This is a genomic window from Serratia sp. BNK-33-b (assembly GCF_048684565.1).
GTDB lineage: Bacteria > Pseudomonadota > Gammaproteobacteria > Enterobacterales > Enterobacteriaceae > Serratia > Serratia marcescens.
In genome coordinates, this window is record NZ_JBLQTZ010000001.1 from 4,928,774 (window position 1) to 5,041,708 (window position 112,935).

The following is a 112,935-nucleotide window of genomic DNA, read 5'->3' on the forward strand; positions in this document are numbered from 1 at the left end:
CGCCGATATACATGCCCGGGCGCTTGCGCACCGCATCCAGCCCTTTTAATACCTTGATACTTGAGGAGTCATAAGAATTCGACATCAACGTTTCTCGCTCATTTTAGTCCTGTGGTTGAACCTCTATTTTACCCTGTTCCACGCGGAACATCTTGCCCTTTTCACCGGCCATGTCGGTCACTTGCTCAGCGCTGACCGCGCTGACAAAAACCTGGGCCTGGGTGGCTTTCAGGCGATCGGCCAGCAACCGGCGACGGCCGGTGTCCAGCTCGGAGGCAAAATCATCAATCAGATACAGGCAACGCCGCCCGCTCTGCCGGGTGAGAAACTCACCCTGCGCCAAGCGCAACGCGCACATCAGCAGCTTAAGCTGACCGCGCGATAACAAATCCTCTACCGGCGTGCCGTCGGCACGAATGCGAAAGTCCGCTTTATGCGGCCCCACCGCGGTATAGGTCAACGCCCTGTCGCGCTCAAACTGGCGCTCCAGCAGCTCGCCGTAATCGCTCTCTTTATCCCAGCCGCGCTGGAAGGAGAAGCTCAGGGCGAATTCAGGCAGAAACTGCGCGCAGGTCGCGGTGATATCCGCGGCGATCGCGTCGCTGTATTCCGCCCGCCATTCGCTGATGCGCTCCGCGAGCGGGATCAGTTCCTGATCCCAGGCGCGGATCTGCGCATAGCGACTCACCTGGCGCAGCGCGGCATTGCGCTGCTTCAGTAACCGTTTCAGGTTGCTCCAGGCGGTGAAAAAACCGGGTTCGTTATGAAAACAGCCCCAGTCCAGGAAAGCGCGCCGGAATTTCGGCCCGCCGTTCAGCAGGGTAAAACCTTCGGGGGTGATCAGCTGCATGGGCAGCAGCTGCGCCAGCTCGGCCACCTTGTGGCCGTCGCTGCCATCGATGCGTACTTTGCTGTCACCCTGACGGCTCTTGCTCAATCCTACCGACAGCTCGCGCTCCGCGCCTTCGATGCGGCCGTGCAGCACGAACTCCGGTTGGTCGTGGCGAATGACCCGACCGGCCTGCAGGCTGCGAAAGGCGCGGCCATGGCCGAGCGTATACACCGCCTCCAGCACGCTGGTCTTGCCGCTGCCGTTGGCGCCGACCAGGAAGTTGAATCCCGGCGCCAGCGCCAAATCCGCCGCCTCGATATTGCGGAAGTCTTTAATCAATAAACGCGTCAGAGCCATGCAATCTCTTTACCGATGACGGTGCTGTAATTCAAGGTAACGAGACTACAACCGCATTGGCATGACAACGTAGGCCGCCGCCTGGCTGGCGCCGTCTTCGATCTGCACGCTGGAGACCGAATCGGTCAACAGCAGGCGCACGTCTTCACACTTGAGCGCGTTCAACACGTCCAGCACGTAGCTGACGTTGAAGCCGATCTCCATCTCCGCGCCGTCGTAGCTGACGTCGAGGATCTCTTCCGCCTCTTCCTGCTCCGGGTTGTTGGCGGTGATCTTCAGCTGGTTCTGGCTGACGTACAGCCGCACGCCGCGGAATTTCTCGTTCGAGAGAATGGCCGCGCGGGCGAACGCCTGCTTGAGCAGATCGCAGCCGGCTTCCAGCGTTTTGTCCGGGTTCTTCGGCAAAACGCGGCGATAGTCCGGGAAACGGCCGTCAACCAGCTTGGACGTGAAGATGAAATCGCCGACGTGGGCGCGAATGTTGTTGCTGCCGATCTGCAGCTGCAACAACGAATCGCCGCCGTCCAGCAAGCGCACCAGCTCCATCACCCCTTTACGCGGCACGATCACCGAATGCGACGGCAGCTGCTGGCCGATCGGCATCGAGCACACCGCCAGGCGGTGGCCGTCGGTCGCGACGGTGCGCAGCTCTTCGCCTTCGGTTTCAAACAGCATGCCGTTCAGGTAGTAACGCACGTCCTGGTGGGCCATCGAGAACTGGGTGGCTTCGATCAGGCGCTTCAGCGTCGCCTGCGGCAAGGTGAATTCCACCTCGCTCTGCCAGTCGTCCAGGTTCGGGAAGTCCGCCGCGGGCAGCGTGGACAGCGAGAAGCGGCTGCGGCCTGACCGCACCAGCATGCGCTCGCTCTCCAGCGTGACGGCAATCTCCGCCCCTTCCGGCAGGCCACGGCAGATATCAAAGAATTTGCGCGCGGGCACGGTGGTCGCGCCCGGCTCGTGCGGCTGGGACAGGGCGACGCGCGCCACCATCTCCATCTCCAGATCGGTGCCGGTCAGCAGCAGGGAGCCTTCCGTCACCTGCAGCAGCAGGTTGCCCAGGATCGGCAAGGTCGGGCGGCCGCCCAGCGGGCTGCTCACCTGTTGCAGCGGTTTTAGCAGATGCTCACGTTCAACGATAAATTTCATAGCGCTATGAAGATAATGTTCTGATTAAATTGGAGAAATCTTCTTTGATGTCGTGACTTTCCTCACGCAACTGCTCGATCTTCCGGCAGGCGTGCAACACCGTGGTATGGTCGCGGCCACCAAACGCATCGCCGATTTCCGGCAGGCTGTGGTTGGTGAGTTCCTTCGCCAGCGCCATCGCCATCTGGCGCGGGCGGGCAACGGATCGCGAACGCCGCTTGGACAGCAAATCCGCGACTTTAATCTTGTAATACTCCGCCACCGTCTTTTGGATATTGTCGATGGTGACCAGCTTTTCCTGCAGCGCCAGCAGATCGCGCAGCGCTTCGCGCACGAAATCGATGGTGATGGCCCGGCCGGTAAAGTTGGCGTTGGCGATCACGCGGTTCAGCGCCCCTTCGAGCTCACGCACGTTGGAACGCAGGCGCTTGGCGATGAAGAACGCCACTTCGCCCGGCAGGCGAATGTCGTTTTCGTCGGCCTTTTTCATCAGGATCGCCACGCGGGTTTCCAGCTCCGGCGGCTCGATCGCCACCGTCAGCCCCCAGCCGAAGCGGGACTTCAGACGATCTTCCACCCCGTTGATCTCTTTAGGGTAGCGATCCGAAGTCAGGATGATCTGCTGATTGCCTTCCAACAGGGCGTTAAAGGTATGGAAGAACTCTTCCTGCGAACGCTCCTTGTTGGCAAAGAATTGGATGTCATCGATCAGCAACGCGTCGACCGAACGGTAGTAGCGCTTAAACTCTTCGATGGCATTGTTCTGCAACGCTTTGACCATGTCCTGCACAAAGCGTTCCGAGTGCATGTAGACCACTTTGGCGTTGGCCTTGCGCGCCATGATGCCGTTGCCGACCGCGTGCAGCAGGTGAGTTTTACCCAGGCCGGTGCCGCCATACAGGAACAAAGGGTTGTAGGCGCCGCCCGGATTGTCCGCCACCTGGCGAGCCGCCGCGCGCGCCAGCTGGTTGGACTTACCCTCGACGAAGTTGTCGAAGGTGTGTTTGGGGTTGACGTTGGAGCGATAAGAGAGCTCGGGTTGCGCCGCCGCGTTGTCCCAGCTCGGGCGCGAAGGCGCGGCCGTGCGCGCCGCCGGAGCCGCAGGGGCGCTGCTGACGCTGGCGGTCACGGTCTGGCTGATCACCTGCGTGATCGGCTTGCTGCCGACTTCAAAACGCAGCAAAGGCGCGTCCGTGCCGCAGAAATCATTCAGCAGACCATTGATGTTGTTTAAGTACTTATCGCGAACCCAATCCAGCACAAAACGGTTAGGCGCGTACAGCGCCAGGGTGTTGTCACTCAGTTCCGCCTGCAATGGGCGAATCCACATACTAAATTCTGTGGCAGGTAACTCATCCTGCAATCGGGCAAGACACTGCTGCCAAAGCGAAAGTGACACGGCGGACTCCACTCGAACAAGATCAATAAAGAAAAGAAACGGGCAACTTTTTTATAACTCATGATTTTTGACACATACCCGGCATCGGCTGTTTGCCTGTGGGGGATGCGAACCGCCTTTCACGGTTTGTGTCCCTCACGATCCCGGCATGAGGGATCGCGATCGGAATGACGGATCATAGCGCAATCCGAGCAAGAGATCCTCCCCTTCCTCACAGATTAGATCCATTTTATCCACAGGCCGCGGCCGGCGGCGATCTTTTCGCCGCCAGCGCCGAATGACCGCGCAGATCCCGGCCGCTGCGCCGCGTTTTTTACATTGTCAACCGGTTATACCCTGTTATCCACGCCGGATCCTGCGATCGCGCGCAAAGGATCTCACGGGGATCCTTGCGATTTCACCCCGAGTCCGTATAATCTTCGCCCTACGTGTGATACCTGGTTCCTTATGGTGCGTCATTAGCCAGACAGGATTCTGCGGTGACCACGGGCCAAGACCGGATTTTGTTCCGTTATTGGCAGACAACCAGGTAGGCTGGCGCGATGCGAATTGACTCAGGACTGTACAATTATTACAATCCCGCTTCTTTATGTATTGCGATTGAGGCGTCGGTCATCTTCACGCCGAGTAGCCAAACGCGTTTACTGATCAGTAATTATTTTAAGTTTAGGTAGAAATCGCTATGAAACGCACTTTCCAACCGTCCGTATTGAAGCGCAACCGTAGCCACGGTTTCCGTGCTCGTATGGCCACCAAAAATGGTCGTCAAGTTCTGGCCCGCCGTCGTGCGAAAGGCCGTGCTCGTCTGACTGTTTCTAAGTAATAAAGCTAACCCGCTGAGTGGTTAAGCTCGCTTTTCCCAGGGAGTTACGTTTGTTAACTCCCACTCATTTCACTTTCGTCTTCCAGCAGCCACAACGGGCTGGCACGCCGCAAATCACCATCCTCGGCCGCCTGAACCAGCTGGGGCATCCCCGCATCGGTCTTACCGTCGCCAAAAAACACGTCAAACGCGCGCACGAGCGTAATCGGATCAAACGCCTAACCCGCGAGAGCTTCCGCCTGCGCCAGCACGAATTACCGGCGATGGATTTTGTCGTGGTGGCCAAAAAGGGGATAGCGGATTTGGATAACCGCGCGCTGACGGAAGCTTTGGATAAATTATGGCGTCGCCACTGTCGCCAGGCTCCCGCATCCTGATCGGGCTGGTGCGGGCCTATCAGCTCGTCATCAGCCCGCTGCTAGGGCCTCGTTGTCGCTTCCAGCCGACATGCTCTCATTACGCAATTGAGGCATTAAGCAGGTTTGGCATGATAAAAGGCAGTTGGTTAGCATTGAAACGCGTATTAAAATGCCACCCTTTGAACCCAGGTGGCGATGATCCGGTGCCGCCAAAAACCGACGATAACAGAGAACACTAACGATGGATTCGCAACGCAATCTTCTTCTCATCGCTCTGCTGTTCGTGTCTTTCATGATCTGGCAGGCATGGCAAACGGACAACGCTCCGCAGCCGGCCGCACAGACCACGCAACAGACTTCGAACGCAGTAGCCGGTGATGCCGCCAGCCAGGCCGTGCCAGCCAGTGGTCAGGGTAAGCTGATTACCGTGAACACCGACGTGCTGTCACTGACCATCAACACCCGTGGTGGCGATATCGAGCAGGCTAAACTGTTGGCCTACCCGGATACTCTGGGTTCATCGACTCCGTTCCAACTGCTGGAAACCACCCCGTCGTTCGTCTATCAGGCGCAAAGCGGCCTGACCGGTAAAAACGGCCCGGACAACCCGGCCAACGGCGAACGCCCGCTGTATCAGGCGGCGCAGGACAGCTACACCCTGCCGGAAGGCCAGGACGAGCTGCGCATCCCGCTGACCTACACCGATAAAGACGGCGCGGTCTACACCAAGACCTTCGTGCTTAAACGCAACCACTATGCGGTCGGCGTGGATTACAGCATCGACAACAAAGGCGCGACGCCGCTGGAGCTGACCCTGTTCGGCCAGCTGAAGCAGACCACCGAATTGCCTAAGCACCGTGACACCGGCAGCAGCAACTTTGCGCTGCACACCTTCCGCGGCGCGGCGTACTCGTCCAGCGAGGACAAGTACCAGAAATACGCGTTCGACAAAGATGAAAACCTGAGCGTCACCACCAAAGACGGTTGGGTCGCCATGCTGCAGCAGTACTTCGCCACCGCGTGGGTGCCGGCGACCAAGGGTGACAACACCTTCTACACCGCCAAACCGGGCGACAACCTGTCCACCATCGGCTTCAAATCTACGCCGGTCGTGGTGCAGCCGGGCGCTCAGCAGCAGCTGAACGCGACCCTGTGGGTCGGCCCGGAGCTGCAGGACCAGATGGCCCAGTTGGCGCCGCACCTGGATCTGACCGTGGATTACGGTTGGCTGTGGTTCATCTCCCAGCCGCTGTTCAAACTGCTGAAGTTCATCCACGGCTTTATCGGCAACTGGGGCTTCTCCATCATCATCATCACCTTCATCGTGCGCGGCATCATGTACCCGCTGACCAAGGCGCAGTACACCTCGATGGCGAAAATGCGCATGCTGCAGCCGAAGCTGCAGGCGATGCGCGAGCGCATCGGCGATGACAAACAGCGCATGAGCCAAGAGATGATGGCGCTGTACAAGGCGGAGAAAGTGAACCCGCTCGGCGGCTGCCTGCCGCTGATCATTCAGATGCCGATCTTCCTGGCGCTGTACTACATGCTGATGGGTTCGGTCGAGCTGCGCCACGCGCCGTTCGCCCTGTGGATCCATGACCTGTCGGCGCAAGACCCGTACTACATCCTGCCAATCCTGATGGGCGTGACGATGTTCTTCATTCAGAAGATGTCGCCGACCACCGTGACTGATCCGATGCAGCAGAAAATCATGACCTTCATGCCGGTGATCTTCACAGTGTTCTTCCTGTGGTTCCCGTCCGGTCTGGTGCTGTACTACATCGTCAGCAACCTGGTGACCATCCTGCAGCAGCAGCTGATTTACCGTGGTCTGGAAAAACGCGGTCTGCACAGCCGCGACAAGAAAAAAAGCTAAGCGTAGTGTAGGGGTTCGGCGCGCCGACCCTTGCAGTAACACCAAAGGCGGTCATTAGACCGCCTTTTTGCATCTTAATCGTCAGAGAGAACCGTTATGAGCACCACCGATACCATCGTAGCCCAAGCCACCCCGCCGGGACGCGGCGGCGTCGGCATTCTGCGCATTTCAGGAAGCAAGGCCAAAGACGTCGCCCAGGCGTTGCTCGGCAAGCTGCCGAAGCCGCGCTACGCTGACTATCTGCCGTTCCGCGACGCCACGGGCGCCACCCTCGATCAGGGCATCGCGCTGTGGTTCCCGGGGCCGAACTCCTTTACCGGCGAAGACGTGCTGGAGCTGCAGGGCCACGGCGGGCCGGTGATCCTCGATCTGCTGCTCAAGCGCGTGCTGGCGCTGCCCGACGTGCGCATTGCGCGGCCCGGCGAGTTCTCCGAGCGCGCGTTTCTCAACGACAAACTCGATCTGGCGCAGGCCGAAGCGATTGCCGATCTGATCGACGCCAGCTCAGAGCAGGCGGCGCGTTCGGCGATGAACTCGCTCCAGGGCGCGTTCTCCACCCGCATCCACCAGCTCGTGGAAGCGCTCACTCACCTGCGAATCTACGTGGAAGCGGCGATCGACTTCCCGGACGAGGAAATTGACTTCCTGTCCGACGGTAAAATCGAGGCGCAGCTCAACGACGTCATGGCGGATCTGGACAGCGTGCGAGGCGAAGCGCGCCAGGGCAGCCTGCTGCGTGAAGGGATGAAGGTGGTGATCGCCGGGCGCCCCAACGCCGGCAAATCGAGCCTGCTCAATGCGTTGGCCGGGCGCGAGGCGGCGATCGTCACCGATATCGCCGGCACCACCCGCGACGTCTTGCGCGAACATATCCATATCGACGGCATGCCGCTGCACATCATCGACACCGCCGGCCTGCGCGACGCCAGCGACGAAGTGGAGCGCATCGGCATCGAACGTGCATGGAACGAAATCGAACAGGCCGACAGGGTGCTGTTTATGGTTGACGGCACCACCACCGCCGCCACCGAGCCGGCGGAGATCTGGCCGGAGTTTATGGCGCGCCTGCCAGACACGTTGCCGATCACCGTGGTGCGCAATAAGGCCGACATCACCGGTGAAACGCTGGGTCTGACGGAAGTGAATAACCACTCACTTATTCGCCTGTCGGCCCGCACCGGCGAAGGCGTCGATGTGCTGCGCGATCATCTTAAACAGAGCATGGGCTTCACCAGCAACATGGAAGGCGGCTTCCTGGCGCGCCGCCGCCACCTGCAGGCGCTGGAACTGGCGGCGCAGCACCTGGTGCAGGGCAAAGAACAGTTAGTGAGCGCTTACGCGGGGGAGCTGTTGGCCGAAGAACTGCGCCAGGCACAGCTGGCCTTGAGTGAAATCACCGGTGAATTCACCTCCGACGACCTGCTGGGCCGCATTTTCTCCAGCTTCTGTATCGGCAAGTAACACCGCCAGACACCTTCACGGCCGGGACAAGCCCTTGTTCCGGCCGTTTTTCTTTTCCGCTCTCGCTCTGCGCGCCGGCTCACAGAGCCGCCGCAGCGTCCCGCGCTATACTGGCCAGTCAGGAATCTCTCTCAGGAACGAGTCAACATGGCATTGACCCTCAGGGTACTGCTGGAAAACCGCCGCGCCGCCGGCGCCAACCCGCTATTGCAGGCCAAGGCCGGGTTAAGCCTGCTGATTGAGGATGATACGACGTCCATACTGTTCGATACCGGCCCCGACGACAGCTTTCTGCGCAATGCGGCGCTGATGGGTGTCGATCTCTCCCGTATCACCGCGACGGTGCTCTCCCACGGCCACTATGACCACTGCGGCGGCGTCGCCTGGCTGCCAGACAACAGCCGTATCATCTGCCACCCGCAGGTCGGCGATGAGCGCTATGCGGCGCTGAAGGTGCTGGGCCACACTCGGAAAATCAAAAAGCTCTCTTTGGATATCGACTACTCGCGCCACCGCATGCAATACAGCCGCGAACCGCTGGCGATCGGCGATCGCTTTATGTGGTCAGGCGAAATCGTGGTGCCCGCACCCCGCGCCTACGGGGTGATCGCCGGGGAGAACGCAGCGGTAGATTACGTTATTGACGAAGGGGTGCTGATTTACAAATCGGATCGCGGTCTGGTGATCGTGACCGGCTGTGGGCACCGCGGGATCGTGAATATCGTGCGCCATTGCCAGCAAATCACCGGGATCGATCGGATCCACGCCTTGATCGGCGGTTTTCATCTACGCTGCGCTTCCCCGCGCACGCTCTGGCGCGTCCGCCGTTTTTTGCGCCAGCATCAGCCGGAAAAGATTATGGGCTGCCACTGTACCGGCGCCTGGGGCCGGCTATGGCTGCCGGAAGGGATCGCGCCGGCCACCGGCGATAGGCTGGTTCTGGATTAAGCGTGCCGCTTTACACCAACAACGTTGCGATTACCGCGATCCCGCAGCCCAGCACGACGACGCCGATCCCCTTTTGCCAGCCGCCGCCCCGTAGCAAAAAATACAGTGATGGGATGAAAAAGACGGTCATCACGATAACGGGTATCGACCAGCCCGAGATGATCTTGATAATGCTCGGGTTGATCGCGCCAATAAACGTACAGACAACGATATTCCCTGCGATGATTCTCTTTTTGCCCGCCACGCCGAAGGACGTAATGCCATCGATCACGCCGGTCAACGTGCCGATATAGGCGCCGCCGGTCAGTAAACACAGCAACAGGGCAGCGCCTAACCACGCCGTGGCGTTGCCGGTCAAACCGGCGGTATAAAACAGCGCATCCACATTGCGGCTGTTAATGATTGAGATGTCCTCCAGCGTCAGCAAACGGCTGATGGCGATAACGATCATGACGATAAACGCCATGATCAGTACCTTGCCAAACAGAATACTGCGCGCCTGCGGTCGTAAGGCGCTTTTCGCAAAGCGTTGGATGCACGGGGTAAAGTTAAATGTAAAAAGAAAAATCGGCAGCAGCAGCCACGTCTGCAATGAAATGCCAGGCGGCGCCTGCACCGCCTGCTGCCCCCCCGCAGGTTGTAACAGGAAAAACACCGCCAGGATCGCCACCAGTACGATAGAAACCAGTGCCATTCTGGAAATCAGGTGCTCGATTCGCTGACTAAACGCCAACCATGCCGCCGACAGCGCGGCACTCAGCAACAGCGAAATGCCGCCCCTGACCCAGAATCCGTTGTGGAAAAAAGACGCGACGACGTTGACCAAGGTGATGAAATTTATCAGCACGATAATAATCATCGACAAAATAAACAGCACACAGACGATTGCCGCTGCCCGCTCGCCGATAAATGTCGATGATGCCGCCAGGAAATCTTTCTCCGGGTGCGAAATGATGAATTTGAAAAAAAGATAGTGCGCCATCATCGATACCGACATGGCGATAACGATAAACAGCATGAACACTTTCATCCCCAGCACGCCCGGCCCCACCGCCTGCGGCAAAAAGAAAATCCCGGCGCCAAATGCCGTGGAGAAGAAAGTGACAGGCCAATACAGGTGTGAGATTTTCATGATGATGCTCGACCATCATGGCTATGCGTGACGCATAGCCAGCTGGCACAAAAATGTCATTCGAAACAGGATTTGCCGAAGAAGACCAGTAAAGAAGGCAAAGCGAAGTTATCGTAAAAAGTCGCGGCCGCACGATAGCCGTTAAGCACGTTGACGCGTGAACACAGCGGAAAAACGCCAATATGCGACGTGTAATTATCAAAGATTTTATTGGGGGAAATGCGATACCGAATAGCCCTGAACGTCGCAGCATTTCCCGCCGCGCAGGTCGGTTTATTTTCCTTGATGATATCAAACGTGTGTTCACCCACCGTCATCTTCACATTTCCGTCTTGGCGCTGAAAATACGCCTCTTTATCCATACGGTTTTTAATGTGGCGTTTAAAGCGATCCGCCATGTTTTTTTCACTGACATAAAATGCATTTATATCAATGCCATGACGTTGATTCGACGCCAGAATGTAGTCGTTTATTTTTTCCGGAATAATGTACGGCGATGTCGCCATCTTCCTGAATTCGTTAGCGCCGTCTATCTCGCTGCCATCGCTTTTTTCCATATAGAAATCATTTATTTCCATCAAGAAGTCAGGCTGAACACTGAGCCGTCTGATGGATTCGGCAATGTAGTCAATGCAGAAGCGCGCAGACTTTTCCACTTCACTGCTGACAGAAAAACGATCGTCCAAATTAACCACGGTATGCCCGCCGGAAATCACCACCTTATCCGTCAAAAAAGACGATGCCAGCGCGATGAGATCTTCAACGTTGTTATTTGAAACCTCATTGTTGATAACCTCAGCGATCCTATTCTGATCGGCTTTGTAGACGATAAAGCGATCTTCACCCTTCCAACCTTTTTTGCAGTTACATTTATATTCTTTAAAAACAACACGTTCAGCTGTCTTATAAAAATCGGCGCTTTGCAGCGGCATTAATTCGAGATCTGGCATACCCTTCTTCCCTATTCGTAGCCAATGACGCCAACTTTTTATAACAATAGCTAATGTAAATTTAGTGACCTGACTCTGATAATTAATAAACACACACAATAAATAGGGTTTTTGTGGGTTTGCTCACATTTTCAAGTTCAGGTTATTTTAACCATTTTAATTATGTGGTTTTATATTTCCAACAAACGAACGCGGAGAGGTGGGCGAGTGGTTTAAGCCAGATTTAAGAAACTAACCGTTTCTTAAATCCACACGAGTCATCGTGTCGTAGGTTCGAATCCTGCTCTCTCCGCCAACTTTTTCTTATCAGGCGATATTTTATGGGTTCATTGGACGCCGTCGATTCGAAAGCGGCTGGCTTCGGAACTGATTAATTTTATGCACGACCCCGTTACGCAACGCGATTTGAGGTCTGAATAACCTTCGCCTTGCATGCCCCCATGCCCTCCTGCACAGCGCAAAAGCCAACAAATCGGATAATCCGCATAGTGTTTTTTAATGATAAATCCTCAACTTAGTCTTAATCTAACACCCCTGCGTTCTTAGCGACCCTCTGTCATGGAGTGAACAATGGCGTGTCATTTTGCCCGATGGACCCCGGCCTCCGCTGTTCTGGATACCCAGAGACTCTCCGACGAAGTGATAGCCGCCACCCGCACCTTTTCCGTTAAGCGCCGCACGCGTTACCTGCAAGGGCGCATTCTGCTCGCCGAAATGATGTTCTACCTGTACGGCCTGCCGACGCTGCCCCCCATCGCCACCACGCCGACCGGCCGCCCCTGCTTCGCCGATCATCAGTTGCCCGATTTTAGCCTCGCCTATGCCAGCAACACCGTGGGCGTGCTGCTTAGCGACGAGGGCAAAGTCGGACTGGATATCGAAGTGATGCGGGCGCGCGGCAGCCGGCAAAGCGCGCTGCAGAACGCGCATCAGACGCCGGCGGAAAGTGCCTGGATCGGCGCGCAGGACGATCGGCTGGAGGCGGAGACTCAGCTGTGGAGCATTCGGCAAAGCGTGCTGAAAATTTCCGGCCTCGGCAACAGCGGCCAATCCACGCTACGTCTGCATCCCTTCTCCGGTCACCTGCGCTCCAGCGCCACGCCGGACGTTCAGGTGATGAGCGACGCCGACGAATATCTGAGCTGGGCCTGCGCCGGCAGCCCCGAGCTGGATCGCCTGCTGTGCTGGCGCTACGAAGAGCGCGGCGGCCTGCACAAAGACGGGGAAATCTCGCCGCGCAGCCCGGCGGCATCCTCACGCTTCGTTAAACTGACGGGCCTGAAGACGCCAGGTTGACGCGGCGCAAAGCGGATAACGCGGTCTTTACCGCACGAGTTACTGGATTAAATTGTAAAGACAGCTAAATGTTGAGCAATCGCCTATTCTCGACCCGCGCTTTAGCCTACTATTCGCCCATGTTGTACGCTGAATCTGCTCATTCGAAAGGGAGAATCACCATGTCAGACCAAGCCTTAAAAATCGTCACTCTACTCGGCAGCCTGCGCAAAGGCTCCTACAACGCCATGGTGGCCCGCGCCCTGCCTGGCCTGGCTCCGCAGGGCGTCACCATTGAAGCGCTGCCCTCCATCCGCGATATCCCGCTGTACGACGCCGACATGCAACAGGGTGAAGGCTTCCCTGCCGCAGTCGAAGCGATAGCAGAGCAGATCCGCCAGGCCGACGGCGTGATCATCGTCACCCCCGAATACAACTATTCCGTGCCCGGCGGGTTGAAAAACGCCATCGATTGGCTGTCTCGCGTACCGAATCAGCCGCTGGCCGGCAAGCCGGTGGCCATTCAAACCAGCTCAATGGGGCCGATCGGCGGCGCGCGCTGCCAATACCATCTGCGTCAGATCCTGGTGTTCCTCGATGCGATGGTAATGAACAAGCCTGAGTTTATGGGCGGCGTGATCCAAAGCAAGGTCGATGAACAGGCCGGTGAACTGAGCGATCAGGGAACGCTGGATTTCCTGACCGGCCAGCTGTCCGCGTTCAGCGATTTTATTCGCCGCGTGGAGTGAAGGTCTCGCGGCGCCCGCGGGGCGCCGCAACAGGACATGACGTCCGTCAATTTATTGAAATTAAAGCCATAGCATCATGTATTTTTTCATTTTAGCGTTATTTTTCGTTTCCATCACCAGTCCCGCTTTCGCCGCAGACATGCGTTATCCCGCCGGTGAAGAACCGCTGGAGCTGCCTGCGCACAGCGCGCTCAACGCCCAGCTGTCGCGATCCGCGCAAAACCAGGAAGATAAAAAACTGGGCGCCATGTCGCTGTACCTGACGCTGATGCGCGAAGACGGCCGCAATGTCTGGGCGCCCTACCAGCTGGCGGTGTCGTCGGCGGAGAAAGGGCAAACCGAGCTGGCGGAGCGCTACCTGCAGCTGAGCGCCGACCGCGGCCTGTGGTACTACTACAACCTGCTGGAGGACGACGCCTTCAACAGCATCCAGCACTCCGCCACCTACCAATCTATCCTGGCCGCCACCAAAGCGCGCTATCTGCAGCACGCTCGCCGCTATGAAGGCAAGGCCAGCTACGCGATACCGGACGGCGAAACGCCACCCGAAGGGTGGCCAACGGTGATCTTCCTGCATACCTACGGCAAAGCCGCCGCCATCAGCCCCGAGGAGCGGCTGCTGTTCGGCGAAATGGGCGTGGCCTACATCGAGCTCAACGGCACGCAGATGCTGTCGGAAAACAGCTTCCGCTGGTCGAATTACAGCGACGAGAGCACCCAAACCGCCATTCAGCGTACGCTGCAACAGCTGGCTCCGCAGCTAAAGCTGGATCCCCGGCGGATTTACCTCAGCGCCCGCGGCCAGGGCGCGTTGCACGCCGCCAACCTGATCGCCAAGTACCCGCAGTTTTATGCCGGCGCGCTCTTGATCGCCCCCAACGGCGAGATCAAGCCGGCCCAGCAGTCGCTGGCGGCGCAAAAGAAAATCGTGATGGCGTATTACGATCGGCAGAATTTCAGCGAACAGGCGCTGGCATTGCACTTCGCCAATCTGTTCGGGGAGGATAATCAGGTGCAAACGCTGCACTTCGCCCAGGGAGAGGATGCCGCCGGCAGTTGGCAGGCGCGCTTCAGGCGGCCGTTGCAGTGGGTGTTGGATCAGGCGCCGGATGCGACGCCGGGCGTCTAGGGTTTCAGGGCCGACGGGCGTCGGCCCTTTGGCCTGTCAATGGCCGTCGACGAAGACGATCTTCAGCACGAACAGCAGCGCCACGACCACCACGCACGGGCTGATTTCACGCCAGCGGCCGGTGCCGAGCTTCATCACGCAGTAGGAGATAAAGCCGAGCGCGATGCCTTCGGTGATCGAGAAACTGAACGGCATCATCACCGCGGTGACAAACGCCGGTACCGCTTCGGTCAGATCGTCCCACTTCACCCGCGCCAGGCTGGAGGTCATCAGCACGCCGACATAGATCAGCGCGCCGGCGGCGGCATAAGCCGGCACCATGCCCGCCAACGGCGACAGGAAGATCACCAGCAGGAACAGCAGGCCGGTGACCACCGCCGTCAGACCGGTGCGGCCGCCGACGGCGACGCCGGACGAGCTTTCGATGTAAGCGGTCACGGAAGAGGTGCCCGCCAGCGAACCGGCCACTGAGCTGATGCTGTCAACGTACAGCGCCTGCTTCATGCGCGGGAACTTGCCCTGGCTGTCGGTCAGGCCGGCTTTATCGGTGACGCCGATCAGGGTGCCGGAAGAGTCGAACAGGTTCACCAGCATAAACGAGAAGATGACCCCGGCCAGCCCGATGTTCAGCGCGCCGGCCACGTCGACCTGGCCCACCACCGAGGTGATGCTCGGCGGCAGGGAGAACAGGCCGCCGTATTTCACGTCGCCCAGCATCCAGCCGATCAGGGTGGTGACCACGATCGACACCAGCACCGCCGCATGGAAGTTGCGCGAAGAGAGCACGGCGATGATGAAGAAGCCGAGCGCCCCCAGCAGCACGTTGTGCGAGGTCAGGCTGCCGATGGTCACCAGCGTGTCCGGGTTGGCCACCACGATGCCGGCGTTTTTCAGCCCCATCATGCCGATGAACAGCCCGATGCCGCTGGTGATGCCGACGCGCAGGCTGACCGGAATGTTGGCGATCATCCAGTAACGGATGCGGAAAATGGTCAGCAACAGCAGGCCGACCGCGCCCCAGAAGATGGCGCCCATGCCCACCTGCCAGGAAATGCCCATCGCCCCGACCACTACGAAGGCGAAGAAGGCGTTCAGGCCCATCGCCGGCGCCAGCGCCACCGGCAGGTTTGCCAGCAGGCCCATAAAGATGCTGCCGAAGGCGGCGATCAAACAGGTGGTGACAAATACTGCCTGGGTATCCATGCCCGCTGCGCCCAAAATTTGCGGGTTAACGAACACGATATACACCATGGTGAGGAAGGTGGTGATACCGGCAATCGTTTCCGTACGCGCCGTCGTGCCATGTTGCTTGAGTTTAAACACGCGCCCAAGCAAGCCTTGCTCAGCGTCAAGGCCAGATACTGGTTTGGTCATTATCAGAATTCCGAAAATGGGAATGGACAGTCGCCGGCTATCCTATAACAAAAAGTGGGGCTTTTGACGCCGGTCACAGGTTTTTTTCGCCGTCTTTACGGCTAAACGCGTCAACGGCTTGTATTTACAGGCATTCATCCCCCTTGCCGCCCGCTGCGTTGCCGTTTGCCGGCACGGCCGATAAAATGGCCTATCGCCCCTCTATCCCTATCCGTTAAAACAGGAATCCGCATGTCTTCGACCTTTATCGATAAGCTGGCGTTGATCGCGCTGAAAGATGACAAAGTGGCGCTGGTGCGCTCGCACAACAAGACGCTGTTTTATATGCCGGGCGGAAAGCGCGAAGCGGACGAAACCGACGAACAGGCGCTGTGCCGCGAAATCGACGAAGAGCTGACCGTTGCGCTGCTGTCGCAATCCATCGCGTTTTACGGCGAGTTCACCGGCCCGGCGGACGGCAAGCAGGACGGTACCCAGGTGCGCATTCGCTGCTACCAGGCCGACTTTACCGGGCAGTTGCAGCCCGCCGCCGAAATCGCCGAGCTGAAGTGGTGCGACAGCCGCGATCTGCCGCAGTGCTCACACGTCGCCGCGCTGATTTTGCACGATCTCAAGGCGCGTAACCTGATCAAGTGATCGCTGAGTCGCCTCAGCGGCGTTAACCCAAAGGAACCTGTCCCGCATGAATCAGATTGACTGCATTTTGTTCGACTGCGACGGCACGCTGGTGGACAGCGAAGTGCTGTGCAGCAAAGCCTATGTCCATATGTTCGCCCACTACGGCATTCATCTGTCGCTGGAAGAGGTATTCAAGAAATACAAAGGGGTGAAGCTGTACGAGATTATCGATCGGGTCAATGCCGAGCAGGGCACTGACCTGGAAAAAGAGACGCTGGAGCCGCTGTATCGGCAGGAAGTGGCGCGGCTGTTCGACAGCGAGCTGCAACAGATTGCCGGCGCCCGCGAGCTGCTGGCGCAGGTGACGGTGCCTGTCTGCACCGTCTCCAACGGGCCGGTCAGCAAGATGCAGCACTCGCTCGGCCTGACCGGCATGCTGCCTTATTTTGATGACCGGTTGTTCAGCGGCTATGACATTCAGCGCTGGAAGCCGGATCCGGCGATCGTGTTTCACGCCGCCGAACAGATGCGGGTGCCGGTGACGCGCTGCATCCTGGTGGACGATTCGCCCGCCGGCGCGCAGGCCGGCATCAATGCCGGCATTCCGGTCTTTTACTTCTGCGCCGATCCGCATAATCCGCCGATCGATCACCCGCTGGTGACCACGTTTGACGACCTGGCTCAATTGCCCGCGCTGTGGCGCGAACGCGGCTGGCGGCTGACGGCCGATTAACTGGCCGGCAACGGCGGCTTGTTGCGCCACCAGCGCCAGGACCGCTTCAGCGCGCGGGTTTGCGCGCCGAAGCGGCGGTTGACCGCGTTGGCCAGCAGATCGAGCGCCAGGCAGAATACGAAATAGACCAGCGCCACAAACAGGAACACTTCCATCGGATAGACCATGCTGCGGTTGTTGACCTGGGTCGCCAGGAAGGTCAATTCGCCAACGCCGACGATATAAGCCAACGAGGTGTCTTTGATCAGAGAAATCCACTGGTTGATGAACGACGGCACCATCATGCGCAGCGCCTGCGGCAGCACGATCATGCGCAGCGTCTGCCAGCGCGTCAGCCCCAGAGAAAGCCCGGCCTGCCACTGGCCGGGACCGATCGCGGCGATGCCGGCCTTCACCGCATGTGCCAGATAGGCCGAGGCGATCAGCGCCAGCGCACACACCACGGTGGTAATTTCCGGGATCTCGACGCCAAACACCATCGGCAGCAGGAAATAGGTCCAGAAGATCAGCATGATGACCGGAATGGCGCGGAAAAAGCCCAACACCGCCGCCAGCAGCCCGGCGGCGACGCCGCGCGACATTGCTAGCGCCACGCCGAGTAAGGTGCCGAGCACCGCCGAGGCCACGCCGGCCATCAGGCTGATCGCCAACGTCAGCGCCGCGCCGCCCAGCGGCCCATCCGGCCAGGTGCCCCACAGCAGGTAACCCAGGTTGTCGTGAATCACGCTGAAATCCATCTCAATGTCCTCCCAGCGGTTTACGCTGTTGTCGCCACATGCCCCAACCTTCCAGCAGCGCGATGATGGCGATATACAGTACCGTCGCCACGCCGAACGCCTGGAAGGTGCGCAGGGTTTCGGTTTCGACCTGATGCGAGGCGTAAGAGAGTTCGGCAACGCCGATCGCCATGGTCAGCGACGAGTTCTTGATCACGTTCATGTATTGCCCCAGCAGCGGCGGCAGCGCGATTTTCAGCGCCTGCGGCAGCACCACGTAGCGCATCGCCTGCCAGCCGGTCAGCCCCAGCGCCTGAGCGGCATATTTCTGCCCGCCGGCGACGCCGCGAATGCCGGAGCGGATCTCTTCGGCGATAAAGGCGGTGGAGTACAGCGTCAGGCCGAAGAAACCGGCGAGAAACTCGAACGACGGCCACTCAAGCGGGCCGACCTGATGTGCGCTGTTCAGCCACTGCATGGCGGCGGACGGCAGGATTTGCCCGGCGGCGAAGTACCAGAAGAACAGCTGCACCAGCAGCGGCGTATTGCGAAACAACGAGCTGTACCCCATCGCCAGCCAACGCAACGGCCGCAGGCTGCTGTCGCGCATCGCCGCCAGCACGAAGCCCAACAGCGTGGCCGCCAGGCCCGCGCAGGCGGAAAGCCACAGCGTCAGCAGAAAGCCGTGCCACAGCCAGTTCAGGTATTGCGGCGCCAGCAGCCAGTCCAGGTTCATGTTCAATCCTTGTCTTGCAGAATGCATCAGGGGCGCAGCAAGCTGCGCCCCTCCGTACCGATCTCACCGCGAGCGGTTAAATCAGGCTTTCGGTTGCTGATCCAAAGGCGCGATTTTGAAATCGCCGCGCGGCTGGGCGGATTTGGTTTCCGGCCCGAACCAGCGATCGTAAATCTTAACCGCTTCGCCGTCGTTTTCCAGCTTGATCAGCGTCTCATTCACCGCGGCGGTCAAGCGATCTTCGCCCTTGGGAATGCCCACGCCCTGATACTCTTTGGTCAGGCTGAACGGCGAAATTTCAAATTCCGCCTTCTGCGCCGCCGGCAGGTTGCCGAGCAGGCCGACCAGCTTGGCGTCGTCCTGAGTGATCGCCTGCACGTTGCCGTTGCGCAGCGCCACGAACGCCAGCGGGGTATCATCGTAAGAGATCACTTTCGCCGTCGGGAAACGCTCGCGCAGGGTGATTTCCTGCACCGTGCCCTTGTCCGCGCCGATGCGCAGCTTCTTGATGTCTTCCGGGGTTTTCAATACGCCTTTGCGGGCGATGAATTTCTGGCCGGTGGCGAAATACGGCACGCTGAAGTTCACTTCCTTGGCGCGCTCGTCGGTAATGGTGAAGTTGGCGGCAATCAGGTCAACCTTCTTCGACACCAGCAGCGGAATGCGGTTGGCCGGGTTGGTGGCGCGCAGCTCCACTTTCACCCCCAGCGCTTTGCCGATCGCGTCGGCGACGTCCACATCGTAGCCCACCAGCTTTTTGCTCTGCGGATCGATGTAGCCGAACGGCGGGTTGCTGTCGAACACCGCGATACGCACCACGCCGGCTTGCTTGATATCGTCAAGTTTGTCCGCGTGCGCGGCGCCGGCGGCGAGGCCGGTCAGACTGGCTAACAACGTTAAGGCCAAAGCGCGATGTTTCATAGAAAGCTCCTAAGTGGTTGATGTCCTGCTGGCGAATAAGCTAGCAAGCGCCACATAGGTCAGGAAATAATATAAAAAGCTATATTTATAACCTTTTTATCTTTACGCGCTTAAGATGGAATAAAGGCGCGGGAAACCGCGCCTTTGAAGGATATTACCCGGAAAGAGTTAGTCGGCCTTTTCGTCTTTACCGCCCGGAGAGAGCAGCTTTTCCAGGGCATCGCCGCCCAAATGACGGAAATCCTGCCCCTTGACGAAATAGAAGATAAATTCGCAGATGTTCTGACAGCGGTCGCCGATACGCTCGATAGAGCGGGCGCAGAACAGCGCGGTCAGCACGCTCGGAATGGTGCGCGAGTCTTCCATCATGTAGGTCATCAGCTGACGCACGATGCCTTCGTATTCCTGGTCGACCTTTTTATCTTCGCGGTAAATACGGATCGCTTCGTCCAGATCCATGCGCGCGAACGCGTCCAGCACGTCGTGCAGCATCTGCACGGTGTGGCGCCCCAGCGACTCCAGACTGACCAGCAGCGGCTGATGCTGGTGCGAGAACTTTTCCAGCGCGGTGCGGCAGATCTTGTCCGCCACGTCGCCAATGCGCTCCAGCTCGGAAATGGTTTTGATGATCGCCATCACCAGGCGCAGATCGCTGGCGGTCGGCTGGCGCTTGGCGATGATGCGCACGCACGCTTCGTCGATCGCCACTTCCATCATGTTGACCTTGGCGTCGCCTTCAATTACGCGCTTGGCCAACTCGCCATCCTGATTGTGCATCGCGGTGATGGCGTCGGTCAGCTGTTGCTCCACCAGCCCGCCCATGGTCAGCACCTGGGTGCGGATATGCTCGAGCTCTGCGTTGAACTGGCCGGAAATGTGTTTGTTTAAATTCAGGTTATCCATGATGCTTCCTATCAACCATAACGGCCAGTGATGTAGTCTTCAGTCTGCTTTTTCTGCGGCGCAGTGAACAGGTTATCAGTATCACTGAACTCGATCAGCTCGCCCAGATACATAAATGCGGTAGAGTCGGAGCAGCGCGCTGCCTGCTGCATGTTGTGCGTCACGATCACCACGGTGTAATCGGCCTTCAGTTCACTGATCAGCTCTTCAATCTTGCCGGTAGAGATCGGATCCAGCGCCGAGCAAGGCTCATCCAGCAACAGCACTTCCGGACGAATGGCGATGCCGCGGGCGATGCACAGACGCTGCTGCTGGCCGCCGGAGAGGCTGTAGCCGCTCTGGTGCAGCTTGTCCTTGGTTTCGTTCCACAACGCGGCCTTGGTCAGCGCCCACTGCACGCGCTCGTCCATATCGGCGCGCGACAGCTTTTCAAACAGGCGAACGCCGAAAGCGATGTTGTCGTAAATCGACATCGGGAACGGCGTCGGCTTCTGGAACACCATGCCGACCTTGGCGCGCAGCAACGCGATATCCGAGTTGTCGGTCAGGATGTTCTGGCCGTCCAGCAGAATGCCGCCTTCCGCACGCTGTTCCGGGTACAGCTGGTACATCTTGTTAAAGGTGCGCAGCAGGGTGGATTTGCCGCAGCCGGATGGGCCGATAAACGCGGTGACCTTGTTCTTGGCGATATCCAGCGTGATGTTCTTCAGCGCATGGAATTTGCCGTAGTAGAAGTTCAGATCGCGTACCTGAATTTTGCTGCTGGAAGCGTCAGTAACCATACTCATCAAGACTTCTCTCTTTTCATCAGCGCCGCCAAAGCGGCGCTCAAAATTTTACGAATGCTTTTTCTTGGCGAAAATTACGCGCGCCAGGATATTCAGTAACAGTACGCACAGGGTGATCAACAGCACCCCGGCCCAGGCCAACTGTTGCCATTCGGCGAACGGGCTCATGGCGAATTTGAAGATGGTCACCGGCAGGTTGGCGATCGGCTGCATCAGGTCGGTGCTCCAGAACTGGTTCGACAGCGAGGTGAACAGCAGCGGCGCGGTTTCCCCCGCGATGCGCGCAATCGCCAGCAGCACGCCGGTGATGATGCCGGACACCGACGCCTTCAGCGTGATGGCGGAAATCATGCGCCATTTCGGCGTGCCCAGGGCATAGGCGGCCTCGCGCAGCGTATCCGGCACCAGCTTCAGCATGTTCTCGGTGGTGCGAATGACGATCGGCACCTGCAGCAACGCCAGCGCCACGATGCCGGCCCAACCGGAGAAGTGTTCCATCTTCGCCACCACGATGGTGTAAACGAACAGGCCCACCACGATCGACGGTGCGGACAGCAGGATGTCGTTGATAAAGCGGATCACTTCCGCCAGCCAAGATTTACGGCCGTATTCCGCCAGGTAGATGCCGGCCATGATGCCCAGCGGCGTACCGAAGAGGGTCGCCCACAGGATCAACAGGCCGCTGCCGGCGATGGCGTTGGCCAGGCCGCCGCCCGCGGTATTCGGCGGCGGGGTCATCTCGGTGAACAGCGCCAGCGACATGCCGTCGAAGCCTTTGGTGACGGTAGCGATCAGGATCCAGATCAGCCAGAACAGCCCGAACGCCATGGTCGCCATCGACAGGAACAGCGCGAGGCGATTTTTCTGCCGGCGCCAGGCCTGCATTTTGCGGCGGCTTTCCGCCAGAACGACTGCGTTTTGCATATCCATCGTCGCCATGTTAACGCCCCTCATTCTTGGCCAGACGCATGATCATCAGTTTCGACAGCGCCAGCACGATAAAGGTGATAACAAACAGAATCAGGCCCAGCTCCATCAGTGCGGCGGTGTGCACGCCGGACTCGGCTTCGGCGAATTCGTTGGCCAGCGCCGAGGTGATGCTGTTGCCCGGCATGTACAGCGAAGCGCTGTCGAGCTGGTAAGTGTTGCCGATGATAAAGGTCACCGCCATGGTCTCCCCCAGCGCACGGCCCAGGCCCAGCATCACCCCGCCGATGACGCCGTTTTTGGTGAACGGCAGCACGATGCGCCAGATGACTTCCCAGGTGGTGCAGCCAATGCCGTAGGCCGACTCTTTCATCATCACCGGGGTCTGTTCGAACACGTCGCGCATCACTGCGGCGATGTAAGGAATGATCATGATCGCCAGGATCACCCCGGCGGCCAGGATGCCGATGCCGAAGGCCGGGCCGGAGAACAGCTCGCCGACGATTGGAATGCCCGACAGCACGTCGCCCACCGGCGTCTGGAAGTATTCGGCGAACAGCGGGGCGAACACGAACAGTCCCCACATGCCGTAGACGATGCTCGGAATGGCCGCCAGCAGCTCAATGGCGATGCCCAGCGGCCGCTTCAGCCAGTTCGGCGCCAGTTCGGTCAGGAACAGCGCGATGCCGAAGCTCACCGGCACGGCGATGATCAACGCGATAAGCGAGGTGACCACGGTGCCGTAGATCGGCACCAGCGCGCCGAACTGCTCCGCCGGCGCGTCCCACTCTTTGGTCCACAGGAACGCAAAGCCGAATTTCTGCATGCTTGGCCAGGAGGCGAAGATCAGCGAAACGATGATGCCGCCCAGCAACAATAGGGTAATCAGCGCAGCCAGTCTCACCAGCGCGCTGAAAATGATGTCACCGTTTTTGCCCGGTGCTTTGATGGTCGGCTTGTACTCAGCCATAGATTACTCTCTGTTTGAACCCTGGCAGCCCCAACCGGGATCGGAGCCTGAAGAACTGTGTGGGGCGCGGCGAACCCGCGCCCCTGCGTTGTTAGTACAGCGCTTTACCTGAACTGTCTTTTACGTTGGTTTTCCAGGCCGCACGCACCTGCTCAACCACTTCTGCCGGCAGGGTGGCGTAATCCAGCTCGTTAGCTTGTTTTGCACCGGTTTTGTAGGCCCAGTCGAAGAACTTCAGCACTTCGGCGCCCTGAACAGGGTTTTTCTGCTCTTTGTGCACCAGGATGAAGGTGGTGGAGGTGATTGGCCACACGTTGTCGCCTTTCTGGTCAGTCAGATCCTGAGCAAAGGTTTTGCTCCAATCTGCACCCTTGGCGGCGTTGCTGAAGCTCTCTTCAGTCGGGCTGACCGGTTTGCCGTCAGCGGACACCAGCTTGGTGTAAGCCAGGTTGTTCTGCTTGGCGTAAGCGTATTCTACGTAGCCGATAGAGCCTGGCAGACGCTGAACGAAGGCGGCGATGCCGTCGTTGCCTTTACCGCCCAGACCGGTCGGCCAGTTAACGGTAGAACCGGCGCCAATCTTTTCTTTCCACTGCGCATTGGCTTTGGACAGGTAGCTGGTGAACACGAACGAAGTGCCGGAACCGTCGGCGCGGCGCACTACGGCGATGTTTTGGTCAGGCAGTTTCACGCCTGGGTTCAGCTTGGTGATAGCCGGATCGTTCCATTTTTTGACGTTGCCCAGGTAGATATCGCCCAGGGTTTTGCCGTCCAGCGTCAGTTCGCCGGATTTGATGCCCGGGATATTCACCGCCAGCACCACGCCGCCGATCACGGTCGGGAACTGGAACAGGCCGTCGGCCGCCAGCTTGTCGTCAGACAGCGGGGCGTCGGAAGCGCCAAAGTCAACGGTGTTGGCCACGATTTGCTTTACGCCGCCAGAGGAGCCGATGCCCTGATAGTTAACTTTGTTGCCGGTTTCTTTCTGATAAGAATCTGCCCACTTGGCGTAAACCGGAGCGGGGAATGTCGCACCTGCACCGGTCAGGCTGGCAGCAGCGAACGCGGACACGGCGGTCAGGGAGAAGGTCGCTGCCACAATACTGGCGACGGTGGTACGCATCAGTTTCATAATCCCTCCTAATGGGATACTTAAAATCGACTTCGAGTCGTTTTAATCAGAGTAAGTATTGCTGCAGGAGGGAAAATAGGACAGTTTGGTGACAGAAAAATGTACGCAATATGACAGTTATATTACAGTGCATTTAATGAGTGCTTGTTTGTATTTAAATCAGAAGGTTAGCCGTGAAACAGCACATTTCCCAAGCAATAAAAAACCGGCTTGGCGCGGCCTATCCGCTTGAATATGACAACGTTTATCACCGAAACGGCAGCGCTGTCATCTTTAAGGTCACTCATGAAAAAAGCCGGCGCTAAGGCCGGCTTTTGCAGTTTACCTGCGGCAAATTACTCTACGGTGACAGACTTCGCCAGGTTGCGCGGCTGGTCAACGTCGGTGCCTTTGATCAGCGCCACATGGTAAGACAGCAGCTGCAACGGCACGGTGTAGAAGATCGGCGCGACGATTTCCTCGACGTGCGGCAGAGGAATGATGGTCATGCCTTCGCTGCTGACGAAGCCGGCGTCCTGATCGGCGAACACGTACAGCTGGCCGCCGCGCGCGCGCACTTCTTCAATGTTGGACTTCAGCTTTTCCAGCAGTTCGTTGTTCGGCGCCACCACAATCACCGGCATATCGGCGTCGATCAGCGCCAGCGGGCCGTGTTTCAACTCGCCCGCCGCATAAGCTTCGGCGTGAATATAGGAGATCTCTTTCAGCTTCAGCGCCCCTTCCATGGCGATCGGATACTGATCGCCACGGCCGAGGAACAGCGCATGGTGCTTGTCGGAGAAGCCTTCCGCCAGCGCTTCGATCTCTTTATCCATCGACAGCATCTGCTCGATACGCGCCGGCAACGCCTGCAGACCATGCACGATCTCGTGCTCCACGCTTTCCGCCATGCCTTTCAGACGGCCCAGGCGCGCCACCAGCATCAACAGCACGGTGAGCTGCGTGGTGAAGGCTTTGGTCGAGGCTACGCCGATTTCCGTGCCCGCTTTGGTCATCAACGCCAGATCGGATTCACGCACCAGCGAAGAGCCGGCAACGTTACAAACGGCCAGCGAACCGAGATAACCCAGTTCTTTGGACAGGCGCAGCGCCGCCAGAGTGTCGGCGGTTTCGCCGGACTGCGACAGAGTGATGATCAGGCTGCCCGGACGCACCGCCGATTTGCGGTAACGGAATTCGGACGCGATCTCGACATCGCACGGCACGCCGGCCAGCGCTTCGAACCAGTAACGCGCCACCATACCGGAGTGGTAAGAAGTGCCACAGGCGATAATCTGCACGTGCTGCACCTTGGCGAGCAGCTCGTCGGCGTGCGGCCCCAGCTCACTCAGGTTGATTTGGCCATGACTGAAACGCCCTTCCAGGGTGTTTTTCAGCGCCAGCGGCTGTTCGTAAATCTCTTTTTGCATGTAGTGGCGGTAAGCGCCCTTGTCGCCGGCGTCATACTGCACCTGGGACTCGATCTCAGGGCGCTCGATGGCGTTGCCCTGTTTGTCGAAAATATTGACGGTGCGGCGAGTCACTTCCACCACGTCGCCCTCTTCCAGGAAGATGAAGCGGCGGGTGACCGGTAGCAGCGCCAGCTGATCGGAAGCGATAAAGTTTTCCCCAACGCCGCGGCCGATAACCAGCGGGCTACCGGAACGCGCCGCGACCAGCACGCTCGGATCGCGGCTGTCCATCACCACGGTGCCATAAGCGCCGCGCAGCTGCGGGATCACGCGCTGAACCACTTCCAGCAGCGTACCGCCTTGCAGTTGTTCCCAGTGCACCAGGTGCGCAATCACTTCGGTATCGGTTTCAGAGCTGAAACGGTAACCGCGTTCAATCAGCAGTTCGCGCAGCGGCTCGTGGTTTTCGATGATGCCGTTATGCACCACGGTAATGTAGTCGGAAACATGCGGGTGCGCGTTCGCTTCGGTCGGTTCACCGTGCGTAGCCCAACGGGTGTGAGCGATGCCGGTACCGCCGTGCAGATCGGTTTGTTCCGCCGCTTCGGCCAGCTTTTGTACCTTGCCAACGCGACGCAGGCGACTGACGTTGCCTTTTTCATCGACCACCGCCAGACCGGCGGAGTCATAACCGCGGTACTCGAGACGACGTAAACCTTCCAACAGGATTTCTGCGATATCACGTTGCGCTACTGCGCCTACAATTCCACACATTCAGTTATATTCCTAATGAACGCCCTTCATGGGCGCTTTCGATGCCTTGACCTGATTTTTGCCGGTTTTTACCGTGCGCCCCCGAGCCTGTAGATGGTGGGGATTATTATGTTTTGTATTGGGCTCGTGAACGGAGCCCAACGCAAAACACACTATGACTTCTTCTTCACCGGACGTTGCCAGCCCTGAATGTGCACCTGCTTGACGCGGCTCAACACCAGTTCGTTCTCGGCGATATCGCGCGTCACCGTGGTGCCGGCGGCGATGGTGGAGCCTTTGCCGACCGACACCGGCGCCACCAGCTGAGTATCGGAACCGACGAACACGCCGTCGCCGATCAGCGTCTTGTGCTTGTTGGCGCCATCGTAGTTGCAGGTGATGGTGCCGGCGCCGATATTCACGTCATCGCCGATTTCAGCATCGCCCAGGTAGCTGAGGTGACCGGCCTTGGAGCCTTTGCCCAGGCGCGCCTTTTTCATTTCCACGAAGTTGCCGACGTGAGCCCCTGCCGCCAGCTCCGCGCCTGGGCGCAAGCGGGCGAACGGCCCAACCGTGCAGTCTGCTTCCAGCACGCTGTCTTCCAGCACGCTGTAAGGGCTGATCTCGCAGTCATCACCGATCACGCAGTTTTTCAGCACGCAGCCGGCGCCGATTCTCACCCGATCGCCCAGCTTGACGTGACCTTCGATAATCACATTCGCATCAATAGTGATGTCACGGCCGTGAACAAGTTCCCCGCGCAGATCGAAACGCGCCGGATCCAGCAGCATCACGCCGGCCAACAGCAGCTTTTCAGACTGTTCCGACTGGAATACGCGCTCCAGAGTCGCCAGCTGCAGACGGTTGTTCACACCTTCCACTTCACTTAAACGCGACGGGTGCACGGCTTCGATTTTCTTGCCGTCGGCATGGGCCAACGCAATGATATCGGTGATGTAAAACTCGCCCTGTGCGTTGTCGTTATTCAACATTCCCAGCCAGCGTTTCAGATCGCGCCCGTTCGCCACCAGGATGCCGGTATTGATCTCGTTGATCTGCCGCTGCGCTTCACTGGCGTCTTTATGCTCGACGATACCCACCACGTCGCCGTTCTCACGCACGATGCGGCCATAGCCGCTCGGATCGTCCAGCTTGACCGTCAGCAGGCCGATGCCGCCCTGCGGTTTAGCCGCCAACAGGCGTTGCAGCGTATCGACGGAGATCAGCGGCACGTCGCCGTACAGCATCAGCACGTCTTCATCATCGGCAAAATGCGGCGCGGCCTGCTGCATTGCGTGACCGGTACCCAGTTGCTCGGCCTGCAGCACCCAGTTCAGCGCGCCGTCAGTCAACGTGCTTTTCAGCAAATCGCCGCCGTGGCCGTATACCAGGTGAACATGTTGCGCACCCAGCTTCATCGCGGCATCAATGACGTGTTGCACCATCGGCTTGCCGGCCAACGGGTGCAACACTTTGGGAAGATCGGAATACATGCGCGTACCCTTGCCTGCGGCGAGGATAACTACGCTCATTGCGCTGTTCGACATAAGCAACCTGATAACTCCATTTTGATAGACGAAAGTAAAACCGTTTAGCGACGATATTACTACATATTTCTCATCACGAACCCGGCGCAGGCCGCGCGGCGCGTGGTCTGTCACCACCATGCCCAATTCAGCTCCAGGGCAAAAAAACTGTCGGCGTTCGGCGACGTTTCTTGCCCGATATCAGGGGTTATACACCACTCTGCCAGCCGGGCCGAAATGCTTATTTTAAAGTAAAAAAAAAGCGACCCTATGGGCCGCTTTCTTAAAGTTGGGTGCAGAGCACCCAAACATTACATCGCTTTTCTGGTGAGCTCGATAACGCGCAGTTTTGCGATCGCTTTCGCCAGTTCAGCGGATGCCTGAGCATAGTCGACATCGCCATGAGAGCTGCGAATGTGTTCTTCAGCTTTACGCTTAGCTTCCAACGCTCTCGCTTCGTCGAGGTCAGTACCACGGATAGCAGTGTCCGCCAGCACGGTAACCACGCTCGGCTGCACCTCGAGGATGCCGCCGGACAGGTAGATGAACTCTTCTTCACCGTGCTGCTTAACAATACGCACCATGCCAGGCTTGATGGCAGTCAGCAGCGGCGCATGGCCAGGGAAGATCCCCAGTTCACCTTCGCTGCCTGTCACCTGGATCTTCTGCACCAGGCCGGAAAACATCTGTTTTTCCGCGCTGACTACATCCAGATGGTAAGTCATAGCCATATCACCCTCCTCTCAAGGCGTTACAGTTTCTTGGCTTTTTCCACTGCTTCTTCAATGGTGCCAACCATGTAGAACGCCTGCTCCGGCAGGTGGTCATAGTCGCCGTCCATAATGCCTTTGAAACCACGGATGGTGTCTTTCAGCGATACGAACTTGCCCGGAGAACCGGTGAAGACTTCTGCCACGAAGAACGGCTGAGACAGGAAGCGTTGGATCTTACGCGCACGGGATACGACCAGCTTGTCTTCTTCAGACAGCTCGTCCATACCCAGGATCGCGATGATATCTTTCAGTTCCTGGTAGCGTTGCAGAATGGACTGCACGCCACGCGCTACGTCGTAGTGCTCCTGGCCAACGACCAGCGGATCCAGCTGACGGCTGGTGGAATCCAGCGGGTCAACGGCCGGGTAGATACCCAGAGAAGCGATGTTACGGCTCAGTACCACGGTTGCGTCCAAGTGCGCAAAGGTGGTGGCTGGAGACGGGTCAGTCAAGTCATCCGCAGGAACGTAAACGGCCTGTACGGAAGTGATGGAACCGGTCTTGGTCGAGGTGATACGTTCTTGCAGAACGCCCATCTCTTCCGCCAGCGTTGGCTGATAACCTACCGCGGATGGCATACGGCCCAGAAGTGCGGACACTTCGGTACCGGCCAGGGTGTAACGGTAGATGTTGTCAACGAACAGCAGAACGTCACGGCCTTCGTCACGGAATTTCTCCGCCATGGTCAGACCGGTCAGCGCAACGCGCAGACGGTTACCTGGTGGCTCGTTCATCTGGCCGTAAACCAGGGATACTTTGTCCAGAACGTTGGAGTCGGTCATTTCGTGGTAGAAGTCGTTACCCTCACGAGTACGCTCGCCCACGCCCGCAAACACGGAATAACCGGAGTGCTCGATCGCGATGTTACGGATCAGCTCCATCATGTTTACGGTTTTACCTACGCCCGCACCGCCGAACAGACCGACTTTACCGCCCTTGGCGAACGGACAAATCAGGTCCATTACCTTGATACCGGTTTCCAGCAGTTCCTGGGAGCTAGACAGCTCTTCGTAGCTTGGCGCCGCGCGGTGAATCGCCCAACGCTCTTCTTCGCCGATGTCGCCTTTCATGTCGATCGGTTGACCCAATACGTTCATGATACGACCCAGGGTAGCTTTACCCACCGGCACTTCAATCGGGTGATCCAGGTTGTTCACTTTCAGACCGCGACGCAGACCGTCGGAGGTCCCCATTGCGATACAGCGAACCACACCACCGCCCAGCTGTTGCTGAACTTCCAACACCAGTTTTTCGGTGCCGTTTTCTACCTCAAGGGCGTCGTACACTTTCGGTACGGCATCCTGAGGGAACTCGACGTCCACCACGGCGCCGATTACCTGGATAATCTTTCCAGTAGCCATCTTGAATCCTCTACGTAATTCGTAAACCTAGCTTAAACCGCGGAGGCTCCCGAAACGATCTCGGTGAGTTCCTGAGTGATGCTGGCCTGACGCGCCTTGTTGTATACCAACTGCAGCTCTTTGATCAGGCTACCGCCGTTATCGGTTGCGGCTTTCATCGCGACCATTCGTGCGGCCTGCTCGCTGGCCAGGTTTTCCACGACGCCCTGATAAACCTGCGACTCCACATAGCGGCGCAGCAAGGTATCAAGCAGCACTTTTGGATCGGGTTCATACAGGTAATCCCAAGGCGTTTTCTTCAGCTCTTCGTCATCGGCTGGCGGTAACGGCAGTAGCTGAAGCACTTGCGGCTCTTGGGACATCGTATTAACAAATTTGTTGCTGACAATGTACAGCTTGTCCAAACGACCTTCGTCGTAGGCCTGCAGCATCACTTTCACCGGCCCGATCAGATCCGACAGGGAAGGTTTGTCCCCCATGCCGGTCACCTGGGCAACCACGTTGCCGCCCACGGAACCAAAGAAAGAGGCCGCTTTAGAGCCAATCAGCGCCAAGTCGGTTTCGACGCCTTTTTCGGACCAGGCTTTCATCTCCGCCAGCAGCTTTTTGAACAGGTTGATGTTCAAGCCGCCGCAGAGACCACGGTCAGTAGACACCACCAGATACCCGACGCGCTTAACGTCACGCTCATCCAGGTACGGGTGCTTGTACTCCAGATTCCCTAACGCAAGGTGACCAATCACTTTGCGCATGGTCTCTGCATAAGGACGGCTGGCCGCCATGCGATCCTGCGATTTACGCATTTTGGAGGCGGCGACCATTTCCATCGCTTTAGTGATCTTTTGCGTGTTTTGCACGCTAGCGATCTTACTACGTATCTCTTTTGCGCCGGCCATCTCTGCTTCTCCTCAGTGCCAGACGGCCTGCTGTCTTTCAACAGCAGGACCGTTCGGCGTTACCAGGACTGGGTTTTCTTGAAGGTCTCGAGGACGTCTTTCAACTTGCCCTCGATCTCATCATTGAAGTTGCCAGTTTGGTTGATGTGGTTCAGCAGTTCGGCGTGCTCGCGATCCGCATAGGCTACCAGCGCGGCTTCGAAGCTCACCACTTTGGCGACTTCGACGTCGTTCAGGTAACCGCGTTCTGCGGCAAACAGCACCAGAGACTGTTGTGCAACCGACATCGGCGCATACTGTTTCTGTTTCAGCAGCTCGGTCACTTTCTGACCGTGGCTCAGCTGTTTGCGGGTCGCGTCGTCCAGATCGGAGGCGAACTGGGAGAACGCAGCCAATTCACGATACTGCGCCAGCGCGGTACGGATACCGCCGGACAGTTTCTTCATGATCTTGGTCTGCGCGGCGCCACCAACACGGGATACGGAGATACCCGGGTTAACTGCCGGACGAATACCGGAGTTGAACAGGTTGGATTCCAGGAAGATCTGACCATCGGTAATCGAGATTACGTTGGTCGGAACGAACGCGGAAACGTCACCCGCCTGGGTTTCAATGATCGGCAGAGCGGTCAGTGAACCGGTTTGGCCTTTAACTTCACCTTTGGTGAAGGCTTCAACGTATTCGGCGTTGACGCGCGCTGCGCGCTCCAGCAAGCGGGAGTGCAGGTAGAATACGTCGCCTGGGTAAGCTTCACGACCTGGCGGACGACGAAGCAGCAGGGAAATCTGGCGGTAAGCAACGGCCTGTTTGGACAGGTCATCGTACACGATCAGCGCGTCTTCACCGCGGTCACGGAAGTATTCGCCCATTGCGCAACCAGCGTATGGCGCCAGGTATTGCAGTGCGGCGGATTCGGAAGCGGTCGCCACCACCACGATGGTGTTGGCCAGTGCGCCGTGCTCTTCCAGTTTGCGCACCACGTTAGCGATGGTGGACGCTTTCTGGCCGATAGCCACGTAAACGCATTTGATGCCGGAGTCGCGTTGGTTGATGATCGCATCGATCGCCAGCGCGGTTTTACCGGTCTGACGGTCACCGATCACCAGCTCACGCTGGCCACGGCCGATTGGAATCATGGCGTCAACGGATTTGTAGCCAGTCTGAACCGGCTGATCAACGGACTGACGCTCGATAACGCCTGGGGCGATAGCTTCTACCGGAGAGAAACCGTCGTTTTCAATCGGGCCTTTGCCGTCGATTGGCGCGCCCAGGGTGTTAACGACGCGGCCCAGCAGACCACGACCGACTGGAACTTCCAGGATACGGCCGGTGCATTTAACCTTCATGCCTTCGGCCAGATCCGCGTACGGACCCATGACCACGGCACCAACGGAGTCGCGCTCCAGGTTCAATGCGATTGCGTAACGGTTGCCAGGCAGCGCGATCATTTCGCCCTGCATAACTTCGGCCAGGCCGTGTACGCGGATGATCCCGTCGCTGACGGAAACGATAGTACCTTCATTGTGAGCTTCGCTCACTACATTGAACTGAGCAATGCGCTGCTTGATCAGTTCGCTGATTTCGGTGGAATTCAGTTGCATGCTCCAGTCCCCTTAAGACTGCAAGACGTCTGTCAGGCGTTCAAGACGACCGCGAACGCTGCCATCAATCACCATATCGCCGGCGCGAACAACGATGCCGGCCAGTACAGACTTGTCAATTTTGCAATTCAGCTTAACTTTGCGTGACAGACGTTTTTCCATCGCAGCGGCGATTTTCGCCTGCTGTTCGTCGCTCAGCGCGCTCGCAGAGAGCACTTCGACTTCGACGGTGGACTCCAGCGAGGCGCGCAGTTCGATGAACTGCTGCAGCACGGCAGGAAGAACCAGTAAACGTCCATTTTCGGCCATTACACGGATAAAGTTCTGGCCATGTTCGTCGAGCCGATCGCCACAAACCGCGATGAACGTCTTGGACAGCGTTTCTGGCGCAACCGCGCCAGACAGCAGTTCAGAAATCTGTTCATTGCGAGTGACTTCAGCCGCAAACGCCAGCATGTCCTGCCAGCGCTCTACGCTTTGGTGCTCAACGGCAAAGTCAAAAGCTGCTTTGGCGTAGGGGCGAGCTACAGTTACAAATTCAGACATCAGCCCCTCCCTCCTTACAGTTCAGCGACCAGTTTATCAACGATGTCGCTGTTAGCAGCTTCATCCACGGAACGTTCGATGATCTTCTCGGCGCCGGCAATTGCCAGCATCGCGACTTGCTTACGCAACTCTTCACGAGCGCGCTTACGTTCGGCTTCGATCTCAGCCTGAGCCTGCGCCACGATTTTGTTACGTTCCTGCTCGGCTTCGGCTTTCGCTTCATCCATGATCTGAGCTTTGCGTTTGTTCGCTTGCTCGATGATCACCTGAGCTTCTGCTTTGGCAGTTTTCAGCTGGTCGGTCGCATTGGCTTGCGCTAAGTCCAGATCTTTTTTGGCACGCTCTGCAGAAGCGAGGCCGTCAGCGATTTCTTTCTGACGTTTCTCGATGGCAGCCATGATCGGCGGCCATACGTACTTCATGCAGAACCAGACAAACAGAACGAACGCGATGGCCTGGCCGAGGATTGTTGCGTTAAGATTCACAGCACAATGCCTCTTTAAAAGTTAATAGTTTGGTTACGTCGTAGAGGGTTGCTCTACTTACGCGACGGCGAACATCACGTACAGACCCAGACCTACAGCGATCATCGGGATGGCGTCGACCAGACCCATAACGATAAAGAACTGTGTACGCAGCAGAGGAATCAGGTCAGGCTGACGAGCAGCGCCTTCCAAGAATTTACCACCCAGGATGCCGATACCGATCGCAGCACCGATTGCCGCTAAACCCATCATCACAGCGGCAGCCATGTACAGCAGATCCATACTCAGGTTTTCCATGACAGTCTCCAGTTTGTTTCAGTTTAAAAGTGCAAGTGTTTTAAGAAAATCAGTGCTCTTCAGACGCCATCGACAGATAGACGATCGTCAGAACCATGAAAATAAAGGCTTGAAGCGTAATGATCAGGATGTGGAAGATAGCCCAAGGCAAGCTCAGGACCCACTGTGACCACCACGGCAACAGGCCGGCAATCAGGATGAAGATCAACTCACCCGCATACATGTTGCCGAACAGTCGCAGACCCAGTGAAACAGGTTTGGACAGCAGGCTGACACCTTCAAGAATCAGGTTGATAGGAATGAATACAGGGTGGTTGAACGGCTGCATGGTCAACTCTTTAACAAACCCGCCAACGCCTTTCATTTTGATGCTATAGAACAGAATCAGGATAAACACGCCCAGCGCCATCGACAGCGTGACGTTCACATCGGCGGTAGGCACGACGCGCAGCGCAGGCAGGCCGAGGATGTGTTCGCCAACGTAAGGCAGGAAGTCGATGGGCAGCAGGTCCATCAAGTTCATCAGGAACACCCAGACGAACACGGTCAGCGCCAGCGGCGCAATCACCTTGCTCTTGCCGTGGTACATGTCGCGCACGCTGCTGTCGACGAAACCGACCACCAGCTCCACGGCGGTTTGCAGTTTACCCGGCACGCCGCTGGTGGCGTTTTTGGCCACTTTGCGGAAGATCACCAGGAAAAGCGCCCCGAGGACGACGGAGAAAAACATCGAGTCGATGTTGATCGACCAGAACCCAGTCCCGACCTGAAGCTGCGTCAGGTGGTGACCGATATACTCCTGTGGAGTCAAGACTTCTCCTGCAGACATGATGCCTCTTACCCTTATTTAGTTAAGTTCGGTAACTGTTAATCACGGCCGGTGCCACTATCTGCACCACTAACACCGCTAAATAGGTCAGGCCAAGCGGTATAAACTCCGCCTTGAACACCCCCAGCGCCACGATCAGCAAAACGATGGTGATCACGACCTTTAGCCCCTCGCCGATGGCGAACGACCAGGCAACCCTACCGGGCGCCGGCGTTTGCGCCTGATGGCGCAAGGCAAACAGCATAAACATTGCACTCGGCAACCAGGCGGCGAGACCGCCTGCCAGCGCCGAAGCGCTCCATTCCGGGCTTTTCAGCCAGAAAGCAACGCTGATCAGAACAAAAGTCATTAACTGCAAAAACAGCAGTTTGCGTGCGACTTTCCCGCTGTAAAGGGACACAGACATGACGTTTGTTCTCTCCGTACCCCAGAGGGGGTATGCTGAGTGACGTATACAACTGTTTTTGCTGTCCTGAGTCAAGCAGCAAAAAACGAGCAAATTATACGGGGCATACCAACGAATTCAATCGATAAGTAGCGAAAAGGTGAACAATTATTTAAATTTCCCTATTCCAGCCTATTTTCACAAGAAAACGGTCGGAATAATAGGGCGCATTTAATTGTCTGATTATTCCAGCGTTGCGTTTAGAAACGCGAAGCCGATCACAGTAATGTCCCTTCCTGATTTATAGCCGATGGTCAACCAAACCGTCTTTAGCAATTTGAGCGATCAAAAAATTATATAAATCAAAACATTACCAGTTAACTGTTCAAAAACAATCCGTATACCCGATGAAAACCTTTTATTGACAAGCAGCGGGGCAATATTCCAACAGCCAATTAACATTAGCAGCAAACGCCAATCTTTCGCACATGATTGCTAACGTGACTATTTCCAAATGCAATTACTCTATTGTCGCTAATTAGCCGCGTTTTTTGTGTTAATAGAAAGTAAATTAACTAAAAAAAGCGACCAACTAATTAGCCTGCTTACCTTTCTGCTTGGTACGACCTTTAATTCACGCTTGTTTGATCAAAAGCAAACTCAGTTTGCCTTAAGAATCACCAGATGACGTTCGCCTTCCAGTTCAGGCACCTGCAGCCGCACGATGGACTCCAGGCTAACGCCAGCCGGCAGCTGCGTCAGTTCTTCATCCGGACGCACGCCTTTCAACGCGTAAAAACGCCCCTGCCCTTTCGCCGGCAGGTGATGGCACCAGGACAGCATATCCTGCAGCGAAGCGAATGCCCGGCTGATCACGCCATCGAACGGCGGCTCGGCCGGAAACGCTTCGACGCGGCTCTGCACCGGCTCGATATTGTTCAGGCCCAGCTCATGCTGCACCTGACGCAGAAAACGCACGCGCTTGCCCAGGCTGTCGAGCAGCGTGAAATGCGCGTCCGGGCGCACGATCGCCAGCGGAATGCCCGGTAAACCGGGGCCGGTGCCGACATCGATAAAACGCGAGCCCTGCAGATGCGGATTGACCACAATGCTGTCGAGGATGTGGCGCACCAGCATTTGTTGCGGATCGCGCACCGACGTGAGGTTATAAGCCTTGTTCCACTTATCCAGCATGCCGACATAGCCCAGCAGCTGCTGTTTCTGCTGATCGGGCAGCTCAATGCCTGCTGCCGCGAGCAGCGAGTCTAATTTTTTTTGCACAACGGATCCTCTGGCAGGCGCTGAACGACCAGCGGATGGTTAGCTGGCGCAATGAGGCGACTATGATAATTCAGGGCGCAAGTGATGTCAGCGGCCGTTTGGCTACGGGTTGAGCAAACGGCCGCCTGGATGCGGGATTTATGCGCTGCGGCGCAGCAGTCCCTGCTTTTTCAGCCAGATCAGCAAAATCGAGATCGCCGCTGGCGTAATGCCGGAGATGCGCGAAGCCTGGCCGATGGAGTTCGGTTTGTGATCGTTCAGCTTGGCGATCACTTCGTTCGACAGTCCCGAAACCTGACGGTAGTCAAGATCCAGCGGCAGCACGGTATTCTCGTTGCGCTGCTGTTTTTCGATCTCTTCCTGTTGGCGAGCGATGTAGCCTTCGTATTTGACCTGGATCTCGACCTGCTCGGCGGCTTGGACGTCGTCCAGCGGCGGCGCGAAGGCGTCGGTGCCGGTCAACTGCGCGTAATCCATCTCCGGGCGACGCAGCAGTTCTTCGCCGTTCGCTTCACGCGACAGCGGCGCTTTCAGCAGCACATTGACCTGTTCGACGTTCTCGGCGTGCGGATGCATCCAGATGTCGCGCAGGCGCTGACGTTCGCGTTCGATTCGCTCCAGCTTCTCGCTGTAACGCGCCCAACGCACGTCGTCCACCAGGCCCAGCTCGCGGCCTTTTTCCGTCAGGCGGAGATCGGCGTTGTCTTCGCGCAGCATCAGACGATACTCGGCGCGAGAGGTAAACATGCGGTACGGCTCTTTGGTACCAAGGGTGCTGAGATCGTCCACCAGCACGCCGAGGTAGGCCTGATCGCGACGTGGCGCCCAGCCCTCTTGTTCATCGGCGAAACGCCCGGCATTCAGACCGGCCAGCAAGCCCTGCGCGGCGGCTTCTTCATACCCGGTGGTGCCGTTGATCTGGCCGGCGAAGAACAGGCCCTGAATGAATTTGCTTTCCAGCGTAGGTTTCAGATCGCGCGGATCGAAGAAATCGTACTCGATGGCATAACCAGGGCGAATAATACGCGCGTTCTGCATTCCTTCCATCGAACGGACGATCTGCATCTGCACATCGAAAGGCAAGCTGGTGGAAATCCCGTTAGGGTAAATCTCGTTGCTGGTCAGCCCTTCCGGCTCAAGGAAGATCTGGTGCGCGTTGCGATCGGCAAAACGCATGACCTTGTCTTCGATCGACGGGCAGTAACGTGGGCCGATCCCTTCGATGATCCCGGCATACATCGGGCTGCGATCGAGGTTATTGCGGATCACGTCATGGGTTTTTTCATTGGTGTGGGTGATGTAGCACGCCATTTGTTCCGGGTGCTGGCTGGCATCGCCCAAGAAAGAGAATACCGGCACCGGCGTATCACCGTGTTGCGGCGCCAGTACGCTGAAATCGATAGTGCGGGCGTCGATGCGCGGCGGCGTACCGGTTTTCAAGCGGTTAACGCGCAGCGGCAGTTCACGCAAACGCTGCGACAGTGAGATCGAAGGAGGATCCCCGGCGCGGCCGCCGCTGTAATTCTCCAAGCCGATATGGATCTTGCCGTCCAGGAAGGTGCCTACGGTCAATACCACCGCCTTGGCGCGGAATTTCAGGCCCATTTGGGTGACGGCGCCGACTACGCGATCGTTTTCGACGATCAGATCCTCAACCGGCTGTTGGAAGATCATCAGGTTGGGCTGGTTCTCCAACGCGGTACGGATCGCCTGGCGATACAAGACGCGATCCGCCTGAGCGCGAGTAGCGCGAACGGCAGGGCCTTTGCTGGCGTTTAGTATCCTAAACTGGATGCCGGCATGGTCGATCGCCGTCGCCATCAAGCCGCCGAGCGCATCAATTTCCTTAACCAGATGCCCTTTACCAATACCGCCAATCGCCGGGTTACAGGACATCTGTCCCAGCGTATCGATATTGTGTGTCAATAATAAAGTCTGACGTCCCATGCGCGCCGCGGCCATGGCGGCCTCGGTACCTGCATGGCCACCACCGATGATGATGACGTCAAATTGATCTGGATAAAACATGGAACTGCACCTCGCCGTATTGCGAACGATCGTATTTGCCCTGGGGTCGGGGATTCTACTCAAGTTTAGACGATCGACCAAGTGGTCCGGATCGTCGGTAATTAAAAGAAGATCTTTTTTATTTAAAGATCTCTTTATTAGATCTCTTATTAGGATCGCGATCCTCTGTGGATAAGTGACTATTCACGATGAAGATCAGCAGATTAAGGAGGATCGTTTGCTGTGAATGATCGGTGATCCCGACGCAGATAAGCTGGGATCTAAAAGGCTTGTTATGCACAGGACAAAAAGCGCTCTACGGTTGTTATTGGGATAACTACGGCTTTTACCCTGCTTTTAAGCTTAGTTATCCACAATCGTTCGCGCGATCTTTAGACGAATTAGAGTAAATTAATCCAGTTTTTTACCCATTCCTCGGCCGGATCCTCGGGAATTTCATGCTCGGTCACGTCGATCTCGAGACGATCGCCGATCCTTTTAGCGCCTCTGGCGATCAACAGATCGTCGATCTGTTTGATCGCGCCGCAGAAGGTGTCGTATTCCGAACTGCCCAAACCGACGGCGCCGAACTGCACCTCGGAAAGATCCGGCTGCTGCTCAGCGATCTGTTCCAGCAGCGGTTGAAGGTTATCCGGCAGTTCGCCGGCGCCGTGCGTGGAAGAGACCACCAGCCAGCGGCCGGTCAACGGCAGTTCATCCAGTTCAGGGCCGTGCAGCATCTCGGTAGAGAAACCCGCGTCTTCCAGCTTTTCAGCCAAATGTTCAGCCACGTATTCGGCGCTGCCAAGCGTACTGCCACTGATCAGAGTAATGTCTGCCATGAACCAACGATCCCAACCTTCTCACTCAAAGTGGCTGCATTGTACGCTGTGAATCGGCTGGGATCTACCTGTGGATAATGTGGGTATGCAATTTGGCGGGTTACGGCACGATGGTGCGCATAATGGGGTTCTGCAGCGAGATCAGCGTTTCGGTAGACTGGATCTCGTCGATGGTCTGGATCTTGTTGATAAGTACCTGTTGCAACGCGTCGATCGATCGGCACATTACCTTAATAAAGACGCTGTAGTGGCCGGTGGTGTAATAGGCTTCCACCACTTCTTCCAGGCTTTTCAGCTTCTTCAGCGCCGAAGGGTAATCCTTGGCGCTCTTTAAGATGATGCCGATAAAGCAGCACACGTCGTAGCCCAGCTGTTTGGGGCTGACGTCGATGCGCGCGCCGGTGATGATCCCGGCCTGCTTCATCTTCTCCACCCGCACATGAATAGTGCCTGGGCTGACGGCGAAGTTTTTCGCCAGTTCGGCGTACGGTGTGCGCGCATTGTCCATCAGGGCGTTGAGAATGCCGCGATCGAGATTATCGATCTGATAAATTTCCGCCATTTAATCCCCCATTAATTAACGATTGTTGAATTCTGTCCGGGTAAAAATGAACGATTAAAAGTGAAAAGGCAATATTGATTAATGGATATTGAATAGTCGTGTCATTTTGTTGCTTAATCGATGGCAACAGAGACAGGTTTACAAGAGATACGGCAATGAAAAAACAGTTTATCCAAAAACAACAACAAATCAGCCAGGTCAAATCCTTCTTCTCCCGCCAGCTGGAGCAACAGCTCGGTCTGATCGAAGTGCAGGCCCCGATCCTTAGCCGCCTGGGCGACGGCACGCAGGATAACCTTTCCGGCAGCGAGAAAGCGGTGCAGGTCAAAGTCAAAACCTTGCCGGACGCCACCTTCGAAGTGGTGCATTCGCTGGCGAAATGGAAACGCAAAACCCTGGGCAGCTACGATTTCGGTGCCGGCGAAGGCCTGTATACCCATATGAAGGCGCTGCGCCCGGATGAAGACCGTCTGACGCCAATCCACTCGGTGTACGTCGATCAGTGGGACTGGGAGCGGGTGATGGGCGACGGTGAGCGCAGCCTGGACTACCTGAAAAACACCGTGCGCAGCATTTACGCTGCGATCAAGGCGACGGAGGCGGAAGTCAGCCGTGAGCATGGCCTGACCCCATTCCTGCCGGAACAGATCCACTTCGTGCACAGCGAAACCCTGCTGCAGCGCTATCCGGATCTGGACGCCAAAGGGCGTGAGCGAGCGATTGCCAAAGAATTGGGCGCGGTGTTCCTGATCGGCATCGGTGGCAAGCTGTCGCACGGCAAATCGCACGATGTGCGTGCGCCGGATTATGATGACTGGACTACGCCGACGGCGGATGGACTGGCGGGCCTGAACGGCGATATCGTGGTGTGGAACCCGGTGCTGCAGGACGCTTTCGAGCTGTCTTCCATGGGCATTCGCGTCGACGCCGCGGCGCTGAAACATCAGCTGGCGCTGACCGGCGACGAAGAGCGCATGAAGCTGGAATGGCACCAGTCGCTGCTGCGCGGCGATATGCCGCAGACCATCGGCGGCGGCATCGGTCAGTCGCGTTTGGTGATGCTACTGTTGCAGCTGTCGCATATCGGCCAGGTGCAGTGCGGTGTGTGGTCGCCGGAAGTGCGCGGCGCGGTCGAAGGCCTGCTCTAACCGCCTAGCGCCGCCAGCGGCGCATCAAACGGCTTTTCAACCCGGTATCAAAGCGCCAGATATGATCGAAGATGCGCATGATGCCGGGTTTGCCGTAAGCGGACATCGCCACCGCGTGGAAACGTTGCTGGTGGCTTTGTTGCTGCTGTTTCACCTTCTTTATTACCTCCTCCGGCAACCGCTGGGCGATAAAATCGGAAATGATCACCGCATCGGCGTCGAACCAGCCGCTCTCCGCCATTTTGGTGACGGTGGCGTTCAGGCAGGCCGCCAGATCGGTGCCGCCGCGAAACTGCTGGCCGAGAAAGCGCACCGCTTGTTCGATGCCGCTGGCGGCGGTGAGTTCGTAATGCACGATCTGGTTGGCGAACAGCATGATATAGCAGCGGCGGTTGTCCGCCAGCGCAATGCGCAGCAGCGCCAGACAGAAGGCCTTGGCGCACTGTTCGTTAAAACCGCCCATCGATCCGGATGTGTCCACGCAGACGATAAACGGCCCGCGCGGCTGTTGATCCTGCTGCTGGTGAGTGACCTGGCGGATCAGGATCTGTTCCTGCCAGACGTCGCCTTGCAGACGGTAGCTCAGCAGCCGCTTTTCCAACAGGCGGCGGTAGAACTCGAATTCCAGCTCTTCTATCCCCAGCGTCGCCAGCTCCGGCGGCAGCAGGCGCAGGATGTCGTCGCTCTGATGAATGCCGCTCACTTCTTCCGGCAGCGTGGCCGGCACCTGCACCATGACCCTGAACGGCTCCGGCTGCGCGTCCTGTTGCTGCACCGCCTTGGCCTGATAGCTGCGGCCCAGCTGTTGCGCCAGCTTTTTCAGCTCCGGCTGCTGCTGCAAAAAGTTGCCGTACTCCACCAGCCGCTGGTAATCGCCACGCTGCAGCTGGCCTTTGCTCATGTCCCACAGCCTGCCGGCGGCGGTGTCATTTTCCGACAGCAGCGGCTCCAGCGCGCCGCTCAGCGCCAGGCGCTCCTGCAGCTCCGCCATCAGCTGCTCGCGCTCTTGTTCCAGCAACTGGTGGTGCAGCATGGTGGCCTGCAGCGTCAGGCTGATGCGCCAGCGCTGCAGAAACAGGGTTTGAAAGCTGTCGTCAAGCGGGTGATTGGGCAGATCGGCGGCGTCCACCAGCGCGCGCGCCTGTTCATAAAACGGTGAGACCAGCTGGCGCAGCAGTTCCATCGTGTCGTTGAGGTTGTGATAAAACTGGGTGTTGTTCTCCAACTGGCACTGTTGGTAGCGGTAAAATTCCTGCGCCAGCGCCGGCGGCACCATCGCCTCCTGCAGACGTTCCTTAAGCTGCAGCTTCCAACGCGGCAGATCGCGATCCAGCGCCCGGCGAAGGGCCGGAAACTTTTTAAAGAATACCGACAGCTGCGGCGCCGCCAGCATGCCGACGATCATCTCCTCGATCATCTCGCCTTCGGTGATCGCCAGCAGCAGATCGAGCGTCTCCAGACTGAGCATGGTTACTGGCCGCGCATTTGCTGCAGTTGTTGTTTAACCTGTTCCGCGACCTGCAGCAGACTGGCTTCGATCTTGGCCAGGCCGGCGGCGGGCGTGAACAGACAGGGCTGATGTTGGCTGAAGGCGCGGCGTTGCTCCGCCAGGCGCTGGGCCAATCCGTCCATTTCATCCAGCAGCGCTTGCGGCGTGGCGGTGGCCTGTTTGCCCGGCAGCGCCAGCAATGACGGCTGGCGGCTGACGTCCAACACCGTGAGGTGCAGTTGATCGTCCACGTCCAAATCGATCGGCTGCGCGAAGCCGATGCCATTTAGCTTGGCGCGCACGTCACCGCCTTTTTGCAGCCAGTTGTCCAGCGCGCTGCTTTCGATGCTCAGATGATTGACCTGAATGTCATGCAGCTGCAGCGGTTTTTGCAGCAGCAGGGTGAGGGGGCCGCCGGGGAACGGCGTGGCCGGCGCGTATTGCGGTTTACGGCTGAACATGCCGCCCTTTTTCACCAGGCTGATGGCCTGCCGATCGCTTTGCTGTTGCTGGTCCTGCAGCCAGCGGGTGTGGATCTGTTGCAACTGGATCAGCATCGATTGTTGCTGATAGGCCGACTCGGTCAGCAACTGATCGATCTGCTGTTGCAGCAGTTTCAGCGAGGTGAGATCGTGCCACAGGCAGTCTTTCAATAGCATCAGGTCGAGCGGGGCGATGGCGTCGCGCCCGCTGAAGAAGGCGCAGGCTTGCAGCAGGCGCAGGGCTTTTTTCCAGCGCCGATCGGAGACGTAAGGCGCCTGCTCCAGCGCATCCAGCCGCTGGCGCAGCTGGAAGATCAGCTCAAAACAGGCTTCCGGCAGCGCAACTTTGTCGATCTGCGGTTGCCACTGCAGAAACTCTTCGTCGCTGATGCTCAGCGCTGCCGGCACCGGGTTTTGGCTTTCGCTCTGGCGGTTGACCAGCAGCGAGCGGAAATTCTGTTTATCCTGCACCTTGTCCAGCCACAGACGGATCAGCATGCGGTCATATAAGGCTTCGAGGCTGTTGTCCGCTTCGGGCAGTTCGTTGGAGGCGGTGACCAGCAGGCGCAGCGGGATCGGTTCTTCGCTGTTGCCGTTGCGAAAACGGCGTTCGTTGATCGCCGTCAGCAGGGTGTTAAGGATCGCCGGGCCGGCCTTCCAGATCTCGTCCAGAAACACGATCTCCGCTTCCGGCAGATAGCCGGCGGTCAGACGCTGATAGCGCCCCTCATCTTTCAGCGCCTGAATCGAGAGCGGGCCGAAGACCTCCTCCGGCGTGGAAAAACGCGTCATCAGGTATTCAAAGGAGCGGGCGTTGCGGAAGGCAAACTTCAGCCGGCGCGCGATCAGGCTCTTGGCGATGCCGGGCGGGCCGAGCAGGAATACGCTTTCGCCGCTCAGCGCCGCCAGCAGGCACAGACGGATTGCCTCTTGCCGCTCATAAAGACCGCTCTCCAGCGCGTTGCTGAGGCGGGAAATTCGTTCTGCCAGAAGGGATGATGGCGTCATATAATTGTCGCATTGTCCGAGAGTTAGCCAATCTTGGTCGATAATCCGATGATAAACCACCATTATTTTTAGTGGTATAGCCTGTTGATTAGTAATATTTTTCTAAGTTAAGCCGGATATTCGGTTCACATTTTGTTTATTTTTCGGCTCTGATATAAGGGTAGGCAAGCGGTATAAATGGTGCATACTGTGCGGCTTTCTGGTGGGCGTGACGGATCTTTGAGCCCGTATTTTGCCTGATGCGGATGCATCGCTAACGGATGTTCTGATAAAGAAACGAATTATGAGCGCAGAGCATAAGCAGTCCTTATCGGCGGTAACCTTGGCTGCCATCGGCGTGGTCTACGGTGATATCGGCACCAGCCCTCTCTATACGTTGAGAGAGTGTTTCTCCGGCCATTACGGCTTCGATGTTCGTCCAGACGTGGTTTTCGGCTTCCTGTCGCTGATTTTCTGGATGCTGATCGTGATCGTTTCCCTCAAATATCTCACCTACGTGATGCGCGCGGACAACGCCGGCGAGGGCGGCATTCTGACGCTGATGTCGCTGGCCGGGCGCAATACCTCGGCGCGCACCACTGCGGTGTTGGTGATACTGGGCCTGATCGGCGGCAGCTTCTTCTATGGCGAGGTGGTGATCACCCCGGCGATCTCGGTGATGTCGGCGATAGAGGGGTTGGAAATCGCCGCGCCTGCGCTTGACGCCTATATCGTGCCGCTCTCCATTCTGGTGCTGACGCTGCTGTTCGTTATCCAAAAGCACGGCACCGGCAGCGTCGGCAAGCTGTTCGCCCCGGTAATGCTGCTGTGGTTCATCGTGTTGGCGGTGCTGGGCGCGCGCAGCATCATTTCGAACCCGGAAGTGCTGCAGGCGCTGAACCCCAAATGGGCGCTCAACTTCTTCATGGAATATAAGAAGGTGTCGTTCTTCGCGCTGGGGGCAGTGGTGCTGTCCATCACCGGCGTCGAGGCGCTGTATGCCGATATGGGGCACTTCGGCAAGTTCCCTATTCGCCTGGCCTGGTTCACCGTGGTGCTGCCTTCGCTGGTGCTCAACTACTTCGGCCAGGGCGCGCTGCTGCTAAAAAACCCTGAGGCGATCAAAAACCCGTTCTTCCTGTTGGCGCCCGACTGGGCGCTGATCCCGCTGCTGATTCTGGCGACCCTGGCGACGGTTATCGCCTCGCAGGCGGTGATTTCCGGCGTCTTCTCGCTGACCCGCCAGGCGGTGCGTCTGGGTTACCTGTCGCCGATGCGCATCATTCACACCTCGGAAATGGAATCCGGCCAGATCTACATTCCGGTGATCAACTGGACGCTGTATATCTCGGTGGTGCTGGTGATCATCGGCTTCGAACACTCCAGCAACCTGGCGGCGGCGTACGGCATCGCCGTTACCGGCACCATGGTGCTGACCAGCATTCTGGTCACTTCGGTGGCGATTAATAACTGGCATTGGAACCGCTTCCTGGCGATCGGCATCGTAACCATCTTGCTGATCATCGACGTGCCGATGTTCTCCGCCAACGCCCTGAAGCTGTTCTCCGGCGGCTGGCTGCCGCTGACCTTGGCGCTGGTGATGTTCATCATTATGACTACCTGGAAGAGCGAGCGCTTCCGCCTGCTGCGCCGCCTGCATGAGCACGGCAACTCGCTGGAGGCGATGATCGCCTCGCTGGAGAAATCGCCGCCGGTGCGGGTGCCGGGCACCGCGGTCTTCTTGTCGCGCGCCACCAACGTCATTCCTTTTGCGCTGCTGCACAACCTGAAGCACAACAAGGTGCTGCACGAGCGTGTGGTGTTGCTGACGCTGCGCACCGAGGATGCGCCTTACGTGCACAACGTGCGCCGGGTAACCATCGAGCAGCTGTCGCCGACCTTCTGGCGGGTGGTGGCCAGCTACGGCTGGCGCGAAACGCCGAACGTGGAGGAAGTGTTCCACCGCTGCGGGCTGGAAGGGTTGCCGTGCCGCATGTCGGAGACGTCGTTCTTCATGTCCCATGAATCGCTGATCCTCACCAAGCGGCCATGGTACCTCTACCTGCGCGGCAAACTGTTCGTCGCTCTGAGCCGCAATGCGCTGCGCGCGCCGGATCAGTTCGAAATTCCGCCGAACCGGGTCATCGAACTCGGCACGCAGGTCGAGATCTAATCCGCCTGACAGGGGCTCAGCATGGCTGAGCCCCTTTTGTTTGCGCTTTGTCCGTGTGCGAACGAAACGTTTCGATAACGATCACACTTCTGCATTGTCCTGGTTGCCTTCCCCTGCCGTTTTTTTAAACTCCCCCAAAGAGCGAAACGTTTCGCTAGCGGAGTGAGAAGATGAAAAAAGGCGTATTACTGAATTCCGACGTGTCTGCCGTGATTGCCCGGCTGGGGCATACCGACCAGCTCACTCTGTGCGACGCGGGCCTGCCGATACCGGCGGAAACGCAGCGCATCGATCTGGCGCTGACGCAGGGCGTGCCGACCTTCATGCAGGTGTTCGCGGCGGTCACGCAAGAGATGCAGGTAGAAAGCGCCATCCTGGCGGAAGAGATCGTGAAACAGAATCCGTCGCTCCACGAGGCACTGCTGGCGGAACTGACCGCACTGGGCCAACGCCAGGGTAACACCATCAGCGTGCGCTATATCAGCCATCAGGCGTTTAAAGCGCAAACCGAGCACAGCCGGGCGGTGATTCGCAGCGGGGAGTGTTCGCCTTACGCGAACGTGATCCTGTGCGCCGGCGTAACTTTCTGAGGCGCGTATGCAACCTTTACTGCAACTGAAAGGGATTGATAAAGCCTTTCCCGGCGTGAAGGCGCTTTCTGGCGCCGCCCTCAGCGTCTATCCCGGCAAGGTGATGGCGCTGGTGGGGGAAAACGGCGCCGGGAAGTCCACCATGATGAAAGTGCTGACCGGCATCTACCATAAAGACGCCGGCAGTCAGTATTTTCTCGGTAAAGAGGTGGTATTCAACGGGCCCAAGGATTCGCAGGAAGCGGGCATCGGCATTATCCATCAGGAGCTGAACCTGATCCCGCAACTGACGATTGCGGAAAACATCTTCCTCGGCCGCGAGTTCGTCAACCGTTTCGGCCGCATTGACTGGAAGCGCATGTACGCCGAGGCCGATCGCTTGCTGGCGCGCCTCAACCTGCGCTACAGCAGCCATCGGCTGGTGGGCGAGCTGTCGATCGGCGATCAGCAGATGGTGGAGATCGCCAAGGTGCTGAGCTTCGAATCGAAAGTGATCATCATGGACGAACCGACCGATGCGCTGACCGATACCGAAACCGCCTCGCTGTTCAAGGTGATCAACGAGCTGAAGGCCGAAGGGCGCGGCATCGTCTATATCTCGCACCGCCTGAAAGAGATTTTTGAAATCTGCGACGACGTGACGGTATTTCGCGACGGGCAGTTCATCGCCGAGCGGCCGGTGAGCGAGCTGCAGGAAGATTCGCTGATTGAGATGATGGTCGGCCGCAAGCTGGAAGAACAATACCCGCGCCTTGATTTGCCGCGCGGGGAAAAGCGGCTGGACGTCAGCCACCTTTCCGGCCCCGGCGTTGAAGACGTCAGCTTTACGCTGTATCGCGGCGAGATCCTCGGCGTGGCCGGGCTGATGGGCGCCGGGCGCACCGAATTGATGAAGATCCTGTATGGCGCCGCCCCGCGCAAGGCCGGCACCGTCAGCCTGGACGGCCGCGAGGTGGTCACCCATTCGCCGCAGGATGGGTTGGCGAACGGCATCGTCTATATCTCGGAAGACCGCAAGCGCGACGGCCTGGTGCTGGGCATGTCGGTGAAGGAAAACATGTCGCTGACCGCGCTGCGCTACTTCAGCCGCGCCGACGGCAGCCTGAAGCAGGCCGACGAGCGGCAGGCGGTGGGGGACTTCATCCGCCTGTTCAATATCAAAACGCCGTCGATGGAGCAACCGATCGGTCTGCTTTCCGGCGGCAATCAGCAGAAAGTGGCGATCGCCCGCGGCCTGATGACTCGGCCGAAGGTGCTGATCCTCGATGAGCCGACGCGCGGCGTCGACGTCGGCGCCAAAAAAGAGATCTATCAGTTAATCAACCAGTTCAAACAGGAAGGGCTGAGCATCATTCTGGTGTCTTCGGAAATGCCGGAGGTGATGGGCATGAGCGATCGCATTCTGGTGATGCACGAAGGGCATCTCAGCGGCGAGTTCCCGATTGAACAGGCCACCCAGGAAGCGTTGATGGCGGCAGCCGTCGGCAAGCAATACGGCGTAAAGCAGGAGTAATCAGATATGAGTTCCCAGACTATCGCAGCTAAGCGCTGGTTCAGTAAAGAGTGGCTGTTAGAGCAGAAGTCGTTGATTGCGCTGCTGGTGCTGATCGCCGTGGTCTCTTCCATGAGCCCGAACTTCTTCACCCTGAACAACCTGTTCAATATTCTGCAGCAGACCTCGGTGAACGCCATCATGGCGGTGGGGATGACGCTGGTGATCCTCACGTCCGGCATCGATCTGTCGGTGGGATCGCTACTGGCGCTGACCGGCGCGGTGGCGGCGTCGATCGTCGGCTTTGAGGTCAACGCGCTGGTGGCGGTGGCGGCGGCACTGGCGCTGGGCGCCGCGGTTGGCGCCTGCACCGGAGTGATCGTCGCCAAAGGCAAAGTGCAGGCCTTTATCGCCACGCTGGTGATGATGCTGTTGCTGCGCGGCGTCACCATGGTGTACACCAACGGCAGCCCGATCAACACCGGTTTCACCGATGTGGCCGACACTTTCGGCTGGTTCGGCATCGGCCGTCCGCTGGGCGTGCCTACGCCGATCTGGATCATGGCGATCGTGTTCATCGCCGCCTGGTATATGCTGCACCATACGCGCCTGGGCCGCTATATTTATGCCCTGGGCGGCAACGAAGCGGCGACCCGTCTGTCCGGCATCAGCGTCGATAAAGTGAAGATTATCGTCTACTCGCTGTGCGGCCTGCTGGCGGCGTTGGCTGGGGTAATCGAAGTGGCGCGCCTGTCGTCGGCGCAGCCAACCGCCGGCACCGGCTATGAGCTGGACGCCATCGCCGCCGTGGTGCTGGGCGGCACCAGCCTGGCCGGCGGCAAGGGGCGCATCGTCGGCACGCTGATCGGGGCGCTGATCCTCGGCTTCCTGAACAACGGCCTGAATTTATTGGGTGTTTCTTCCTACTACCAAATGATCGTGAAGGCAGTGGTGATACTGCTGGCGGTTCTGGTAGATAACAAAAGCAACAAGTAACCTCCCCCTACAGGAATCACGATGATGAAAATGAAAAAACTGGCAACCTTAGCCTCCGCCATCGCGCTGAGCGCCACCCTGAGCGCCAATGCCATGGCCAAAGACACCATCGCGCTGGTGGTGTCCACCCTCAACAACCCGTTCTTCGTTTCGATGAAGGATGGTGCGCAGCAAGAGGCCAACAAGTTGGGCTACAACCTGGTGGTGTTGGATTCCCAGAACAACCCGGCGAAAGAGCTGGCCAACGTGCAGGATCTGATGGTGCGGGCGCCCAAGCTGCTGTTGATCAACCCGACCGACTCCGACGCGGTGGGTAACGCCATCAAGATGGCCAACCAGGCTAAGATCCCGGTCATCACGCTGGACCGCGTGGCGAGCAAGGGCGACGTGGTGAGCCACATCGCTTCGGATAACCGCGTGGGCGGCAAAATGGCCGGCGACTTCATCGCCAAGAAAGCGGGCACCGATGCCAAGGTGATTCAGCTGGAAGGCATTGCCGGCACCTCCGCCGCGCGTGAACGCGGCGAAGGCTTCAAACAGTCGCTGGATCAGAATAAATTCACACTGTTGGCCAGCCAGCCGGCCGATTTCGATCGCACCAAGGGTCTGAACGTGATGCAGAACCTGCTGACCGCTCACCCGGATGTGCAGGCGGTATTTGCCCAGAACGATGAAATGGCGTTGGGCGCGCTGCGTGCGCTGCAAACTGCCGGTAAAACCGACGTGATCGTGGTAGGCTTCGACGGCACAGCCGACGGCGTGAAAGCGGTCGAAGGCGGCAAGCTGGCGGCGACCGTGGCGCAGCGCCCCGATCAGATCGGCGTGATCGGTGTGGAAACCGCCGATAAGGTGCTGAAAGGCGAAAAAGTGCCGGCGACCATCCCGGTGGATTTGAAGCTGGTCACTCAGTAAGTCATACCAGCGCCATCGGAACGGGGCGTTTACGATGGCGCGCAATTCAGGAATCAATGCGATGGAAACAGGTAAGCTGGTGGTTCTTGGCAGCATCAATGCCGACCATATCCTCAATATTGAACAGTTCCCCCACCCGGGCGAAACGGTGATCGGGAAACAGTATAAGGTGGCGTTTGGCGGCAAGGGCGCGAATCAGGCGGTGGCGGCCGGGCGCAGCGGGGCGGAGATCGCCTTTATCGCCTGCGTAGGCGCCGACGATATCGGCGAGCGTGTCCGCCGGCAGCTGGCGAGCGATCGCATTGATACTCAACCGATTGAAGCCATCGCCGACAGCACCACCGGCGTGGCGCTGATCTTCGTCAACGCCGAAGGCGAGAACGTGATCGGCATTGATGCCGGCGCCAACGCCGCGGTGACGCCGGATTACCTGGCGCGCTACCAACAAAAAGTGATCGACGCCGATGCCCTGCTGATGCAGCTGGAGTCGCCGCTGGAGACGGTGATCGCCGCCGCCCACCTGGCGAAACAACATCAAACGCAGGTGATCCTCAACCCGGCCCCGGCGCGCGAGCTGCCGGACGAGCTGCTGGCCATGATCGATATCATCACTCCGAATGAAACCGAAGCCCAGCGCCTGACCGGCATCGCCGTGGACAACGATGACGATGCGGCGCGTGCGGCGCAGGCGCTGCACGACAAGGGCATCGCGACGGTGATCATCACCCTCGGTAGCCGCGGCGTGTGGCTGAGCGAAAACGGCAACGGCAGCGGCAAACGGGTGCCCGGCTTCAAGGTGCAAGCGGTGGATACCATCGCCGCCGGCGATACCTTTAACGGTGCGCTGGTGACCGCCCTGTTGGAAGGCAAGGTCATGGCCGACGCGGTGCGTTTCGCCCATGCGGCGGCGGCGATCGCCGTGACCCGCCCAGGCGCGCAGCCTTCGGTGCCGTGGCGTGAAGAGATCGACGCCTTCTTGCAGCAGCAGGGGTGATCCTTTGGCCACCATGAAAGATGTCGCCCGCCTGGCGGGCGTTTCAACTTCTACCGTTTCGCATGTGGTCAACAACAATCGCTTTGTCAGCGACAGCGTGCGCGACAAGGTCATGGCGGCCGTGGAACAGCTGAACTATGCGCCTTCCGCGCTGGCGCGCAGCCTGAAGCTCAATCAGACGCGCACCATCGGCATGCTGGTGACCGCCAGCAACAACCCGTTTTATGCCGAAGTGGTGCGCGGCGTGGAGCGCAGCTGCTATGAACGCGGCTACAGTTTAATTCTGTGCAATACCGAAGAAGACGCCGCGCGCATGAACCGCAGCATGGAGACGCTGCTGCAAAAGCGCGTCGACGGTTTGCTGTTGATGTGCACCGAAAACCACCGGCCATCGCAAGATGCCCTGAGCCGCTACCCGTCATTGCCGATCGTGATGATGGACTGGGCGCCGTTCGAGGGCGCCAACGACATTATTCAGGATAACTCGCTGCTGGGCGGCGAGATGGCGACCGACCATCTGATCGCCCGCGGCTACCGCAAGATCGCCTGCATCGCCGGCCCGCAGGATAAAACCACCGCCCGTCACCGACTGGAAGGTTATCGCAACGCGATGCGTCGCGCCGGATTGCCGGTTCCGCCAGGGTATGAAGTGCATTGCGACTTTGAGTTTGAGGGCGGGGTAAACGCCATGCGCCAACTGCTGGCGCTGGACGAGCCGCCGCATGCGGTGTTCGCCGGCAACGACGCGGTGGCGGTAGGCGTTTATCAGGCGCTGTATCAGGCCGGGCTTTCCGTGCCGCAGGATATGGCGGTGATGGGTTACGATGACATTGAGCTGGCGCGTTATTTGGCGCCACCGCTGAGCACCATTCACCAACCGAAGGATTCGCTGGGCGAATTGGCGATCGATGCGCTGATCAACCGCCTGCAGAACCCGGAGCGCGCACCCCAGGTGCTGGTGCTGACGCCCGAGCTGGTGGAACGCGCCTCGGTCGGGCACCGTTAACTGGCCGCCTTCGCTTCTTTCTTGCTTTCCTGGCCGCTGATCAAATTGCGGCCATCTTTCCTCCTCAGCAACATAAACACCAGCGCCGACGCCACGGTGACGATCCCCATGGTGATAAAGGTGTAATGGAAGTGGTCGATCATGGTGCCTAACGACAGGGATTCGTAAAAACGCAGCACCGCCGCGCTGATCGCCACGCCGAAGCTGATGGACAGCTGTTGGGTGACCGCCAGGACGCTGTTGCCGGCGCTGGCGTTGGCGTCGTTCAAATCCGCCAGGCTGATGGTGTTCATGGCGGTGAACTGGGTGGACATCGCCATGCCCAGCACGAACAGCGGCAGGATCATCAGCCACAGCGGCATGCCCGGGCTTTGCAGGGCGAACTGGGCGATCAGCACCCCGATGATAACGGTGATGCCGACCAGCGTTTTACGGTAGCCGAACCAGCGCAGTACCTGAGTGACGGTGGATTTCGCCATCAGCGAGCCGATGGCGGTTGGCGCCATCATGCAACCGGCGACGATCGCCGTGTAGCCGAATCCCACCTGCAGCATGAGCGGCATTAAAAACGGCACGCAGCCGGTGCCCAGTCTGGAGGCGACGTTGCCGGCGATGCCGACCGAGAAGGTGCGGGTTTTGAACAGGTCGAGACCGATCAGTGGCTGAGGATGGCGGCGTGCGTGCGCGATGTAGCCGAACAGCATTACGAAGCCGCTGAGCAGAATGCCCAGCGAAACGTAGCTGGCCAGCACCCGCTCGCCAAACAGCTCCAGCCCGGTGGAGATCAGCACCAGGCTCAGGCCGAACAGCATAAAGCCAAGGAAATCGAAGCGGCGTTTGGGCGTGGTGAAGTCCGGCATGTATTTGCGTGCATAGAAGATGCCGAGCAGACCGATAGGGATATTGATCAGGAAAATCCAGTGCCAGGTGGCGTAGGTTACCAGCCAGCCGCCCAGCAGCGGCCCCAGAATCGGCCCGACCAGGCCGGGCATGGTGACGAAGTTCAGCACCGGCAGCAGTTCGCTGCGCGGGTAGGCGCGCAGCAGCGCCAAGCGCGCGACCGGCATCATCATCGCGCCGCCGATGCCCTGCAGCACGCGAGAGGCAACCAGCGCGCTCAACGTAGGAGACAAGGCGCACAGCAGCGAACCGAGGGTGAATAACGTGACGGCGAAGATGAATACCCGTCGAGTGCCGAAGCGATCCGCCAGCCAGCCGCTGACCGGGATCAGCATTGCCACCGTCAGCGTGTAGCTGATGACGGCCGATTGCATCGCCAGCGGCGAACGCCCCAGGCTTTGGGCGATCGCCGGCAGCGCGGTGTTGAGGATAGTGGCGTCCAGCGCCTGCATAAAGAACGCCATTGCGGCGATCCACGGTAGTCCTGCCATACTGCGCGCGGATTGGGTCATGGTCGGTCCTGGTTAAATGGTCGTCTGTCCCTCGTCTCTTTCTTCTATATATAAGCGGGGAGCGTGTCTAGTCTTTCTCTTTCAGCAATACCTGGCAGGCGACGAGGGCGCCTGCGCTGTCTCCGGCGAGTATCGCATCGACGATAGCCTGATGATGGCGCAGCTTGATCACTTCATTGCCGGTGATGGCGCGGAAGTAGCTTTGGTACACCGAACTGAACAGGTTGGCGAACGAGGTCAGGAACGGGTTGCCGCTGGCCTCGTAGATGAGCTGGTGGAATTGGGTATCGACCTGGATCCAACGCTCGCGATCAAACTGGGTATGCAGCGCGCGCATTTCCGCCATCAGCCCCGCCAGCAACTTGGTTTGCTGCGGGCTGGCGTGGTTTGCCGCCAACGCGCAGGCCTGCGGCTCCAGCGAGGTGCGCAAGATAAGGAAGTGTTGCATCACCTGATCGAAGTTTTCCCGCGTCATCCACCAGGTCAGTAAATCTTGATCGAGGAAATTCCATTGGCTTTGCGGCATCACGCGGGTGCCAATGCGCGGGCGCGGCAATAACATGCCTTTGGCGGCTAACATCTTCACCGCTTCGCGCACTGCGGTACGGCTGACGCCGAATTGCTCGCCCAGTTCCATTTCACCAGGCAGGATGCTGCCGGCCTGATAATCGCCTGCCAGAATTTGTTGGCCGAGTTTTTCTGCAAGCAGATAAGAAAGATTGCGTTGGGCGGCCTGTTGTTGTGCATTTAACGGCATGGCTGCGGATCCTTACTGACATCGTTATTTCTATTTTACTCCAGTGATCGCCAGCTTTTATGGCTGTTTGCCTGAAAAAGTGACATAAATTCGCCGCTTTTTCGCCCTTTTGTTGAAAAAAAACGCGCTTGAAAAGTTTTTTGCAATTAGGGGTTGCGGCCTGCCGAGAACTCCCTATAATGCGCCTCCACTGACCGGGAACAACGACTGACAAGCCGCCGGGTTAGCGAGAAGAAAGCGAAATAAACGCTTGACTCTCCGGGCGAAAAGCGTAGTATACGCAGCCCGCGCCGATGAGTTTCTCGGCACTGCTCTTTAACAATTTATCAGACAATCTGTGTGGGCACTCCACAAGACGATATCCAGCATCTTCGGATGCAAAAAAATATCAAGTCTTGAAGAGTGACTAACTGAAGTAAAATTCATGCAGTAAATCTTTGAGCATCGCTTCTCGAGTGGAAGCAAATCAAGCTTTTAATTGAAGAGTTTGATCATGGCTCAGATTGAACGCTGGCGGCAGGCTTAACACATGCAAGTCGAGCGGTAGCACAGGGGAGCTTGCTCCCCGGGTGACGAGCGGCGGACGGGTGAGTAATGTCTGGGAAACTGCCTGATGGAGGGGGATAACTACTGGAAACGGTAGCTAATACCGCATAACGTCGCAAGACCAAAGAGGGGGACCTTCGGGCCTCTTGCCATCAGATGTGCCCAGATGGGATTAGCTAGTAGGTGGGGTAATGGCTCACCTAGGCGACGATCCCTAGCTGGTCTGAGAGGATGACCAGCCACACTGGAACTGAGACACGGTCCAGACTCCTACGGGAGGCAGCAGTGGGGAATATTGCACAATGGGCGCAAGCCTGATGCAGCCATGCCGCGTGTGTGAAGAAGGCCTTCGGGTTGTAAAGCACTTTCAGCGAGGAGGAAGGTGGTGAGCTTAATACGTTCATCAATTGACGTTACTCGCAGAAGAAGCACCGGCTAACTCCGTGCCAGCAGCCGCGGTAATACGGAGGGTGCAAGCGTTAATCGGAATTACTGGGCGTAAAGCGCACGCAGGCGGTTTGTTAAGTCAGATGTGAAATCCCCGGGCTCAACCTGGGAACTGCATTTGAAACTGGCAAGCTAGAGTCTCGTAGAGGGGGGTAGAATTCCAGGTGTAGCGGTGAAATGCGTAGAGATCTGGAGGAATACCGGTGGCGAAGGCGGCCCCCTGGACGAAGACTGACGCTCAGGTGCGAAAGCGTGGGGAGCAAACAGGATTAGATACCCTGGTAGTCCACGCTGTAAACGATGTCGATTTGGAGGTTGTGCCCTTGAGGCGTGGCTTCCGGAGCTAACGCGTTAAATCGACCGCCTGGGGAGTACGGCCGCAAGGTTAAAACTCAAATGAATTGACGGGGGCCCGCACAAGCGGTGGAGCATGTGGTTTAATTCGATGCAACGCGAAGAACCTTACCTACTCTTGACATCCAGAGAACTTTCCAGAGATGGATTGGTGCCTTCGGGAACTCTGAGACAGGTGCTGCATGGCTGTCGTCAGCTCGTGTTGTGAAATGTTGGGTTAAGTCCCGCAACGAGCGCAACCCTTATCCTTTGTTGCCAGCGGTTCGGCCGGGAACTCAAAGGAGACTGCCAGTGATAAACTGGAGGAAGGTGGGGATGACGTCAAGTCATCATGGCCCTTACGAGTAGGGCTACACACGTGCTACAATGGCGTATACAAAGAGAAGCGACCTCGCGAGAGCAAGCGGACCTCATAAAGTACGTCGTAGTCCGGATTGGAGTCTGCAACTCGACTCCATGAAGTCGGAATCGCTAGTAATCGTAGATCAGAATGCTACGGTGAATACGTTCCCGGGCCTTGTACACACCGCCCGTCACACCATGGGAGTGGGTTGCAAAAGAAGTAGGTAGCTTAACCTTCGGGAGGGCGCTTACCACTTTGTGATTCATGACTGGGGTGAAGTCGTAACAAGGTAACCGTAGGGGAACCTGCGGTTGGATCACCTCCTTACCTAAAGATATTAGTTCGAGTGGCGTGCTCACACAGATTGTCTGATGAAAAAGTAACGAGCAAAAGCGTCATAAAAGTACGGTGTCGTGTCCCCTTCGTCTAGAGGCCTAGGACACCGCCCTTTCACGGCGGTAACAGGGGTTCGAATCCCCTAGGGGACGCCAAGCTTCCGACCCACCCGGTGAAAGCGGCGGTCTCAAGTATCTGACGATACACCATATCTTAAAGATGACTTCCGAGTCATGTTTAAGATATTGCTCTTTAACAATCTGGAACAAGCTGAAAATTGAAACATGACGGCTGAAATTTATCCCTCCGTAGAAGTACTGGGATGAAGAGTAACCTGTCATAGAGTCTCTCAAATGTTTGCAGCGCGAACGATGGAAACATCTTCGGGTTGTGAGGTTAAGTGACTAAGCGTACACGGTGGATGCCTAGGCAGTCAGAGGCGATGAAGGGCGTGCTAATCTGCGAAAAGCGTCGGTAAGGTGATATGAACCGTTACAACCGGCGATACCCGAATGGGGAAACCCAGTGTGTTTCGACACACTATCATGTCATGAATACATAGTGGCATGAGGCGAACCGGGGGAACTGAAACATCTAAGTACCCCGAGGAAAAGAAATCAACCGAGATTCCCCCAGTAGCGGCGAGCGAACGGGGAGGAGCCCAGAACCTGAATCGGCTTGTGTGTTAGTGGAAGCGTCTGGAAAGTCGCGCAGCAAAGGGTGATAGCCCCGTACACTAAAATGCACAGGTCGTGAGTTCGATGAGTAGGGCGGGACACGTGACATCCTGTCTGAATATGGGGGGACCATCCTCCAAGGCTAAATACTCCTGACTGACCGATAGTGAACCAGTACCGTGAGGGAAAGGCGAAAAGAACCCCGGCGAGGGGAGTGAAATAGAACCTGAAACCGTGTACGTACAAGCAGTGGGAGCACCTTCGTGGTGTGACTGCGTACCTTTTGTATAATGGGTCAGCGACTTATATTTTGTAGCAAGGTTAACCGTATAGGGGAGCCGTAGGGAAACCGAGTCTTAACTGGGCGATTAGTTGCAAGGTATAGACCCGAAACCCGGTGATCTAGCCATGGGCAGGTTGAAGGTTGGGTAACACTAACTGGAGGACCGAACCGACTAATGTTGAAAAATTAGCGGATGACTTGTGGCTGGGGGTGAAAGGCCAATCAAACCGGGAGATAGCTGGTTCTCCCCGAAAGCTATTTAGGTAGCGCCTCGTGAACTCATCTTCGGGGGTAGAGCACTGTTTCGGCTAGGGGGCCATCCCGGCTTACCAAACCGATGCAAACTCCGAATACCGAAGAATGTTATCACGGGAGACACACGGCGGGTGCTAACGTCCGTCGTGAAGAGGGAAACAACCCAGACCGCCAGCTAAGGTCCCAAAGTCATGGTTAAGTGGGAAACGATGTGGGAAGGCATAGACAGCCAGGATGTTGGCTTAGAAGCAGCCATCATTTAAAGAAAGCGTAATAGCTCACTGGTCGAGTCGGCCTGCGCGGAAGATGTAACGGGGCTAAACCATGCACCGAAGCTGCGGCAGCGACGCTTAGGCGTTGTTGGGTAGGGGAGCGTTCTGTAAGCCGTTGAAGGTGGCCTGTGAGGGTTGCTGGAGGTATCAGAAGTGCGAATGCTGACATAAGTAACGATAAAGCGGGTGAAAAGCCCGCTCGCCGGAAGACCAAGGGTTCCTGTCCAACGTTAATCGGGGCAGGGTGAGTCGACCCCTAAGGCGAGGCTGAAAAGCGTAGTCGATGGGAAACAGGTTAATATTCCTGTACTTGGTGTTACTGCGAAGGGGGGACGGAGAAGGCTAGGCTAGCCGGGCGACGGTTGTCCCGGTTTAAGCGTGTAGGGGGTGTGACCTGGTAAATCCGGTTGCATATCAACCCTGAGGCGTGATGACGATGCACTACGGTGCAGAAGTAGTTGATGCCCTGCTTCCAGGAAAATCCTCTAAGCATCAGGTAACATTAAATCGTACCCCAAACCGACACAGGTGGTCAGGTAGAGAATACCAAGGCGCTTGAGAGAACTCGGGTGAAGGAACTAGGCAAAATGGTGCCGTAACTTCGGGAGAAGGCACGCTGGCATGTAGGTGAAGTCCCTCGCGGATGGAGCTGAAGCCAGTCGAAGATACCAGCTGGCTGCAACTGTTTAATAAAAACACAGCACTGTGCAAACACGAAAGTGGACGTATACGGTGTGACGCCTGCCCGGTGCTGGAAGGTTAATTGATGGGGTCAGCCGCAAGGCGAAGCTCTTGATCGAAGCCCCAGTAAACGGCGGCCGTAACTATAACGGTCCTAAGGTAGCGAAATTCCTTGTCGGGTAAGTTCCGACCTGCACGAATGGCGTAATGATGGCCAGGCTGTCTCCACCCGAGACTCAGTGAAATTGAACTCGCTGTGAAGATGCAGTGTACCCGCGGCAAGACGGAAAGACCCCGTGAACCTTTACTATAGCTTGACACTGAACATTGAGCCTTGATGTGTAGGATAGGTGGGAGGCTTTGAAGCGTGGACGCCAGTCTGCGTGGAGCCATCCTTGAAATACCACCCTTTAATGTTTGATGTTCTAACTCGGCCCCGTGATCCGGGGTGAGGACAGTGTCTGGTGGGTAGTTTGACTGGGGCGGTCTCCTCCCAAAGAGTAACGGAGGAGCACGAAGGTTAGCTAATCACGGTCGGACATCGTGAGGTTAGTGCAAAGGCATAAGCTAGCTTGACTGCGAGAGTGACGGCTCGAGCAGGTACGAAAGTAGGTCTTAGTGATCCGGTGGTTCTGAATGGAAGGGCCATCGCTCAACGGATAAAAGGTACTCCGGGGATAACAGGCTGATACCGCCCAAGAGTTCATATCGACGGCGGTGTTTGGCACCTCGATGTCGGCTCATCACATCCTGGGGCTGAAGTAGGTCCCAAGGGTATGGCTGTTCGCCATTTAAAGTGGTACGCGAGCTGGGTTTAGAACGTCGTGAGACAGTTCGGTCCCTATCTGCCGTGGGCGTTGGAAGATTGAGAGGGGTTGCTCCTAGTACGAGAGGACCGGAGTGAACGCACCACTGGTGTTCGGGTTGTCATGCCAATGGCATTGCCCGGTAGCTAAGTGCGGAAAAGATAAGCGCTGAAAGCATCTAAGCGCGAAACTTGCCTCAAGATGAGTCTTCCCTGGGCCTTTAAGGCCCCTGAAGGAACGTTTAAGACTAAGACGTTGATAGGCTGGGTGTGTAAGTGCAGCGATGCATTGAGCTAACCAGTACTAATGATCCGTGAGGCTTAACCTTACAACACCGAAGGTGTTTTTAGAGAGATTTTCAGCGAAGTTCCGAGATTGGTTCTGATGGCGACACGAGAGTGAAGCGGTTGGAATGAAACAGAATTTGCCTGGCGGCAATAGCGCGGTGGTCCCACCTGACCCCATGCCGAACTCAGAAGTGAAACGCCGTAGCGCCGATGGTAGTGTGGGGTCTCCCCATGCGAGAGTAGGACACTGCCAGGCATCAAACAAAGCCGAAAGCCCTGAACTGACGTTCAGGGCTTTTTGCTATGCGTAAAACGTCAAAAAGCGCAGCTACGCTGCGCCTTTCAACCACTCGACAATAAAGTCGGCGATGCTTTCCGGTCGGTTGAGATCCAGCTGCTTAACCGTGATGGATAGCGATCGGTCGCTGGCTACCGCTATAACAAACTGATCCAGCATATCTTCCAACGGTCTGCCGATCTCGGCCCGATAAAGCAGGATCTTGCTGACCGGTTCATGTTTGAACCCTTCCACCAGGATCAAATCGACCTTATCGGCGTCAAAGCGCCCCGCCAGATAATGCAGATCCAACGGTTGTTGCTCCGGCGTTTCGGTCATTAATGCCCAACGCCGATCGCTGGCGACCAGCGTTTGGTCTGCGCCCGCTTTACGCAGCTCATAGCTGTCTTTACCCGGCGTATCCACATCCATATCGTGGTGCGTATGCTTTATCAGCCCAACCCGTATCTGGCGCTGTTTCAGCAACGGGATCAGCTGTTTGAGCAGGGTGGTTTTCCCCGTACCGCTGTAAGCGCCGATGGCCAGCAAGGGGGGCAATACAGGATTCATTTCTTTAGCTCTCGTGTTTGTTGCCAATGTCGGCAGTCTGCCGGCGTATTCAGGTTATGAAATGCCGCTTGTTGCCCGCTGAACACTACGCGTTGTGCGCCAATTTGATGTAAGAACAGCATCAGCTTGCGTTCACCGCGCGCCAGATAGTCGGCCAGCTGCGGCGCTATTTGGCTATGCAGTAACGCCAGGGTGGGGTGATCACGTTCGCCATCGCTGGCAAAGGCCGCCTGCGCCGCGCCTTTTTGCTGCCATAGCTGAGCGACTAAGTCGGCGGGAACGTCGGGGACATCACAAGGGACGAAGGCCACCCATTCGCTGGAAGATTGCTTGAGCCCGGCCAGCATGCCGGCCAGCGGCCCGGCGAAATCGGGCGTCAGATCTCCAATCACCGGCAAACCGCTCGCCTGATAACATGCCTGATTGCGATTGGCGCTGATGACGATGGAAGTCACCTGCGGCCGTAACCGAGCCAATACGTGTTGATAGAGTGCGATCCCGCCAATCGACACCAGGCCTTTGTCTTCACCGCCCATGCGCGTGGCCCGTCCGCCGGCCAAAATGACGCCGCTGATTTCTTTATGCATCTCGTTTATCCCGCCTTGTCGATGGGCTGATTGTAGCGCTAAAGCAGACGTGACATCAGGATTTACCTTTATTGACAAGCCGGTTCTTTCACTGCGTGGGTAAGCCTGTTACTTTGTGAGTTTATTCATGCTATTGGACGATATTGAGATGAAAACGCATCGCGTAAACGAGTTGATCGAGCTGTTGCACCCGGCCTGGCAGGAAGATCCCGATCTCAATTTGATGCAGTTTTTGCAAAAGCTGGCGAAGGAAGCGGGCTTCCAGGGCGAGTTGTCCGAACTGAGCGACGACATTCTCATTTATCACCTGAAAATGCGCGGTAGCGCCGGCACGGATCAGATCCCGGGTCTGAAGAAAGATTACGAAGAAGATTTTAAGACGGCGCTGCTGCGCGCTCGCGGCGTTATCAAGGATTGATCCTCGTGCGGTGCGAGAAAGCATAGCGCGTGAAATGCGCCATTAATGCTACTATTTCTCATTCCCGGCACCGTGCTGTCAGCGATCAAACGAACGTTATGAATAACTCTGCTTTTAATTTCGACACCCTGTCGCCCGATTTGATTATGGACGCGCTAGAAGGAGTTGGCCTGCGCGTCGATTCCGGCCTGACGGCGCTGAACAGCTACGAGAACCGTGTCTATCAGTTTATGGACGAAGATCGCCGGCGCTACGTGGTGAAGTTTTACCGCCCGGAGCGCTGGAGCGCCGCACAGATCGGTGAGGAACATCAGTTCGCTCTGGATCTGGCCGGCGCGGAGATCCCGGCGGTGGCGCCGTTGGCGCTGCAAGGCGCTACGCTGCATACGCACGGCGGCTTTTTCTTTGCCCTGTTCCCCAGCGTGGGGGGCCGGCAATACGAGATAGACAATCTGGATCAGTTGGAATGGGTGGGCCGTTTTCTGGGGCGTATCCACCAGGTCGGCGGTGAGCGTTTGTTCGCCGAGCGGCCAACGATGGGGATTGAAGAGTACCTCACCGCCCCGCGCCAGGTGCTGGCCGATTGCGAGCTGCTACCGGCAACGCAGCATGACGCGTTCCTGCAGGAGACGGATAATCTGATTGCGGCGATCAAGTCGCACTGGCATCTGAACTGGCAGCCGCGCCGTTTGCACGGTGATTGCCATCCGGGCAATATTCTGTGGCGCGATGGCCCGCTGTTCGTCGATCTTGATGACGCGCGCAACGGCCCGGCAGTGCAGGATCTGTGGATGTTGCTGCACGGCGAACGTCGCGATCAACTGATGCAGCTGGATGTCTTGCTGGAGGCGTATAGCGAATTTGCCGAGTTCGATCAGCGCGAGCTGGCGTTGATTGAACCACTGCGGGCGATGCGCATGGTGTATTACCTGGCCTGGGTCGCTCGCCGCTGGCAGGATCCGGCCTTCCCTAAGAGTTTTCCGTGGATGGCGGAGTCTGATTTCTGGTTGTCTCAGACTGCGGCCTTCACCGAACAGGTTAAGCTGTTGCAGGAGCCCCCTCTGCAGCTGACGCCAATGTATTGAAGCTTTAACACAATGGAGAGTTTAGTCTTATGAAAAAAATATGGTTGGCGCTCGTTGGCATGGTGATGGCATTCAGTGCCTCGGCGGCACAGTTTAGCGATGGCGCTCAGTATGTGACTCTGGACAAACCGGTGACCGGCGAGCCGCAGGTGTTGGAGTTCTTCTCCTTCTACTGCCCGCACTGCTACCAGTTCGAGCAGGTCTATCATGTGTCTGAGAACGTAAAGAAAGCGCTGCCTGCCGGCACCAAAATGACCAAGTACCACGTTGAATTCCTGGGGCCGTTGGGCAAACAGCTGACTCAGGCATGGGCGGTGGCGATGGCGCTGGGCGTGGAAGACAAGGTGAGCCCGCTGATGTTTGAAGCGGTGCAGAAAACCCAGACCGTGCAAACGCCGGATGATATCCGTAATGTCTTCGTGAAAGCAGGTGTGACCGCAGCAGATTATGATGCGGCCTGGAACAGCTTCGTGGTGAAATCTCTGGTGGTTCAACAAGAGAAAGCCGCAGAAGATCTGCAGCTGCGCGGCGTGCCGGCGGTATTCGTCAACGGCAAATACATGGTTAAGAACGATGGCCTGGACACCAGCTCGATGGACGCTTACGTGAAGCAGTTCGCCGATGTGGTTAAATTCCTCAGCCAGCAGAAATAAGCCAGACCCCATGCGAAAACGCCGGCATCGCCGGCGTTTTTTTATCCATATTGCCGTTTCAATTTATCCAGCAACCGATCTTTTTCCTGCCATAGCGTATTCAGCCACAGCTGGAAGCGCCGCTTGAACTGCTTGTCGTTGAAGTAGTCCCCGTGCAGGGTTTCATCGATCGGCAGCGTCTCTATTCTCACCACGATACGCGTCAGCCGCCCGCACAGCATATCCCTAAAAGGCCGTTGGTTATTTTCCGGATAGAGCAGAGTAACGTTCAATACTTTGTCGAACTGATTGCCCAACGCGCTGAGCGTAAACGCGATGCCGGCGGCTTTAGGCGCCAGCAAATTGCGATACGGCGAATTGCTTTTAATTTTCTTGGCTTCGGTGAAGCGTGAACCCTCGACGAAATTGACGATGGTGGTTGGACGCTGGCGGAATTTTTCGCAGGAACGGCGCGTCGTTTCGATATCCTTGCCGCGCTTTTCCGGATGCTTGAGCAAATAGGCGCGGGAGTAACGCTTCATGAATGGCATATCCAGCGCCCAGCAGGCCAGGCCGACAAAAGGCACCCAGGCGAGCTGTTGTTTGAGAAAATACTTATTCATTGGAATATGATTTCTGAACAGCACGCACAGTACGACAATGTCCGACCAACTTTCGTGGTTGCTGATCAGCAGATACCAGTTTTTGCGGTCCAGCCCTTCCAGCCCTTCAATATCCCAACGCAATTGCCCGTTAATGCGCAATAACAGCGCCAACCCTTGGCACCAACACCACATCATGAAATCGGCGAAAGCCGAGATATATCGCCAGACGGCGGGAATGGGCACCAGGAGTTTCACGATGCCGGCCAGCGTGATGGGGATGGAGCACAACACCGTCACCAGAATGGTAAGTATGACGGAAATGATAAAGATAACAGGCGTTAACAATCTTGGCATGATTATGGGCTGACGGTTGTTGGGAACATCGTTGCATGCCAAAACGCATGAACAAAAACGCATTTTAACAGAAATCGCCGGGGTAAAGCGCCGCTAAAAATCACTGTTTTTCGTCTCATCGGATAACCAGTTGCTGAGTTTTCGTGCAACTTGTCCAGCTTGTGCTATGGTAATTGAGGCGCCGAATTTGATGAATAGTGCGATTAAAATCCGGCGAAAGTTATATCCACAAATCCAATAAAAGCCAATAATAAAGCGTCGCCGGAATTCGTTCTTTTAACGCGGTGATTTAAATAGGAATTTTATTCGCCGTTATAACGATAATCGCAGCGTTATAATTCGGTCTCTTTTCTATGCACAAAGTTATCCACAGGTAAGATCTTGCGGATCCTCGCACACAATCACATCATTTTCGTCCGCGATGCACGCTAAGGTTCGTCTCCGACGGCCAGCTATGGCATGCTTACCCCTATGTCCGATCACGATAAAGAAACGCTATGGCCCAGATTGCAGAAAACCCACTAATCCTGGTTGACGGTTCCTCCTACCTCTACCGCGCTTATCACGCCTTCCCGCCGCTGACCAACTCGGCGGGCGAGCCGACCGGCGCGATGTACGGCGTGCTGAATATGCTGCGCAGCCTGCTGCTGCAGTATCAACCGAGCCACGTTGCCGTGGTGTTTGATGCCAAAGGGAAGACCTTCCGCGATGATCTCTTCGCTGAATACAAGTCACACCGGCCGCCGATGCCGGACGATCTGCGCGCGCAGATCGAGCCGCTGCACAGCATGGTCAAGGCGATGGGCCTGCCGCTGCTGGTGACGCCCGGCGTTGAGGCGGACGACGTTATCGGTACGCTGGCGCTGGAGGCCGAAAAGGCCGGCCATGCGGTGCTGATCAGCACCGGCGACAAAGACATGGCGCAGCTGGTGACGCCGAACGTCACCCTGATCAACACCATGAACAACACGATCCTCGGTCCGCAGGAAGTGTGCGACAAGTACGGCATTCCGCCGGAGTTGATCATCGACTTCCTGGCGCTGATGGGCGATTCATCGGACAACATTCCCGGCGTACCGGGCGTGGGCGAGAAAACCGCCCAGGCGTTGCTGCAGGGTATCGGCGGGCTGGATGCGCTGTACGGTAATCTGGAGAACATCGCCACGCTGAGCTTCCGCGGCGCCAAAACCATGGCGGCCAAGCTGGAGCAGAACAAAGAGGTCGCGTACCTCTCCTATAAACTGGCGACGATCAAAACCGACGTCGAACTGGATCTGACCTGCGCGGACCTGACGGTCTCCGCGCCGGATGTCGACACGTTGCAACAGCTGTTCAAACAGTACGAGTTCAAACGCTGGCTGGCGGACGTGGAAGCCGGCGTCTGGCTGGAACACAAGAAAGGCGCGGGCGTGAAAGCTGCCGGCGCCGCCAAACCGGCTGCCGCCGTGGAAGCGCCGAAAGCCTTGGCGGAAGCCAAGCTGTCCCAGGATGGGTATGTCACTATCCTGGACGAAGCGACCTTTACCGACTGGCTGGCGCGGCTGAAAAAGGCTGACGTGTTTGCCTTTGATACCGAAACCGACGGTCTGGATACCCTGACCGCCAACCTGATCGGCCTGTCCTTCGCGATCGCGCCGGGCGAAGCGGCTTATTTGCCGGTGGCGCACGATTATCTGGATGCGCCGACGCAGCTGGATCGCGCTTATGTGCTGGAAGCGCTCAAGCCGCTGCTGGAGGACGAGAAGGCGCTCAAGGTCGGGCAAAACCTGAAGTTCGACATGAGCCTGCTGGCGCGCTACGGCATCGAGATGCGCGGCATCGCCTACGACACCATGCTGGAGTCCTATGTGCTGGACAGCGTCGGCGGCCGTCACGATATGGACAGCCTGGCCGATCGTTATCTGGGCCACAAAACCATCACCTTTGAAGAGATCGCCGGCAAGGGCAAAAACCAGCTGACGTTCAACCAGATCGCGCTGGAGCAGGCGGCGCCTTACGCCGCTGAAGACGCCGATGTCACGCTGCAGCTGCACCTGGCGATGTGGCCGCAGCTGAAACAGAGCGCGGAACTGCTGACGGTATTCAATGAGATTGAAATGCCGCTGCTGCCGGTGCTGTCGCATATCGAACGCACCGGGGTGCTGATCGATCCGGCCATTTTGTCGGCCCATTCCCAAGAGCTGGCCAAGCGTCTGGCTGAGCTGGAAGCGCAGGCCCACGAGCTGGCGGAAGAGCCGTTCAACCTGGCGTCGACCAAGCAACTGCAGGCGATCCTGTACGAAAAACAAAAGCTGCCGGTGCTGAAGAAAACCCCGGGCGGGGCGCCGTCCACTAACGAAGAGGTGCTTGCCGAGCTGGCGCTGGACTACCCGCTGCCGAAGGTGATCCTGGAATACCGTGGCCTGGCGAAGCTGAAGACCACCTATACCGACAAGCTGCCGCTGATGATCAATCCGGTCAGCGGCCGGGTGCATACCTCGTACCATCAGGCGGTGACCGCCACTGGCCGCCTCTCCTCGAGCGATCCGAACCTGCAGAACATCCCGGTGCGCAACGAAGAAGGGCGGCGCATTCGCCAGGCCTTTATTGCGCCGGAAGGTTACCGCATCGTCGCGGCCGACTACTCGCAGATCGAGCTGCGCATCATGGCGCATCTGTCACAGGATGAAGGGCTGCTGAAGGCCTTTGCCGAAGGGAAAGACATTCACCGCGCCACGGCGTCGGAAGTCTTCGGTGTGCCGCTGGATAAAGTGACCGGCGAGCAGCGCCGCAGCGCCAAGGCGATTAACTTTGGTTTGATTTACGGCATGAGCGCTTTCGGCCTGGCGCGTCAGCTGGGGATCCCGCGTGGGGAAGCCCAGCGCTATATGGATCTCTACTTCGAACGTTACCCGGGCGTGCTGGATTACATGGAGCGCACCCGTCAGCAGGCTTCCGAGCAGGGCTATGTCAGCACGCTGGACGGCCGCCGTCTGTATCTGCCGGACGTCCGCTCCAGCAACGCCATGCGCCGCAAGGCGGCCGAGCGCGCCGCCATCAACGCCCCGATGCAGGGCACGGCGGCCGATATCATCAAGCGTGCGATGATCGAGGTCGACGCCTGGCTGCAGGGGCAGGAGAAGCCGTTGGTGCGCGCGATCATGCAGGTGCACGATGAATTGGTGTTCGAGGTGCACGAATCGGTGATCGATGAAGCCAGCCAGCGCATCCGCCAACTGATGGAAGGCAGCATGACGCTGGCGGTGCCGCTGAAGGTCGATGTGGGCGTCGGCATGAACTGGGATGAGGCGCACTGATCGCCGGGTTATCGCCGTATGCGCTAACTGGCGAGAAGCTAAGCACTTTTCGTAATTAAGCTACAAGATGCGGCGATAGTTTCCCCAACTTCGCCGTTCTTGCGCCGCAAATTGTGTAAGTAAACTACAAAAAATTCTTTTTCCCTGCGAAAAAATGATGTAGAGTTACAGGCGTAGGGTACAGAGGTAAGATGTTCTATCTTTCAGACCTTTTACTTCACGTAATCGGATTTGGCTGAATATTTAGCCGCCCCAGTCAGTATTGACTGGGGCGTTTTTTATTGTAAAAACAGCAGCAAACCATACGTTTTTCCTATCGCTCGGCTCCGCTTTTCATTTCAGCTTCCGCTCCCTCAATCCGCGTAATTCGGCGAGACAAGCCCGTTTTGGCAATAAGTCTTTATGATGGCTTTATTTCAAAAATGTAATTAGATAACGAAAAATCCCGCCTGCGGCCGATCTGCGGGCATAAAAAAGCCGATGCGGCGAGGCATCGGCTCAAACGTGCGATCAGGGCTTATTCGCCGATGTCCTCTTCCGGCAGCACTTCCGGCGGGATCTCGTTAAACCAGGTGTCCAGCTTCTGGCGCAGCTTGTCGACGCCGATCTTTTTCAGCGATGAGAAGGCTTCGACCTGGATATCCCCCATAAACGGCAGCACCGCTTCACGCACCATGTTGAGCTGCGCCTTGCGTGCGCCGGAGGCCAGCTTGTCGGCCTTGGTCAGCAACACCAGCACCGGCGTGCCGACGTCGACCGCCCATTGGATCATCTGCTGGTCGAGATCTTTCAGCGGATGGCGGATATCCATCAGCACCACCAGCCCTTTCAGGCTGTTGCGCATCTGCAGGTATTCGCCCAGCGCGCGTTGCCATTTGCGCTTCATTTCTTCCGGCACTTCGGCGTAGCCATAACCCGGCAGGTCGACCAGACGAATGCCGTCTTCCACTTCGAACAGGTTGATCAGCTGGGTGCGCCCCGGCGTCTTACTGGTGCGCGCCAAGCTTTTTTGATTGGTCAGCGTATTCAGCGCGCTGGATTTACCGGCGTTGGAACGGCCGGCAAAGGCGACTTCAATTCCTGCATCCCCCGGCAGATGGCGAATATCGGGTGCGCTGGTGACGAAATGGGTCACATGATAGTTGTAGTTCTTGCTGGTCAAAATTTTTCGTCTCCGTGAGGATGGCTAACTGGTTGGCGATTATAACTGCATCAGCGGTAAAAATGGCGTGTTTCTCCGTTTTTAAGCGGCGGGGCGCGATAAAACGGCAGTTATGCCGACCGTATGTTGTGAGACATTTGCCATTCGAATCGCGGGTAATGTCGCTTTATTCGAAAGCGATATTTCTGTTTCTATTTTAAAAAACAATGTGTTGTTTTTTCGTTGTGTGGAAATGTCAGTCAAATCGGCGTCAGGTGCCTTGAGCCTTCGCAACAATAACGTAAAGTACTCGTTAACGCAGGGTTGCGCAGGATTAGGGAACATCCGGGAAGGATGACAAATCTCAGGGAATGCACAGGGCGTGCAATGAGTGCCAGGATGAACGCAAAAGGAAGTGACCCTTTCGCACCGGAATAGGCGGCAGGCACATCGGATGGTGAAGTATCGGCAGTTTGGATGCCCGCAGGAAGCACGCTCGGGAAGAGCGGATGCGAATGGATTGCGCCATGGACGATTTTCCTTTCAGGATGAAGGACGTAGTGGCAGGGAATGCGGTTATAGCAGAAGGAAAAACCGGGATGTTGCATGTGCGCAAGGAGCGCGTAACAGGAATACCCTTCGCAAGAAGGTGCGAAATAGGCGGCAGGTTTAACCTGCCGCCTTTTTCTTTGTCCGCTTTCTGCTAGATTCCGCCGCAATTCTATACTGAATCTACATACCTAAGAGCACACGCTATGAACCAGCCATCAAAAGCACCTCGCGGCAGCGCGGCGAAGTCAAAAACGAAAAAGAAAAGCCGTATGGAGCTCGATCAGGAAGCGCGCGAGCGCAAACGCCTGAAAAAGCGCCGCGGCCACGCTTCCGGTTCACGCACCCAGGTTGAGTCCGGCAGCCAAAAAAACAAATCGGCGGCGGAAGCCAAAGATCCGCGTATCGGCAGTAAAGTGCCGGTTGCGCTGGTGGTCGACGAAACCAAAGTGAAGGCCAAACCGCAGCCGAAGCCAAAGGCCGAAGCGAAACCGCGCCTGTCGCCGGAAGAAGAGCTGGCGAAGCTCGAAAATGACGAACGCCTGAACGCGCTGCTGGATCGCATCGACGATGGCGAAACGCTGAACGCGCAAGAACAGGCGTATGTCGATAAGACGCTGGATCGTATCGATGTGCTGATGGACGTGCTGGGCATCGAGCTGGGCGATGAAGACGACGAGCAAGAAGAAGAGAAGCAGGAAGATATTCTGAAGCTGCTGAAAGGCGGCAACCCGAAAGACGCCTTTTAACGCGCCATGTGGCTGATCCCGACAATAGCCCTACTCTTGATGTGTTATCTGCTGTGGTTATTCGGTAAACTATGGCGGCTGTCTAAGCGCAAAGCGCGTTTTCGCAGCGCTTCCGTGGCCAGACAGCGCAGACAACCGCCCCTCTCCCGGCCCGGTAGAAAAAGATATCGGAAGGAGTGAGCATGTCAGAGCAGACGATTGTCTGGGATTTGGCCCTGATCCAAAAATATAACTACTCAGGGCCGCGTTATACTTCATACCCCACGGCGCTGGAGTTTAACCAGCGCTACGACGAAGCGGCGTTTCAACGCGCCGCGGCGCGCTACCCTGAGCGGCCGCTGTCGCTGTACGTGCATATCCCTTTCTGCCATAAGCTGTGCTATTTCTGCGGCTGCAACAAGCTGGTGACGCGCCAGACGCACAAGGCCGACGAATACCTGAACGTTTTGGCGCAAGAGATCGCCAGCCGTGCGTCGCTGTTCGCCGGCCGCAAGGTTGGCCAGATGCACTGGGGCGGCGGTACGCCAACCTACCTGGACAAAGCGCAAATCAGCCGGCTGGTGGCGCTGCTGCGCGAACATTTTGATTTTCTGCCCGATGCGGAGATGTCGATCGAAGTCGATCCGCGCGAGATAGAGCTGGATGTGCTCGATCATTTACGCGCCGAAGGCTTTAACCGTTTGAGCATGGGGGTGCAGGATTTCAACAAGCAGGTGCAGCAGTTGGTCAACCGCGAGCAGGACGAAGCCTTCATCTTCGCTCTGATCGAACGGGCCAAAGCGCTGGGCTTTCGCTCGACCAATATCGATCTGATCTACGGCCTGCCGAAACAGACGCCGGAAAGCTTCGCTTTCACGCTGCAACGGGTGGCCGAACTGAATCCCGATCGCCTCAGCGTGTTCAACTACGCGCATATGCCGAATTTGTTCGCCGCCCAGCGCAAAATCAAAGACGCCGATCTGCCCAGCGCGCAGCAGAAGTTGGATATCTTGCAGCAGAGCATCGCGTTCCTGACTGACGCCGGCTATCAGTTCATCGGTATGGATCACTTTGCACATCCGGACGACGAGCTGGCGATCGCCCAACGCGAAGGCAAGCTGCACCGCAATTTCCAGGGCTACACCACCCAGGGCGACAGCGATCTGCTGGGGCTGGGCGTGTCGGCCATCAGCATGCTCGGCGACAGCTATGCGCAGAACCAGAAAGAGCTGAAGCATTACTATGACAGCGTATCTGCGCAGGGCAACGCCCTGTGGCGCGGGCTGGCGCTGACGGATGACGATTGCCTGCGGCGCGATCTGATCAAAACGCTGATCTGCAACTTCCGGTTGGCGTATCAGCCGCTCGAACGGCAATACGGCATCGATTTCACCGCCTATTTCGCCGAAGACCTGCAGCTGCTGGCGCCGTTTGAACGCGATGGGCTGGTGGAGCGCGATGAGCAGGGCATTCGCGTTACGCCGCGCGGGCGTCTGCTGATCCGCAATATCTGCATGTGTTTCGACCGCTATCTGCGGCAACAGGCGCGCAGCCAGCAGTTCTCTCGGGTGATCTGAGGATGAAAAAACAGCCGCTGATGCGGCTGTTTTTTTTAACTGAAGAAGTTAATCAGCGCGGCGCACAGCACCGCGGCGACCGCCGCCTGCGGAGTGTGGCTGGCGGCGGAGCCCAGCTCCGCGCCCTGAGAAATGAATGCGATGAACGAGTCCAGCATCGTCAACCTCCAGAGTGTGCGACACGATCATACTGCGCCCGCACCGGCTGTAAAGCCTGCGGTTGGCGTTTTTTTGTGCGCCGGACTGCGTTTTTCATCATCCATCCCCGTTCCTATTCCATGCCCAGCTCTTTAAGCTTGCGGGTGAGGGTATTGCGCCCCCAACCCAGCAGGCGCGCGGCTTCCTGTTTGTGCCCCTGGGTGTGGCGCAGGGCGGTGGTGAGCAGCGTGCGCTCCATTTCCGGCTGGGCTTCCGACAGCAGGTTTTGATGACCGGAACGCAGCGCGCGATCGGCCCACTGCGCCAGCAGCGTGGCCCAGCTGTCCGGCAGACTGTGGCTGGGGCTCTCCGGCGCGGCGGTTTCGAACAGCTCACCCGGCAGATCCTGAATCAGCACTTCCTGGCCGGCGGCCATCACCGTCAGCCAGCGGCAGGTGTTCTCCAACTGGCGCACGTTGCCCGGCCAGGGCAGGCGGGTCAGCGCGGTTTCGGTTTCCGGATGCAGGTTCTTGGCCTCGACGCCCAGCTCTTTGGCGGCGATCTGCAGGAAGTGGCGCGCCAGCCGCGGGATGTCTTCACGGCGCTCGCGCAGCGGCGGCAGGTGTACGCGGATCACGTTCAGGCGGTGGAACAGATCCTCGCGGAACTTGCCTTCCTGTACCCGCAGCTCCAGGTTCTGGTGCGTGGCGGCGATGATGCGCACGTCGACCTTCACCGGCGCATAGCCGCCGACCCGGTAGAACTGGCCGTCCGCCAGCACCCGCAGCAGGCGCGTTTGCACGTCGAGCGGCATATCGCCGATCTCGTCGAGGAACAGCGTGCCGCCGTCGGCCTGTTCAAAGCGCCCCTGGCGGATTTGGTTAGCGCCGGTGAAGGCGCCTTTCTCGTGGCCGAACAGCTCGGACTCGATCAGATCCTTGGGAATAGCGGCCATGTTCAGGGCGATGAACGGTGATTTGGCGCGCGGGCTGTGGCGGTGCAGCGCATGCGCCACCAGCTCTTTACCGGTGCCGGATTCGCCGTTGATCAGCACGCTGATCGACGAACGCGAGAGCCGGCCGATGATGCGAAACACGTCCTGCATCGCCGGCGCCTCGCCGATGATGTCCGCCGCCGGATCGCTGGCTGGCTGGCTGCGCACCGGCTGCTGCTGTTCCTGATAATGGCTGATGGCGCGCTCGACCAGCGCCACCGCTTCGTCGATGTCGAACGGCTTCGGCAGGTAGTCGAAGGCCCCTTGCTGATAAGCGCTGACGGCGGCGTCCAAATCCGAATGCGCGGTCATGATGATCACCGGCAGCATCGGGTGACGCTGTTTGATCTGCTTGAGCAGCGCCAGACCATCAATGCCCGGCATGCGGATATCGGACAGCAGCACGTCGGGAGTTTGCGTGGCCAAGGCTTCCAGCACGTCATTGCCGCCTTCGAAGGTGGCGCAGCTCAGGCCCGCGCCGGTGAGCGCGCGCTCAAGCACCCAGCGGATGGAGCTATCGTCATCGACGATCCAGACTATCCCTCGTTGCATTGCAAACCTCACTGACGAATGGGCAGGTAGACCGAGAATTCGGTATGACCTGGCCAACTGTTGAATTCAATTTTTCCGCAATGCTGATCGATCAGATTGCGGGCGATGGATAATCCCAGGCCGGTACCGCCTTCACGGCCGCTGACCATCGGGTAGAACAGCGTGTCCTGCAGCTGCGCCGGCACGCCGGGGCCGTCGTCTTCGACGTCGATGCGCGCCGCCAGTCGGTAGCGGGTGCCGTGCAACGTAATCTGAAACGCGGTGCGGGTGCGCAGCGTGATGGTGCCGCCCGCCTCGCCCAACGCCTGTAGCGCATTGCGGGTGATGTTCAGCAGCACCTGTTCTATCTGATCCGGATCGTGGGCCATTTCCGGCAGGCTCGGATCGTAGTCGCGCACCAGCGTGACGTTATCCGGCATTTCCAGCGACACCAGTTGGCAGACGCGCTCCGCGACCTGATGGATGCTTTGGGTGATGTGCTGGCCGGGCCGTTGCGGCCCGAGCAGGCGATCCACCAGATTGCGCAGCCGATCGGCCTGCTCAATGATCACCTTGGTGTATTCGGTCAGCGCCGGATCGGGCAGCGCCTTGGCCAGCAGCTGCGCCGCGCCCCGCAGGCCGCCCAGCGGGTTTTTGATTTCGTGCGCCAAACCGCGCACCAGATCGCGGGCCGCCACCTGTTGGGCATGCTGCAGCTGTTCCTGGCTCAGGCGGCGCTGATTGTCCATCGGCGCCAGTTCGACCAGGATATAGCCTTCCGGCAGCGCCTGAGCGGTCAGGGAAAGGATATGCGCGCGGCCGTCGACCACCAGGGTCACTTCGTTATCGGTGAAGCCCTGCCCGGCGCGCAGGCTTTCGCGCATCAAAGAGACGTTCAGCGAAAAATAACCGAGCAAATCGGGCAGCGGCGTACCGAACAGCTTGCGGGAGCTTTGCGCCAGCAGCTGCTGTGCCGCCGGGTTGGCGTAGTGAACCGCCAGTGAGTCATCCAACAGCAGGATGCTGTTGATGAGTGAATTGAGGATCTGCCCAGCATCGGGCAGCTTGCCAGTTGCCATACAGCAGACTCCTGCACCTTTTTAGTGCATCTATCCTACTCCATCCGGGATCGACACGGTATGGAATAGTTTTGCAGAAAATACGGTGGAGAAAAAAACCCATCCGAAGATGGGCTGAAAGTTTCCACGGCAACAAAAAAGCGATAACAAAAATTGTGGGCGCCGTCCGCCAGGGCAGACGGCGCGGGTAGAGCTTAGACGCTGTAGTACAGTTCGAACTCGACCGGGTGTGGCGTCATGCGAATGCGGTCCATCTCTTCTTTGCGCAGTTCGATGTAGGCATCGATCGCATCGTCGGTGAACACGCCGCCGCGGGTCAGGAACTCGCGGTCTTCGTTCAGTGCGGCCATCGCCTCGTCCAGCGAGCCGGCCACTTTTGGGATCTCGGCTTCTTCTTCCGGCGGCAGGTCGTACAGGTTTTTGTCCATGGCGTCGCCAGGGTGGATCTTGTTGATGATGCCGTCCAGGCCGGCCATCAGCAGCGCGGCGAAGCACAGGTATGGGTTAGCCGCCGGATCCGGGAAGCGGGCTTCGATGCGGCGCGCTTTCGGGCTGGCGACCACCGGGATACGGATGGACGCGGAACGGTTACGGGCGGAGTAAGCCAGCATCACCGGCGCTTCGTAGCCCGGCACCAGACGTTTGTACGAGTTGGTGGTCGGGTTGGCCAGCGCGTTGATCGCCTTGGCGTGCTTGATGATGCCGCCGATGTAGAACAGCGCGGTTTCAGACAGGCCGCCGTATTTGTCGCCGGCGAACAGGTTGGTGCCGTTCTTGGACAGCGACATATGGCAGTGCATGCCGGAACCGTTGTCGCCGAACATAGGCTTCGGCATGAAGGTCGCGGTTTTACCGAAGGCGTGCGCCACGTTGTGCACTACGTACTTGTAGATCTGAATTTCGTCGGCTTTCTTGGTCATGGTGTTGAAGCGGGTCGCCACTTCGTTCTGACCGGCGGTCGCCACTTCGTGGTGGTGCGCTTCAACCACCAGGCCCATCTCTTCCATGGTCAGACACATGGTGGAACGCAGATCCTGCGAAGAGTCGACCGGTGGAACCGGGAAGTAACCGCCTTTCACCGCCGGACGGTGGCCTTTGTTGCCGCCGTCGTATTTTGTGCCGGAGTTCCAGGCGCCTTCGATATCGTCGATCGCCACGTGGGAACCGCGGATGCTGCTGCCGAAGCGGATGTCGTCGAACAGGAAGAACTCAGGCTCTGGCCCGAACAGCACGGTGTCCGCGATGCCGGAGGAGCGCAGGAAGTCTTCGGCGCGTTTGGAAATGGAGCGCGGGTCGCGATCATAGCCTTGCATGGTGCCCGGCTCGAGAATGTCGCAGCGAATGATCAGCGTAGGTTCTTCGAAGAATGGATCCAGAACCGCCGTGCTGGCGTCCGGCATCAGCACCATGTCAGATTCGTTGATGCCCTTCCAACCACCGATAGAGGAGCCGTCAAACATTTTACCTTCTTCGAAGAAGTCGGCGTTTACCTGGTGAGCCGGGATAGTCACGTGCTGTTCCTTACCCTTGGTGTCAGTGAAACGCAGGTCTACGAATTTCACTTCATGCTCATTCAGCATCGTCAAAACGTGTTCAGCGGACATACTTAACTCTCCCGGTTTATCATTGTCGTCGTCGTGGAACGAATCTGTGGAACTGGCTTTTTTCGCCTTGAAAAGACTAAAGCGAAAAGCGTGCCAACTTTTAAAAAAGGCTTTCATCGCCTTTCTGCGCGGGTTTTACCCAACCCCAGTATGCACCATCAGTGATAAATTGCACCGAAATGGTGCAATTGGAGCGAGCGAGGGCACTGAAATGGTGCAAAAGTGCAACGATTGCGGCTTTTTGCACCGTGAAAGGGATCACAAACTGACCGGTACGCGGTTGTTTATAAGAGATGGTTGTGATCTTGTTTAGTCCCTCGCTTAATACGTGTACAATAGCGCGCTATTTCTAATGCCCGAGGCAAAGCTGTGATCGAAAATTTGCGTAACATCGCCATTATTGCCCACGTTGACCATGGTAAAACCACCCTGGTTGATAAGCTGCTGCAACAATCCGGTACTTTCGGAGAGCGTGCGGAAGCCACCGAACGCGTAATGGACTCCAACGATTTGGAGAAAGAGCGTGGGATTACCATCCTCGCAAAAAACACCGCCATTAATTGGAACGGTTACCGTATCAACATCGTGGATACCCCAGGACACGCCGACTTCGGCGGCGAGGTAGAGCGCGTGATGTCGATGGTTGACTCGGTGCTGCTGGTTGTGGATGCAATGGATGGCCCTATGCCGCAAACCCGCTTCGTGACCAAGAAGGCCTTCGCCAATGGTCTGAAGCCGATCGTGGTCATCAACAAGGTTGACCGCCCTGGCGCGCGCCCTGACTGGGTTGTGGATCAGGTGTTCGACCTGTTCGTGAACCTCGATGCGACCGACGAGCAGCTCGACTTCCCGATCATCTACGCTTCTGCGCTGAACGGCATCGCCGGCGTCGACCACACCGACATGGCGGAAGACATGACCCCGCTGTATCAGGCGATCGTCGACCACGTGTCTGCGCCGCAGGTTGAGCTGGAAGCGCCATTCCAGATGCAGATCTCCCAGTTGGACTACAACAACTACCTGGGCGTTATCGGCATCGGCCGCATCAAGCGCGGTAAAGTGAAGCCGAACCAGCAGGTCACCATCATCGACAGCGAAGGCAAAACTCGCAACGGTAAAGTGGGTAAAGTGCTGGGTCACCTGGGTCTGGAGCGTATCGACAGCACCCTGGCGGAAGCGGGCGACATCATCGCCATCACCGGCCTGGGCGAGCTGAACATCTCCGACACCATCTGCGACACCAACGCCGTAGAAGCGCTGCCGGCGCTGTCCGTCGACGAACCGACCGTCACCATGTTCTTCAACGTCAACACCTCGCCGTTCTGCGGTAAAGAAGGCAAGTACGTGACGTCGCGTCAGATCCTTGACCGTCTGAACAAAGAGCTGGTGCACAACGTGGCGCTGCGCGTTGAAGAAACCGACGATGCGGACGCCTTCCGCGTATCCGGTCGTGGCGAGCTGCACCTGTCGGTGCTGATCGAAAACATGCGCCGTGAAGGTTTCGAGCTGGCGGTTTCCCGTCCGAAAGTTATCTTCCGCGAAATCGATGGCCGCAAGCAGGAGCCATTCGAGAACGTGACGCTGGATATCGAAGAGCAGCATCAGGGTTCCGTGATGCAGGCGATGGGCGAGCGTAAAGCCGACCTGAAAAACATGGATCCGGACGGTAAGGGCCGCGTGCGTCTCGACTACGTGATCCCAAGCCGCGGTCTGATCGGCTTCCGTAACGAATTCATGACCATGACTTCGGGTACCGGTCTGCTGTACTCCACCTTCAGCCACTACGACGACGTGCGTCCGGGCGAAGTGGGCCAGCGTCAGAACGGCGTGCTGATCTCCAACGGCCAGGGCAAAGCGGTCGCGTTCGCGCTGTTCGGCCTGCAGGATCGCGGCAAGCTGTTCCTGGGCCACGGTGCGGAAGTGTATGAAGGCCAGATCATCGGTATTCACTCACGTTCCAACGACCTGACCGTAAACTGCCTGACCGGTAAGAAGCTGACCAACATGCGTGCTTCCGGTACTGACGAAGCGACTACCCTGGTTCCGGCCATCAAAATGACCCTGGAGCAAGCTCTGGAGTTCATCGATGACGACGAACTGGTAGAAGTGACGCCAACCTCGATCCGTATCCGTAAGCGTCACCTGACGGAAAACGATCGTAAGCGTGCCAGCCGCGGTCCAAAAGACGCTTAATCGCTGATTGAGTGTCTCATGCTTAGGGCGCGGTTCTCGCGCCCTGAGTTTTTTCCTCTGTTGTTCCCCGTTTGTGCGGCGCGCTATGCGCTTTTCCGTTCGCTCCCTGTTCAGCTGTTCCTTTTCCCGCTACAGTGAAATCTCACCGGCCCATCAGGAGAGGACTATGCTGTATATCTTTGATTTAGGTAATGTGATCGTCGATATCGATTTCAAGCGTGTGCTGGGCGTGTGGAGCAATTTGAGCGGTACGCCGTTGGCGGTGCTGTCCGATCGTTTCGCCATGGGTGAGGTGTTCCAGCAACATGAGCGCGGTGAAATCAGCGACGAAGACTTCGCCGGCAAGCTGTGCGATGAAATGGGCATCGCGCTCAGCTTCGAACAATTCGCCACCGGCTGGCAGGCGGTATTCGTCGCGCTGCGCCCGGAAGTGATCGACATCATGCAGCGCCTGCGCAACGAAGGTCACCGGGTGGTGGTGCTGTCGAACACCAACCGTCTGCACTGCAACTACTGGCCGCAGCACTATCCTGAAGTGGCCGCCGCCGCCGATCATCTCTATTTGTCGCAAGATCTCGGCATGCGCAAGCCGGAGGCCGATATCTATCAACATGTGCTGGCCGCGGAAAATACCGCCGCCGCCGACGCGGTGTTCTTCGACGATCACCCGGCGAACGTCCTCGCCGCGCAAGCGCTGGGGATCAAGACGGTGCACGTCACCGATCGCGACGTGGTGCCGGCCTATTTTGCCCAATGAGCGCAGGGCGCGTTAAGCTTAAGGCGTATCAACGGACATCAAGGAGTGACCATGTCGTTTTTCCGCCGCAAGAAGCTGCCCCCTGCGATTAAGCCCGGCGTTACTTTTGGGCGTTTGCTGTACCAGCGCATCGACAACGATGGCCTGACGATGCTGGCGGGCCATCTCGCCTATGTTTCTCTGCTGTCGCTGGTGCCGTTGGTCACCGTGGTGTTCGCGCTGTTCGCCGCTTTCCCGATGTTTGCCGACATCAGCGAACAGCTGAAGCGCTTTGTTTTTGCCAATTTCGTGCCGGCCGCCGGCAATGTGATCCAGAACTACCTGGAGCAGTTCGTCGCCAACTCCAACAAGATGACCGCCGTCGGCACCTGCGGGCTGATTGTCACCGCGCTGTTGCTGATCTCCTCGGTGGACAGCGTGCTGAACACCATCTGGCGCAGCAAGAACAAACGGCCGATCGTCTTCTCCTTCGCCGTGTACTGGATGGTGCTGACGCTGGGGCCGCTGCTGGTGGGCGCCAGCATGGCCATCAGTTCCTACCTGCTGTCGCTCAACTGGCTGGCGCAGACCGGCGTCAACGGCCTGGTGGATCAGGTGCTGCGCATCTTTCCGCTGATTTTGTCGTGCACCTCCTTCTGGCTGCTGTATTGCATCGTGCCGACGGTGCGCGTGCCGCCCAAAGACGCGCTGATTGGCGCGGTGGTGGCCGGATTGCTGTTCGAACTGGGCAAGAAGGGATTCGCGTTGTACGTCACCATGTTCCCCTCCTATCAGCTGATTTACGGCGTGCTGGCGGTGATCCCGATTTTATTCCTGTGGGTCTACTGGAGCTGGTGTATCGTGTTACTCGGCGCGGAAATCACCGTGACCATTGGCGAATACCGCGACTACCGCCGGCAGAAGGCGGAGCAACAGGAACCAAAACCAGAAGGGCAGCAGGAATGATTGCGTTGATTCAACGGGTGTTAAACGCCAGCGTCACGGTAGGTGGCGAGACGGTAGGCAAAATTGGCCCCGGTTTGTTAGTGTTATTGGGCGTGGAGCAGGGCGATAACGAGCAAAAAGCGCAGCGCCTGTGCGAACGCGTGTTGGGATACCGCATTTTCGGCGACGAGAACGACAAGATGAACCTCAACGTCCAGCAGGCCGGGGGCAGCGTGCTGGTCGTTTCGCAGTTCACCCTGGCGGCGGACACCCAGAAGGGCATGCGGCCCAGCTTCTCGCGCGGCGCCGCGCCTTTGGTCGCCGATCGGTTGTATCAATATTTTGTTGGCCAATGCCGCGAACGCGGCGTAGAGACCCAGACCGGCGAGTTCGCCGCCGACATGCAGGTGGCGCTGGTCAACGATGGTCCGGTGACATTCTGGCTACAGGTCTAAGCATTCGGAGAACAGGCGTCTATGTATCACCTACGAGTACCCGTAACAGAGCAAGAACTGAAGGAATATTACCAGTTTCGCTGGGAAATGCTGCGCAAGCCGCTGCACCAGCCGGTGGGTTCGGAAAAGGATGCCTATGACGCCATGGCCCATCACCAAATGGTGGTGGACGAGGCCGGTAAAATCGTCGCCATCGGGCGGCTGTACATCAATGCCGACAACGAGGCGGCGATCCGTTTTCTGGCGGTAGACCCGACGTTGCAGGATAAAGGGCTCGGGACGCTGGTAGCGATAACGCTGGAGTCCGTCGCGCGGCAGGAAGGCGTGAAGCGGGTGGTATGCAGCGCCCGTGAAGACGCGGTGGATTTCTTCGCCAAGCTGGGGTTCGTCAATCAGGGCGAGATCACCGCGCCGCAGACCACCCCGATCCGTCACTTCTTGATGATTAAACCGGTGGCGACGCTGGACGATATCCTGCATCGCCCCGACTGGTGCGGCCAATTGCAGCAGGCCTGGTATGAAAATATCCCGCTGAGCGAAAAGATGGGCGTGCGCATCAGCCAATACACCGGCCAGCGCTTCGTCACCACCATGCCGGAGATCGGCAACCAGAATCCGCACCATACGCTGTTTGCCGGCAGCCTGTTCTCACTGGCGACGCTGACCGCTTGGGGGCTGATTTGGCTGCTGTTGCGCGAGCGCCATCTCGGCGGCACCATCATTCTGGCGGACGCGCACATTCGCTACAGCAAACCGATCACCGGCAGGCCGCGGGCGGTGGCGGATCTAGGTTCGCTGAGCGGTGATTTGGCGCGTCTGGCGCGCGGCCGCCGCGCGCGCGTGCACGCCGAAGTGCATCTGTTCGGCGATGAGGATAAGGGCGCGGTGTTCGAAGGCACTTACATGGTGCTGCCGGCCGAGCCGGATGTGCCGCTGGATCAGGGCGGCTCTGAAGCGCTGGAGGAGTAAGGCGGCGGCCCTGCCTGAGGGCGGGCCGCGCAGTGCATTACGGCAGCTGTTGGTTCACCGTCTGGCCGTCGCCGGCGGTGGCTTGCAGAGTCCCCTTCAATGAAGCTTTGAACGGCCCGTCGCTGTTCAGCAGCCCTTTCAACTGCAGCTCAAGGTTGCCGTCGCCCGTCAGCGGCACCGGCTGCCATCCCCATTGCTGCAAGGTATTGAGCGGTACCGAGCGGCCGTGCAGCATCAGCTGGAACGGCTTGCCCGGCAACTGATCGACGGTCGCTTTGGCCTCAAGCAACCCATTAGGCATGAAGGCGCTGAGTTCGGTGACGGCGATCTGGCTGGCGTCGGCGTTCAGCGCCAGCGAAGGGCGCCGCACGTCGATCTTGTTGAAGGTCGCCTCGCTGCCGTTCAGGTTCAGCGAACCGGACCATATGCCCCACTGGTGGTCGCGCGCCAGCAGCAGGTTGCTGCCGTAACCGTCCAGCGCGGTGATCTGGAACGGGAATGCCGGGTTGATATCGATAATCAGATTGCGGTTGGTGGTCAGCTTGGTGACGTACACCTCCGCCAGCCAGTCCGGCAGCGGTTTCAGCCACAGCTCGCGCCAGTCGATTGGCAGGGTGTACTCCAGCGCCGCCATGGCCACTTCATCCAGCTGCAGGCGTTTGCCGGCGCGCAGCCAGTTGCCGGAGGTGCGCAGCAGCCCGCCTTCCCAACGGGTGGTGAACTGCTGAATGGCGATGCCGGCGGAGGAGAGGCGCAGGGTGGCGATCGGGTCGATCAGGTGGAAACCGCCGTTGATCACATCACTGGCATTGACGTTGAGAGAGCCGTCTTCGCTGCGCCAGTCGCCTTTTTCGATGCTGACGTTTTGCAGCGACAGATCGAGATCGTTAAACGCCCACGCCTTGCCTTCCAGGCGCGCGTCGATCAGATCGAAACGCTTGAGGGTGACCGGCGGCAGGGCGGTAAAGCGCCGCATGAATTCCGCCAACGTCATCGGGGTCTGCAGGCGCACGCCGCTCAGCCGCAGGCGATCCACCTGCCAACTGCCGTCGGCGGCGCGGCTGGCTACGCCGGTCAGGTCGCCCTGCGCCAGATCGGCGCCGAAATTGTTCAACAGCAGCTGACCCTGCTTTTGCTCCCCCTGCACCAACACCTTCGAAGCGGGGATGCCGTTCAGCGTCATCGAACCGGCGCTGAACTGGAACTGATTGTTGTCCCCCAGCAGATGGCCGGCCAGCGGGCGCCACGGCGTGATGCCGGCATTGACCTGCTGCGCGTTGAGCTGCCACGCGTTATCGTTGGATTGCAGCGCCATGTTGCTCAGTTGCAGCACGTCGGCCTGTACAGGCAGCGCCGCAGTCTGCGGCTGCACGTTCAGCGTGCCGTCGCGCAGCGTGACGCTGTGGAAATAGCGCGGTTCGGTGATTTGGCGCAGGCTGAGGCCGAGATCGACGCGTTTGGCGGCCAGCGCCTGCGGCTGGCCGCTGCGCGCCAGCTGCACGTCTTCCAGACCGATCTGGTCCGGTTGGCGCCACGAATGGGTGATTTTTCCTATCGACAGGCGGTATTCGCTGTTGTCGCTGATCCAGGCGCTCAGGCGGCCTGCCGCCCAGCGGGTTTGCCCGACCAGGTACAGCAGCACCATCGCCAGCACGATCAGCAGCAGCAACGTCAGCAACAGCTTTCCGATAAATTTCATCGTCTACATCCGCATCGGTCAAAAAAGATACCCTGTTTATGCCGCAATTGGCTGGGCATCTCAAGGGCAATGGTCTGATAGACAATAAAAAACGGCCGCAAGCGGCCGTTTGAACGCCAATGGGCGGGTTACTTTTTCTCGTGTTCCTGCGGGAACACCAGGTTCAGCACGATGGCGGTAATGCCGCCGGCGGCGATGCCGGAAGAGAGCAGGGTTTTCAGCCAGTCCGGCGCGAACTGCAGGATCAGCGGCTGCTGGGAGACGCCCATGCCGACGGCCAGCGACAGCGCCATGATCATGATGGCGCGGCGGTTCAGGCGCTCGCGCGACACGATGCGCACGCCGGAGGCGGCGATGGTGCCGAACATCACGATGGTCGCGCCGCCCAGTACCGGCTCGGGGATGTGCTGCACGAAGCCGGCCACCGCCGGGAACAGCCCCAGCGCGATCAGCATCAGCGCCACCACGAAGCCGACATAGCGGCTGGCGACGCCGGTCAGCTGGATCACGCCGTTGTTCTGGCCGAAGCAGGAGTTGGGGAAGGTGTTGAATACCGCCGACAGCATCGAGTTCAGGCCGTTGGCCAGTACGCCGCCCTTCAGGCGCTTCATGTACAGCGGCCCGCTGACAGGCTGCTCGGAGACGTCGGAAGTGGCGGTGATGTCGCCGATGGTTTCCAGCGAGGTGACCATAAAGATCAGCATCAGCGGCAGCAGCAGGTTCCAGTCGAAGCCCAGGCCGTAATAGAGCGGCGTGGGGATGGTGATCGCCGCCGTTGGAGCTGCCGGTGCGTCGGCGGGCAGCATGTCCATCGCCCAGGCCAACAGATAGCCGACCGCCATGGCGATCACCAGCGAAGCGACGCGCAGGTAAGGGTTGCGCTGGCGGTTCAGCAGGATGATGACCGCCAGCACCGCGCCGGCCAGCAGCAGGTTTTTCGGTGAGCCGAAGCTGTGATCGTTCATCGCGGCATAACCGCCGCCGATCGAGGTCAGACCGACCTGAATCAGCGACAGGCCAATGATCATCACCACGATGCCGGAAACCAGCGGGGTGATGATGCGGCGCGCCAGATGCAGCACGCGCGACAGTAAAATTTCGGTGCAAGAAGCGACCATCAGGGTGCCGAACAGCGCGGCCATCATGGTCGGCACGTCGGCGCCGCCGTTTTTCAGCGCCAGACCGCCCATGATCAGCGGCGAAACGAAATTGAAGCTGGTGCCCTGAATCGACAACAGCCCGGAACCCACCGGTCCCCAGGTTTTGATTTGTAGAATGGAAGCCAGACCGGAGGCGAACAGCGACATGCTGATGATGTGCTGGGTATCCTGTGCCGGCAGGCCCAGCGCCTGGCAGATCAGCAGAGCCGGTGTGATCACCGCGACGAACATCGCCAGCAGATGCTGACCGGCGGCAAACAGCGTTTGCGGCAGCGGCGGGCGATCTTCCAGGCGATAAATCAGTTCACTGGCGCGGGGTTCTGAGGCGGCTTGGCGCGCGGCATCAAGCTCGGAGGATGACATGCTCATGGTGTGGCGTTTCCAGATACGGCAAAGCAGGCATTTTAATGCCCCGCCCCGCAAAAGCAAACGGTTGCGCGCAAATATTATGTTGCCGACTTTCCCGTTTATGTCGCATTTTCATTCATTTTTTCTTGTCATCTCAGCGTTTTTTACTTCTAATCCTGCACTCATCAAGTTTAAAAACTAAGTGGTTTTCTATAACTTATTATTTTTATTTGGATCTTTTCCCTTACATGGAGTACCTGGATGTTTCATCTTGATACTTATGGCACGTTAGTCGCGGCGACGCTGGTTTTGCTTCTCGGAGGCAAGTGCGTCAGAAGCATTCCCCTGCTGCGAAAATATACCATTCCCGCTCCCGTCGCCGGCGGTTTGCTGGTGGCCCTCCTGCTGTTAGCCCTGAAAAAGTTCGCCAACTGGGAAATCAGCTTTGACATGTCGCTGAAGGATCCGCTGATGCTGGCCTTCTTCGCCACCATCGGCCTGAACGCCAACCTGGCGCGGTTGCGCGCCGGCGGCAAGGCGCTGATGGTATTCCTGTTCGTGGTGCTGGGGCTGCTGCTGGTGCAGAACGCCATCGGCATCGGCATGGCGAAAATGCTGGGGTTGGATCCGCTGATGGGTCTGATCGCCGGGTCGATCACCCTGTCGGGCGGCCACGGCACCGGGGCGGCCTGGAGCAAGCTGTTCATCGAGCGCTACGGCTTTGAAAACGCGACGGAAGTCGCCATGGCCTGCGCCACCTTCGGCCTGGTGCTGGGCGGCCTGATCGGCGGCCCGGTGGCGCGCTATCTGGTCAAACACTCCTCTACGCCGGAAGGCACCCCGGAAGACAGCGTGCAGCCGAGCGGTTTCGAGAAGCCGGAAAGCGGCCGCCTGATCACCTCGCTGGTGATGATCGAAACCATCGCCATGATCGCCATCTGTCTGAGCCTGGGGCAGCTGATTGCCGGCCTGCTGAACGGTACGGTGTTTGAGCTGCCTAACTTCGTTTGCGTGCTGTTCGTCGGGGTGATCCTCAGCAACACCCTGGCCTTCACCGGTTTCTATACCGTGTTCGAACGGGCGGTATCGGTGCTGGGTAATGTCAGCCTGTCGCTGTTCCTGGCGATGGCGTTGATGAGCCTGCGCCTGTGGGAGCTGGCTTCGCTGGCGTTGCCGATGCTGGCGATCCTGGCGGTGCAGACGCTGGTGATGGCGCTGTACGCGATCTTTGTTACTTACCGGGTGATGGGCAAGAACTACGACGCGGCGGTGCTGGCCGCCGGCCACTGCGGCTTCGGCATGGGCGCCACGCCGACGGCGATCGCCAACATGCAGGCGATCACCGATCGCTTCGGCCCGTCGCATCTGGCGTTTCTGGTGGTGCCGATGGTGGGGGCGTTCTTTATCGATATCGCCAACGCCATCGTCATCAAGCTGTATCTGCTGCTGCCGGTGTTCCCGGCGGTGGGGTGATATCGCGAGTCATCACGAAAAGGGCGCCGCAGGCGCCCTTTTTATGCGTTGGAGTAGCGCGCCTTCTCCGGCAGCCAGCGTTCGATCAGCGCCTGGGCGTGTTCCGGATAGTGCTGATGGAGATGGCGAGCGACGCGCTGCACTTCGGGGATCATCGCCTGGTCGCGCAGCAGATCCGCCACCTTGAATTCGGCGCTGCCGGTCTGGCGGGTGCCCAGCAGCTCGCCCGGGCCGCGGATCTCCAGATCGCGCTGCGCGATGACAAAGCCGTCGTTGCTGTCGCGCAGCACTTGCAGGCGCGTTTGCGCGGTTTTGCTCAGCGGCGTTTTGTACAGCAACACGCAGTGTGAGGCCACGGCGCCGCGTCCTACGCGGCCGCGCAGCTGGTGCAGCTGCGCCAGGCCCAGCCGTTCCGGGTTTTCGATGATCATCAGGCTGGCGTTCGGCACGTCGACGCCGACTTCGATCACTGTGGTGGCGACCAACAGCTGCAGCTCGCCCTGTTTAAACGCCTGCATCACCGCCTGCTTTTCCTGCGCTTTCATGCGGCCGTGCACCAGCGCTACCTTCAGCTCCGGCAGCGCGGTTTTCAATTCTTCCCAGGTGGCTTCCGCCGCCTGCGCTTCCAGCAGTTCGGACTCTTCGATCAGCGTGCACACCCAGTAAGCCTGTCGCCCCTCTTCCAGACAGGCGCTTTTCACCCGCTGAATGATGTCGGCGCGGCGGGTATCGGGAATGGCGACGGTGGTCACCGGCGTACGGCCCGGCGGCAGCTCGTCGATGACCGAGGTATCGAGATCGGCGTAGGCGGTCATTGCCAGCGTGCGCGGGATCGGCGTGGCGGTCATGATCAGCTGATGGGCGTGGAAGCCTTGCTCTTCGCCTTTCTCCCACAGCGCCAGCCGCTGATGCACCCCGAAGCGGTGCTGCTCATCGATGATCACCAGCGCCAGGCCGTTGAACTGCACCTGCTCCTGGAAGATGGCGTGGGTGCCGACCACCATCGACACCTGGCCGCTGGCGATGGCTTCCTGCTGTGCAATGCGCGCCTTGCCTTTCTGCTTGCCGGCCAGCCAGCCGACTTCCAACCCCAGCGGTTCGAACCACTGGCGGAAGTTGTTGGCATGCTGTTCGGCCAGCAGCTCGGTCGGCGCCATCAGCGCCACCTGCTTGCCGTGCGCGATGGCGCGAAGCGCCGCCAGCGCCGCCACCAGCGTTTTGCCGGAGCCGACGTCGCCCTGCACCAGCCGCATCATCGGGAAGTCTTTTTGCATATCGGCTTCGATGTCGGCCACCACGCGCGTTTGCGCGCCGGTCGGCGAGAACGGCAACTGGGCGAGAAAACGGTTTTTCAGCCGATCGTCCGGCAGCAGCGGCTGCGCCTGATAGCTCTGCGCGCCGGCGCGCACCGCCAGCATGCTGAGGTTATGCGCCAGCAGCTCTTCGAGGATCAGACGCTTTTGCGCCGGGTGTTTGCCCAGCTCCAGATCCGCCAGCTGGATGTCCGGCGGCGGGCGGTGCAGGGTGTGCAGCGCCTGCGGCAGGCTCATCAGGCCGCCGCTCAGCTCCGGCGGCAGCAACTCGGCGATGGCGCAGGTATCCAGCAGCGCCAGCGCCTGATCGGTCAGCTTGCGCAGCGTGGCCTGCCGCACCCCTTCGGTGGTGGGGTAAACAGGCGTCAGCGACTCCTGCAGCTCAACCTCGCTGGTTTCGCCCTGAATACGGTATTCCGGATGGATGATCTCCGCGCCGTGGTTGCCGCGTTTGATCTCGCCGTAGGCGGTCACGCGGCGGCCGGTGGCCAGGCTGTTTTTCATTGCGGCGTTGAAGTTGAAGAACCGCATGGTGAGGATGCCGGTGCCGTCGCTGATCTGGCAGGTCAGCATGCGGCGGCGGCCGAAGCTGATGTCGCTGCGCAGCACTTCCCCTTCTACCGTGGCGTAGATGCCCGGCAGCAGATCGTTGATCGGGTAGAGGCGGGTGCGGTCTTCGTAGCGCAGCGGCAGGTGCAGCAGCAGATCCTGAATGGTGTCGAGGCCAAGCTTGGCCAGTTTGCCCGCCTGGCTGGCGCCAACCCCGGAAAGCGTGGTGAGTGGGACAGCATCCAGCAGGCGGCCTTTCATTTGCGCACCGTCGCCTGCATGGCCGCCCACCATTCGGCGCTGGCGACCACCTGGCCCTGTTCGTCGATCTGCGGACGCGGCAGCCCCTTGCGCTTGGCCACGTTGGCCAGCACCGGATAGCCGCCTTCGAACAGCAGACGCTGCTGCTCTTCTTCGTCCAACATGCTGTTGTCGCGGCGGTACAGGCCGGCGTTTTGCCGCTGGCGCTGCGCCTCATACAGGATCAGCGCCGAAGCCACGGAGACGTTGAGCGATTGCACCATGCCGATCATCGGAATGACGATGTCTTGATCGGCCAGCGCCAGCGCTTCTTCGGTGATGCCGGTTTTTTCCTGGCCGAGCAGCACGCAGGTTGGCCGGGTGTAGTCCACCTCGCGGAAATCGACCGCGCGCGCAGACAGGTTGGTGGCCAGAATTTGCATGCCCTGCGCTTTCAGGTGACCGACCGCGTCGCCGATGGTGGGATGGGTTTTAACGCTGACCCAGCTGTTGCTGCCGGCGGCGGAGGAAACCAGGGTGCGCATGCGGGTGGTGGGCCACACGGCGTGGACCTGATGCACGCCGACGGCGTCGGCGGTGCGGATAATGGCGGAGACGTTATGCGGCTTGTGCACCTGCTCCAGGCAGACCGTCAGATCCGGCTGCCGGGTCGCAAGCATTTCACAAATCCGCGCATAGCGTTCAGGACTCATAAGCGCTAGTTTCGGTTGCGGTTAACTTTGATCACATCCGGCATGATACGGATTTTACGCATAATGTTTGCCAAATGGATGCGATCGCGGGTGGTCAAGCGGATAAAGGCGCTATAAACCCGACCGTCTTTCTCTTCGGTGTTCAGGCTCTGAATATTGGACTCGGCCGCGTTGATCGCCGCCGTCAGGTTGGCCAGCGCGCCCTGGTGGTTAAACATATCCACCTTGATCTCGGCGATGAACTCCTGCTCGGTCTCTTTATCCCACTCGACCGCCATGAACTTCTCAGGCTCTTTCTGATAGCCGCGAATATTGCGGCAAGATTCATGGTGGATCACCAGCCCTTTGCCCGGGCTGACGTGAGCGATAATCGGGTCGCCCGGAATCGGACGGCAGCACTTGGCGAAGGTGATCAACACGCCGTCGGCGCCCTTGATGGCCAGGTTGCGCACGCCGGAGGTGGTGCCCAGGCTGGACTGATCGCCCTGCAGGTTCTTCGCCACCACCACGCTCATGGCGTTGCCCAGGCCGATTTCCGCCAGCAGATCGTCCAGCGTCGCCAGCTTCATGCGGTCCAGCTCGTGCTGAATGTTTTCCTGCGGGATTTCGGCCAGCTTGCGGCTGCCGCCCAACGCATGGTTGAGCAGACGGCGGCCGAGGCCGACGGAGTCGTCGCGCTTGAGGTTCTTCAACATCTGGCGAATCTTGGCGCGCGCTTTCGAGCTGACCACGAAGTTCAGCCAGGCGGCGTTGGGCCGTGCGCCCGGCGCGGTGATGATCTCGACGGTCTGGCCGCTGGTCAGCGACTGCGACAGCGGGTATGGCTGACGATCGACGCGTGCGCCGACGCAGGCATGGCCGATATCGGTATGCACCGCATAGGCGAAGTCGACCGGCGTGGCGCCGGCGGGCAGCTCGACGATGCGGCCTTCCGGGGTGAAAACGTAAATCTCATCCGGGAACAGATCGGATTTGACGCTCTCGATAAATTCAAACGAACTGCCGGCGCTTTGCTGCAGCTCCAGCAGGCTTTGCATCCAGCGTTGGGCGCGGATCTGCGCCGTGGTGCCGGTTTCGCCCTGTTCTCTTTCCTTGTAAGCCCAGTGCGCGGCCACCCCCATCTCAGCCATCTGGTCCATGTCTTCGGTGCGGATCTGCACTTCGACCGGCACGCCGTGCGGGCCGATCAGCGAGGTATGCAGCGATTGATAGCCGTTGGCCTTGGGAATGGCGATGTAATCTTTCACCCGCCCCGGGCGCGGTTTATACAGGCTGTGCACCTGGCCGAGCACGCGGTAGCAGGTATCGACCTCTTTTACGATCACCCGGAACGCGTAGATATCCATGATGGAATGGAAACGCTGTTCTTTCAGGTGCATCTTGAGGTAGATGGAGTAGAGGTGTTTTTCCCTTCCGCTGACGCGGCAGGCGATGCCGGCCTCGGTCAGCCGCCCTTCGATCTCGGAGAGGATTTTTTGAATCATCTCTTTGCGATTGCCGCGCGCGGCTTTCACCACTTCCTTGATCACGCGATAGCGGTTTGGGTACAGCGCCTCGAAACCCAGCTCTTCCAGCTCGGTTTTCAGGTGATGAATACCCAGACGGTGGGCGAGGGGGCTGTAGATTTCCAGGGTTTCACGCGCGATGCGCCGGCGTTTGTCGGGGCGCAGCGAACCGAGGGTGCGCATGTTGTGCGTACGGTCGGCCAGCTTGATCAGCACGACGCGGATATCCTGCACCATCGCCATGATCATCTTGCGGAAGTTTTCCGCCTGCGCTTCTTTCTTGTCCTGGAACTTCAGTTTGTCGAGCTTGGAGACGCCCTCAACCAGTTCGGCGACGCTCTTGCCGAACAGCTGTTCCATATCTTGATAGGTGGCCGGGGTGTCTTCGATGACGTCGTGCAACAACGCCGCCATCAGCGTCTCGTGGTCGAGACGCATTTCCGCCAGGATGCAGGCCACGGCGACCGGGTGAGTAATGTAGGGCTCACCGCTGGAGCGTGTCTGGCCCTCGTGCGCGTCGCGCGCGACGAGGTATGCCTGTTTGAGGCGCTTAATCTGCTCCTCGGGCAGGTAACGTTGAATCAGCAGATTCAGGCTTTCAAACAGGTACAAGGCGGACTCGCTGTCTAATTAACGACGACCTTCAGCAATCGCGGTAACCGCTTGAATCTCTGCGGCTTCCTGCTCTTGCTGCTCCTGGCGCTCACGCACGTCGAGGATCTGGCTGGTGATCAGGCCTTCTTCGATTTCGCGCAGGGCGATAACGGTGTACTTGTCGTTCTCTTCCGGAACCAGTGCATCTTTGCCGCCGGTCTGGATCTGACGCGCCCGACGAGCAGCGACCAACACCAGGTCAAAACGGTTACCAATTTTCTCTACAGCGTCTTGAACAGTTACGCGTGCCATATTTGTGCTACTCCACAGGTGACGAAAAGACTGGGCATGATACTGAAACTGCCTTCAGTCTGCCAATAGTTTGCTGATTAAAGCGTCATGCCGCAGCAACTGGCGGCCCAAACGCAGGCGTTCGGCGCGAATGATGGTCTTCAGATCGGACAGCGCCAGATCGAAGTCATCGTTCACGATCAGGTAATCGTACTCCGCGTAATGCGTCATTTCCGCCACGGCCTGAGCCATGCGTTTGGCGATCACCTCTTCGGAGTCCTGCCCGCGCCCGCGCAGGCGACGGCCCAGTTCCTCCTTCGACGGCGGCAGAATGAAGATGCTGCGTGCCTGCGGCATTTTGGCGCGGATTTGCTGCGCGCCCTGCCAGTCGATATCCAGAAACACGTCTACGCCGGTCGCCAACACTTGTTCGATGGCGGCGCGCGAGGTGCCGTAATAGTTGCCGAACACTTCGGCGTGCTCAAGAAACGCGTCCTGCTCGATCATCCGGCGGAATTCGTCTTTCGAGACGAAGAAATAGTGCTCGCCGTGATTTTCACCCGGGCGGCTGTCGCGCGTGGTGTGCGAAACCGAAACCTGCGTGTCGTACAGCGGTTGCGTCTTTAACAAAGCCTGAATCAGACTTGATTTACCTGCGCCACTGGGAGCAGAGACAATATAAAGCGTGCCTTGAGCCATGATGATGTTCGTTGATAACGGTTGATATGCCAAAAACAGCGGATGTGTATTTTCTCCGCACAGTATACACGGCTAACGCGCCGGGTGCAGCGTTAGCTCGCATTTTGCCCGTGGCTTTGCGCGGAAAAAGCGTCGAATGAGCGAATATGCGCGCTGAAGAGCGACATTTTGGCGGTTTTGGCCCAGCGGCGGCGCGCTGCCGCCCCGGGATCAGTGATCCGGATGCTGGTAGTTGAACACCGGCAGACCGAGGCGGAAGCGCAGGGCGATCAGACGCGCGCTCAGGCCGGCGACCAGCGTGAGGATCACCACCAGATTGTGCGGCAGGCTGAGGTGCTGCAGGCCGATATACAGCCAGGCGGCGCTGAAGGAGATGCCGGCGTAGATCTCTTTCTGGAAAACCAGCGGGATACGGTTGCAGAACATATCGCGCAGCACCCCGCCGAAGACGCCGGTGATCACTGCGGCGATGGCGGCGATAATCGCGCTGTGCCCCATATCCAGCGCCACCTGGGCGCCGATGATCGAGAAAACGATCAGTCCGACGGCGTCGAGCACCAGGAACAGGCGGCGCAGATGGCGCATCAGGGGAGCCACCCAGGTGGTGACGATCGCCGCTATCGCGACGATGACGATGTATTCCGGGTGTTTGACCCAGCCCAATGGAAAATGCCCGAGCAACATATCGCGCACCGACCCGCCGCCGATTGCGGTGACAGAGGCGATGATGATCACGCCGAACATGTCCATTTGGCGGCGGCCGGCCGCCAGCGCGCCGGTCATGGCTTCGGCGGTGATGCCGATGATATAAAGGATGCTCAGTAACATAAGGGGTTCACAGCGTACTTGCGTCAGAATGATGGCCGGCAGGGTAATCGCCGCCGAGGACGCGCGCCACTGAGTTTTTTTCACCGATGGCGTTTCGGATTAATATAGCTAATCCAAACTCCATTTTTATTGCCGATAACCAGCCTTTTTTAACATCTGGCTGTTAATAAAAGCATTAGAAATTTCGCGCTAATTTCCATCGCTGACTATGATTTTTGCAGCGAATTCTTCAACCGAAAAATCGAGATTGCAGATGAAAAACTCCCCGAGACTGGCCGCCGGCGCCGTGGTGGCCGCACTGCTGCTGAGCGGCTGCGTGGCGCCAGGCCACCAGGCAACGTCACCCGCCCCGGTTTGCCGCACCGGTGATCCGCTGGTGCAAACAACGCTCTACTTCGGCCTGAACCGCCCTGCGGGGCCGGCGATCACCGCCGCCGAGTGGCAAACCTTCGTCGATAGCCAGGTGACGCCGCGCTTTAAAGACGGGCTGACGGTGTTTGATGCCAAAGGCCAGTGGCTGGGCCACGACGGCAAGCTGGCGCGCGAGAACAGCAAGGCGCTGCTGTTGATCCATGCGCCGGGCAAAGAGAGCGAGGCGAATATCGAGGCGCTGCGCAGCGGTTATAAGCAGCAGTTTGCGCAGGATTCGGTAATGCGGGTGGATGCGCCGGTGTGCGTGGCGTTTTAAAGCGAACTCCCGGCCCTGCGGCCGGGAGTGGGGATTACAGCACCAGGCCGGCGATGGCCGCCGACAACAGGCTCACCAGCGTCGAGCCGTAAACCAGCTTCAGGCCAAAACGGGAAACCACGTTGCCTTGCTGCTCGTTCAGCCCCTTGATGGCGCCGGCGACGATGCCGATGGAGGCGAAGTTGGCGAACGACACCAGGAACACCGACAGAATGCCCAGCCCGCGAGGCGACAGCTCCGCCGCGATTTTCTTCAGCTCAATCATCGCCACGAATTCGTTGGCCACCAGTTTGGTCGCCATGATGCTGCCCGCCTTCAGGGCCTCCTCCGCCGGGATGCCGATCAGCCAGGCCAGCGGATAGAACACGTAGCCGAGGATTTGCTGGAAGCTGATGCCGAGCACTGCCGAGAACAGCGCATTGACGGCGGAGATCAGCGCGATAAAGCCGATCAGCATCGCCGCGATGATCATCGCAATTTTGAAGCCGGCCAGAATGTACTCGCCCAACATTTCGAAGAAGCTCTGATCTTCGTGCAGCTTGTTCAGCTTCAGCTCCGGCTCGTCTTCGACCTGATACGGGTTGATGATCGACAGGATGATGAAGGTGCTGAACATATTAAGGATCAACGCCGCTACCACGTACTGCGCGTCGATCATCGACATATAGGCGCCGACGATGGAGAGCGAAACCGTCGACATGGCGGTCGCGGCCATGGTGTACATGCGGCGCGGCGAGATGTCGCCGATGATGCCCTTGTAGGCGATGAAGTTCTCCGACTGCCCCAGCACCAGCGTGCTGACGGCGTTGAACGATTCCAGCTTGCCCATGCCGTTGACCTTGGACAGCAGGGTGCCCACCAGACGGATGATCAGCGGCAGGATGCGGAAATGCTGCAAAATGCCGATCAGGGCGGAAATAAAGATGATAGGGCACAAAACGCCGAGGAAGATAAACGCCAGGCCATCCTTGCTCATGCCGCCGAACACGAACTCCGACCCTTGGGCGGCGTAGGCGAGCAGGGTGTCGAAGAAGCCGGCGACGTGCTTGATCACGCTGAGCCCGCTGGCGGAGTGCAGGAAGAAGTAGGCCAGCGCGCCTTCGATCACCAACAGCTGGATGATATAGCGCAGGCGGATTTTCTTGCGATTATTGCTGACCAGCAGCGCCAGGGCGACGATCACCACCAGGGCCATAATAAATTGCAGAATTTGTGGCATAAACGGTCCGTACGGTTCACGGGCAGGAAAAAAACACATTTAGCCACAGCATCGCCGTCCTTTCATTACCTTGCGTGATAATTAGAACAAAATACTTATGGCATGCGGGATATCTTGCCGATTGTCATCCGCACGCGCTGCTCGGCAGTTTTTCATAAGCCCCCGACGTTCCTTAGTGGGCTGTCTTCCATGATGCCTGCCGGCTCGCAGCCTGATGCAACCACCGTCCCGCACGTTCAGGCGCCTGGAATCTGGCTCGCAATGGGCGATTTTTCCCGGCGCAAAGCGTGGTTTTCTCGGCTAAGGCGGAGAAACATGTTTGGGCAAGGCGCCGCGACCGGCGCGCATTTTATCGAACAAGGAGGCGAACGATGAATACCGGCATGTTGCTCAGGGCGCTGGCCAACGGCGTTAATCCCGACACCGGCGAGCTGTTGAAACCGGCTTCAGCGGCCTGCGCGCCGGAGGCTATCCGGCTGCTGTTCGCATTGGCCAGCGAGTTCGACGGCGAATCCGAACTGCAGAAAAAAGCCAGGTTGACGCCGGAGGAGAAGCGGCAGATGAATCTGGCCGAGGGCCGGCCGGCCAATGCCTGCTTCCCCTGGTCGGAAGAAGAAAAACTACGGCTGCGTGAGAGCCATGCGGCCGGGGCGACGCTGGAAGCGCTGAGTGATGAGTTTGAGCGCTCAACCTGGAGCATTGCGGTGCAGCTGCAGAAAATGGGGCTGATGGAGGAAGAGCAGGCGGCCGCCTATCGCTGATCTGCAGCCATAAAAAAGCCCGCTTGGCGCGGGCTTGATGGCGTGCGGAGCGGGATCACTCGATGTTCTGGATCTGCTCGCGCATCTGCTCGATCAACACCTTCAGCTCGATGGCGGAGGCGGTGACGTCGGCATTGATTGACTTGGAGGCCAGGGTGTTCGATTCGCGGTTGAATTCCTGCATCATAAAGTCGAGGCGGCGGCCGACGGCTTCTTTCTTCTTCAGGATGTTGTGCGTCTCTTTCACGTGCGCTTCCAGGCGGTCCAGCTCTTCGGCGACGTCGATGCGCTGCGCCATCAGCACCAGCTCTTGCTCCAGGCGGGTGTTTTCCAGCTGCACCTGCGCCTCTTCCAGCTTGCTGACCAGGCGCTCGCGCTGCCATTGCAGGATGTTCGGCATCTGGGCGCGCACTTTGACCACTTCGGCGCTGACGCCGTCGAGGCGCTGTTCGATCAGCGTTTTCAGCGCGGCGCCTTCGCTTTCGCGTGCGACGATAAAGTCATCCAGCGCGCCGTCCAGCGCCTGCATCAGCTCGGCGCTGATGGCGTCCAGATCCTGCTCCTGCGCGGACATCACGCCCGGCCAGCGCAGCACGTCGATCGGGTTGATTTCCCCTTCGTCGCTCTGCATTTTCACCCAGTTGGCGGCTTCGACCAGCTGTTTGGCCAGTTTTTCGTTCAGGATCAGCGAGCTTTGCGCGCTTGGATCCAGTTCGAAACGCAGGTTGCATTCGACTTTGCCGCGGGTCAGGCGGCCACGGATACGTTCACGGATCACCGGCTCCAGGCTGCGGAATTGTTCCGGCAGGCGGATGTAGGTTTCTAAGTAGCGCTGGTTAACGGAACGCAGCTCCCAGGCTGCGCTGCCCCATTCACCCTTGATTTCACGCCGGGCGTAGGCGGTCATGCTGCGGATCATTGATGCGTACCCGTAATAGGAAAAGATGGGGCGATTATAGCGTCGCGGCTGCGGGCAGGATAGGCATTACGTCACGAAGCCCGTATAATGCGCAGCCAATAGTTGATTTGAAGCCGGAGAGAGCCCATGCGTCCTGCAGGCAGAGCACCACAGCAAGTTCGCCCCTTGACACTGACCCGTCACTATACCAAACACGCTGAAGGTTCAGTGCTGGTTGAGTTTGGCGATACCAAAGTCTTGTGCACCGCCACGGTAGAAGAGGGCGTTCCGCGCTTCCTGAAAGGCCAGGGGCAAGGTTGGATCACCGCCGAGTACGGCATGCTGCCGCGCTCCACCCACAGCCGCAACGCCCGTGAAGCCGCCAAAGGCAAACAGGGTGGCCGCACGCTGGAGATCCAGCGCCTGATCGCTCGCTCGCTGCGCGCCGCGGTGGATCTGAAAAAGCTCGGTGAATTCACCATCACCCTCGACTGCGACGTACTGCAGGCCGACGGCGGCACCCGCACCGCTTCCATCTCCGGTGCCTGCGTGGCGCTGGCCGACGCGCTGAACACGCTGGTGGCCAACGGCAAGCTGAAAGCCAATCCGATGAAGGGCATGGTGGCGGCGGTTTCCGTCGGCATCGTCAATGGCGAAGCGCTGTGCGATCTGGAGTATGTGGAAGATTCCGCGGCGGAAACCGACATGAACGTAGTGATGATGGAAGACGGCCGCATGATTGAAGTGCAGGGCACCGCCGAAGGCGAGCCGTTCAGCCACGATGAGCTGTTGGCGCTGTTGGCGCTGGCCCGAGGGGGCATCGAAACCATCTTCCAGGCGCAGAAAGCGGCGCTGGCGGACTGATTTTTCAAGGCGACTGAGAAGTCGCCTTTTTTATGCCCGGCGATCGGGCGGCAGTAATGACAAGACCCAAGCAGATTCAGACGAGGAGAAGCAGTAATGAAAGCCTATCAGCGCCAGTTTATCGAGTTCGCGCTTAACAAGCAGGTATTGAAATTCGGCGAGTTCACCCTGAAATCCGGCCGCACCAGCCCGTATTTCTTCAACGCCGGCCTGTTTAATACCGGGCGCGATCTTGCGCTGTTGGGGCGCTTCTACGCTGAAGCCCTGATGGATTCCGGCATCGATTTCGATCTGCTGTTTGGCCCGGCCTATAAAGGCATTCCTATCGCCACCACCACGGCGGTGGCGCTGGCGGAACACCATGAGCGCGACGTGCCTTACTGCTTTAACCGCAAGGAGGCCAAGACTCACGGCGAAGGCGGTTCGCTGGTGGGCAGCCCGCTGCAGGGGCGCGTGATGCTGGTGGACGATGTGATCACCGCCGGCACCGCGATCCGCGAGTCGATGGAAATCATCGGCGCCAGCGGCGCTTCGCTGGCGGGCGTGCTGATCTCCCTCGACCGTCAGGAACGCGGCCGCGCGGATATCTCCGCCATTCAGGAAGTGGAGCGCGACTATCACTGCAAGGTGATTTCAATCGTCACGCTGAAGGATCTGATCGCCTATCTGGAAGAGAAACCGGAGATGGCGGACCACCTGGCGGCGGTACGCGCTTACCGCGAGCAGTACGGGGTATAAATAACAACGCCGGGCATGCCCGGCGTGTTCGTTATTGCAGCTGTGCCGCCAACAGCGGCCAGCGGGCGTCGAATTCCTGTGTGGGGCGATAGCGGAATTCCGAACGCACATAGCGCGACAACATGCCTTCGCAGAAGGCCAGCAGCTGGCTGGCCAACAGAGTTTCATCGACGATAAAGCCTTTGCCTTCGCGCAATTTGCGCTCTTTCAGCACCTGACGCAGCTGCGCCTCGATGCGTTCGAACAGCTGGTTGATGCGGCCCTGCAGGCGATCCTGTTCAAACATCAGCGCGTGGCCGGTCATGATGCGCGTCAGCCCCGGGTTGCGTTCCGCAAAGCCCAGAATCAGCAGTAAAATCAGGCGCAGACGATTGAACGTCTCTTTCTCGTCCTGCAAGATCAGGTTGATGCGGGTGATCAGGCTGTCTTCGATAAACTCGATCAGACTGTCGAACATCCGTGTCTTGCTGGGGAAATGCCGGTACAGCGCAGCTTCAGAAACACCCACGTTTGCGGCGAGCTTGGCGGTGGTGATGCGTTGGCTGCCGTCGCTGGATTCCAGCATCTGGGCTAACGCCTGCAATATTTCCTCGCGCCGATTCCTTTTCGTATTTTCTTTTTCTGCCATGTCTGATTAGACCCTTGCTAAAACTTAACTGACGGAAACCCGGGCACCGGCCGCTGCAGAGCAGGCTCTGTGCGGCTTATGTGATAGCTTTTTTACGATGCTGGGGTCAGCGGCCTTAACGGCCTTTTTCCGCGCTGCCTGGTGTGCGCTGCAATTGTCGCGGTAAAACCTTGCCGCAGAGACATCCCTCTCCCCGGAAAGCAAGGTTCAGGCGACGTTTCCCTGCCGGCCCTCGTGCATTGGGTGGCGCTTAGTGGCGCCCCGAGTGGCCGAAGCCGCCTTCGCCGCGTTCGCTGCTGTCGAACTCTTCTACCAGGTTGAATTCGGCCTGCACCACCGGCACGAAGACCATCTGCGCGATGCGTTCGCCTGGCTCGATGGTGAAGTGCTTCTGGCCGCGGTTCCAAACGGACACCATCAGCTGGCCCTGATAATCGGAGTCGATCAGGCCGACCAGGTTGCCCAGCACGACGCCGTGCTTATGGCCGAGGCCTGAGCGCGGCAGGATCACCGCCGCCAGGCCGGCGTCGGCGATGTGGATCGCGAGGCCGGTAGGCAGCAGCGTGGTTTCACCCGGCGCCAGCTCTACCGCGCTATCCAGACAGGCGCGCAGGTCGAGACCGGCGGAGCCCGGCGTAGCGTAGGTCGGTAGCGGGAAATCCTGACCGATGCGCGGGTCGAGGATCTTAACGTCGATTTTTTTCATCATAACGGCTGACTATCTCGTCTATTAAACGTTGGCCAAGGAGTGCCTTGTCGCTCAGCGCCAGGCGCTTTTCTCCATCCTGCCAAAAAAGGTGCAGGGCATTGGTGTCGCTGTTGAACCCGTGCTCTGCAAGCGAAACATCGTTAGCGCAAATCAAATCCAGCTTCTTACGCGCCAGTTTTTGCCGCGCGTATTCTTCCACATTCTGGGTTTCGGCGGCAAACCCCACGACAAACGGTCGATTTTTGGTCATCGCCGCCACGCCGGCGACGATATCGGGGTTTTTTACCATCTTGAGGACGATTTCATCACCCTGTTTTTTTATTTTTTCATCGGCGATCCGCTCGGGACGGTAGTCAGCCACGGCGGCGCAGGAGATGAAAATCTGCTGCTGAGCGGCGCGCTGTTGCACCGCCTGCTCCATCTCCAGCGCGCTGGTGACGTCCACGCGTGTGACCTTCGGCGGCGTCGGCAGGCTCACCGGCCCGGCGATCAGCGTCACCTGCGCGCCGCGGGCGGCGGCGGCGCGGGCGATGGCGAAGCCCATTTTGCCGGAGCTGTGATTGCTGATGAAGCGTACCGGATCCAGCGCTTCGCGCGTCGGGCCGGCGGTGATCATAACCTGCAAATGTTGCAGATCCTGCGGGGCGGAGAAATGACCGTTCGCCAGCTCGACGATGTCCAACGGATCCAGCATGCGACCCGGGCCGACGTCGCCGCAGGCCTGGCTGCCGCTGTCCGGCCCCCAGAGCAGCATGCCGCGCGCCTGCAGCGTTTGCAGGTTGGCCTGCGTGGCGGCGGCGCGATACATCTGCTGGTTCATGGCGGGGGCGGCGGCGATAGGGGCGTCGGTCGCCAGGCAGACGGTAGTCAGCAGATCGTTGGCCATGCCGGCGGCGACGCGCGCCAGCAGATCGGCGGTCGCCGGCGCCAGAATCACCAGATCCGCCCATTTGCCGAGTTCGATGTGGCCCATGGCGGCTTCGGCGGCGGGATCCAACAGATCGTCGGACACCGGATGGCCGGAAACGGCCTGCAGCGTCAGCGGCGTAATGAACGCCTTGGCGGCGTGGGTCATCACCACGCGCACTTCTGCGCCTCTGTCGCGCAGGCGGCGCACCAGCTCTGGGCATTTGTAGGCGGCGATGCCGCCGCTGATGCCAAGCACAATATGTTTGCCGGAAAGTCCCGTCATCATCATTGTCCGATTGAAAGCCGAAAGATGCGCCATTTTAGCATATCCGCCGTTCAGGTGAGTGATTCCGCAATGGCTGCAGGGCGTTACATTGTGCTTTGCGAAACACTTCGCAATGTTATCAAACACCTGTCGAACGCGCCGGGCGGCGCGTGGCATGCTGTAGCCCTTTCAGGGAGGAACACGATGAGCAACCCGACTGTGGCGTGCTGGCCGGGCGCGCTGGCGCCGCGTGAAAAGCTGTTGATGCAGGGGGCCGCGGCGCTGTCCGACGCGGAGCTGTTGGCCATTTTCTTGCGCACCGGGTTGCCCGGCGTGCACGTGATGCAGCTGGCGGAGCAGCTGCTGCGCCGGTTCGGCTCGCTTTACCACCTGATGTCGGCCGATCATCAGGCGTTTTGCAGTCAAAAAGGCCTGGGCGACGCCAGCTATACGCAGCTGCAGGCGATTGCCGAGCTGGCGCTGCGCTTCTTTTCCAGCCATTTGTCGCAGGAAAACGCCATGCTCAATCCGCGCGTCACCCAGCATTATCTGCAAAGCCTGCTGGCGCATCGCGAGCGAGAGGTCTTTTTGGTATTGTTTTTAGACAATCAGCACCGGGTTATTCGCCATCAGGAGATGTTTGCTGGTACCATCAGCAGCGTCGTCGTCTACCCGAGAGAAATTGTGCGTGAAGCGTTGAAGGCTAATGCCGCCGCGCTGATTCTCGCGCATAATCACCCTTCGGGTAAGGCTGAACCCAGTCATGCCGACCGTTTAATAACGGAACAGGTGGTGAAAGCCTGTCAGTTATTGGAGATCCGAGTGCTTGATCATTTGGTGATCGGTCGAGGTGAATGCGTCTCTTTTGCCGAGCGCGGATGGCTTTAAGCGATTTTTTCGCGATCCTTGTGGGATCTTTAGCTGTTCGGGACTTGAGCACTTACGCTTCAGAGCGTATACTACGCCACCTTTGAGAATCTTGGGTTTGGCGCAAGAGCCTATCTCAGCAGGTTTCTGACCTGATGTGTGGTTTCTACCTGATGACGAGAGTCTCCTCAGTATGAAGTTTGCTGAGATGGGCTCTAAAAGCCTGACGAGGCGGCCATACCCTATACGAAGCTCGAGCTGATTTGATTTTTGGAGAATAGACATGTCCCGAGTCTGCCAAGTTACTGGCAAGCGCCCGGTGAGCGGTAACAACCGTTCCCACGCAATGAACGCGACCAAACGCCGTTTTCTGCCTAACCTGCACTCACACCGTTTTTGGGTTGAGGCTGAGAAGCGCTTTGTAACTCTGCGTGTATCTGCTAAAGGTATGCGTGTTATCGATAAGAAGGGTATTGAGACGGTTCTGGCCGATCTGCGTGCCCGTGGTGAGAAGTATTAAGGAACTGAATCATGGCTAAAGGTGTTCGCGAGAAGATCAAGCTGGTTTCTTCTGCTGGTACTGGTCACTTCTATACCACCACGAAGAACAAGCGTACTAAGCCGGAAAAATTGGAACTGAAGAAATTCGATCCAGTTGTCCGTCAGCACGTAGTATACAAAGAAGCTAAAATTAAATAATTTTAGTGGATTAATGAAAAACCCGGCCTTGGCCGGGTTTTTTGTTTTATAAAGGGTAGAAAACGTCGGAGGGGAAGCCAGATGCCTGAATTACCGGAAGTTGAGACGAGCAGACGCGGTATAGAGCCTTATCTTGTCGGCCACAGCATTCAGTATGCGGTGGTGCGCAACGCGCGCCTGCGCTGGCCGGTTTCCGAACAGATCCTGACGCTGAGCGATCGGCCGGTGCTCAGCGTGCAGCGCCGGGCCAAATACCTGCTGATCGAGCTGGAGAACGGTTGGATTATCGTGCACCTGGGCATGTCGGGCAGCCTGCGCATGCTGCGCGAGGAAAACGAAGACGAGGCCGGCAAACACGACCACGTCGATCTGGTGATCAGCAACGGCATGATCCTGCGCTATACCGATCCGCGCCGTTTCGGCGCCTGGCTGTGGTGCGAAGACCTGGCGACCAGCAGCGTGTTGGCGCATCTGGGGCCGGAACCGCTGAGCGAAGCGTTCAACGGCGACTACCTGTATGAAAAATCACGCAATAAGCGCACGCTGATCAAACCGTGGCTGATGGATAACAAGCTGGTGGTCGGCGTCGGTAACATTTACGCCAGCGAATCGCTGTTCAGCGCCGGGATCCTGCCCGATCGTCCGGCGGGCTCGTTGAGCAAAGCCGAAGCGGAACTGCTGGCGAAGACCATCAAGGCGGTGTTGCAGCGCTCTATCGAGCAGGGTGGCACGACATTGCGCGACTTTTTGCAGTCGGACGGCAAACCGGGGTATTTCGCGCAGGAGTTGCAGGTTTACGGGCGGGCGGGAGAACCTTGCCGCGCGTGCGGCACGCCGATCGAATCCGCCAAGCACGGGCAGCGCAGCACCTTCTTTTGCCGGCGCTGCCAGCGCTGAGCATCACTCGGCGGCGAGCTTCGCCATCAGCGCTTGCGTCACCACATCAGGCAGGAAAGGCGCAATATCGCCGCCGTGACGCGCGACCTCCTTCACCAGTGAGGAGGAGATGAACGACCACTCTTCGGAAGGCATCAGGAACACGCTTTCCAGCGTCGGCATCAAATGGCGGTTCATGTTCGCCAGCTGCAGTTCGTATTCAAAGTCAGACACCGCACGCAGGCCGCGCACCAGGATGTTGGCATTCTGGTGAGCGGCAAAGTGCGCCATCAGCTCGCTGAAGCCCAGTACTTCCACATTGTCCAGATGCGAGGTGACCTGCGTCGCCAACGCCACGCGCTCATCCAGGCTAAACAGCGGCTTTTTGCTTGGGCTGGCGGCGATGGCCAGAATCACGTGATCGAACATCAGCGACGCGCGCGTCACTAAATCCAGGTGGCCGTTGGTCATGGGATCGAACGTCCCGGGATAGATGGCTTTGCTGGTCATGATTCACTTCTCTGAGTAGTTGCGGCCCAATGCCCATAATGCGGCATATTTATTGAAGGTATATTGCGCGTTGACCACCGCCAACAGCAACCCCTGTTTGCCATCCAGGAAGCCGGCGCGCAGCAGCCAGGTTTTGACGAAGGCGCCGAGCGTGTGGGTCAGGATAGACAGATAGCCGCAACGCTTGCCGGCTCGATGACGCTGTGTGGCCCACTCTTCGGCATAGCGCAGCTGTTTGCGCTGGAAGGCGAAGAAGTCGCGGCAGGTCAGGTGCAGCATATCGCCGCTGAGGGGGATGACTTTGGCGTCGCCGATGTTCAGCGACTCGTGCACCAGATCGTCGTTATAGCGATAGCGTGGGTTGGCGTACAGGCGGTTGACGCGGTCGGGATACCAGCCGCTGTGGCGCATGAAGCGGCCAAGGAACAGGTTGCGCCGCGCACAGCTGTAGACGGCGCCGTCGTCCGGTGCGTTCAACACCCGTTCGATGGATTGCCGCAGTTCGGGCGTGACGCGTTCGTCGGCGTCGATCATCAAAACGTAGTCATGGCTGGCGTAGCTTTGCGCCAGCTGACGCTGCTTGCCGAATCCTTGCCAGTCGGTGTGCGTGAAGACTTTGGCGCCCAGGCTTTCGGCGACGGCGACGCTGTCGTCCTCGCTGCCGGAGTCCAGCACGATGATTTCATCGGCCCACTCGACCGAGCGCAGACAGTCCGGCAACAGCCCGGCTTCGTTTTTGGCGATCATCACCACCGACAGGCTTTTGCGGCTGCTCATTCAGTGGCTCCGGGGCGGCAGATGCGGTTCAAGCAGCTGCAGCAGGCGCTGCAACGCTCCCTGATTCTGATACAGCACTTCCACCGCATGGCGGCCGTAGTAGCGACGGTAATCTTCGTCAGTCAACAGGGTTTCCACTTCCTTCACCAGCGAATCCACGTCGGCCACGGTGATCAGGCCTTCGGCCTGCGAGAGCTTGGCGCAGATGTCTTTAAAGTTGAAGGTATGCGGACCCATCAGCACCGGGATGGCGTGCGCGGCGGCTTCCAGCGGGTTGTGCCCGCCGCGTTCCACCAGGCTGCCGCCGACAAAGGCCAGATCGGCGATGCCGTACAGCAGCATCAGTTCGCCCATGGTATCGCCGATCACCACTTGGGTGCTGCCAGACGGGATTTCGCCGCTGCTGCGCAGGGTGTAGCTGAAGCCGGCTTTCTGCACCAGCTCCTTGGCGGTCGGGAAGCGTTCCGGGTGACGCGGCACCAGGATCAGCAGCAGGTCGGGGTGTTTTTCCAGCAGCTTGCGGTGCGCTTCCAGCAGGATGGTTTCTTCACCGTCATGGGTGCTGGTGGCGATCCACACCGGGCGGCGCGGCGCCCATTGGCGGCGCAGCGTAACGGCGCGGGCGGCCAGTTCCGGGGTGACGGAGATATCGAATTTCAGGCTGCCGGTTACGGCCAGCTGCGAGCGTTTCAGGCCCAGTTCGATAAACCGATCGCCGTCTTCCTGGTTCTGTGCGGCGATCAGCGTAATGCGGCGCAGCATATCGCGCATGAATCCGCCAATTTTCTTATAGCCGGCGGCGGAGCGGGCCGACAGGCGCGCATTGGCGATCACCAGGGGGATTTGCCGCTGATGCAGCGCGTTGATCAGGTTAGGCCACAGCTCGGTTTCCATGATGATCACCAGCTTGGGATTCACCTGGTCGAGGAAGCGGTTCATGGAACCGGGCAGATCGTAGGGCAGATAGACATGATGCACGTCTTTGCCGAAAGCGGACTGGACGCGTTCTGAACCTGTAGGGGTCATTGTGGTCACAGTTATCGGCAAAGCGGGGTAACGATGGCGCAGCGCCCGCACCAGCGGGATGGCCGCCAGCGTTTCGCCGACGGAGACGGAATGCAGCATGATGCCGCCCGGCACGACTTTCCCGGCGCAGAAGCCATAGCGTTCCGCCCAGCGTTTACGGTAGGCTGGAGCTTTGCGGCTGCGCAGCAGTAAGCGGAGCCAGATCAGGGGTTGGATGAGGTAGAGTAGTACCTGATATAAACGCAGCAACATTCTATCAATTTCATTTATATGGGTTATTCGGAATAGTACCATAACTGGAAGGGAAAGGCGCTAATTTGGTAACCTTGGGTGTCAGTTTCAGACAACCGGCGAGCGATTTCGCCGATAGGCTCGGAATGAAGAATATTTTAATTATTCGCCGCGACAACATCGGCGATCTTGTTTGCACCACGCCTCTGATTGAAGGGGTGAAAATTGCCTATCCAGACGCAAAAGTTTATCTGCTGATCAATAAAGTCAGCCAGGACGTTGTTAAAAACAACCCTCATCTCGAGAAAGTCTTTGTCTATAAAAAGGCCAAGCACAAGGCGAAAAATGAAACGACGTTGGGCGTTTATTTCGAACGTCTGATGATCTTCCTGAAGCTGCGCAAAATAAAGTTCGATGCGGTCATTCTGGCCAACCCGGTGCCATGCAAATACAGCCTGCGTTTAGCGAAAATGGCCGGCGCTACCCATATCATCGGCGCCGATCTGGGCACGAAAGATATTCATCGCCCGTTCCGCAAGGACGATTTCCGCGGCCTCCATCAGGTCGAACACACCTACAGCTATTTATCGGCGATCACCGATCAATCCATTCCGATCCCGCCGGTGCGGGTATTCCTGACGCCTGAAGAGCGGCAATTGGCGGCGCAGCGGCTGCAGGAACGTCTGCCGTCGGTCGAACGGGTATGCGCCGTGCATATCAGCAGCCGCAGCCCGAAAAGACGCTGGCCGGTTGAACGCTATGCCGAAATCATCAACCGTCTGACCGCCGATCCCCACACCGGCGTGCTGATCTTTTGGTCGCCGCAGGGCACGCTGGCGCCGGACGACGTCGGCGATCAGCAGCGCGCCGAACAGCTGCTGGCGCTGTGCCAAAACGAACGCGTCGCGCTTTATCCGACGGCGTCGGTGCGCGAGCTGTTGGGCGGGTTTGATTTATGCGACCGGGTGCTGTGCAGCGACGGTGGGCAGATGCATCTTGCCGCTGCGTTGAATAAGGACATGGTGGTGTTCTTTGGCGATACCGATAAAACGTCCTGGCATCCATGGACCGGCCGTCATCATATTTTGCAGAGCGAGTCGGGGCACTGTGAAGATGTTTCTGTCGATGAGGTTTGGCAGAAAATGCAGGCGCTCAACTAACGAAGAAAATAAGGCAGGCATCCCCTGCCTTATTTATTTTTTTATTATTTTTCTTTCAGCTCAATATATTGATGGCAAATAGGCTCAAGCCCGTAGCTCAGCAATTGCTGTTGATTTATCTGTGGCGGGTTGGCGTAAATTTCCGCCATTTTTTCTGCCAGCGACGCTTCGTTTAATTCCGCCAACGCGTTAGCCATGCCGGCTTTTTCCAGAATTTCCGCAGGGCCGCCCGGACAGCGGGTGCTGACCACCGGCGTGTCGCACAACAGCGATTCTACCAGCACATTGCCAAACCCTTCGCTATCGGAGCTGAGCACCAACAGCGAGGCATGGCGGATAAACGGATAGGGATTGGTCTGGAAACCGAGGAACAGCACGCGCTCTGCGATGCCCAAGTCTGCCGCCAGACGCTTGACCTCGGCGACGCGGGCGTCATCCCCGGTGCCGATCAAGGCCAGCGGCGCCTGAATGCCGGAGAGCGCATAGGCTTTCAGCAGGCGGTCATGCCGCTTGGTGGCGTGAAAGCGGCCGACGTGCACCAGATAGTCCTGGCCGGCCAGTTCGCAAGGCGCCGCCGCCTGTTGCCGAATGGCGTCGATGTCGAACGGATTGTTGATGACCGCCAGGCGGCGCGGGCGGATCGGCAAGTTCCGCTGCAGATCGTCGCCGACCGCCTGTGAAACGGCGACGATATTTCTCCCCTGGTAAACGTTGGCGATTTTGCGTTGCTTCAGACAGCGATCCAGACCCTTGCGGTGGCCGAGGTAGGAGGTGGAGAGAATGCCGTGAATGCAGAACCACAGACGGTCCGAAGCCAGCCGCTTGCTGCGGCTGACGATGCGATCGGTTTTATGCAGGTTGGAGAACACCAGATCGAACGCACCGCGTTGGCGCTCGTGTTCGGCTATCGCGCGATCCAGCGCGGCGGCGCGGCGCGGCAACTCGGTCAGCTTGCGCCAGGGGGCACGGCTGCGATCGGCTACCACCTGATAATCAATGCCTGACGGGATAGGGTAATTGCAGACGTCGCGCAGCGAGATCAGACTGACGTCATGCCCCTGTTGCTGCATGCCCTGACACAGGGTCAGCACCACTTTTTCCGCGCCGCCGCCCGGCAGACCATCGATGATCATCAGAATACGCATAGCTAATCCAGTAACCGGTTATAGAGGGAAATCAGCTGTTCGGACAGATGCGCCGGCGTAGCGGTCATAATGCGCAATCTCGCCGCTTCGCCCATGGATGAGCCCAGCGCTTGGCGCGGCAGTGCCCGAATAGCCTCCGTGATGGCCGGTACATCGAGCGCGTCGGTCACGAAGCCGTTCTGGCCTGGGGTGATAAACTCGGCGCCGCCGCAGGTGGTGCTGGTGATAACCGGCAGGCCGCATGACATGGCTTCCAGAATCACATTCGGGAATGGATCGTACAGCGTCGGCAGCAGCAGCGCGTCCGCGGCCTGATAGAACGGCAGGGTCTGTTTCTGCACGCCCATAAAGTGAATGCGATCGCCGCAGCCCAGCGACTGCGCCAGCGCCCGATAGCGTTTTTCGGCTTTGTCTTTACCGACCACCAGGAGGTGGCTGTCGGTCGCCGCCACGGCGCGGATGGCGGCGGCCAGGCCTTTGCGCTCAAAGCCGGAGCCGACGAAGATCAGGCAGTGCGCCTGTTGCGGGATCTGATATTGCTCGCGCAGACGTTGACGCTGGGCCTCGTCGGCGGGCGGGAATTTTTGATTGTCGATGGCGTTATAGATCACCGTGATCTTGTCGGCGGGCACGCCAAAGTCGGCGATGATTTCCTGCTTGATCATCTCGGCGTTGCAGATGACGGCTTTCAGCTCGGGCGCGGCGTACATGGCGCGTTCGGCGCACATCACATAGCGGTGATAGCGATTGGAGAACAGCCACTTGCGGCGCCATTCCGGCAGCAGCCGCGCGCGTTGCAGCAGCCAGCGGCGGTGTACGCCGTCGCCGGCGCGATAGATGTCGCAGCCGGGAATGCGCTCGTGGCTTTGCACCAGATCGAAGCGCTCTTTCTGCCACAGCGCTCTGGCCGCCACGGCGAAGCCCCGTTCGCGGCTGATGCGGCCGAGCTTTAATGGATTGCACAGGTGGATATGCCAGTTGGGATTGGCGTCACCCTGCCATTCGCGAGTGATGACGTTCAGATCGAGATCCTGTTGCTCCAGCGCTTCCAGGGCGCGGGAAACGAAACGTTCGGCTCCGCCGTCCGGGCGGTATTTTTGGCGAACGATCGCCAAACGAAATGCTTTCATGCCAGCGTGCTCCGCGCGGCTGCAATCACCGCGTCTGTAGGAATAAGGTCGAGATACCGTTCGTCGGTGCCGGTATCGATGGCGTCCGGATCGGGCAGTTCGCCGAAGTCGCCGGCCCAGATCACGGCGCCGGTAGCTTGCCACGGCCGCCAGAAAGTCAGCTTGGAAGGGCCGAACAGCGCCACGCACGGCGTTTGCAGCGCGGCGGCCATGTGCATAGGCACTGAATCCACGCCGATAAACAGTTTGGCGTGGTCGATCAGGGCGGCCAGTTGGCGCAGCGTCAGCTGGCCGGCCAACGAGATCACACCCTGTGGCGGGCAGAGCGCCAAAATGCGCTCGACCATGGCTTGTTCTCTGGCGTCGGGGCCGGAGGTGATCACCAACTGGTGGCCGTCGGCCTGCAAGGCGGTGAGGGTGGCGGCCATTTTCTCTTCGCTCCAGCATTTGAAGAACCAGCGCGAGGTGGGCTGCACCACAATATAACCGCCGGCGACGCCCTGTTTCTGCAACCGTTGCTCACAAGCCTGCCAATCCTGTGGATCGTAACTCATGGTCACATGTTCATTGAGCGCGGGCAGGTTCAGCGGCGCCAGCAGCGAAAGATTCTGTTCGACGGTATGCAGGTGGGCGTGATTGTCGACCGGCACCAGCTGCGTATGGCAATGGCGCCACAGGAAGCCGCGGCGTTTGGGGAAATCGAAGCCCAGACGGATACGCGCACCGGTCAGGCGCGTGAGGATGGCGCTGCGCCACTGATCGGCCAGGTTGACCACCAGATCGTAGCGTTGCGCCTTCAGGCGACGCAGCAGCGCCAGTTCGTGCCCCAGATGCGCGCGGGCGCCCTGTTTTTTCCATTGACGGTCGATGGCGAACAGCGTCGACAGTTCCGGATTACTGGACAGCATCTCCTGCGTTTCCTGATACAGCAGCACATCGATCTGCGCCTGCGGGTAGTTTTGCCGCAGGCTGCTGATGACCGGCGTGACCAGCAGCATATCGCCGTGATGGCGCAGTTTTATGATCAAAATACGCTGTACGGATGGGGCGGAAGTTGGGGCTGGCGCGTCGTTCATCATGGGTCGCTTTCTGGGAAACCAATCTTTGATTCTAAATGACACGATCGCATGTGGCTACTGTTGCAAGGTTTTCTTGCCTGGTCGTAAAAAAATCGCCGAGCCGGGGACGAATGCGCTTCAACGTTGTCCAAACCAGGCAGCAAAGTCGTTTGCCCTGGCGAAACGGCCTGCGTAACATAGTGCATTCTGTTGATATCAGGCTCGATATTCATGACTAAACCGGCGTTTCTCATCACCATTGATACCGAAGGCGATAATCTGTGGCAAAACCACGATCGCATCGCGACCGAAAACACGCGTTTCTTGCCGCGCTTTCAGGCATTGTGCGAAAAATACGCCTTCAAACCGGTTTATCTCACCAACTATGAAATGGCGGTGGACCCGGCTTATGTCGAGTTCGCGCGCGACGTGATCGCTCGTGGCACGGGTGAAGTGGGCATGCACCTGCATGCCTGGAACAGCCCGCCGCTAGCGCCGCTCACCGACGACGACTGGCGCCACAAGCCTTATTTGATCGAGTATCCCGCCGATCAGATCCGCGCCAAGGTCGATCACATGACCAAGCTGCTGGAAGACGCCTTCCAGACCAAAATGCTCAGTCATCGCGCCGGCCGTTGGGCGTTCAACGAATATTATGCCTCGCTGCTGCTGGAATACGGCTATCAGGTGGACTGTTCGGTGACACCGCGGGTCAACTGGCAGTTTTCGCCGGGCAATCCGCAGGGCGACGGCGGCACAGATTACAGCCGGTTCCCGTCGCAGGCCTATTTCATCGATCCGCAGAACATCGCCAAACCGGGCGCTTCGTCGCTGCTGGAAGTGCCGATGAGCATCCAGTACAAGCATTCGGCGCTGATGAATGCCTTCAAGCAGGGCTATGACCGGCTGCGCGGCAAGCGGCGTTCGCCGTCCGTCAACTGGCTGCGGCCGAGTGGCGGCAATGTGGCCAAGATGATAAGCGTGGCTGAGGCATCGCTGGCGCAGGGGCATGACTACGTTGAATTCATGCTGCACTCCTCCGAATTTATGCCGGGCGGCAGCCCGACGTTCAAAACCGAGCAGGATATCGAAGGGCTGTACCGCGATCTGGAGCAGCTGTTTGACTGGCTGCAGCAGCGCACGGTGGGCATGACGCTGGCCGAGTATTATCAACTTAAAGCGAATTAAACCAATATGTCGAAACAATGGAAAGTCAAGCTGGCTAACGCTTGTCTCCGGTTTTATACGAAGTTTGGCGGTAACTACAAAGATAAGCGCTCGTTTGATAAAAATCGCGATTTTGAGCGCATTGCTATTTTTTCGACAACCGCGTTGGGCGATTTGATGTTCAATACCCCGGCGATCCGTGCGATCCGTGAACGTTATCCCCGCGCTAAACTCACGTTGGTATCCAGCTACAAGAATGGCGGTTTAGTCGGAACCAGCAGCTATTTTTCCGACGTCATTTATTGGGATCACAAAGCCAAGGATATGCTCGGTGTCATCCGTCGATTGAAAAAGAATCGCCCGCAGTTGGCGGTGATACTGCATTCGAAAGCGCCCTATGATGTTATCACGGCGATATGTTCCGGCTGCGAGTACTTATTTAAAGATGTCTATAAAAACGATTTGAGCGGTATGGAGCAGTGGTTGACCGGCATCAGCATTCGCGATCGAGGCCACCTGATTCAACGCAAGCTGGATCTGGTTAGCCAATTGGGATGCGATGCGCAGAATCGGGAAATGTTTATTCCGGTAGATTTTCCTCAACAGCCGAAACCATTGGGCAAGGTGGTGATTGGTTTTCAAATGGGGGCTTCTGAGCCCTTGCGTTGTTGGCCGGTTAGCCACTTTATCGGCCTGGCGAAAATGTTGCTGGCGCATTCGACGGAGTATCAAATTACCTTGATCGGTGCACCAAAAGAGCAAGTGATAGAGCGTGAATTTATGGCGGGTTTAACGGCGGAAGAACAGAGTCGGGTGGCCAGTTATATTGGCAAAACGACGTTGCCGCAATTGTTGGGGGTGATGGACAATATGGATGTGCTGGTTACCGGTGATACCGGGCCATTGCATTTGGCCATTGCGCTGAAAACCAAAACTGTCAGCCTGTTCGTGACCGCCGATCCGAAACAAACGGGTCCTTATCAGAACCCTGAGCTGCATCAGGTCATGCACGTACCGACGGAGACGCAGCAACTGAGCGATATACAGCGCCGGCAACCTTTAAGCATTATCACCAGTCAGAAGGTAATGGAGAAGGTCATGTTGAGTCTCGGTGCCGCATAAGATTGCTGAAAATCCGGGGCGGCCTATAGAACCGCCCCGGGCAGTTAACCGGCGTTGGCTTTCACTCTGGTCGTCATGATCACCGCCAACGGGAACCAGAATAAGTACCAGGATTCAGACGGATTACCTACCACGAACATCCCCTGCGATGTGTAAAACAGCAGAATAAAGATAAACAGCGCGGCTTCCAGACGCATGCCGTCGCGCAGGCGCCGCAGGGCCAGCAAGCCGCTATAGCTCAATACCGCCATGAACAGTGCCAGACCCACGATACCGCCTTTCAGTAACGCGCCCCAATAGAGACTGTGGGTGGTGCGTATATACTCACCGGAATAATTGGTGAAAGACAGCTCATAGTTGAATCCATAACCAAAGTAAGGACTTTGGCCGACCAGCTCGAAAATATGGTGCCAGATGCTCAGGCGAAGGGAGCTTTGGGTATACATTTCTTCGAAACGGGTCAGCAGCAATTGCCCTATTTCTGAAGATAAAATAACTGCACTAACCGCGACCAGCGCGATGAGAAAATAAGCGGCGTGCTTCAGTTTTAAGTGCCTATAGGATTGCGTGACCAGCAAGGCAATAAGCAGGGAAATCATCGGTCCGCGACTTTGGGTCAGCAGCATGGTGCCGAGCAGAATGGGTATGACGGCCAGAATAACCAGGCGCCGCTTCTCGCGAAATACGATCAGGCTGAGGAAGATGCCGATCCCTGCCATCCCCGCTAAATCAATGACGTTTCCGGGACCCGGATTGCTTTTCGAGACCTGCCGGCTGACTAGAATTTCTTGGTGATCAAAAACGAGCGAATACAGGCACAGGAGAGTGAGCCCCAGCGTGATGACGGTAAACAGCAAATCGCGTTTTGCGCCGTTAAGCACGCTGATCAGCATGGACAGATAAAGCAGCAGGTAAACGCTGTGCGTCAGGGTTGATTCGATATTGGCCGGATCGTTAGACCAAAGATTGCTGAAAGCGAAGTAGCATAACATCGCTGCAATCAGACCCAGCCCGCGGCGGACTTCATGATTCAGCGAAAAGGTTAGCCGAAGATCTGCATTGCGATACAGCGCGATCGTGAAAAAAATTGCGGCAA

The 112,935-nt window shown here is 58.3% G+C and carries 104 protein-coding genes, 1 tRNA gene, 3 rRNA genes and 1 pseudogene (2 of these 109 only partly in view); 47 read left to right on the plus strand and 62 right to left on the minus strand.

Annotated elements, in window-relative coordinates; genetic code table 11:
* The 4 genes in view from gyrB to dnaA are tightly spaced (at most 45 nt apart) and all read right to left on the minus strand, a layout consistent with a single transcriptional unit that may run on beyond the window.
* A protein-coding gene (gyrB, locus tag ACMGGK_RS23765; protein WP_019455494.1) for a DNA topoisomerase (ATP-hydrolyzing) subunit B crosses the window boundary here: on the minus strand, window positions 1-85 show its start. Its footprint begins 2,330 nt before the window's first position; 85 of the gene's 2,415 nt are visible here — the first part of the coding sequence; the start codon lies at window positions 83-85; its stop codon lies beyond the left edge, outside the window.
* Between the two features lie 18 nt (window positions 86-103).
* On the minus strand, window positions 104-1,189 hold the full coding sequence (gene recF / locus ACMGGK_RS23770) for a DNA replication/repair protein RecF (protein WP_004933895.1): 1,086 nt from the start codon (window positions 1,187-1,189) through the stop codon (window positions 104-106).
* Window positions 1,190-1,234: 45 nt separating this feature from the next.
* Window positions 1,235-2,335 (minus strand): DNA polymerase III subunit beta, encoded by a 1,101-nt coding sequence (gene dnaN / locus ACMGGK_RS23775; protein WP_004933892.1) that lies wholly within the window; start codon window positions 2,333-2,335, stop codon window positions 1,235-1,237.
* Window positions 2,336-2,339: 4 nt separating this feature from the next.
* Window positions 2,340-3,734 carry a chromosomal replication initiator protein DnaA gene (dnaA, locus tag ACMGGK_RS23780; protein ID WP_004933889.1) on the minus strand — a complete coding sequence of 465 codons (1,395 nt, stop codon included), beginning with the start codon at window positions 3,732-3,734 and terminating at the stop codon, window positions 2,340-2,342.
* Window positions 3,735-4,416: 682 nt separating this feature from the next.
* Here dnaA and rpmH point away from each other — a divergent pair.
* The 6 genes from rpmH (at window position 4,417) to ACMGGK_RS23810 (ending at window position 9,204) form a co-directional block, all read left to right on the plus strand.
* Entirely contained in the window at window positions 4,417-4,557 is a 141-nt protein-coding gene (gene rpmH, locus ACMGGK_RS23785) for a 50S ribosomal protein L34 (protein ID WP_000831330.1), read from the plus strand.
* 17 nt (window positions 4,558-4,574) lie between these two features.
* Entirely contained in the window at window positions 4,575-4,934 is a 360-nt protein-coding gene (gene rnpA / locus ACMGGK_RS23790) for a ribonuclease P protein component (protein ID WP_004933883.1), read from the plus strand.
* Window positions 4,898-5,155, plus strand: coding sequence for a membrane protein insertion efficiency factor YidD (gene yidD, locus ACMGGK_RS23795; protein WP_004933881.1), 258 nt, complete (start codon window positions 4,898-4,900; stop codon window positions 5,153-5,155). The genes rnpA and yidD overlap by 37 nt, the downstream gene beginning before the upstream one ends.
* A 2-nt stretch (window positions 5,156-5,157) precedes the next feature.
* Window positions 5,158-6,795 (plus strand): membrane protein insertase YidC, encoded by a 1,638-nt coding sequence (yidC, locus tag ACMGGK_RS23800; RefSeq protein WP_016929601.1) that lies wholly within the window; start codon window positions 5,158-5,160, stop codon window positions 6,793-6,795.
* Between the two features lie 96 nt (window positions 6,796-6,891).
* On the plus strand, window positions 6,892-8,256 hold the full coding sequence (gene mnmE / locus ACMGGK_RS23805) for a tRNA uridine-5-carboxymethylaminomethyl(34) synthesis GTPase MnmE (RefSeq protein ID WP_197817702.1): 1,365 nt from the start codon (window positions 6,892-6,894) through the stop codon (window positions 8,254-8,256).
* Window positions 8,257-8,403: 147 nt separating this feature from the next.
* Window positions 8,404-9,204, plus strand: coding sequence for an MBL fold metallo-hydrolase (locus ACMGGK_RS23810; protein WP_110147546.1), 801 nt, complete (start codon window positions 8,404-8,406; stop codon window positions 9,202-9,204).
* A 10-nt stretch (window positions 9,205-9,214) separates the two neighbouring features.
* On the opposite strand, the gene ACMGGK_RS23815 is transcribed toward ACMGGK_RS23810, so the two are convergent.
* Window positions 9,215-10,336, minus strand: a complete 1,122-nt coding sequence (locus ACMGGK_RS23815; RefSeq protein WP_420277363.1) for a threonine/serine transporter — start codon at window positions 10,334-10,336, stop codon at window positions 9,215-9,217.
* A 56-nt stretch (window positions 10,337-10,392) separates the two neighbouring features.
* Window positions 10,393-11,286, minus strand: coding sequence for a hypothetical protein (locus ACMGGK_RS23820; protein ID WP_049299623.1), 894 nt, complete (start codon window positions 11,284-11,286; stop codon window positions 10,393-10,395).
* A 193-nt stretch (window positions 11,287-11,479) separates the two neighbouring features.
* Here ACMGGK_RS23820 and ACMGGK_RS23825 point away from each other — a divergent pair.
* The 4 genes and pseudogenes from ACMGGK_RS23825 to ACMGGK_RS23840 all read left to right on the plus strand — a co-directional run bounded on the left by ACMGGK_RS23825 (window position 11,480) and on the right by ACMGGK_RS23840 (window position 14,439).
* Window positions 11,480-11,581: pseudogene (locus ACMGGK_RS23825) on the plus strand.
* 275 nt (window positions 11,582-11,856) lie between these two features.
* Window positions 11,857-12,582 carry a 4'-phosphopantetheinyl transferase family protein gene (locus ACMGGK_RS23830; RefSeq protein WP_033639103.1) on the plus strand — a complete coding sequence of 242 codons (726 nt, stop codon included), beginning with the start codon at window positions 11,857-11,859 and terminating at the stop codon, window positions 12,580-12,582.
* A 161-nt stretch (window positions 12,583-12,743) separates the two neighbouring features.
* Complete coding sequence (locus tag ACMGGK_RS23835; protein ID WP_004933859.1) at window positions 12,744-13,310, plus strand: NADPH-dependent FMN reductase; 567 nt, start codon at window positions 12,744-12,746, stop codon at window positions 13,308-13,310.
* A 76-nt stretch (window positions 13,311-13,386) separates the two neighbouring features.
* On the plus strand, window positions 13,387-14,439 hold the full coding sequence (locus ACMGGK_RS23840; RefSeq protein WP_016929607.1) for a hypothetical protein: 1,053 nt from the start codon (window positions 13,387-13,389) through the stop codon (window positions 14,437-14,439).
* A gap of 36 nt (window positions 14,440-14,475) precedes the next feature.
* Here the strand turns inward: ACMGGK_RS23840 and ACMGGK_RS23845 are convergent, their stop codons facing one another.
* Complete coding sequence (locus ACMGGK_RS23845; RefSeq protein WP_028128066.1) at window positions 14,476-15,813, minus strand: NCS2 family permease; 1,338 nt, start codon at window positions 15,811-15,813, stop codon at window positions 14,476-14,478.
* Window positions 15,814-16,044: 231 nt separating this feature from the next.
* Here ACMGGK_RS23845 and ACMGGK_RS23850 point away from each other — a divergent pair, with 231 nt between their 5' ends.
* Both ACMGGK_RS23850 and yieH read left to right on the plus strand, forming a co-directional pair.
* Complete coding sequence (locus ACMGGK_RS23850) at window positions 16,045-16,449, plus strand: NUDIX hydrolase (protein ID WP_079450354.1); 405 nt, start codon at window positions 16,045-16,047, stop codon at window positions 16,447-16,449.
* 46 nt (window positions 16,450-16,495) lie between these two features.
* Window positions 16,496-17,164 carry a 6-phosphogluconate phosphatase gene (gene yieH / locus ACMGGK_RS23855; RefSeq protein WP_016929610.1) on the plus strand — a complete coding sequence of 223 codons (669 nt, stop codon included), beginning with the start codon at window positions 16,496-16,498 and terminating at the stop codon, window positions 17,162-17,164.
* On the opposite strand, the gene ACMGGK_RS23860 is transcribed toward yieH, so the two are convergent.
* The 23 genes from ACMGGK_RS23860 to asnC form a co-directional block, all read right to left on the minus strand.
* Window positions 17,161-17,901, minus strand: a complete 741-nt coding sequence (locus tag ACMGGK_RS23860) for an amino acid ABC transporter permease (protein WP_004933841.1) — start codon at window positions 17,899-17,901, stop codon at window positions 17,161-17,163. The genes yieH and ACMGGK_RS23860 overlap by 4 nt on opposite strands.
* Before the next feature lies 1 nt (window position 17,902).
* Complete coding sequence (locus ACMGGK_RS23865) at window positions 17,903-18,616, minus strand: amino acid ABC transporter permease (protein ID WP_420277367.1); 714 nt, start codon at window positions 18,614-18,616, stop codon at window positions 17,903-17,905.
* An 81-nt stretch (window positions 18,617-18,697) separates the two neighbouring features.
* Window positions 18,698-19,537, minus strand: coding sequence for an ABC transporter substrate-binding protein (locus tag ACMGGK_RS23870; RefSeq protein ID WP_016929612.1), 840 nt, complete (start codon window positions 19,535-19,537; stop codon window positions 18,698-18,700).
* Between the two features lie 168 nt (window positions 19,538-19,705).
* Window positions 19,706-20,440, minus strand: coding sequence for a phosphate signaling complex protein PhoU (phoU, locus tag ACMGGK_RS23875; protein WP_016929613.1), 735 nt, complete (start codon window positions 20,438-20,440; stop codon window positions 19,706-19,708).
* A gap of 11 nt (window positions 20,441-20,451) precedes the next feature.
* Window positions 20,452-21,222: a phosphate ABC transporter ATP-binding protein PstB gene (pstB, locus tag ACMGGK_RS23880; RefSeq protein ID WP_016929614.1), complete on the minus strand. Its 771-nt coding sequence runs from the start codon at window positions 21,220-21,222 to the stop codon at window positions 20,452-20,454.
* 54 nt (window positions 21,223-21,276) lie between these two features.
* Window positions 21,277-22,167 carry a phosphate ABC transporter permease PstA gene (gene pstA, locus ACMGGK_RS23885; RefSeq protein WP_004933824.1) on the minus strand — a complete coding sequence of 297 codons (891 nt, stop codon included), beginning with the start codon at window positions 22,165-22,167 and terminating at the stop codon, window positions 21,277-21,279.
* Window position 22,168: 1 nt separating this feature from the next.
* Window positions 22,169-23,125: a phosphate ABC transporter permease PstC gene (gene pstC / locus ACMGGK_RS23890; protein WP_016929615.1), complete on the minus strand. Its 957-nt coding sequence runs from the start codon at window positions 23,123-23,125 to the stop codon at window positions 22,169-22,171.
* 91 nt (window positions 23,126-23,216) lie between these two features.
* Entirely contained in the window at window positions 23,217-24,257 is a 1,041-nt protein-coding gene (gene pstS / locus ACMGGK_RS23895) for a phosphate ABC transporter substrate-binding protein PstS (RefSeq protein ID WP_079450353.1), read from the minus strand.
* A 335-nt stretch (window positions 24,258-24,592) separates the two neighbouring features.
* Window positions 24,593-26,422, minus strand: coding sequence for a glutamine--fructose-6-phosphate transaminase (isomerizing) (glmS, locus tag ACMGGK_RS23900; RefSeq protein WP_028128067.1), 1,830 nt, complete (start codon window positions 26,420-26,422; stop codon window positions 24,593-24,595).
* Window positions 26,423-26,574: 152 nt separating this feature from the next.
* Window positions 26,575-27,948 carry a bifunctional UDP-N-acetylglucosamine diphosphorylase/glucosamine-1-phosphate N-acetyltransferase GlmU gene (glmU, locus tag ACMGGK_RS23905; protein WP_033634231.1) on the minus strand — a complete coding sequence of 458 codons (1,374 nt, stop codon included), beginning with the start codon at window positions 27,946-27,948 and terminating at the stop codon, window positions 26,575-26,577.
* Window positions 27,949-28,238: 290 nt separating this feature from the next.
* Window positions 28,239-28,658, minus strand: coding sequence for a F0F1 ATP synthase subunit epsilon (locus ACMGGK_RS23910; protein ID WP_004933814.1), 420 nt, complete (start codon window positions 28,656-28,658; stop codon window positions 28,239-28,241).
* 20 nt (window positions 28,659-28,678) lie between these two features.
* Window positions 28,679-30,061, minus strand: coding sequence for a F0F1 ATP synthase subunit beta (atpD, locus tag ACMGGK_RS23915; RefSeq protein WP_004933813.1), 1,383 nt, complete (start codon window positions 30,059-30,061; stop codon window positions 28,679-28,681).
* A 32-nt stretch (window positions 30,062-30,093) separates the two neighbouring features.
* Complete coding sequence (gene atpG / locus ACMGGK_RS23920) at window positions 30,094-30,957, minus strand: F0F1 ATP synthase subunit gamma (RefSeq protein ID WP_004933811.1); 864 nt, start codon at window positions 30,955-30,957, stop codon at window positions 30,094-30,096.
* A gap of 59 nt (window positions 30,958-31,016) precedes the next feature.
* A complete protein-coding gene (gene atpA / locus ACMGGK_RS23925) occupies window positions 31,017-32,558 on the minus strand; it encodes a F0F1 ATP synthase subunit alpha (RefSeq protein ID WP_016929618.1) in 1,542 nt (513 codons plus the stop codon).
* 12 nt (window positions 32,559-32,570) lie between these two features.
* Entirely contained in the window at window positions 32,571-33,104 is a 534-nt protein-coding gene (gene atpH, locus ACMGGK_RS23930; protein ID WP_025160298.1) for a F0F1 ATP synthase subunit delta, read from the minus strand.
* 14 nt (window positions 33,105-33,118) lie between these two features.
* Window positions 33,119-33,589: a F0F1 ATP synthase subunit B gene (atpF, locus tag ACMGGK_RS23935; RefSeq protein ID WP_004933804.1), complete on the minus strand. Its 471-nt coding sequence runs from the start codon at window positions 33,587-33,589 to the stop codon at window positions 33,119-33,121.
* Between the two features lie 57 nt (window positions 33,590-33,646).
* Window positions 33,647-33,886 carry a F0F1 ATP synthase subunit C gene (gene atpE, locus ACMGGK_RS23940; RefSeq protein WP_004093904.1) on the minus strand — a complete coding sequence of 80 codons (240 nt, stop codon included), beginning with the start codon at window positions 33,884-33,886 and terminating at the stop codon, window positions 33,647-33,649.
* Window positions 33,887-33,935: 49 nt separating this feature from the next.
* Window positions 33,936-34,715 carry a F0F1 ATP synthase subunit A gene (gene atpB, locus ACMGGK_RS23945; protein WP_015376132.1) on the minus strand — a complete coding sequence of 260 codons (780 nt, stop codon included), beginning with the start codon at window positions 34,713-34,715 and terminating at the stop codon, window positions 33,936-33,938.
* Between the two features lie 22 nt (window positions 34,716-34,737).
* The gene (atpI, locus tag ACMGGK_RS23950) at window positions 34,738-35,121 is read right to left on the minus strand and encodes a F0F1 ATP synthase subunit I (RefSeq protein ID WP_004933796.1); all 384 of its coding nucleotides are present in this window, start codon (window positions 35,119-35,121) and stop codon (window positions 34,738-34,740) included.
* 639 nt (window positions 35,122-35,760) lie between these two features.
* On the minus strand, window positions 35,761-36,381 hold the full coding sequence (rsmG, locus tag ACMGGK_RS23955) for a 16S rRNA (guanine(527)-N(7))-methyltransferase RsmG (protein WP_015379471.1): 621 nt from the start codon (window positions 36,379-36,381) through the stop codon (window positions 35,761-35,763).
* A 138-nt stretch (window positions 36,382-36,519) separates the two neighbouring features.
* Complete coding sequence (gene mnmG, locus ACMGGK_RS23960; RefSeq protein ID WP_033639108.1) at window positions 36,520-38,409, minus strand: tRNA uridine-5-carboxymethylaminomethyl(34) synthesis enzyme MnmG; 1,890 nt, start codon at window positions 38,407-38,409, stop codon at window positions 36,520-36,522.
* A 380-nt stretch (window positions 38,410-38,789) separates the two neighbouring features.
* Window positions 38,790-39,230 carry an FMN-binding protein MioC gene (gene mioC, locus ACMGGK_RS23965; RefSeq protein WP_016929621.1) on the minus strand — a complete coding sequence of 147 codons (441 nt, stop codon included), beginning with the start codon at window positions 39,228-39,230 and terminating at the stop codon, window positions 38,790-38,792.
* Between the two features lie 100 nt (window positions 39,231-39,330).
* A complete protein-coding gene (gene asnC / locus ACMGGK_RS23970) occupies window positions 39,331-39,792 on the minus strand; it encodes a transcriptional regulator AsnC (protein WP_420277376.1) in 462 nt (153 codons plus the stop codon).
* Window positions 39,793-39,947: 155 nt separating this feature from the next.
* Here asnC and asnA point away from each other — a divergent pair, with 155 nt between their 5' ends.
* Entirely contained in the window at window positions 39,948-40,940 is a 993-nt protein-coding gene (asnA, locus tag ACMGGK_RS23975; protein WP_016929623.1) for an aspartate--ammonia ligase, read from the plus strand.
* Between the two features lie 4 nt (window positions 40,941-40,944).
* Here asnA and viaA read toward each other — a convergent pair whose 3' ends face one another.
* Both viaA and ravA read right to left on the minus strand, forming a co-directional pair.
* Window positions 40,945-42,408, minus strand: a complete 1,464-nt coding sequence (gene viaA / locus ACMGGK_RS23980) for an ATPase RavA stimulator ViaA (protein ID WP_004933781.1) — start codon at window positions 42,406-42,408, stop codon at window positions 40,945-40,947.
* 2 nt (window positions 42,409-42,410) lie between these two features.
* Window positions 42,411-43,919, minus strand: a complete 1,509-nt coding sequence (gene ravA / locus ACMGGK_RS23985; RefSeq protein WP_152903354.1) for an ATPase RavA — start codon at window positions 43,917-43,919, stop codon at window positions 42,411-42,413.
* A 283-nt stretch (window positions 43,920-44,202) separates the two neighbouring features.
* On the opposite strand from ravA, the gene kup reads away from it, so the two are divergent.
* The 7 genes from kup (at window position 44,203) to rbsR (ending at window position 52,061) form a co-directional block, all read left to right on the plus strand.
* Window positions 44,203-46,071: a low affinity potassium transporter Kup gene (kup, locus tag ACMGGK_RS23990; RefSeq protein WP_015379467.1), complete on the plus strand. Its 1,869-nt coding sequence runs from the start codon at window positions 44,203-44,205 to the stop codon at window positions 46,069-46,071.
* Window positions 46,072-46,241: 170 nt separating this feature from the next.
* Window positions 46,242-46,661 (plus strand): D-ribose pyranase, encoded by a 420-nt coding sequence (rbsD, locus tag ACMGGK_RS23995; RefSeq protein WP_016929625.1) that lies wholly within the window; start codon window positions 46,242-46,244, stop codon window positions 46,659-46,661.
* Window positions 46,662-46,668: 7 nt separating this feature from the next.
* Window positions 46,669-48,174: a ribose ABC transporter ATP-binding protein RbsA gene (rbsA, locus tag ACMGGK_RS24000; RefSeq protein WP_350024377.1), complete on the plus strand. Its 1,506-nt coding sequence runs from the start codon at window positions 46,669-46,671 to the stop codon at window positions 48,172-48,174.
* A 6-nt stretch (window positions 48,175-48,180) separates the two neighbouring features.
* Entirely contained in the window at window positions 48,181-49,149 is a 969-nt protein-coding gene (gene rbsC, locus ACMGGK_RS24005) for a ribose ABC transporter permease (protein WP_004933766.1), read from the plus strand.
* A gap of 24 nt (window positions 49,150-49,173) precedes the next feature.
* On the plus strand, window positions 49,174-50,061 hold the full coding sequence (gene rbsB, locus ACMGGK_RS24010; RefSeq protein ID WP_049299635.1) for a ribose ABC transporter substrate-binding protein RbsB: 888 nt from the start codon (window positions 49,174-49,176) through the stop codon (window positions 50,059-50,061).
* 61 nt (window positions 50,062-50,122) lie between these two features.
* Window positions 50,123-51,055 carry a ribokinase gene (rbsK, locus tag ACMGGK_RS24015; RefSeq protein WP_049299631.1) on the plus strand — a complete coding sequence of 311 codons (933 nt, stop codon included), beginning with the start codon at window positions 50,123-50,125 and terminating at the stop codon, window positions 51,053-51,055.
* Window positions 51,056-51,059: 4 nt separating this feature from the next.
* A complete protein-coding gene (gene rbsR / locus ACMGGK_RS24020) occupies window positions 51,060-52,061 on the plus strand; it encodes a ribose operon transcriptional repressor RbsR (RefSeq protein ID WP_049299632.1) in 1,002 nt (333 codons plus the stop codon).
* Here rbsR and mdtD read toward each other — a convergent pair.
* On the minus strand, window positions 52,058-53,473 hold the full coding sequence (gene mdtD, locus ACMGGK_RS24025) for a multidrug transporter subunit MdtD (protein ID WP_025160302.1): 1,416 nt from the start codon (window positions 53,471-53,473) through the stop codon (window positions 52,058-52,060). The genes rbsR and mdtD overlap by 4 nt on opposite strands.
* Before the next feature lie 67 nt (window positions 53,474-53,540).
* A complete protein-coding gene (locus ACMGGK_RS24030; RefSeq protein WP_004933751.1) occupies window positions 53,541-54,230 on the minus strand; it encodes a FadR/GntR family transcriptional regulator in 690 nt (229 codons plus the stop codon).
* 475 nt (window positions 54,231-54,705) lie between these two features.
* On the opposite strand from ACMGGK_RS24030, the gene ACMGGK_RS24035 reads away from it, so the two are divergent.
* From ACMGGK_RS24035 to rrf, 4 genes are all read left to right on the plus strand, one after another.
* Window positions 54,706-56,247: ribosomal RNA gene (locus ACMGGK_RS24035) — 16S ribosomal RNA — on the plus strand.
* Window positions 56,248-56,335: 88 nt separating this feature from the next.
* Window positions 56,336-56,411, plus strand: a tRNA-Glu gene (locus tag ACMGGK_RS24040).
* 239 nt (window positions 56,412-56,650) lie between these two features.
* Window positions 56,651-59,558, plus strand: a 23S ribosomal RNA gene (locus ACMGGK_RS24045).
* Window positions 59,559-59,657: 99 nt separating this feature from the next.
* Window positions 59,658-59,773, plus strand: a 5S ribosomal RNA gene (gene rrf, locus ACMGGK_RS24050).
* The 16S, 23S and 5S rRNA genes sit together here with 1 tRNA gene alongside, the layout of an rRNA operon.
* Before the next feature lie 72 nt (window positions 59,774-59,845).
* Here the strand turns inward: rrf and mobB are convergent.
* Both mobB and mobA read right to left on the minus strand, forming a co-directional pair.
* Window positions 59,846-60,364, minus strand: coding sequence for a molybdopterin-guanine dinucleotide biosynthesis protein MobB (gene mobB / locus ACMGGK_RS24055; protein WP_049299555.1), 519 nt, complete (start codon window positions 60,362-60,364; stop codon window positions 59,846-59,848).
* Window positions 60,361-60,951: a molybdenum cofactor guanylyltransferase MobA gene (gene mobA / locus ACMGGK_RS24060; protein ID WP_420277379.1), complete on the minus strand. Its 591-nt coding sequence runs from the start codon at window positions 60,949-60,951 to the stop codon at window positions 60,361-60,363. Before mobA ends, mobB begins: the two co-directional genes overlap by 4 nt.
* Window positions 60,952-61,099: 148 nt before the next feature.
* On the opposite strand from mobA, the gene ACMGGK_RS24065 reads away from it, so the two are divergent.
* From ACMGGK_RS24065 to dsbA, 3 genes are all read left to right on the plus strand, one after another.
* On the plus strand, window positions 61,100-61,369 hold the full coding sequence (locus ACMGGK_RS24065) for a YihD family protein (RefSeq protein ID WP_004931268.1): 270 nt from the start codon (window positions 61,100-61,102) through the stop codon (window positions 61,367-61,369).
* A gap of 98 nt (window positions 61,370-61,467) precedes the next feature.
* Window positions 61,468-62,454, plus strand: coding sequence for a serine/threonine protein kinase (locus ACMGGK_RS24070; RefSeq protein ID WP_420277381.1), 987 nt, complete (start codon window positions 61,468-61,470; stop codon window positions 62,452-62,454).
* A gap of 29 nt (window positions 62,455-62,483) precedes the next feature.
* On the plus strand, window positions 62,484-63,107 hold the full coding sequence (gene dsbA / locus ACMGGK_RS24075) for a thiol:disulfide interchange protein DsbA (RefSeq protein ID WP_004931264.1): 624 nt from the start codon (window positions 62,484-62,486) through the stop codon (window positions 63,105-63,107).
* A 41-nt stretch (window positions 63,108-63,148) separates the two neighbouring features.
* Here the strand turns inward: dsbA and ACMGGK_RS24080 are convergent, their stop codons facing one another.
* Window positions 63,149-64,045 carry an acyltransferase gene (locus ACMGGK_RS24080; RefSeq protein WP_028128069.1) on the minus strand — a complete coding sequence of 299 codons (897 nt, stop codon included), beginning with the start codon at window positions 64,043-64,045 and terminating at the stop codon, window positions 63,149-63,151.
* Between the two features lie 497 nt (window positions 64,046-64,542).
* Between ACMGGK_RS24080 and polA the strand changes: the two genes are divergently transcribed.
* A complete protein-coding gene (gene polA / locus ACMGGK_RS24085) occupies window positions 64,543-67,341 on the plus strand; it encodes a DNA polymerase I (RefSeq protein WP_143779423.1) in 2,799 nt (932 codons plus the stop codon).
* 517 nt (window positions 67,342-67,858) lie between these two features.
* Here the strand turns inward: polA and yihA are convergent.
* Complete coding sequence (gene yihA, locus ACMGGK_RS24090; protein ID WP_004931258.1) at window positions 67,859-68,503, minus strand: ribosome biogenesis GTP-binding protein YihA/YsxC; 645 nt, start codon at window positions 68,501-68,503, stop codon at window positions 67,859-67,861.
* Between the two features lie 734 nt (window positions 68,504-69,237).
* Between yihA and yihI the strand changes: the two genes are divergently transcribed.
* The gene (yihI, locus tag ACMGGK_RS24095; RefSeq protein WP_420277384.1) at window positions 69,238-69,780 is read left to right on the plus strand and encodes a Der GTPase-activating protein YihI; all 543 of its coding nucleotides are present in this window, start codon (window positions 69,238-69,240) and stop codon (window positions 69,778-69,780) included.
* Between the two features lie 182 nt (window positions 69,781-69,962).
* The gene (gene hemN, locus ACMGGK_RS24100; protein ID WP_420277386.1) at window positions 69,963-71,336 is read left to right on the plus strand and encodes an oxygen-independent coproporphyrinogen III oxidase; all 1,374 of its coding nucleotides are present in this window, start codon (window positions 69,963-69,965) and stop codon (window positions 71,334-71,336) included.
* Window positions 71,337-71,371: 35 nt separating this feature from the next.
* On the opposite strand, the gene ACMGGK_RS24105 is transcribed toward hemN, so the two are convergent.
* From ACMGGK_RS24105 to glnA, 4 genes are all read right to left on the minus strand, one after another.
* Window positions 71,372-71,494: a YshB family small membrane protein gene (locus ACMGGK_RS24105; protein WP_004931250.1), complete on the minus strand. Its 123-nt coding sequence runs from the start codon at window positions 71,492-71,494 to the stop codon at window positions 71,372-71,374.
* A 113-nt stretch (window positions 71,495-71,607) separates the two neighbouring features.
* Window positions 71,608-73,020 carry a nitrogen regulation protein NR(I) gene (gene glnG, locus ACMGGK_RS24110; protein WP_015379452.1) on the minus strand — a complete coding sequence of 471 codons (1,413 nt, stop codon included), beginning with the start codon at window positions 73,018-73,020 and terminating at the stop codon, window positions 71,608-71,610.
* 8 nt (window positions 73,021-73,028) lie between these two features.
* Window positions 73,029-74,078 carry a nitrogen regulation protein NR(II) gene (glnL, locus tag ACMGGK_RS24115; RefSeq protein ID WP_004931246.1) on the minus strand — a complete coding sequence of 350 codons (1,050 nt, stop codon included), beginning with the start codon at window positions 74,076-74,078 and terminating at the stop codon, window positions 73,029-73,031.
* Between the two features lie 194 nt (window positions 74,079-74,272).
* Window positions 74,273-75,682: a glutamate--ammonia ligase gene (gene glnA / locus ACMGGK_RS24120; protein ID WP_004931244.1), complete on the minus strand. Its 1,410-nt coding sequence runs from the start codon at window positions 75,680-75,682 to the stop codon at window positions 74,273-74,275.
* Between the two features lie 369 nt (window positions 75,683-76,051).
* Here glnA and typA point away from each other — a divergent pair, with 369 nt between their 5' ends.
* From typA to fabY, 5 genes are all read left to right on the plus strand, one after another.
* A complete protein-coding gene (typA, locus tag ACMGGK_RS24125) occupies window positions 76,052-77,875 on the plus strand; it encodes a ribosome-dependent GTPase TypA (protein WP_004931243.1) in 1,824 nt (607 codons plus the stop codon).
* 166 nt (window positions 77,876-78,041) lie between these two features.
* Window positions 78,042-78,632, plus strand: coding sequence for a glucose-1-phosphatase (gene yihX / locus ACMGGK_RS24130; RefSeq protein ID WP_004931242.1), 591 nt, complete (start codon window positions 78,042-78,044; stop codon window positions 78,630-78,632).
* A 51-nt stretch (window positions 78,633-78,683) separates the two neighbouring features.
* Window positions 78,684-79,577 (plus strand): virulence factor BrkB family protein, encoded by an 894-nt coding sequence (locus ACMGGK_RS24135; RefSeq protein WP_079450576.1) that lies wholly within the window; start codon window positions 78,684-78,686, stop codon window positions 79,575-79,577.
* Entirely contained in the window at window positions 79,574-80,011 is a 438-nt protein-coding gene (gene dtd, locus ACMGGK_RS24140) for a D-aminoacyl-tRNA deacylase (protein ID WP_016929644.1), read from the plus strand. Before ACMGGK_RS24135 ends, dtd begins: the two co-directional genes overlap by 4 nt.
* A 21-nt stretch (window positions 80,012-80,032) precedes the next feature.
* Window positions 80,033-80,980 carry a fatty acid biosynthesis protein FabY gene (gene fabY, locus ACMGGK_RS24145; RefSeq protein ID WP_420277390.1) on the plus strand — a complete coding sequence of 316 codons (948 nt, stop codon included), beginning with the start codon at window positions 80,033-80,035 and terminating at the stop codon, window positions 80,978-80,980.
* A 37-nt stretch (window positions 80,981-81,017) separates the two neighbouring features.
* Here fabY and ACMGGK_RS24150 read toward each other — a convergent pair whose 3' ends face one another.
* Window positions 81,018-82,679: an AsmA family protein gene (locus tag ACMGGK_RS24150; RefSeq protein WP_117287582.1), complete on the minus strand. Its 1,662-nt coding sequence runs from the start codon at window positions 82,677-82,679 to the stop codon at window positions 81,018-81,020.
* 128 nt (window positions 82,680-82,807) lie between these two features.
* A complete protein-coding gene (locus ACMGGK_RS24155; RefSeq protein WP_019452186.1) occupies window positions 82,808-84,208 on the minus strand; it encodes a nucleobase:cation symporter-2 family protein in 1,401 nt (466 codons plus the stop codon).
* A 240-nt stretch (window positions 84,209-84,448) separates the two neighbouring features.
* Between ACMGGK_RS24155 and gltS the strand changes: the two genes are divergently transcribed.
* A complete protein-coding gene (gltS, locus tag ACMGGK_RS24160; RefSeq protein ID WP_025304708.1) occupies window positions 84,449-85,660 on the plus strand; it encodes a sodium/glutamate symporter in 1,212 nt (403 codons plus the stop codon).
* A gap of 41 nt (window positions 85,661-85,701) precedes the next feature.
* Here gltS and recG read toward each other — a convergent pair whose 3' ends face one another.
* The 6 genes from recG to ACMGGK_RS24190 form a co-directional block, all read right to left on the minus strand.
* Window positions 85,702-87,783, minus strand: coding sequence for an ATP-dependent DNA helicase RecG (gene recG, locus ACMGGK_RS24165; RefSeq protein ID WP_115436657.1), 2,082 nt, complete (start codon window positions 87,781-87,783; stop codon window positions 85,702-85,704).
* Complete coding sequence (trmH, locus tag ACMGGK_RS24170) at window positions 87,780-88,475, minus strand: tRNA (guanosine(18)-2'-O)-methyltransferase TrmH (RefSeq protein WP_033639122.1); 696 nt, start codon at window positions 88,473-88,475, stop codon at window positions 87,780-87,782. Before trmH ends, recG begins: the two co-directional genes overlap by 4 nt.
* A gap of 5 nt (window positions 88,476-88,480) precedes the next feature.
* Window positions 88,481-90,592 carry a bifunctional GTP diphosphokinase/guanosine-3',5'-bis pyrophosphate 3'-pyrophosphohydrolase gene (gene spoT, locus ACMGGK_RS24175; protein WP_015379445.1) on the minus strand — a complete coding sequence of 704 codons (2,112 nt, stop codon included), beginning with the start codon at window positions 90,590-90,592 and terminating at the stop codon, window positions 88,481-88,483.
* Window positions 90,593-90,610: 18 nt separating this feature from the next.
* Window positions 90,611-90,886 carry a DNA-directed RNA polymerase subunit omega gene (rpoZ, locus tag ACMGGK_RS24180; RefSeq protein WP_004931221.1) on the minus strand — a complete coding sequence of 92 codons (276 nt, stop codon included), beginning with the start codon at window positions 90,884-90,886 and terminating at the stop codon, window positions 90,611-90,613.
* A 54-nt stretch (window positions 90,887-90,940) separates the two neighbouring features.
* On the minus strand, window positions 90,941-91,564 hold the full coding sequence (gmk, locus tag ACMGGK_RS24185) for a guanylate kinase (protein WP_004931218.1): 624 nt from the start codon (window positions 91,562-91,564) through the stop codon (window positions 90,941-90,943).
* A 210-nt stretch (window positions 91,565-91,774) separates the two neighbouring features.
* Window positions 91,775-92,392, minus strand: coding sequence for a trimeric intracellular cation channel family protein (locus ACMGGK_RS24190; protein WP_025304704.1), 618 nt, complete (start codon window positions 92,390-92,392; stop codon window positions 91,775-91,777).
* A gap of 253 nt (window positions 92,393-92,645) precedes the next feature.
* On the opposite strand from ACMGGK_RS24190, the gene ACMGGK_RS24195 reads away from it, so the two are divergent.
* On the plus strand, window positions 92,646-93,080 hold the full coding sequence (locus tag ACMGGK_RS24195) for a DUF3574 domain-containing protein (protein ID WP_049299565.1): 435 nt from the start codon (window positions 92,646-92,648) through the stop codon (window positions 93,078-93,080).
* 34 nt (window positions 93,081-93,114) lie between these two features.
* Here ACMGGK_RS24195 and ACMGGK_RS24200 read toward each other — a convergent pair whose 3' ends face one another.
* On the minus strand, window positions 93,115-94,299 hold the full coding sequence (locus ACMGGK_RS24200) for a NupC/NupG family nucleoside CNT transporter (RefSeq protein ID WP_028128070.1): 1,185 nt from the start codon (window positions 94,297-94,299) through the stop codon (window positions 93,115-93,117).
* A 371-nt stretch (window positions 94,300-94,670) separates the two neighbouring features.
* Between ACMGGK_RS24200 and ACMGGK_RS24205 the strand changes: the two genes are divergently transcribed.
* Window positions 94,671-95,060 carry a hypothetical protein gene (locus ACMGGK_RS24205; protein ID WP_016929655.1) on the plus strand — a complete coding sequence of 130 codons (390 nt, stop codon included), beginning with the start codon at window positions 94,671-94,673 and terminating at the stop codon, window positions 95,058-95,060.
* A gap of 55 nt (window positions 95,061-95,115) precedes the next feature.
* Here the strand turns inward: ACMGGK_RS24205 and ACMGGK_RS24210 are convergent, their stop codons facing one another.
* A complete protein-coding gene (locus ACMGGK_RS24210; protein ID WP_015379441.1) occupies window positions 95,116-95,979 on the minus strand; it encodes a YicC/YloC family endoribonuclease in 864 nt (287 codons plus the stop codon).
* A 126-nt stretch (window positions 95,980-96,105) separates the two neighbouring features.
* On the opposite strand from ACMGGK_RS24210, the gene rph reads away from it, so the two are divergent.
* Window positions 96,106-96,822 carry a ribonuclease PH gene (rph, locus tag ACMGGK_RS24215; protein ID WP_025160305.1) on the plus strand — a complete coding sequence of 239 codons (717 nt, stop codon included), beginning with the start codon at window positions 96,106-96,108 and terminating at the stop codon, window positions 96,820-96,822.
* A 96-nt stretch (window positions 96,823-96,918) separates the two neighbouring features.
* Window positions 96,919-97,560, plus strand: a complete 642-nt coding sequence (gene pyrE / locus ACMGGK_RS24220) for an orotate phosphoribosyltransferase (RefSeq protein ID WP_004931204.1) — start codon at window positions 96,919-96,921, stop codon at window positions 97,558-97,560.
* A gap of 31 nt (window positions 97,561-97,591) precedes the next feature.
* Here the strand turns inward: pyrE and slmA are convergent, their stop codons facing one another.
* The 3 genes from slmA to coaBC all read right to left on the minus strand — a co-directional run bounded on the left by slmA (window position 97,592) and on the right by coaBC (window position 100,092).
* A complete protein-coding gene (gene slmA / locus ACMGGK_RS24225) occupies window positions 97,592-98,188 on the minus strand; it encodes a nucleoid occlusion factor SlmA (protein WP_025304700.1) in 597 nt (198 codons plus the stop codon).
* A gap of 250 nt (window positions 98,189-98,438) precedes the next feature.
* A complete protein-coding gene (dut, locus tag ACMGGK_RS24230) occupies window positions 98,439-98,897 on the minus strand; it encodes a dUTP diphosphatase (RefSeq protein WP_016929680.1) in 459 nt (152 codons plus the stop codon).
* On the minus strand, window positions 98,875-100,092 hold the full coding sequence (coaBC, locus tag ACMGGK_RS24235) for a bifunctional phosphopantothenoylcysteine decarboxylase/phosphopantothenate--cysteine ligase CoaBC (RefSeq protein WP_033634306.1): 1,218 nt from the start codon (window positions 100,090-100,092) through the stop codon (window positions 98,875-98,877). Before coaBC ends, dut begins: the two co-directional genes overlap by 23 nt.
* Window positions 100,093-100,275: 183 nt before the next feature.
* Between coaBC and radC the strand changes: the two genes are divergently transcribed.
* The 4 genes from radC to mutM all read left to right on the plus strand — a co-directional run bounded on the left by radC (window position 100,276) and on the right by mutM (window position 102,534).
* Window positions 100,276-100,959: a RadC family protein gene (radC, locus tag ACMGGK_RS24240; protein WP_016929682.1), complete on the plus strand. Its 684-nt coding sequence runs from the start codon at window positions 100,276-100,278 to the stop codon at window positions 100,957-100,959.
* A 262-nt stretch (window positions 100,960-101,221) separates the two neighbouring features.
* Complete coding sequence (gene rpmB / locus ACMGGK_RS24245) at window positions 101,222-101,458, plus strand: 50S ribosomal protein L28 (RefSeq protein ID WP_004931195.1); 237 nt, start codon at window positions 101,222-101,224, stop codon at window positions 101,456-101,458.
* An 11-nt stretch (window positions 101,459-101,469) separates the two neighbouring features.
* On the plus strand, window positions 101,470-101,637 hold the full coding sequence (gene rpmG, locus ACMGGK_RS24250; protein WP_002442576.1) for a 50S ribosomal protein L33: 168 nt from the start codon (window positions 101,470-101,472) through the stop codon (window positions 101,635-101,637).
* Window positions 101,638-101,718: 81 nt separating this feature from the next.
* Window positions 101,719-102,534 (plus strand): bifunctional DNA-formamidopyrimidine glycosylase/DNA-(apurinic or apyrimidinic site) lyase, encoded by an 816-nt coding sequence (mutM, locus tag ACMGGK_RS24255; protein ID WP_028128080.1) that lies wholly within the window; start codon window positions 101,719-101,721, stop codon window positions 102,532-102,534.
* A 3-nt stretch (window positions 102,535-102,537) separates the two neighbouring features.
* On the opposite strand, the gene coaD is transcribed toward mutM, so the two are convergent.
* Genes coaD through waaA form a run of 3 tightly spaced genes read right to left on the minus strand, consistent with a single transcriptional unit; the run spans window position 102,538 to window position 105,078 of the window.
* Window positions 102,538-103,023: a pantetheine-phosphate adenylyltransferase gene (gene coaD, locus ACMGGK_RS24260; RefSeq protein WP_004931181.1), complete on the minus strand. Its 486-nt coding sequence runs from the start codon at window positions 103,021-103,023 to the stop codon at window positions 102,538-102,540.
* A 3-nt stretch (window positions 103,024-103,026) separates the two neighbouring features.
* Window positions 103,027-103,800 (minus strand): glycosyltransferase family 2 protein, encoded by a 774-nt coding sequence (locus ACMGGK_RS24265; RefSeq protein ID WP_016929684.1) that lies wholly within the window; start codon window positions 103,798-103,800, stop codon window positions 103,027-103,029.
* Complete coding sequence (gene waaA, locus ACMGGK_RS24270) at window positions 103,801-105,078, minus strand: lipid IV(A) 3-deoxy-D-manno-octulosonic acid transferase (RefSeq protein ID WP_016929685.1); 1,278 nt, start codon at window positions 105,076-105,078, stop codon at window positions 103,801-103,803. It lies immediately after the preceding gene.
* A gap of 125 nt (window positions 105,079-105,203) precedes the next feature.
* On the opposite strand from waaA, the gene ACMGGK_RS24275 reads away from it, so the two are divergent.
* Window positions 105,204-106,217 carry a glycosyltransferase family 9 protein gene (locus tag ACMGGK_RS24275; RefSeq protein WP_016929686.1) on the plus strand — a complete coding sequence of 338 codons (1,014 nt, stop codon included), beginning with the start codon at window positions 105,204-105,206 and terminating at the stop codon, window positions 106,215-106,217.
* Window positions 106,218-106,261: 44 nt separating this feature from the next.
* Here ACMGGK_RS24275 and ACMGGK_RS24280 read toward each other — a convergent pair whose 3' ends face one another.
* Genes ACMGGK_RS24280 through rfaQ form a run of 3 tightly spaced genes read right to left on the minus strand, consistent with a single transcriptional unit; the run spans window position 106,262 to window position 109,571 of the window.
* A complete protein-coding gene (locus ACMGGK_RS24280; protein WP_420277397.1) occupies window positions 106,262-107,362 on the minus strand; it encodes a glycosyltransferase in 1,101 nt (366 codons plus the stop codon).
* A gap of 2 nt (window positions 107,363-107,364) precedes the next feature.
* A complete protein-coding gene (locus ACMGGK_RS24285) occupies window positions 107,365-108,492 on the minus strand; it encodes a glycosyltransferase family 4 protein (RefSeq protein ID WP_016929688.1) in 1,128 nt (375 codons plus the stop codon).
* Entirely contained in the window at window positions 108,489-109,571 is a 1,083-nt protein-coding gene (rfaQ, locus tag ACMGGK_RS24290) for a putative lipopolysaccharide heptosyltransferase III (protein ID WP_420277399.1), read from the minus strand. The genes ACMGGK_RS24285 and rfaQ overlap by 4 nt, the downstream gene beginning before the upstream one ends.
* Before the next feature lie 210 nt (window positions 109,572-109,781).
* Between rfaQ and ACMGGK_RS24295 the strand changes: the two genes are divergently transcribed.
* Together ACMGGK_RS24295 and ACMGGK_RS24300 are read left to right on the plus strand one after the other, a co-directional pair.
* Window positions 109,782-110,738, plus strand: a complete 957-nt coding sequence (locus tag ACMGGK_RS24295; protein WP_016929690.1) for a polysaccharide deacetylase family protein — start codon at window positions 109,782-109,784, stop codon at window positions 110,736-110,738.
* A gap of 6 nt (window positions 110,739-110,744) precedes the next feature.
* Window positions 110,745-111,839 carry a glycosyltransferase family 9 protein gene (locus ACMGGK_RS24300; RefSeq protein WP_049299569.1) on the plus strand — a complete coding sequence of 365 codons (1,095 nt, stop codon included), beginning with the start codon at window positions 110,745-110,747 and terminating at the stop codon, window positions 111,837-111,839.
* 44 nt (window positions 111,840-111,883) lie between these two features.
* On the opposite strand, the gene ACMGGK_RS24305 is transcribed toward ACMGGK_RS24300, so the two are convergent.
* Window positions 111,884-112,935, minus strand: partial view of an O-antigen ligase family protein gene (locus ACMGGK_RS24305; RefSeq protein WP_028128082.1) — the 3' portion only. The gene runs 118 nt beyond the window's last position; the window shows 1,052 of its 1,170 coding nt (coding positions 119-1,170); its start codon lies off the right edge, out of view — the gene reads right to left on this strand; it ends in the stop codon at window positions 111,884-111,886.

Excerpts from the sequence above, each read along its gene's own strand:
- recF (WP_004933895.1), bottom strand. The coding sequence starts at position 1,189 with ATGGCTCTGACGCGTTTATTGATTAAAGACTTCCGCAATATCGAGGCG.
- dnaN (WP_004933892.1), bottom strand. The coding sequence starts at position 2,335 with ATGAAATTTATCGTTGAACGTGAGCATCTGCTAAAACCGCTGCAACAG.
- rpmH (WP_000831330.1), top strand. The coding sequence starts at position 4,417 with ATGAAACGCACTTTCCAACCGTCCGTATTGAAGCGCAACCGTAGCCAC.
- yidD (WP_004933881.1), top strand. The coding sequence starts at position 4,898 with ATGGCGTCGCCACTGTCGCCAGGCTCCCGCATCCTGATCGGGCTGGTG.
- yidC (WP_016929601.1), top strand. The coding sequence starts at position 5,158 with ATGGATTCGCAACGCAATCTTCTTCTCATCGCTCTGCTGTTCGTGTCT.
- mnmE (WP_197817702.1), top strand. The coding sequence starts at position 6,892 with ATGAGCACCACCGATACCATCGTAGCCCAAGCCACCCCGCCGGGACGC.
- ACMGGK_RS23810 (WP_110147546.1), top strand. The coding sequence starts at position 8,404 with ATGGCATTGACCCTCAGGGTACTGCTGGAAAACCGCCGCGCCGCCGGC.
- ACMGGK_RS23815 (WP_420277363.1), bottom strand. The coding sequence starts at position 10,336 with ATGAAAATCTCACACCTGTATTGGCCTGTCACTTTCTTCTCCACGGCA.
- ACMGGK_RS23820 (WP_049299623.1), bottom strand. The coding sequence starts at position 11,286 with ATGCCAGATCTCGAATTAATGCCGCTGCAAAGCGCCGATTTTTATAAG.
- ACMGGK_RS23830 (WP_033639103.1), top strand. The coding sequence starts at position 11,857 with ATGGCGTGTCATTTTGCCCGATGGACCCCGGCCTCCGCTGTTCTGGAT.
- ACMGGK_RS23835 (WP_004933859.1), top strand. The coding sequence starts at position 12,744 with ATGTCAGACCAAGCCTTAAAAATCGTCACTCTACTCGGCAGCCTGCGC.
- ACMGGK_RS23840 (WP_016929607.1), top strand. The coding sequence starts at position 13,387 with ATGTATTTTTTCATTTTAGCGTTATTTTTCGTTTCCATCACCAGTCCC.
- ACMGGK_RS23845 (WP_028128066.1), bottom strand. The coding sequence starts at position 15,813 with ATGACCAAACCAGTATCTGGCCTTGACGCTGAGCAAGGCTTGCTTGGG.
- ACMGGK_RS23850 (WP_079450354.1), top strand. The coding sequence starts at position 16,045 with ATGTCTTCGACCTTTATCGATAAGCTGGCGTTGATCGCGCTGAAAGAT.
- yieH (WP_016929610.1), top strand. The coding sequence starts at position 16,496 with ATGAATCAGATTGACTGCATTTTGTTCGACTGCGACGGCACGCTGGTG.
- ACMGGK_RS23860 (WP_004933841.1), bottom strand. The coding sequence starts at position 17,901 with ATGGATTTCAGCGTGATTCACGACAACCTGGGTTACCTGCTGTGGGGC.
- ACMGGK_RS23865 (WP_420277367.1), bottom strand. The coding sequence starts at position 18,616 with ATGAACCTGGACTGGCTGCTGGCGCCGCAATACCTGAACTGGCTGTGG.
- ACMGGK_RS23870 (WP_016929612.1), bottom strand. The coding sequence starts at position 19,537 with ATGAAACATCGCGCTTTGGCCTTAACGTTGTTAGCCAGTCTGACCGGC.
- phoU (WP_016929613.1), bottom strand. The coding sequence starts at position 20,440 with ATGGATAACCTGAATTTAAACAAACACATTTCCGGCCAGTTCAACGCA.
- pstB (WP_016929614.1), bottom strand. The coding sequence starts at position 21,222 with ATGGTTACTGACGCTTCCAGCAGCAAAATTCAGGTACGCGATCTGAAC.
- pstA (WP_004933824.1), bottom strand. The coding sequence starts at position 22,167 with ATGGCGACGATGGATATGCAAAACGCAGTCGTTCTGGCGGAAAGCCGC.
- pstC (WP_016929615.1), bottom strand. The coding sequence starts at position 23,125 with ATGGCTGAGTACAAGCCGACCATCAAAGCACCGGGCAAAAACGGTGAC.
- pstS (WP_079450353.1), bottom strand. The coding sequence starts at position 24,257 with ATGAAACTGATGCGTACCACCGTCGCCAGTATTGTGGCAGCGACCTTC.
- glmS (WP_028128067.1), bottom strand. The coding sequence starts at position 26,422 with ATGTGTGGAATTGTAGGCGCAGTAGCGCAACGTGATATCGCAGAAATC.
- glmU (WP_033634231.1), bottom strand. The coding sequence starts at position 27,948 with ATGTCGAACAGCGCAATGAGCGTAGTTATCCTCGCCGCAGGCAAGGGT.
- ACMGGK_RS23910 (WP_004933814.1), bottom strand. The coding sequence starts at position 28,658 with ATGGCTATGACTTACCATCTGGATGTAGTCAGCGCGGAAAAACAGATG.
- atpD (WP_004933813.1), bottom strand. The coding sequence starts at position 30,061 with ATGGCTACTGGAAAGATTATCCAGGTAATCGGCGCCGTGGTGGACGTC.
- atpG (WP_004933811.1), bottom strand. The coding sequence starts at position 30,957 with ATGGCCGGCGCAAAAGAGATACGTAGTAAGATCGCTAGCGTGCAAAAC.
- atpA (WP_016929618.1), bottom strand. The coding sequence starts at position 32,558 with ATGCAACTGAATTCCACCGAAATCAGCGAACTGATCAAGCAGCGCATT.
- atpH (WP_025160298.1), bottom strand. The coding sequence starts at position 33,104 with ATGTCTGAATTTGTAACTGTAGCTCGCCCCTACGCCAAAGCAGCTTTT.
- atpE (WP_004093904.1), bottom strand. The coding sequence starts at position 33,886 with ATGGAAAACCTGAGTATGGATCTGCTGTACATGGCTGCCGCTGTGATG.
- atpB (WP_015376132.1), bottom strand. The coding sequence starts at position 34,715 with ATGTCTGCAGGAGAAGTCTTGACTCCACAGGAGTATATCGGTCACCAC.
- atpI (WP_004933796.1), bottom strand. The coding sequence starts at position 35,121 with ATGTCTGTGTCCCTTTACAGCGGGAAAGTCGCACGCAAACTGCTGTTT.
- mnmG (WP_033639108.1), bottom strand. The coding sequence starts at position 38,409 with ATGTTTTATCCAGATCAATTTGACGTCATCATCATCGGTGGTGGCCAT.
- mioC (WP_016929621.1), bottom strand. The coding sequence starts at position 39,230 with ATGGCAGACATTACTCTGATCAGTGGCAGTACGCTTGGCAGCGCCGAA.
- asnC (WP_420277376.1), bottom strand. The coding sequence starts at position 39,792 with ATGGCGGAAATTTATCAGATCGATAATCTCGATCGCGGCATTCTCAAC.
- asnA (WP_016929623.1), top strand. The coding sequence starts at position 39,948 with ATGAAAAAACAGTTTATCCAAAAACAACAACAAATCAGCCAGGTCAAA.
- viaA (WP_004933781.1), bottom strand. The coding sequence starts at position 42,408 with ATGCTCAGTCTGGAGACGCTCGATCTGCTGCTGGCGATCACCGAAGGC.
- ravA (WP_152903354.1), bottom strand. The coding sequence starts at position 43,919 with ATGACGCCATCATCCCTTCTGGCAGAACGAATTTCCCGCCTCAGCAAC.
- kup (WP_015379467.1), top strand. The coding sequence starts at position 44,203 with ATGAGCGCAGAGCATAAGCAGTCCTTATCGGCGGTAACCTTGGCTGCC.
- rbsD (WP_016929625.1), top strand. The coding sequence starts at position 46,242 with ATGAAAAAAGGCGTATTACTGAATTCCGACGTGTCTGCCGTGATTGCC.
- rbsA (WP_350024377.1), top strand. The coding sequence starts at position 46,669 with ATGCAACCTTTACTGCAACTGAAAGGGATTGATAAAGCCTTTCCCGGC.
- rbsC (WP_004933766.1), top strand. The coding sequence starts at position 48,181 with ATGAGTTCCCAGACTATCGCAGCTAAGCGCTGGTTCAGTAAAGAGTGG.
- rbsB (WP_049299635.1), top strand. The coding sequence starts at position 49,174 with ATGAAAATGAAAAAACTGGCAACCTTAGCCTCCGCCATCGCGCTGAGC.
- rbsK (WP_049299631.1), top strand. The coding sequence starts at position 50,123 with ATGGAAACAGGTAAGCTGGTGGTTCTTGGCAGCATCAATGCCGACCAT.
- mdtD (WP_025160302.1), bottom strand. The coding sequence starts at position 53,473 with ATGACCCAATCCGCGCGCAGTATGGCAGGACTACCGTGGATCGCCGCA.
- ACMGGK_RS24030 (WP_004933751.1), bottom strand. The coding sequence starts at position 54,230 with ATGCCGTTAAATGCACAACAACAGGCCGCCCAACGCAATCTTTCTTAT.
- mobB (WP_049299555.1), bottom strand. The coding sequence starts at position 60,364 with ATGAATCCTGTATTGCCCCCCTTGCTGGCCATCGGCGCTTACAGCGGT.
- mobA (WP_420277379.1), bottom strand. The coding sequence starts at position 60,951 with ATGCATAAAGAAATCAGCGGCGTCATTTTGGCCGGCGGACGGGCCACG.
- ACMGGK_RS24065 (WP_004931268.1), top strand. The coding sequence starts at position 61,100 with ATGAAAACGCATCGCGTAAACGAGTTGATCGAGCTGTTGCACCCGGCC.
- ACMGGK_RS24070 (WP_420277381.1), top strand. The coding sequence starts at position 61,468 with ATGAATAACTCTGCTTTTAATTTCGACACCCTGTCGCCCGATTTGATT.
- dsbA (WP_004931264.1), top strand. The coding sequence starts at position 62,484 with ATGAAAAAAATATGGTTGGCGCTCGTTGGCATGGTGATGGCATTCAGT.
- ACMGGK_RS24080 (WP_028128069.1), bottom strand. The coding sequence starts at position 64,045 with ATGCCAAGATTGTTAACGCCTGTTATCTTTATCATTTCCGTCATACTT.
- polA (WP_143779423.1), top strand. The coding sequence starts at position 64,543 with ATGGCCCAGATTGCAGAAAACCCACTAATCCTGGTTGACGGTTCCTCC.
- yihI (WP_420277384.1), top strand. The coding sequence starts at position 69,238 with ATGAACCAGCCATCAAAAGCACCTCGCGGCAGCGCGGCGAAGTCAAAA.
- hemN (WP_420277386.1), top strand. The coding sequence starts at position 69,963 with ATGTCAGAGCAGACGATTGTCTGGGATTTGGCCCTGATCCAAAAATAT.
- ACMGGK_RS24105 (WP_004931250.1), bottom strand. The coding sequence starts at position 71,494 with ATGCTGGACTCGTTCATCGCATTCATTTCTCAGGGCGCGGAGCTGGGC.
- glnG (WP_015379452.1), bottom strand. The coding sequence starts at position 73,020 with ATGCAACGAGGGATAGTCTGGATCGTCGATGACGATAGCTCCATCCGC.
- glnL (WP_004931246.1), bottom strand. The coding sequence starts at position 74,078 with ATGGCAACTGGCAAGCTGCCCGATGCTGGGCAGATCCTCAATTCACTC.
- glnA (WP_004931244.1), bottom strand. The coding sequence starts at position 75,682 with ATGTCCGCTGAACACGTTTTGACGATGCTGAATGAGCATGAAGTGAAA.
- yihX (WP_004931242.1), top strand. The coding sequence starts at position 78,042 with ATGCTGTATATCTTTGATTTAGGTAATGTGATCGTCGATATCGATTTC.
- ACMGGK_RS24135 (WP_079450576.1), top strand. The coding sequence starts at position 78,684 with ATGTCGTTTTTCCGCCGCAAGAAGCTGCCCCCTGCGATTAAGCCCGGC.
- dtd (WP_016929644.1), top strand. The coding sequence starts at position 79,574 with ATGATTGCGTTGATTCAACGGGTGTTAAACGCCAGCGTCACGGTAGGT.
- fabY (WP_420277390.1), top strand. The coding sequence starts at position 80,033 with ATGTATCACCTACGAGTACCCGTAACAGAGCAAGAACTGAAGGAATAT.
- ACMGGK_RS24150 (WP_117287582.1), bottom strand. The coding sequence starts at position 82,679 with ATGAAATTTATCGGAAAGCTGTTGCTGACGTTGCTGCTGCTGATCGTG.
- ACMGGK_RS24155 (WP_019452186.1), bottom strand. The coding sequence starts at position 84,208 with ATGAGCATGTCATCCTCCGAGCTTGATGCCGCGCGCCAAGCCGCCTCA.
- gltS (WP_025304708.1), top strand. The coding sequence starts at position 84,449 with ATGTTTCATCTTGATACTTATGGCACGTTAGTCGCGGCGACGCTGGTT.
- recG (WP_115436657.1), bottom strand. The coding sequence starts at position 87,783 with ATGAAAGGCCGCCTGCTGGATGCTGTCCCACTCACCACGCTTTCCGGG.
- trmH (WP_033639122.1), bottom strand. The coding sequence starts at position 88,475 with ATGAGTCCTGAACGCTATGCGCGGATTTGTGAAATGCTTGCGACCCGG.
- rpoZ (WP_004931221.1), bottom strand. The coding sequence starts at position 90,886 with ATGGCACGCGTAACTGTTCAAGACGCTGTAGAGAAAATTGGTAACCGT.
- gmk (WP_004931218.1), bottom strand. The coding sequence starts at position 91,564 with ATGGCTCAAGGCACGCTTTATATTGTCTCTGCTCCCAGTGGCGCAGGT.
- ACMGGK_RS24190 (WP_025304704.1), bottom strand. The coding sequence starts at position 92,392 with ATGTTACTGAGCATCCTTTATATCATCGGCATCACCGCCGAAGCCATG.
- ACMGGK_RS24195 (WP_049299565.1), top strand. The coding sequence starts at position 92,646 with ATGAAAAACTCCCCGAGACTGGCCGCCGGCGCCGTGGTGGCCGCACTG.
- ACMGGK_RS24200 (WP_028128070.1), bottom strand. The coding sequence starts at position 94,299 with ATGCCACAAATTCTGCAATTTATTATGGCCCTGGTGGTGATCGTCGCC.
- ACMGGK_RS24205 (WP_016929655.1), top strand. The coding sequence starts at position 94,671 with ATGAATACCGGCATGTTGCTCAGGGCGCTGGCCAACGGCGTTAATCCC.
- ACMGGK_RS24210 (WP_015379441.1), bottom strand. The coding sequence starts at position 95,979 with ATGATCCGCAGCATGACCGCCTACGCCCGGCGTGAAATCAAGGGTGAA.
- rph (WP_025160305.1), top strand. The coding sequence starts at position 96,106 with ATGCGTCCTGCAGGCAGAGCACCACAGCAAGTTCGCCCCTTGACACTG.
- pyrE (WP_004931204.1), top strand. The coding sequence starts at position 96,919 with ATGAAAGCCTATCAGCGCCAGTTTATCGAGTTCGCGCTTAACAAGCAG.
- slmA (WP_025304700.1), bottom strand. The coding sequence starts at position 98,188 with ATGGCAGAAAAAGAAAATACGAAAAGGAATCGGCGCGAGGAAATATTG.
- dut (WP_016929680.1), bottom strand. The coding sequence starts at position 98,897 with ATGATGAAAAAAATCGACGTTAAGATCCTCGACCCGCGCATCGGTCAG.
- coaBC (WP_033634306.1), bottom strand. The coding sequence starts at position 100,092 with ATGATGACGGGACTTTCCGGCAAACATATTGTGCTTGGCATCAGCGGC.
- radC (WP_016929682.1), top strand. The coding sequence starts at position 100,276 with ATGAGCAACCCGACTGTGGCGTGCTGGCCGGGCGCGCTGGCGCCGCGT.
- rpmB (WP_004931195.1), top strand. The coding sequence starts at position 101,222 with ATGTCCCGAGTCTGCCAAGTTACTGGCAAGCGCCCGGTGAGCGGTAAC.
- rpmG (WP_002442576.1), top strand. The coding sequence starts at position 101,470 with ATGGCTAAAGGTGTTCGCGAGAAGATCAAGCTGGTTTCTTCTGCTGGT.
- mutM (WP_028128080.1), top strand. The coding sequence starts at position 101,719 with ATGCCTGAATTACCGGAAGTTGAGACGAGCAGACGCGGTATAGAGCCT.
- coaD (WP_004931181.1), bottom strand. The coding sequence starts at position 103,023 with ATGACCAGCAAAGCCATCTATCCCGGGACGTTCGATCCCATGACCAAC.
- ACMGGK_RS24265 (WP_016929684.1), bottom strand. The coding sequence starts at position 103,800 with ATGAGCAGCCGCAAAAGCCTGTCGGTGGTGATGATCGCCAAAAACGAA.
- waaA (WP_016929685.1), bottom strand. The coding sequence starts at position 105,078 with ATGTTGCTGCGTTTATATCAGGTACTACTCTACCTCATCCAACCCCTG.
- ACMGGK_RS24275 (WP_016929686.1), top strand. The coding sequence starts at position 105,204 with ATGAAGAATATTTTAATTATTCGCCGCGACAACATCGGCGATCTTGTT.
- ACMGGK_RS24280 (WP_420277397.1), bottom strand. The coding sequence starts at position 107,362 with ATGCGTATTCTGATGATCATCGATGGTCTGCCGGGCGGCGGCGCGGAA.
- ACMGGK_RS24285 (WP_016929688.1), bottom strand. The coding sequence starts at position 108,492 with ATGAAAGCATTTCGTTTGGCGATCGTTCGCCAAAAATACCGCCCGGAC.
- rfaQ (WP_420277399.1), bottom strand. The coding sequence starts at position 109,571 with ATGATGAACGACGCGCCAGCCCCAACTTCCGCCCCATCCGTACAGCGT.
- ACMGGK_RS24295 (WP_016929690.1), top strand. The coding sequence starts at position 109,782 with ATGACTAAACCGGCGTTTCTCATCACCATTGATACCGAAGGCGATAAT.
- ACMGGK_RS24300 (WP_049299569.1), top strand. The coding sequence starts at position 110,745 with ATGTCGAAACAATGGAAAGTCAAGCTGGCTAACGCTTGTCTCCGGTTT.